Here is a 113345-nt window from a genome sequence, read left to right as displayed (position 1 = left end):
CGGCACGTCGCGGACCAAGCTCAGCAACGGCTACCTGTTCACGCAGATCGCGGCCGACTGGGACTTCCCCTACGAGCAGCCCGACGGCAGCGTGTACTGGAAGATGAACGAGTGGTACGAGAAGACCGGTGGCGGCACGATCACCGCCCAGTTCGGCTTCAACTACCACGGCCACAGCTACAACAAGGGCTGGTTCACCCAGAACGCCGGCACCACGTCGCACGAGTTCTTCAACGGGCTCGGCTTCAACGACTGCAACGACGTCGTCGGCTGGCTGGCCGTCTCCGGGCAGAACACCTTCTACAACGCCCCGGTGACCGCCTGCTGATCGCGTGCGCCGGCTCTCCCTCCCGGAGAGCCGGCGCCGCGCCCCCCGTGCCCGCCGTCGAGCCGTCCCACCGGGAACCACCACCATGATCGAAGCCTCACTGGGCGCAAGTCCGTTCCTGATACCGGCCCTTGCCCTGATCGTCCTGGCCACGGCCGTCGCGGCCTGGCTGCTGCACCGGCGGAACGGCCGGGTGCCGGTGGCCCCCCTGGGCGCCGCGGCCTCGGGCGCGGTGGTCCTCGCCGCCACCCTGGCGCCCCTCGGGACGCACGCACCGGCGCTGCGGATGTGCTCGCTGCCGCCCGACCTCGCGGCCTCGCTCCTCGCGGACCAGGGCCTGATGAACATCGCCCTCTTCGTACCGCCCGCGCTCTTCCTCACCGCGGCCACCCGGCGACCCCTCACCACCCTCGCCACCCTCGCGCTGCTGTCCGGCGCGATCGAGGCCGCTCAGGCGCTGACCCCCGGCATGGCCAGGGCCTGCGACGCCTCCGACCTCGGCGCCAACCTCCTCGGCGCGCTCGTCGGCTGTCTCGCCGGCCGCGCCTGGCTCCGACGCGGATCCGACCGCACGACCCAGGCGACCCCTGCGACCCCGGCGACCCCCGGCCGTTCCCGGGCCCGCGACCTCCGCCTCGCCCTGACCGTGTCCGTCTGCGGCGGCGTCCTGCTGTCCGCCGTGGCCCTGCCCACGCTGGTGTTCACCGCCTCCGACGCGCGAGCCGGCCAGCGGGCGGACGCCGCGCAACTGGCGGCCGCCGCCGACGCCGTACAGGCCTTCTTCGGCCCCGACGCGGTCCCGACCGACGTCCGGTACACCCCGGCGGCGGCGCGACGGCCCGGCCGGGTCGACGTGAGCACCGGCTCCGGGAACCTCACCCTCGCCTGGCCCTCCCGCGAGGTGACGACAGGTCAGCTCGCGGCCTTCGTCCCCGAGAAGGCCGGGCGGGCGAAGCTGACGGAGGGGGCGGCCCGCGAGGCGGGGGCCGCGTTCGCCGGCAAGTACTTCCCCTGGGCCCTGCGCGGCAGCCGGACACAGGTCTACGCCGCCGGCGGACCCGACCAGCAGGCCAAGGTCGTCCAGTGGCGCAGCCGCGTCGACGGCATCCTCATGCCGATGCGACTGGACGTCGTCATCGGCGGCGACCGCCGGATCCTCTCCTTCTCCGCCAGGAACGAACACGCCACCGACCTCCCCCGGCCGACCATGACCAGGGAACAGGCCGCCACGAAGGCGCTGGCCGTGTACCCCGACGCCCGCGTCACCAGCAGCGAACTCCTCGCCCGCCTCGACGGCGAGGGCCGCTGGCGGGTCTGCTGGCTGGTCTCCCTCACCCCGCCCGCCGCGGCGCAGTCCCCCACGACGATCACCGGCCCGGGAACCACACCGGCACCCTCGCGCAGCCAGGCCCCGACCGTCTTCGGCCTCGCCTTCGACGCCGTCACCGGTGAACCCTTCTCGGGCCCGACCACGCCCCGCGCGTAACCGGCCCACCCCCACAACCCCCAGGTCCGGAACCCCCGGTCCCGCCGAACAGGAGAAACCGTGTCCCACCGCACCCGAACCACCACGTCCCCGCTGCGCCGACTCGGAGTCGCCGCCGCCGCGGCCACCCTCGGCGGCCTCGCCGTCATGAGCGGCGCGAGCCCCGCCGCCGCCGGCACCGACGGCCAGCAGATCATGTTCCACGACAGCAGGGGCACCATCTACTCGGTCCGCATCAAGGGCACCAACCAGCGCGGCGAGAGGGTGGAGGCCTGCTTCAACACCAACTACACGGACAACTACCTGTCCGGCTGGTGGTGGAAGGGCCCCGTCAACATCACCGGCTACACCGCCGGCGAGTGCACGTACGGCTCCACGATCGCCTACATCGGCGAAGTCACCATCCCCGCCCAGTACGGGAGCGACTACTTCACCGTCTCCGGCTAGGAATGAGCCCGCCGGCCTCCCCATCCCCCCCGGGGGCCGGCGGATCCGTCGCGGTCGTGCCCCCTCTGATCAGGGGCGCGGCCGCGACGATCCTGTGACGGAACAAGATCGTCGTTGTTTCACGGTCGCCGTTACGATGCGCTGGCGCGAGGCCCCGTCCCGCCCCGCGCGCATCGAAACCGGGGGTATGGACATGCACTTCGCAGTGCTCGGACCGTTGTCGGCCACGGACGACGGGGGAGACGAGCGCGTGCCGGGCCCGCCCATGTCCAGGGCCCTGCTCGCCGCACTCCTGCTCACACCCAACCGCGTCGTCCCGCTGGACCGCCTGACCGGGATGCTCTGGGACGGACGCCCGCCCGCCAGCGCCCGCGCGTCCCTGCATAACCACGTGACCCGGCTGCGCCGTTCCCTCGGCGACCCGACACGGATCCAGAGCAAGGACCGCGGCCTCCTCCTGCGCGTCGAGGCCGGGGAGCTCGACGCCGACCGCCTCGTCAGCGCCCTCGACGGGGCGCGCCGGGCCAGGATCGCCGAGGACTGGGGGCGCGTCTCGCGCATCACGGAAGAGGCCCTCACCCTGTGGCGGGGCGCCCCCCTCGGCGAGTTCCCGGGCCTCGCGGTCGACGCGGCCTCCGACATCGGCCGGTGGCAGGAGGCCAGGCTCCAGTGCCTCGAACTCCGGGCGGACGCGGTCGCGCGACTGGGCGGCGACGAGGAGTTCCTGCCCGAACTCCGCAGGGCGGTCGCCGAGCTGCCACTGCGGGAGACCTTCCACACCAGCCTCATCCTCGCGCTGCACCGCACCGGCCGCCGGGCCGAGGCTCTGGAGGCGTACCACGCCCTGCGCCGCTCACTCGTCGAGTCCCTCGGCGTCGAGCCCGGCCCCGGTGCGCGCGCGGCCTTCCAGCAGGTCCTCGACGACGAGAACGTTCCCGCCGGGCGGCCCGGGCGCCAGGCGGCCGACCCCGCCGCCGCGCTCAGGGCCCTGCCGCGCGACCCGGTCGCCTTCACCGGCCGCGAGGCGCAGATCAGCGCGCTGCTCACCGACCTGCGCGGCGGACCGGCGGGCGGCCCGGGCCCGGTGGGCCTGCACACCGTGGACGGGATGCCCGGGGTCGGCAAGACCGCCTTCGCCCTGCGCGTCGCCCACCACGTGGGCGCGGACTACCCGGACGGGCAGATCTTCCTCCCCCTGCACGCCCACACCGTCGGCACCCCGCCCGTCACCACCGAGGACGCCCTGGCCGAGCTGCTCCTCGCCGTCGGCGAAAGCCCCCAGCGCGTGCCGGACGGGCTCGCCGCACGCGCGGGCCTGTGGCGCAGCCGGGTCGCGGACCGCCGGATGGTCATCGTCCTCGACGACGCCTCGGGCTCCGACCAGGTGGAACCGCTGCTGCCCGGCACGGCCGGCTCGCTGGTCCTCGTCACCAGCCGGCGCCGCCTGGAGGCGCTCACCGGCGCCACGCCGATCACGCTCGGCGTCCTCGCCGAGGACGAGGCGATACGGCTGCTCCTCGCCCGGTCGGGCAGACCGGACATCACACCGGACGACCCCGCGCTCGCCCGTCTCGCGCAGCTCTGCGGCCGGCTGCCCCTCGCGCTCCACCTCGTCTCCGCCCGGCTGCGCCACCGGCGGAGCTGGTCCCCGGCCGACCTCGCCGATGACCTCGGGACGGCCGCGGGCCGGCTCGCCACCCTCTCCTCCGAGAACGTGTCGGTCGCCGCCGCGTTCGACCTCTCGTACCGGGCGCTGTCCTCGCCCTCCCGGACCCTCCTGTGCCGTCTCGGACTCCTGCCCGGGGCCGACGTCGACGTGCGTGCCGCCGCCGCGCTGCACGACTCCGACCTCGGCACCGCCCGCCGCCTCCTCGACGAACTCGTCGACCACAGCCTGGTCGACGAGCCCGTGCGCGGGCGCTACCAGACGCACGACCTCGTGCGGGAGTACGCCCGGAACCTGGCGCTCGCCGACGAGCGGGCCGATGCCGACCCGGCCGTGCGGCGCCTTCTCGACCACTACCTCCACGCGGCGACGGACGCGGGCGCCAGAATCGCCCGCCACGCGGTGCGCCCGCCCGAGCTGACGTCCGAACGCCCCACGACGCTCCCCGAGTTCGTCGACGTCGCGGATGCCACCGTGTGGATGCGTGCCGAGCACCACAACCTCCGCGCCGCCGTCGAGCACGCCTCCCGCCACGGTCTCCACGAGGCCGCCGTGTACCTGCCCGCCGCGATGCACGACTTCCTGCGGGTCGACGGCCACTGGGGCGAGGCCCAGGAACTGCACCGCATCGCCCTCTCGGCCGCCCGGACCGCCGCCGACGAGCTCGGCCAAATCCTCTCCCTGCACCACCTCGCCATCGTCGACTCGCTCAAGGGCTCCTACGAGCAGGCCGAGTCCGGACTCCTCCAGGCGCTCTCCCTGGTCCGCGCGCGCGGCGACCTCCGGCGCGAGGGCATGATGATGCACGACCTCGGTCGGGTGTTCCGGTTCACCGGCCGGTACGAGGAGGCCACCGACGCGCTGGAGAAGTCCCTGGAGTGCTTCGCCGGCGCCGGCGACCGGCGGGACGAGGGGCTCGTCAGGAACGAACTCGGCCACGTCCTGCAACTCGCCGGCCGCTACCCCGAGGCCGCGGAATGCGTCGGCCTGGCCCTGGCGTCGTTCCGGGACACCGGCGACCGGCTCGGTCTCGCCAACTCCCTCGCCGCCCTCGCCGACATCCTCAGATCCCTCGGACGGTACGCGGAATCCATGGACCACCACCGCCAGGCCCTCGCGCTCTACGGCGAGTTGGGCAACGTCCTGGGGGAGGCCAACGTCCTCGCCGACCTCGGCGACGTGCTGCGGCTCACCGGCGCCTACGAGGAGGCGAAGGCCCACCTGACCGCGTCGGTGCGCAAGCACGAGGAGATCGAGAGCCGGCTCGGTGTCGCGAACTCCCTGACGTACCTCGCCCGCGTCCACTTCCGGTGCGGCGAGATCGACGAGGCGGAGGAGAGCCTGCACCGCTCCCTCGCCATCTGCGAGCAGGTCAACAGCGCGATGGGACGCGCCTACACGAAGCTGCACCTCGCGGAGGCCACCCTCCTGCGGGGCGCGTACCAGCAGGCCCGCGAGGAGGCCGAGCGGTGCCTCGCCGCCTTCCGCGACCTCGGCGACCTCGGCGGCGAGGTGGCCGCCCTGCACATCCAGGCCGCCGCGCTGCTGGCCTCGGGCCTTCCGGAGCAGGCCGCCGCACGGCACCGCGAATCACTCGTCCTCGCGGGGACGATCCAGGCGCGGTACGAGGAACTGCTCGCCCACCAGGGGATCGCGGACTGCCTCGTCGCCCTCGGCAGGCACGCCCTCGCCGTCCCCCACCTCCGGACCGCCCTGGACATCGCCGAACGCCTCCGCGTCCCCGAGGCCGACACCCTCCGACGCCGCCTGTCCGCGCAGTCCACCCCGACCGGGCCCACCCTCCCCACCCCGGCGAGCCGCTGACACCCCGTAAACCGGTCCCACCCCGTCCCGGGGCGCCCCACCCCGCCTGGGGCGTCCCACCCCGCCTGGGGCGTCCCACCCCGCCTGGGGCGTCCCACCCCGTCCCGGGGCGTCCCGGGCCGAACGGGGCCCTCACGGGCCGTCCTGGCCTGGGCAGGGACCCACCCGGGCCCGGGCAAGGACCGACCCCAGCCCGGGCCCGGACCCACCCCACCTAGGCCGGGCGCGGACCCACCCGGGCGCACCCCACCCCACCCCACCCCGTCCCGTCCCCGGGCCGGGCGCGGCCCCGGCCCGAGCCGGGTCAGGTGCGCAGGTCGTGGCTCAGCCGCAGGCCCGGCCCCGGCCCGAGCCGGGTCAGGTCCGCAGGTCGTGGCTCAGCCGCAGGCCCGGCCCCGGCCCGAGCCGGGTCAGGTCCGCAGGCTGTGGCTCAGCCGCAGGCCCGGCCCCGGCCCGAGCCGGGTCAGGTCCGCAGGTCGTGGCTCAGCCGCAGGCGCGCCCCGGCCCGAGCCGGGTCAGGTCCGCAGGCTGTGGCTCAGCCGCAGGCTCGGACCCGACCCGACCCGACCCGACCCGACCCGAACCGCGTCCGGGCCGCCGGCCGTGGCTCAGCCGCAGGCCAGCTCCGCGGCCCGGTCGGCGCAGCCCCACGCCACGGTGACGCCGGCGCCCCCGTGGCCGTAGTGGTGCACCAGGCGCCCGCCGCCGGGCAGGGGGGCCGCCTCGATCCGTACGCCGCCGGTCCGGGACGGGCGCAGGCCCACCCGGTGGCCGAGGATCCGGGCGTCGGCGATCTCCGGGCGCACGTGCGCGCAGCGGGCGATGATCGCGGCGGCCGTCGCCGGGTCGGGGGCGAGCCGTTCGTCGCCCTCCTCGGCCGTGCCGCCGAGCACGAGCCGCCCCGGCTGCGGGAAGAAGTAGGTCGTCTCGTGCGATGCGGCGTCCGCCGAGGTGAACCACTCCTCGATGCCGGGGTTCTCGACCAGCACCAACTGCCCCCGGACCGGCCGGATCCCGGGATCCGGTACGAGCTCACGCGCGGCCGCGCCGGTGCAGTCGACGACGACCCGGGCCCGGGCCGCCGCCTCGTCGAAGCCGGTGACCGTACGGTGCTCGAAGACGCCGCCCGCGGCTTCGAACCGGCTCCGGAGCCACGCCAGATGGACCGGCATGTCGATCAGTGGAAGGCGGGCCGCGAGGCCGACGGTGTGCGGCCCCGGCACCTCGTCCGGGGACAACTGCCGCAGGCCCGGCACCTCCTTGGCCCAGGACCCGAGGCCGTCGAGGACGGTGTCCGCGTGGACGCCCGGCACGAGGCGGACCCCGGTCCGCTCCGGATCGGCGGCCAACTCCTCGTACACGCGCAGGGAGACGAGCGCCCACGCCCCCGCCTCGGCCGCGGGCTCGATGCGGTAGGGCCACCACAGCGCGCCGGCCACGGCCGAGGTCGTCGCTGTGACGTCGTCCCGTGACCAGACCCGCACCCGGAGACCGCGCTCGGCGAGCCGCACCGCCGTCGTCAGGCCGATGATCCCGCCGCCCACCACGATCACGTCACTGTCCATGGCCGGACCGTACCGGGACCGGGACATTTCCGGGACGGGCCGGCCACGGAAGGCCGAAATACTCGAGTCATGCCCGCCCCGTACGCATCCCTCGACCTCGCCCCCGCCACCCGAGCGGACGGCGTCCCCGCCCCGCGGCGTGACTTCCTCGTCGACGGCAGGGCACTGCTCCACCGGCTCGACGAGATCGACGGCGCTGACACCGTCTCGCCGCTCGCGGCGGACCTCCCGCCCACCGTCCGCGCCGAGCACGCCGAACTGCTCCTCCGCGCCGACGGCACCCGCCGGGTGATCCACTCCTGCCCCGACTGCGACGACCCCGGCTGCGGAGCCGTCACCGCCGTCGTCGAGCGCGCCGGCGACGACGTCGTCTGGCGCGACCTCGCCTGGCAGACCGGACCCACCGTCGACCCCGCCCGCGACGTCTACCCGGGCATCGGCCCGTACCGCTTCCACGGCGCCCACTACCGCGCCGTCCTCCACCGCCTCATCGCCGACCGCCCCGGCCGGCCGGCCGGGGACGCGGCCGGACGCTGGGATCGAGCGGCCTGACGCCGGGGCGGGCCCCGGGACCGAGGCACCGGGGCCGCGACCGGCGGAGAACGCGGCCTGGCGCCCCCGTAAGATTCATGGCCTGATGACTGCAACCCTCGTCGCCAAGGACCTCGCCGCCGGCCACGGCGAGCGCACCCTCTTCGCCGGCCTCGACCTGGTGGTCGCCCCCGGCGACGTGATCGGCCTCGTCGGCGTGAACGGCGCCGGCAAGTCGACGCTGCTCCGGCTGCTCGCCGGGCTCGACGCCCCGGAGGAGGGCGAGCTGCGGCTCTCCCCGCCGACCGCGAGCGTCGGCCACCTCCCGCAGGAGCCGGAGCGGCGCCCCGGCGAGACCGTGCGCGAGTTCCTCGCCCGGCGCACCGGCGTCGCCGCCGCCCAGACCGCCATGGACGAGGCCACCCAGGGCCTCGTCGACGGCACGCCCGGCGCCGACGACGCGTACGCCGAGACTCTCGACCGCTGGCTGAACCTCGGCGGCGCGGACCTCGACGAGCGCGCCGAGGAGGTCGCCGACTCGCTGGGCCTCACCGTCGGCCTCGACCAGCCGATGACCTCGCTCTCCGGCGGCCAGGCGGCCCGCGCGGGTCTCGCCTCGCTGCTCCTGTCGCGCTACGACGTCTTCCTGCTCGACGAGCCCACCAACGACCTGGACCTCGACGGCCTGGAGCGCCTGGAGGCCTTCGTGAAGGGGCTCCGCGCGGGGACGGTCGTCATCAGCCACGACCGCGAGTTCCTCACCCGGACCGTCACCAAGGTCCTCGAACTCGATCTGGCCCAGCAGCAGATCACCCTGTACGGCGGCGGCTACGACGCCTACCTGGAGGAGCGGGACACCGCCCGGCGGCACGCGCGCGAGGATTACGAGGAGTACGCCGACAAGAAGGCCGCCCTGGAGGGGCGCGCCCTCATGCAGCGCAACTGGATGGACAAGGGCGTCCGCAACGCCCGCCGCAAGGCGGGCGACAACGACAAGATGAGCCGCAAGCTGCGCGGCGAGTCCAGCGAGAAGCAGGCCGCGAAGGCCCGGCAGACCCAGCGCATGATCGAGCGCCTCGACGTCGTCGACGAGCCCCGCAAGGAGTGGGAGCTGCGCATGGAGATCGCCTCGGCGCCGCGCTCCGGCTCGGTCGTGGCGACCCTGCGCGAGGCCGAGGTCCGCCGCGGCGACTTCTCCTTCGGCCCCGTCACCCTGCAGATCGACTGGGCCGACCGGGTCGCCGTCACCGGTGCGAACGGCGCGGGGAAGTCGACGCTGCTCGCCGCCCTGCTCGGCCGCCTCCCGCTGGACTCCGGCGACACGGTCCTCGGCTCGGGCGTCGTCGTCGGCGAGGTCGACCAGGCCCGCAAGCTGTTCCACGGCACCGAGACCCTCCTGGAGGCCTTCTGCGCGGCGGTGCCCGACACCGAGCCCGCGGAGGTCAGGACCCTGCTCGCCAAGTTCGGCCTCAAGGCCGATCACGTGCTGCGGCCCGCCACCACGCTCTCGCCGGGCGAGCGGACCCGCGCCGCGCTCGCCCTGCTCCAGGGCCGGGGCGTGAACCTGCTGGTCCTGGACGAGCCGACCAACCACCTCGACCTGCCGGCCATCGAGCAGCTGGAGGCCGCCCTCGACTCGTACACCGGCACCCTGCTCCTGGTCACCCACGACCGGCGCATGCTGGACGCGGTCCGCACCACGCGCCGCATCGAGGTCGCGGACGGCAAGGTGACCGAGCTCTGATGGCCGACTCCTGTGTCTCCGCCGTCTCCGCCGTCTCCTCCGTGACGGGCCCGCGATGACGGTCTCCTTCGGCTGGGGGCCCGTCGAGGCGCGGGTCCTCGCCCCGGCGGCCGCCTGTGTGGTCGTGGTGGACGTGCTGTCGTTCACCACCGCCGTCGGCGTCGCCGTCGAGGCCGGCGCGGCCGTCCACCCCTACCGGTGGCGGGACGCCACGGCCGCCGCGTACGCCGCCCGCGTCGACGCGGCGCTCGCCGTCGGCCGCCGCGAGGCGACCCCCGAGCACCCGTGGAGCCTCTCCCCGGCGGCGCTGCGGCGTGCCCCGATGCCCGCGCGGCTCGTCCTGCCGTCCCCGAACGGCTCCACGATCGCGGCCGAGGCCGGTGACGCGACCGTCGTCGCCGCCTCCCTGCGCAACCACACCGCCGTCGCCCGCTGGCTCACCGGCCGGGGGTACGGCACCGCCGGGCGCCCCCTCGCGGTCATCGCGTCCGGCGAGCGGTGGCCCGACGGCTCGCTCCGCCCCGCCCTCGAGGACCTGCTCGGCGCGGGAGCGGTGCTCTCCGCCCTCACGGGCACGGGCCCGCTGACCCCGGAGGCGGCCGCGGCGGCCGCCCTCTGGTCGGCGACCGAGGACCCGGTCGCCGCCTTGCACGGCTGCGACTCGGGCCGTGAACTGTACGAGTACGGCTATCCGCAGGACGTGGCCGTGGCCGCCGAGATCGACAGCTCGACGACCGTTCCCGTTCTCGTGGACGGCGCTTTCCAGGAGGCAGCAGCATGACCGACTCACTCACCCGGCTGACCGAGATGCTGGACGATCTGGACGCGGACGTCGACGAGACCATCGACCTCGCCGACGAGATCGCCGCCTCGGGCGACGCCGCGCTCCTGCCGCGCCTCCAGGCCGAGCTCGACCGGGCCCTCGAAGAGCGGAACGCCTACGCCCGCGAGCTCCTCGGCGGCGTCCTCGCCGCCATCGGCGGCCCCGAGGCCCTGCCGGCCCTGATCCGCGCCTCCGCCGTCGACCTCGGCGACGACCAGGACGGGCTTGCCGCCGAGATCGTCGAGCTCGTCCAGGCCGACCCGAAGACGGCCGGCCGCGTCCTGCGGCCGCTCACCGAGGACGACGACCTCACGGTGGCCAACCGCGCCGACTGGGCGCTGCGCTTCCTGCCGTAGCCCGCTCCGTACGCGACGAAGGCCGCGCCCCCTCCTTCGAGGGGCCGCGGCCTTCGCCGTACGGATCGCTCAGCGGCGCTTGCCGCCGCCCTCGCCGAGGAGGCCGGCCTTGCGCAGGGCGTCCGCCATGGCGCTGTTGCCGGGGGCGGGAGCCGAGGAGCGGCCGCCGCGGTCGTCCCGGCCGCCACGGTCGTTCCGGCGACCGGCACCGGCGCCGCCGCCCGCGCCGCCGCCGTTCTGCCGCTGCTGGGGCGGGCGGCCGCCGCGGTCGCGCTTGGGGGCGCCGCCGGGCGCGTCCGCGCCGGGCTCGTCGTCGAGGCGGAGGGTGAGGGAGATCCGCTTGCGCGGGATGTCGACGTCGAGGACCTTCACCTTGACGACGTCGCCGGGCTTCACGACGTCGCGCGGGTCCTTGACGAAGGTCTTGGACATGGCGGAGACGTGCACCAGGCCGTCCTGGTGCACGCCGATGTCGACGAAGGCGCCGAAGGCCGCCACGTTGGTGACGACGCCCTCCAGGACCATCCCGGACGCGAGGTCGCCGATCTTCTCGACGCCGTCCTTGAAGGTGGCGGTCTTGAACGCGGGTCGCGGGTCGCGGCCCGGCTTCTCCAGCTCGCGCAGGATGTCCGTCACGGTCGGCAGACCGAAGGTCTCGTCGACGAACTCGTCCGCCCGCAGCGAGCGCAGCGTGCCCGTGTCGCCGATGAGCGCGGCGACCTCGCCGCCGGTGGACTTCGCCATCCGGCGGACCACCGGGTACGCCTCCGGGTGCACCGAGGAGGCGTCCAGCGGGTCGTCGCCGCCGCGGATGCGCAGGAAGCCCGCGCACTGCTCGTACGCCTTCGGGCCGAGCCTGGCGACGTCCTTGAGCGCCTTGCGGGAGCGGAACGGGCCGTTGGCGTCGCGGTGGGCGACGATGTTCTCGGCGAGGGTCGCGCTGATCCCCGAGACGCGCGAAAGCAGCGGCGTGGAGGCGGTGTTGACGTCGACGCCGACGCCGTTCACACAGTCCTCGACCACGGCGTCGAGCGAGCGCGAGAGCTTCACCTCGGCGAGGTCGTGCTGGTACTGGCCGACGCCGATGGACTTCGGGTCGATCTTCACCAGCTCCGCCAGCGGGTCCTGGAGGCGGCGCGCGATGGAGACGGCGCCGCGCAACGACACGTCGAGCCCCGGGAGTTCCTGCGAGGCGAAGGCGGAGGCCGAGTAGACGGAGGCGCCGGCCTCGGAGACCATCACCTTCGTCAGCTTCAACTCGGGGTGCTTCGCGAGGAGTTCACCGGCGAGCTTGTCGGTCTCGCGGGACGCCGTGCCGTTGCCGATCGCGACCAGCTCGACCGCGTGCTCCTTTGCGAGGCGCGCGAGACGGTCCAGCGCCTGGTCCCACTTGTTGGCGGGGACGTGCGGGTGGATCGTGTCGGTGGCGACCACCTTGCCGGTCGCGTCGACCACGGCGACCTTCACGCCGGTGCGGAAACCGGGGTCGAGACCGAGCGTCGCCCGGGTGCCGGCCGGGGCGGCGAGCAGCAGGTCGCGCAGGTTCGCGGCGAAGACCCGGACGGCCTCGTCCTCGGCGGCCGTCCGCAGCCGCAGCCGCAGGTCGATCCCGAGGTGGACGAGGATGCGGGTGCGCCAGGCCCAGCGGACGGTGTCCTGGAGCCACTTGTCGCCCGGGCGGCCGCGGTCGGCGACGCCGAAGCGGCCCGCGACGATCCCCTCGTACGAGGACGGGCCGGGCAGCTCCGAGGGCTCCTCCGGCTCCAGGCCCAGGCTGAGGACGTCCTCCTTCTCGCCCCGCAGCATGGCGAGGACGCGGTGCGAGGGCAGCGCGGTGAACGGCTCGGCGAAGTCGAAGTAGTCGGCGAACTTCGCGCCGGCCTCCTCCTGACCGTCCCGCACCTTGGCGACGAGCCGGCCGCGGCCCCACATGCGCTCGCGCAGCTCGCCGATGAGGTCGGCGTCCTCGGAGAACTTCTCGGCGAGGATGGCCCGCGCGCCCTCCAGGGCCGCCGCGGCGTCCGCGACGCCCTTGTCCCCGTCCACGAAGGCCGCGGCGGCGGCCGTCGGCTCGACGGACGGGTCGGCCAGCAGCCCCTCGGCCAGCGGCGCCAGACCGGCCTCGCGGGCGATCTGCGCCTTGGTGCGGCGCTTGGGCTTGAAGGGCAGGTAGATGTCCTCGAGGCGGGCCTTGGTGTCGGCCGCCCGGATGCCCGCCTCGATCTCCGGCGTCAGCTTGCCCTGCTCGCGCACCGAGTCGAGGATCGCCGTCCGGCGGTCCTCCAGTTCGCGCAGATAGCGCAGCCGCTCCTCCAGGGTGCGCAGCTGCGCGTCGTCGAGCATCTCGGTCGCTTCCTTGCGATAGCGCGCGATGAACGGCACGGTCGAACCGCCGTCGAGGAGCTCGACGGCTGCCTTCACCTGTCGCTCGCGTACGCCGAGCTCCTCGGCGATCCTTGCTTCGATGGACGTCGTCACGGTGTCCCGACTCGCCTTCTCGTGCCTCAAGCTTGCGAGTGCATTGTGCCGGGTCGGTCACTCGTACGCGGCAACCGACCCGTCCCTCGCGCGTCCCCGGTCCTCCGGGTCAGTACTTGCCGATCAGGTCGGCGGGGAAGGCACCCGCTCCGGCGGCGGCGAAGAGGAAGCCCTGCCCGAGTTCGGTCAGCCGCTCCACACCGGCCGCGCCGAGGTGTTCGTACGGTGCGGAGTCCAGCCGGTCGGTCCGCTCCTCGAGCTCGGCGCGCAGGGCGGTGCCCGCCTCCGTCAGCTCGCCCTCGGCGTCGAGCAGCCCGCGCCCGCGCAGCCGCTCCACCGCCGCGTCCCAGTCGTCGCGCCGCCAGCCGCGGGTGCCGAGGACCCAGCGCGGGGCCATGCCCTTGCCGGTCGCGGTGTGCGAGACGAGCGCCTCGACGGGGTCGAGCCCGGCGGTGAGCAGGGCCGTGAGGTGCCCGTCGCCCCGGTGCTCGCGCAGCAGGGTCGCGGCGTGCCACAAGGCGAGGTGGGGCTGCTCGGGCACCGGGAGGTCGGCGTGCGCGGAGTACAGGGGCCGGGCGTGCCGGCCGCAGGCCTCGGTGGCGCGCAGGGCGAGCCCGGCGGCCTCGGCCATCTCCGGGGACGCCAGGACGGCGTCGCCGAGCAGCCGGCGCAGGGTCGTGTCGGCGGTCCGCAGCCGGGCGGCGAGGACCTCGGCGGGGGAGGCGGTGTCCCAGACGGCCGGCAGGTGCCGGGCGAGCAGCGCGTGGTTGTAGTTGTAGAAGGTCGCGGCGACCGTGCCCGCGCCCACCGCGCCGAGGGCGGCGCTGCGGGAGGCGAGCCGCATCGCGCTCTCGTCGGTGAAGCCGAGGGCGGTGAACTCGCGGTCCAGGTCGGGCGAGAAGTAGACCGTCGAGTGCAGCGGGTTGAGGGCGTTGTGACAGCGGCGGCCCGCGCGCGGCGGCAGTGGAGTCGTCATGCCGCCGAACGTTACCGACTGGTCGGTACGACGGGAACTCCCGTACCGGGCCCTCCGGCGCCGATGGCAGAAAAGGTGGGCTGCTCGTCGTTGCGGACGCCGCGGCCCCCGCGAAGGATGGAGGCATGACGCAGCGACCCGTTCTCGTCGTCCTCTTCGACGACGTGCAGAGCCTCGACGTCACCGGACCCGTCGAGGTGTTCGCCGGTGCCGGCCGCGCCGCCGGCGACCCGGCCGCCTACCCGATCAGGACCGCCTCCCTGGACGGCGGCCCGGTCCGTACCCACAGCGGCCTGCGGCTGCTCCCCGACACCTCCCTCGCCGAAGCGCTCGCCGACGGACCCCCGCACACCCTCGTCGTCCCCGGCGGCGAGGGCACCCGGGCGCCCGACCCGGCCCTCGTCGACTGGCTGCGCGTCCACGCCCCGAGCGCCGTACGCCTGGTCTCCGTCTGCACCGGGGCGCTGCTCCTCGCCGAGGCGGGACTGCTCGACGGACACCGGGTCACCACCCACTGGATCGCCTGCGACCACCTCGCCCGCCGCCACCCGGACGTCGAGGTCGACCCGGACCCCATCTTCGTACGGGACGGACGGCTCGCCACCTCCGCCGGCGTCACCGCCGGCATCGACCTCGCCCTCGCGCTCGTCGAGGAGGACCTCGGCCGGGACGTGGCCCTCACCGTCGCCCGCCACCTCGTCGTCTTCCTGCGCCGCCCGGGCAACCAGGCCCAGTTCAGCGCCCAGCTGTCCGCCCAGACCGCGAGCCGGGAACCGCTGCGGGACCTCCAGCACTGGATCACCGAGCATCCCGAAGCGGACCTCTCCGTCGACGCACTCGCCGCCCGCGCCCGGCTCTCGCCCCGCCACTTCGCCCGCGCCTTCCACGCCGAGACCGGCACCCCGCCGGGCCGCTATGTCGACCGGGTCCGGCTCGAGCACGCCCGCAGGCTCCTCGAAGACACCCCGCACGGCGTCGAGGAGGTCGCCCGCGCCTCCGGCTACGGCACCCCCGAGGCCATGCGCCGCGCCTTCCTCAAGGCCTTCGGTACCGCCCCGGCGGAGTATCGCCGGCGTTTCCGTTCTTCCGCTCATCCCGTCGCCTGACCGAAAGGGACCGACCACCATGCAGATCGCCATCCTGCTGTTCGACGGCTTCACCGCACTCGACGCCATCGGCCCGTACGAGCTGCTGTCGCGGCTCCCCGGAGCCGAGACCGTGTTCGTGGCCAAGAAGGCGGGCCCGGTCCGCAACGACCAGGGCAGCCTCACGCTGGTCGTCGAGAAGGCCCTCACCGAGGTCCCCCGTCCGGACATCGTCCTCGTCCCGGGCGGCCCCGACGTCCGCACGGCCAAGGACGACCCGGAGGTCCAGGCGTGGCTGCGGGCCGCCGACGAGACCAGCGCCTGGACCACCTCGGTCTGCACGGGCGCCCTGGTCCTGGCGGCCGCCGGCCTCCTGAAGGACCGCCGCGCCACCACCCACTGGCTCGCCTTCGAGGAACTGCGGGCGCTCGGCGTCGAGCCCACCGGCGAGCGCGTCGTCTTCGACGGCAAGTACGTCACCGCCGCCGGCGTCTCCTCCGGCATCGACATGGCGCTGCACCTGCTCGGCCGGATCGCCGGCGACGAGGTCGCCCAGACGGTCCAGCTGCTCACCGAGTACGACCCCCAGCCGCCGTACGACGCCGGCTCCCCGGAGAAGGCCCCGGCGGCGATCGTCGCGCGCTGGCGCGACCGGCCCGTCGAGACCCTCGGGACGAAGTAGCTCAGAGTCCGTACGTGAAGCGGGGCGCGCGGCGCTCCAGGAAGGCGGCGACCCCCTCCGCGGTGTCGCCGCTGCCGCGCGCCTGCTCGGACCAGTGGGCGTCCCGGTCGAGCCGTCCGTCGACGAACTCCTTGGCGGCGGCCTGGGTCAGCAGCGAGCGGGAGGCGAGCACCCGGGCGAACTCGGCCACCCGCTTGTCCAGTTCGCCCGCCGGGTGGACCTCGTCCACGAGCCCGGTGCGCAGCGCCCGGTCCGCGTCGATCAGTTCGCCGGAGAACAGCAGGTACTTGGCGGTGGAGGGCCCCACGAGGGCGGCGAGCCTGCGGGAGGACGAGGAGCGGTAGACGATGCCGAGCTTCGCGGGGGTGATCCCGAAGCGGCTGCCCTCCGCGGCGAACCGCAGGTCGCAGGCGACGGCGAGCTGACCGCCGCCGCCGACGCAGAAGCCCCGGATGGCCGCGAGGGTCGGCTTGGGGAAGGCGGCGAGCGCCTCCTCGGCCTCCACCGAGAGGCTCTGCTGCTCGTTGGCCGGCTCGCGGAGGGTCGAGATGTCGGCCCCGGCGCAGAAGGTGTCGCCCTCGCCGGTGAGGAGGAGCACCCGGACGGCAGGGTCGGCGGCCAGCCGGTCCAGAACGCCGGGCAGGGCCCGCCACATCCCGTCGCTCATGGCGTTGCGCTTGGCGGGGTTGGCGATGACGACGGTGGCGACCCCGTCCGTGACGCTGTCCTTCAGCTGCGGCTCCATGGGCCGGATGCTATCCGCCGGGCCCGAACGTACGATCAGGAAGGGGCCGTCCCGAGGAGGCACCGCATGGCCAAGGACGCCCACGAGACCACCGGAGCGGATCCGGCGCGGGAGATGGCACGGCAGGGGAAGAAGCTCAGCCGCAGCTTCAGCTGGCTGGCCGCGCTCGGCATCCTCCTGGTCGTCGGCGGGGTCGTCGGCCTGATCTACACGGCCGCCGCCACGCTGACCTCGATGCTGCTCTTCGGCTGGCTGCTGCTGATCGGCGGTGTGGTCGGGCTCCTGCAGGCCATCCAGTCGCGCGGCACCAGCTATTTCTGGCTCGCCGTCGTGGTGGCCGCCCTGAACATCGCGGCCGGCGTCGTGGTGATCCGTCACCCGGAGGGCTCGGCGGAGGCGCTGACGATGTTCGCGGCCCTGCTGTTCCTCACCGGCGGTCTCTTCCGGCTGGTCGGGAGCGTGGTGGTGCGCGGGCCCCAGTTCGGCTGGACGCTGCTGCAGGGCGCCTTCGGGCTCATGCTCGGTCTGCTCGTGCTGTTCGACTGGCCGCACAGCAGCCGGTATGTTCTCGGCGTCTTCTTCTCGCTCGCGCTGCTGTTCGACGGTCTGGGCCTGATCGCCATCGGGGTGGGCGGCCGGCGGATCGTCAGTATGGTGACCCCCGCCGCACCGGCGGCCGTCACTCCTCCGGAGTCATCAGAAACCGGGCAGGATCAGTCGAACAACTGACGTTGGCATACTCAGCCGATCAGAAGGTGGCCGATAAGTGTCGACTTCTGGTCAGTAGGCCGGTCCGTCCCCGCTGATTGCCAAGACTCGATCCGTGGCGAGAATCGAGCACGAGGGTGGGAACGGGACCGTGGACACCCACGGAGGCGTCCCCACCCGGCAACCGTCCTACGAAGGAGTCTGGCGCTTCACCGCGGCCGCGGTCGACGTCTCCGTCCCGCAGGCCCGGCACGCCGTACGCGACCTGCTGGTCCGCCAGGCCGTCCCCCTCCACGAGGAGATCATGGACGGCCTGCTGCTGATCGTCTCCGAGCTGGTGACCAACGCCGTGCGGCACGCGGCGCTGCTGTCGCCGGAGATAGCGGTGGAGGTGGCGATCGGCCCCGAGTGGATCCGGGTGTCGGTCGAGGACAACCACCCGTACCGCCCCAAGGCCCTCGAAGCGGACTGGGGGCAGACCGGGGGCCGCGGGCTGCTGCTCGTGCGGGAGGTGGCGCAGGAGGCCGGCGGCGCCTGCGACGTCGAGCACACCGCGACCGGCGGCAAGATCATCTGGGCGGCGCTGCCCCTGGCCCCGATGGCACCGGGGCCGGGGGGCGCGCCGCACCCGACGGTCACCAGCCCCCGGACGGACCCGTCAGTTCCCTGATCGCCGGACGCGCCGCGTCGAGCACCGTCATGAACCAGGCGGAGAACGGCGCGGCGGCGTGGCGCTCGGTCAGCTCGGCGGCGGTCACGAAGGCGGTGTCCTCGATCTCCTCCGGGTCCGGCCGCGGACCGGCCTGCACGAGGCCGACGAAGAGGTGGTTGAACTCCTGCTCCACCAGGCCCGACGCCGGGTCCGGGTGGTTGTAGCGGACCGTGCCGGCCTCGGCGAGCAGCGTGGGCGAGACGCCGAGCTCCTCGAAGGTCCGCCGGGCCGCCGCCGCGAACGGCGCCTCGCCCGGGTAGGGGTGTCCGCAGCAGGTGTTCGACCAGACGCCGGGGGAGTGGTACTTGCCGAGCGCGCGGCGCTGGAGCAGCAGCCGCCCCGACTCGTCGAAGAGGAAGACGGAGAAGGCGCGGTGGAGCTGACCCGGCGCCTGGTGGGCGGCGAGCTTCTCCGCCGTGCCGATCGTCCTCCCCTCCTCGTCGACCAGTTCGAGCATGATCGGCGCCGCGGCTCCGGACGGCTGGACACCGTTCGACGTGATCTCCGGCGAGATCTGAGCCGCGGTGGCTGGTGTGGTCGGCATACCCATCCTTCGCTTCGGTCCTCGGCCCGGTAGGGCCACCACAGTCTGCCGTACAAAACCGGCTTGTCCGTACTTCGTCGGCCGGACGTGGCCGCTCCCACCACACCGGAGTAGCGCCGGTGTGGTGGGAGCGGGAGGACTCAGGGGGCGCCTAGACCCCGAAAGCCGCCGGATAGACGAGGGTCCCCGCCGGAACGGGCGCGGACTCGTCCAGGACGAGCGCCATCATCGCCTCGTCCGGGACCTCGAAACCTGGCTTGATTCCATACGCGGACGCCCGTACGAATCCGAACCGCGGGTAGTACCCCGGATGGCCCAGTACGAGCACGAGCGACTCCCCCCGCAGCCGGGCCGCGTCGAGCACCGCCCGGACGACGGCCTGCCCGGCCCCCGTCCGCTGGTACGCCGGAGCCACCGACACCGGCGCGAGCGCCGCCGCGGGTGCCCCGCCCACCGTGCAGCGGGTGATCAGCGCGTGTGCCACGACCGTGCCGTCCGCGGCCTCGGCCACGTACGAGAGACCGGGCAGCCAGGCCTCGGGGTCGAGCCGGAGCGCCTCGACCAGGTCGGCCTCGGCCGCGGAGGGCTCGGCCTCCGAACCGAAGGCCGTCGACACGACCCGCCGGATCGCCGCCGCGTCGACGTCCGTCTCCGGGCGGAGGAGCCAACGGGGGTCGGCGGGCCGCAGGACGAAGCCGGCGTACCCGTAGTCGGAGCCGTGCTCGCGCCGGAGCGCGATCTCGGCGCGGGCGCCCGCCACCGCCTCGGCCATGCCGGGCACGGTGGTGTCGGCGGCTTCGGCGTGGGCGGCGAGCGGACCGTAGTACTCGTCCCAGTCGCCCTCGGGCTGGAGGACGGTGCCGAGGACGTGGTAGCCGGCCTCGACGGCCGCCGCCGCGTTCCCCGTGACGGTACGGAGCCGGTAGTGCTCCTCCCAGAAGGCGCGGGCGGCCGGGCCCGGCTCGTCCGTGGTCCAGACGCACTCGGTCAGGACCAGGGTGCCGCCGGGGGCCAGGAGCCTGCGCCACTCGGCGAGCGCCCGGTCGAAACCGAGCACGAAGACCGAGCTCTCGGCCCAGACGAGGTCGAAGGAGCCGTCCGGGAACGGCAGCGCGCCCATGTCGGCGCGCAGGGTGTGGACCGAACCTTCGAGCCCGCGCGCGGCGGCGCTCGCGCGCAGCTCGGCGAGGAAGGGCTCGTGGGTGTCGACGGCGGTCACCTCGGCGCCCGCCTCGGCGGCCAGGAGCAGCGCGCTGCGGCCGGGGCCGCAGCCCAGGTCGAGGACGCGCGGACGCTCCGGAAGGCGGCCGGTGAGCGAGAGGAGCCGACGCGTGGTGGCGTCGGAGCCGGGACCCTGCCGCGGCAGACCGTGGTGCAGGGCGAAGAAGGAGTCGTACAGAGCGTTGTCGGACAACGTGGGAATCCCTTGGAGTAAGGGTCCCGGCCGACGACGTGACGGACCGGTGGGTGAACCGGGATCAGGTCAGCCGGAGACCCGGAAGCTGAAGCTGGACCGGGCGCTGCCGCACTGGGCAGCCTCCATCGCGACGGTCATCAACCTCAGCTCCTCTCCACACGGGTTCGTACGAAAAGCCTAACAGGCGGGGCGCGGGCCCGGCGGCCGTTCCGCCACCGGGGTCACAGGCAGAGCTTCGCCTCGTGCTCCGCGTGGCCCACCGGCTCCAGCTGGAAGGTGCAGTGCTCCACGTCGAAGTGCGAGCCCAGGCACCCCTGGAGGGCGTGCAGCATCTTCTCGTGCCCGACCGAGTCGAGCGCGGCCTGGTCCACCACCACGTGCGCGGAGAGCACCGGCATTCCCGAGGTGATCGTCCAGGCGTGCAGGTCGTGCACGCCCTCCACACCCGGCAGGGCCAGGATGTGGGCCCGTACCTCCGCCATGTCGACGCCCTTGGGCGCCGCCTCCAGGAGGACGTCGAGGGTCTCGCGCAGCAGCTTGACCGTGCGGGGCACGATCATCAGGCCGATCACGATCGAGGCGATCGGGTCGGCGTACTGCCAGCCGGTGGCCAGGATGATGCCGGACGCGACGATCACGGTGACCGAACCCAGCGCGTCCGCGAGCACCTCCAGATACGCGCCGCGCACGTTGAGGCTCTCCTTCTGGCCCCGCATGAGCAGGGACAGGGAGATGATGTTGGCCACCAGGCCGATCACCGCGAACGCGATGGCCAGACCGCCCTTGGTCTCGGCCGGTTCGAGGAACCGCTGGATCGCCTCGTACAGCACGTAACCGCCGACGCCGAGCAGCAGCAGACAGTTGGCGAGCGCCGCGAGGATCTCCGCCCTGGCGAAGCCGAAGGTGCGGTTGCCGGAGGGCGGCCGGTTGGCGAAGTGGATCGCCAGCAGCGCCATGGCGAGGCCGACGGCGTCGGTGGCCATGTGCGCCGCGTCGGCGATCAGCGCGAGGGAGTCGGCGACCAGACCGCCGATGATCTCGATCACCATCACGGAGAGCGTGATGCCGAGCGCGATCCGCAGCCGGTTCCGGTACGCGGCCCCCGCGGTGCCCGTCGGGGGCGGGCCCCCGTGGCTGTGCCCGTGGTCGTGTCCAGCCCCCATGACATGGCCTCCCGGTCGTGTCGTCCGTCGTTCGCCCGATCGTTCCGATGGGCAAGTGAACTACGGGTGGGGGGTATGTGCAACACGGTACTGAACACCGTTGTCATATGCTCTGACCTGCGGATATTCGGCGCGGACCGGCCATGGCCCGAACTGGCCCCCGACCGCCCTGCCGACGGGGTCCCGCCGTGGTTTGTGAGGCGGGCCACCGATCGCCCATGATGATCACCGCAGGGTGGGCGCATCCGTACGGCCACGGGTGGGCCCGGGGGAGTCCTGCCCGCGAAGCCTCGGTGAACTCGGGATCCCTTTCATCCGATAGCCTCAGCCGACGTGTCGCCGCCCGGAGCAGGGCGGCACCGCAGCGCCCGGGGCCGCCATGAGCCCCGCAGGCCCTCCGTCAGCTCCAAGGAGTGAGTTCGTCTGTCGACCGCCATCCTCACCGGCCCGCCGGCACCCGGATCCTCGCTCGACGGAGATCTGCGGTCGCTCGGCTTCGACGTCCGGATCGCCTCCGGCGCCGAGGAGACCGGCGCCCTGCTGGCCACCGTCCCGGCGGGTGAGCGCGTCGCGCTCGTCGACCCCCGTTTCGTCGGCCACGTCCACGCGCTGCGCCTCGCCCTCACCGACCCCCGCTTCCCGGCCGGAGCCGTACCCGGGGCGCTGAGCGCGCAGGCCGCGGCCCGCCCCGCGCTCGCCCGCGCCCTGACCGCGGCCGCCGCGGCCCCGTCGGCCCCCGGCACCGGCACGCTCACCGACGGCCTGACCGAAACGCTCGCCGCGGCCCTCGACGCCGACGGCGTCGCCGTACACCGGCCCGCCCTCGGCAGCCTCGTCGCCACCGTGCCCACCGACGCCGAGGCCCGCCACAGCGCCCGCGCCGCCGTCGACGCCGTCGACGACGAGGCCATCCGGCTGCGCACCGCGGTCAAGGCCCACGACGGCTTCTTCACCACCTTCTTCATCAGCCCGTACTCGCGCTACATCGCCCGCTGGTGCGCGCGCCGCGGACTGACCCCCAACCAGGTCACCACCGCCTCGCTGCTCACCGCGCTGATCGCGGCCGGCTGCGCGGCGACCGGCGACCGTGCCGGCTACATCGCCTCCGGCGTCCTCCTCCTCGTCTCCTTCGTCCTGGACTGCGCCGACGGGCAGCTCGCCCGCTACGCGCTGAAGTACTCGACGATGGGCGCCTGGCTCGACGCCACCTTCGACCGCGCCAAGGAGTACGCCTTCTACGCGGGCCTCGCCCTCGGCGCCGCTCGCAACGGCGACGACGTCTGGGCGCTCGCGCTCGGCGCGATGGTCCTGATGACCTGCCGGCACGTCGTGGACTTCTCGTTCAACGAGGCCAACCACGACGCCACGGCCAACACCAGCCCCACCGCCGCCCTCTCCAGCAAGCTCGACAGCGTCGGCTGGACGGTCTGGGCCCGCCGCATGATCATCCTGCCGATCGGCGAGCGCTGGGCGATGATCGCCGTCCTCACCGCTGCCACCAGCCCCCGGGTCGTCTTCTGGGCGCTGATCATCGGCTGCGCCTTCGGCGCCTGCTACACCACGGCCGGCCGCGTGCTGCGCTCGCTGACCCGCAAGGCCAGGCGGACCGACCGGGCCGCGCAGGCCCTGGCGGACCTGGCCGACTCGGGCCCGATCGCCGAGACCGTCGCGCGGCTCCGGTCCCGTGACACCCGCCACTACGCGAGCACCCCGCTGTTCGCGGCGCTCGGCGCGGTCGCCCTGCTCGGCTCGTCCCTGATCAAGGGCGACCCCTGGGCCGTGGTCGGCGGCGCCGTCGCCTACGCGCTGCTGTCCGGGCTCGCCGTCTCCCAGCCCCTCAAGGGCGCCCTCGACTGGCTGCTGCCCCCGCTCTTCCGCGCCGCCGAGTACGGCACGGTCCTGGTCCTCGCGGCCCGATCGGACGCGCCGCAGGCGCTCCCGGCGGCGTTCGGGCTGGTCGCGGCCGTCGCCTACCATCACTACGACACGGTGTACCGCATCCGCGGCGGCACCGGCGCGCCGCCCGCGTGGCTGGCGCGCGTCACCGGCGGACACGAGGGGCGCACGCTCCTGGTGGCCGTCCTCGCCGCCTTCCTGGCGGACCGCGGTGACGACTTCACCCTGGCACTGACCGCCCTCGCGGTCGCCGTCGCGCTCGTGGTGCTCGTGGAGTCCATCCGCTTCTGGGTCTCCTCCGGAGCACCCGCCGTTCACGACGAAGGAGAAACAGCATGATCGGCCTCGTACTCGCAGCCGGTGCCGGACGGCGTCTGCGTCCCTACACCGAGACGCTTCCGAAGGCCCTCGTGCCCGTGTCCGGCGAGGGCACCGAGAACGAGCTGACCATCCTCGACGGCACGCTCAAGAACTTCGCCGAGATCGGCCTCACCGAGGTCGCGATCGTCGTCGGCTACCGCAAGGAGGCCGTCTACGACCGCAAGGACGCGCTGGAGGCCAAGTACGGCCTCAAGCTCACCCTGATCGACAACGACAAGGCCGAGGAGTGGAACAACGCCTACTCCCTGTGGTGCGCGCGTGACGCCATCAAGCACACCGTGATCCTCGCCAACGGCGACACCGTCCACCCGGTCTCCGTCGAGCAGACCCTGCTCGCCGCCCGCGGCGACGGCAAGAAGATCATCCTCGCCCTCGACACGGTGAAGAAGCTCGCCGACGAGGAGATGAAGGTCATCGTCGACCCGGAGAAGGGCGTCCAGCGCATCACCAAGCTGATGGACCCGGCGACCGCCACCGGCGAGTACATCGGCGTCACGCTCATCGAGGGCGAGGCGGCCGAGGAGCTCGCCGACGCCCTCAAGGTCACCTTCGAGCGCGACCCCGACCTCTACTACGAGGACGGCTACCAGGAGCTGGTCAACCGCGGCTTCAAGGTCGACGTGGCCCCCATCGGTGACGTCAAGTGGGTCGAGATCGACAACCACGACGACCTCGCGAAGGGCCGTGAGATCGCGTGCCAGTACTGACCCGGCTGATCCCCTCGCCGGTCGTCGTCGACATCCGCCGGGGAGCGTTGGACGACCTGTCCTCGCTCCTCGCGGACCAGCGGATCTCCAGCAACGGCAAGATCGCCGTCGCCATCAGCGGCGGCTCGGGCCTCAAGCTGCGTGACCACTTCGCCCCCGAGCTGCCGGGTGCCGACTGGTACCCGGTCTCGGGCGGCACGATCGACGAGGCCGTCAAGCTCGCCGACGCCATGCGCGGCAAGCGGTACGACGCCGTGGTCGCCCTCGGCGGCGGCAAGATCATCGACGTGACGAAGTACGCGGCGGCCCGGGTCGGGCTGCCGTTGGTGGCCATCGCCACCAACCTGTCGCACGACGGGATCTGCTCCCCGGTGTCCACCCTGGACAACGACAACGGCCGCGGCTCCTACGGCGTGCCGACCCCGATCGCGCTGGTCATCGACCTCGACGTGATCAGGGACGCGCCCGTCCGCTACGTCCGCTCCGGCATCGGCGACGCGATCTCCAACCTCTCCGCCATCGCGGACTGGGAGCTCTCGCACCGCGAGACCGGCGAGCCCGTCGACGGCCTGGCCGCCGCCATGGCCCGCAGCGCCGGCGAGGCCGTGCTCCGCCACCCCGGCGGCGTCGGCGACGACGACTTCCTCGTCACGCTCTCCGAGGGCCTGGTGATGTCCGGCATCGCCATGTCGATCAGCGGTGACACCCGCCCCTCCTCGGGCGCCTGCCACGAGATCAGCCACGCCTTCGACCTGCTCTTCCCGGCCCGCGCCGCGAGCCACGGCGAGCAGTGCGGCCTCGGCGCCGCCTTCGCGATGCACCTGCGCGGGGCGCCCGACGCCTCCGCGCTGATGGTCGAGACCCTGCGCCGGCACGGACTGCCCGTCCTGCCGGAGGAGATGGGCTTCACCGTGGACGAGTTCGTCCAGGCGGTGTCCTTCGCCCCGCAGACCCGGCCGGGCCGCTTCACCATCCTCGAACACCTCGACCTGTCCGACGACGAGATCAGGGACGCGTACGCCGACTATGCAAAAGCCATCCGTAGCTGAGCTCCGACCGGTCGTCCACCCCCCGGGCGTCAAGGACCGGCGGAGCGGCGAGCACTGGGGTGGCCGGCTGTACATGCGGGAGATCTCGCTCAGGATCACCCGGCAGCTCGTCGGCACCAAGGTGACGCCGAACCAGCTCACGTACGTGATGACCCTCGCGGGCGTCCTCGCGGCACCGGCCCTGCTGGTGCCCGGGATCCCCGGGGCGCTGCTCGGCGCGCTCATGGTCCAGCTCTACCTGCTGCTCGACTGCGTCGACGGCGAGGTGGCCCGCTGGAAGAAGCAGTACTCGCTCGCCGGCGTGTACCTGGACCGGGTCGGCGCCTACCTGTGCGACGCCGCCGTGCTCGTCGGCTTCGGCCTGCGCGCCGCCGACCTGTGGGGCTCGGGCCGGATCGACTGGCTGTGGGCCTTCCTCGGGACCCTCGCCGCCCTGGGCGCCATCCTGATCAAGGCCGAGACCGACCTCGTCGGTGTCGCCCGCCACCAGGGCGGACTGCCGCCGGTCAAGGAGGCGGCGTCCGAGCCGCGCTCCTCCGGCATGGCGCTGGCCCGCAAGGCCGCCGCCGCGCTGAAGTTCCACCGGCTCGTCCTCGGCATCGAGGCCTCGCTGCTCATCGTCGTCCTGGCGATCGTGGACCAGGTCCGCGGCGACCTGTTCTTCTCCCGGCTCGGCGTCGCCGTCCTGGCCGGCATCGCCCTGCTCCAGACCGTGCTGCACCTGGTGTCGATCATGGTCTCCAGCAGGCTGAAGTGAGGCCGGCCGTGAGTACGCCGCTCAAGGTGGGCGCCGTCGTCATCACGATGGGCAACCGCCCCGACGACCTGCGCGCGCTGATCGACTCGGTCGCCAAGCAGCAGGGCGACCCGGTCGAGGTCGTCGTCGTCGGCCAGGGCACCCCGGTCACCGGGGTGCCCGACTGGGTCCGCACCGTCGACCTGCCCGAGAACGTCGGCATCCCGGCCGGCCGGAACGTCGGCATCGAGGCCTTCGGCCCCGGCGGCACCGACGTCGACGTCCTGCTCTTCCTCGACGACGACGGACTGCTCGCGCACACGGACACCGCCGAGCTGGTCCGCCAGGCCTTCACCGCGGACCCGCGCCTCGGCATCATCAGCTTCCGCATCGCGGACCCGGAGACCGGTGTGACCCAGCGCCGGCACGTGCCGAGGCTGCGCGCCGCCGACCCGATGCGCTCCTCGCGGGTGACCACCTTCCTCGGCGGGGCCAACGCCGTCCGCACCAAGGTCTTCGCCGAAGTCGGCGGTCTGCCGGACGAGTTCTTCTACGCGCACGAGGAGACGGACCTCGCCTGGCGGGCGCTCGACGCCGACTGGATGATCGACTACCGTTCCGACATGGTGCTGTTGCACCCCACCACCGCACCCTCCCGTCACGCCTCGTACCACTTCAACGTGGCCCGCAACCGAGTGTGGCTGGCACGCCGCAATCTGCCCGCGCCCCTGGTGCCGGTGTATCTCGGCGTGTGGCTGCTGCTCACCCTGGCCCGGCGGCCCTCGCTCCCCGCGCTGAAGGCGTGGTTCGGCGGATTCCGCGAAGGCTGGACGACCCCCTGCGGACCGCGCCGGCCCATGAGGTGGCGTACGGTGTGGCGGCTGACCCGGCTGGGTCGCCCCCCGGTCGTCTGACATCGTGGTACCCGACGTGCCGCGCATCTTGCACACGAAAGTTTCGACTTGTGAGTGACACACAGCAGGGCGGGGCGGTCGCGACGAGCGCGCCTCCGTCCGTCGACGAGGGCCTGTCATCGGCCGCGCTGGCCGCCAAGTACGGCCTCTCGGTCAGTGGCGCCCGGCCCGGACTCCTCGAGTACGTCCGGGACCTGTGGAGCCGCCGCCACTTCATCCTGGCCTTCTCCTCGGCCAAGCTGACCGCCCAGTACAGCCAGGCGAAGCTGGGCCAGGTGTGGCAGGTGGCGACCCCGCTGCTGAACGCCCTGGTCTACTACCTGATCTTCGGGCTGATCCTGGGCGCGGGCAAGGGACTGTCCAAGGACGTCTACATCCCGTTCCTGGTCACCGGCATCTTCGTGTTCACCTTCACCCAGAACTCCGTGATGGCGGGCGTCCGGGCGATCTCCGGAAACCTGGGCCTGGTCCGCGCCCTGCACTTCCCGCGCGCCACGCTGCCCATCTCGTTCTCGCTCCAGCAGCTCCAGCAGCTGCTGTTCTCGATGATCGTGCTGGTGGCGGTCGCGATCTCCTTCGGCAGCTACCCCTCGCTCCGCTGGGTGCTGCTGGTCCCCGCGCTGCTCCTGCAGTTCGTGTTCAACATCGGCCTGGCCATGATCATGGCGAGGATGGGCGCCAAGACGCCCGACCTCGCCCAGCTGATGCCCTTCGTCATGCGGACCTGGATGTACGCCTCGGGCGTGATGTTCTCGATCCCCGCGATGCTGGCCGACAAGCCCGCGTGGATCGCCGACGTCCTCATGTACAACCCGGCGGCCGTCTACATGGACCTCATCCGCTACTCCCTGATCGAGGGCTACGGCTCCGAGAACCTGCCGTCGCACGTCTGGATGACCGCCCTGGGCTGGGCCCTGGTCTTCGGCATCGGCGGCTTCGTCTACTTCTGGAAGGCCGAGGAGAGGTACGGCCGTGGCTGAACCGAACGACTCCCACGTACCCACCGTCATCTGCGACGAGGTCCACATCGTCTACCGGGTCAACGCGGGCGGCGGCGGCAAGGGCAGCGCCACCGCGGCGCTCAGCCGGATCGTCGGCCGCGGCAAGGCCGAGGTCAGCCGGGGCGTCCGCAAGGTCCACGCGGTCCGCGGCGTCAGCTTCACCGCCTACCGCGGCGAGGCCATCGGCCTCATCGGCTCCAACGGCTCCGGCAAGTCCACGCTGCTGCGCGCCATCGCCGGCCTGCTCCCCACCGAGAGCGGCAAGGTCTTCACCGACGGCCAGCCCTCGCTCCTGGGCGTCAACGCGGCCCTGATGAACGACCTCACCGGCGAGCGCAACGTGATCCTGGGCGGCCTCGCCATGGGCATGAGCCGCGAGGAGGTGCGCGACCGCTACCAGGGCATCGTCGACTTCTCCGGCATCAACGAGAAGGGCGACTTCATCAGCCTGCCCATGCGCACGTACTCCTCCGGCATGGGCGCCCGGCTCCGCTTCGCCATCGCGGCCGCCAAGAACCACGACGTCCTCCTCATCGACGAGGCGCTGGCGACCGGTGACCGCAAGTTCCAGATCCGCTCCGAGGAGCGCATCAGGGAGCTCCGCAAGGAGGCCGGCACGGTCTTCCTGGTCAGCCACAGCAACAAGTCCATCCGGGACACCTGCGACCGGGTGCTCTGGCTGGAGAAGGGGCAGCTCCTGATGGACGGCCCCACGGACGAGGTCCTCAAGGCGTACGAGCGGGAGACCGCCCGCTGACCCCGCCGAGCTCGCGCGGAGCCCCTGCCGGACCATCCGGTAGGGGTTCTTCCGTTTTCCGCGCGTCGCGCCCCCGCCGGAATGTTCATGCGGTCAACATCGGGCAGGATGAGGTCATGTCAGCGATCTCGGGAGGCAAGACCTACCACCACGGCGACCTGCGCAACGCGCTGATCTGCGCGGCCGTCGACCTCGCCACCGAGGGCGGTCCCGAACGGGTCGTCCTGCGCGAGGCGGCCCGGCGGGTCGGCGTCTCGCCCACCGCCGCCTACCGGCACTTCGACGGACGCGGCGAGTTGCTCCGTACCGTCAAGATCCACTCGCAGCGGGCGCTCGCCGACTCCATGGAGCGGGCCGCCGCCCGCGAGCCCGGCGCCGACGACCCGGCCCTGGCGGCCGAACGCCGGCTGGCCGCGCTCTGCCGGGGGTACGTCGGCTTCGCCGTGGAGCAGCCGGGCCTGTACCGGGCCGCGTTCTGCGTGGTCCGCCAGGCCGGCGCGGACGAGCCGTTGCCGGAGCGCAGAGCCCCCGAGCCCGAGATCCGCGCGTTCACCCTGTTCGGAGAGGCCCTCGACGCGCTCGCCAGGGCCGCAACCCCGCGCGGGGACGTCCGGCCGGCCGCCGGCGCCGCCGCGTGGTCGGCCGTGCACGGACTGTCACTTCTGCTGCTCGACGGCCCGCTTCGCCGCCTCCCCGTCCAGCGCAGGAACGCCGTCGTCGAGACCACCCTCGCCATGGTGGTCTCCGGCGCGCGCGTCCCCTGATCCCCGTACGACCCCGAACTTCCTTGTGGGGCAACGGGGTTGACATCCCGTACGGGCGAAGGCCCGGGTGTCCGCCACCCCGGAATGGCGACGGTCGTCGTACAACGTAAGCTGGACCGGTCTGATTCGCGGCAAGTAGGGCCATTCCCCACCGCCATCGGGCCTCCGGGCGGCGGCTCTACGGGCAGGGGTCGGCGGCGTGTCCGAAATAGGATGGATTGGATCGGCAGTGTAGAACGGGAGACGTGACGGCCATGACGCAGAATCTCCAGCTCCACGAGGGTGTCGCCGTCCCTCCGTCGGGCAGTGACCTGTGACGGACACCCGGCAGGCGCGCCCCGACGCCTCCTCGCGCGCCACACTCGGCAAGGCCGCGGACGAGAACTTCCCCGTGGCCCCCTTCTTCCTGCCCCGCGCCTGGCGCGACGACCTCATGGCCGTGTACGGCTTCGCCCGCCTGGTCGACGACATCGGCGACGGCGACCTCGCCCCCGGCGGCGCCGACGCCCGGCACCTCGGCGTCGCCCCCGAGCGGGCCGACGACCGGCTCGCCGTCCTCGACGCCTTCGAGGCCGACCTCCACCGCGTCTTCGACGGCACCCCCCGCCATCCGCTGCTGCGCGCGCTCCAGCCGACCGTACGGCGCCGCCGGCTCGCCCCCGAGCCCTTCCTCGGGCTGATCGAGGCCAACCGCCAGGACCAGCTGGTCCGCCGCTACGAGACGTACGACGACCTCCTCGCGTACTGCGAACTCTCGGCCAACACCGTGGGCCGGCTCGTGCTCGCCCTCACCGGCACCGAGACGCCCGAGCGGATCCGCCGCTCCGACGAGATCTGCACCGCCCTCCAGATCGTCGAGCACCTCCAGGACGTCGCCGAGGACCTCGGCCGCGACCGGATCTACCTGCCCGCCGAGGACCTCAAGCGTTTCCACGTCACCGAGGACGACCTCGCGCGGCCCACCGCCGGAGCCTCCGTGCGCGCCCTGATCGCCTTCGAGGCCGAGCGGGCCCGCGCGCTGCTCCACGCGGGCATCCCGCTCGTCGGCAGCGTCGACGGCCGGCTCCGCCTGCTCCTCGCCGGCTTCACCGCCGGCGGACTCGCGGCGCTCGACGCGATCACCGACGCCGGATACGACGTACTCGCCGGCCCACCGAAGGCCGGCAAGCCGAGCCTGATGCGCCAGGCGGGAGCGGTTCTGCTCCGGGCGCGGAAAGAGGGGTGAACGCGACCGTGGAGGCACAGCCCCAGCCGTCCGCACCGGTCCAGGCCGCCTACAGCTACTGCGAGGCGGTCACCGGGCAGCAGGCCCGTAACTTCGCCTACGGGATCCGGCTGCTGCCGGCCGAGAAGCGCCAGGCGATGTCCGCCCTGTACGCCTTCTCCCGGCGCGTCGACGACATCGGCGACGGCACCCTCGCGCCCGAGGCCAAGCGGGAACGGCTCGAAGCCACCCGGGTCCTGCTCGACCGGGTGCGCGCCGGAGAGGTCGACGACGACGACACCGACCCGGTCGCCGTCGCCCTCGCCGACACCGCCCGCCGCTTCCCGGTCCCGCTCGGCGCCCTCGACGAACTCATCGACGGCGTCCTCATGGACGTGCGCGGCGCCACCTACGAGACCTGGGACGACCTCAAGGTCTACTGCCGGTGCGTCGCGGGCGCCATCGGCCGGATCTCCCTCGGCGTCTTCGGCACCCAGCCCGGCGCCCAGGGCGCCGACCGGGCCCCCGAGTACGCCGACACCCTCGGCCTCGCCCTCCAACTCACCAACATCCTCAGGGACGTACGCGAGGACGCCGGGAACGGGCGCACCTACCTGCCCGCCGACGACCTCGCCAAGTTCGGCTGCGGGGACGGCTTCCACAGCGAGAAGATGCCCGAGGGCGCCGACTTCGCCGGGCTCGTGCACTTCGAAGTACGCCGCGCCCGCGCCCTGTTCGCCGAGGGCTACCGGCTGCTCCCGATGCTCGACCGGCGCAGCGGCGCCTGCGTCGCCGCCATGGCCGGCATCTACCGGCGCCTCCTCGACCGGATCGAACGCGACCCCGAGGCCGTGCTGCGCGGCCGGGTCTCGCTGCCGGGCCGCGAGAAGGCGTACGTCGCGGTCCGCGGCCTCTCCGGGCTCGACACCCGCCACATCGCCCGGCGCACCGTCAGGAGGCGTGCCTGATGCGACCGTACGCCGGCGCCCGCCGGGCAACCCCGGACGCCGTTCCCGCGTCCCTGCCGGGGGCGGTCGCGTCCGCGACCGCCGCTCTCCCCACGACCCGGCCCGAGCCGACCGCGCCCGTGACGACCCGAAGGGAGGCCGCGTGAGCACCGACGGAACCGAGTGGAACGCACGGCCGGACACCGACGCGCCGGGCACGGAGACGGGACCGGCCACCCGGACCGGGAGCCCCGCCACCGGCGGCGGCGGCACCGGCGGCGACCGGCGGCGACACGCCGTCGTGATCGGCGGAGGGCTCGCCGGGATCACCGCCGCGCTCCAGCTCGCCGACGCGGGCGTCCGCGTCACCCTGCTCGAAGGCCGGCCCCGGCTCGGCGGCCTCGCCTTCTCCTTCCGCAGGGGCGAGCTCACCGTCGACAACGGCCAGCACGTCTACCTGCGCTGCTGCACGGCCTACCGCTGGTTCCTCGACCGGATCGACGGCGCCCGCCTCGCCCCGCTCCAGGACCGGCTCGACGTGCCCGTCCTCGACGTCGGCCGCCCCGCCGGCCCCCGGCTCGGCCGGATCCGCCGGGACAGCCTGCCCGTGCCGCTGCACCTCGCGCGCAGCCTCGCCACCTACCCGCACCTCTCGCTCGCCGAGCGGGCCTCCGTCGGGCGGGCCGCGCTCGCCCTGAAGAAGCTCGACCCGGCCGACCCGGCGCTGGACGGCATCGACTTCGCCACCTGGCTCGGCCGGCACGGACAGTCCCCGCGGGCCATCGAGGCCCTGTGGGACCTCGTCGGCATCCCCACCCTCAACGCGCCCGCCCCGCAGGCCTCCATGGGGCTCGCGGCGATGGTCTTCAAGACCGGACTGCTCTCCGAGCCCGGCGCCGCCGACATCGGCTGGGCCCACGTCCCGCTCGGCGAACTCCACGACACCCGGGCCGCGAAGGAACTCGACGCCCTCGGTGTCCGCACCGCGCTGCGCACCAAGGCCGAGCGGATCTCCCGCACCGACGACGGCCGTTGGGCCGTCGACGTACCCGGCGAGACCCTCACGGCGGACGCCGTCGTCCTCGCGGTACCGCAGCAGGAGACCCACGGACTGCTCCCCGAGGGCGCGCTCGACGACCCCGACCGGCTCCTCGACATCGCCACCGCGCCCATCCTCAACCTGCACGTGGTCTACGACCGCAAGGTGCTCAAGCGGCCCTTCTTCACCACCCTCGGCTCCCCGGTGCAGTGGGTCTTCGACCGCACCGACTCCTCCGGACTGAAGGGCGGCGGCCAGTACCTGGCCATCTCCCAGTCCGCCGCGCAGGACGAGATCGACGAGCCCGTCGCCGCCCTGCGCGAGAAGTACCTCCCCGAGCTGGAACGGCTGCTGCCCGCCGCGCGCGGCGCCGGCATCCGCGACTTCTTCGTCACCAGGGAGCGGACGGCCACGTTCGCCCCCACCCCGGGCGTCGGCCGGCTCCGTCCCGGCGCCCGCACCAGGGCGCCCGGCCTGTACCTGGCCGGGGCCTGGACCGCCACCGGCTGGCCCGCGACCATGGAGGGTGCCGTCCGCAGCGGGTTCAGCGCCGCGGGCGCCGCGCTCTCCGCCTTCGGCCGCCGCCACGACCATCCGCTACAGGAGGCGGCATGAGTGTGAGTACCGGAACAAGAGGAGAGACCGTGCCGACTGTGCCGCCGGGTAATCCGGCCGTCGACACCGCGGACGTGTCCGCACTGCTGGAGCGGGGGCGGACCCTGTCCACCCCCGTACTGCGGGCGGCCGTCGACCGCCTCGCCGCGCCCATGGACACCGTGGCCGCCTACCACTTCGGCTGGATCGACGCCCACGGCAACCCCGCCGACGGCGACGGCGGCAAGGCCGTCCGGCCCGCGCTCGCCCTGCTGTCGGCCGAGGCCGCGGGCGCCGCGCCCGAGGTCGGGATCCCCGGCGCCGTCGCCGTGGAGCTCGTCCACAACTTCTCGCTGCTCCACGACGACCTGATGGACGGCGACGAGCAGCGCCGCCACCGCGACACCGTGTGGAAGGTGCACGGCCCCGCGCAGGCCATCCTCGTCGGCGACGCGCTCTTCGCCCTCGCCAACGAGGTCCTGCTCGAACTCGGCACCGTCGAGGCCGGCCGGGCCACCCGAAGGCTCACCACGGCCAGCCGCAAGCTCATCGACGGCCAGGCCCAGGACATCTCCTACGAGCACCGCGAGCGGGTCACCGTCGAGGAGTGCCTGGAGATGGAGGGCAACAAGACGGGCGCCCTGCTCGCCTGCGCCGTCTCCATCGGCGCCGTCCTCGGCGGCGCCGACGACCGCACCGCCGACAAGCTGGAGGAGTACGGCTACCACCTCGGCCTCGCCTTCCAGGCCGTCGACGACCTGCTCGGCATCTGGGGCGACCCGGAGGCCACCGGCAAGCAGACCTGGAGCGACCTGCGCCAGCGCAAGAAGTCCCTGCCGGTCGTCGCCGCGCTCGCCGCCGGCGGCGAGGCCTCGGAGCGGCTCGGCGAACTGCTCGCCGCCGACGCCAAGTCCAACGACTTCGACAGCTTCTCCGAGGAGGAGTTCGCCTTCCGGGCGGCCCTCATCGAGGAGGCCGGAGGACGCGAGTGGACCTCCCAGGAGGCCCGGCGCCAGCACGCCATCGCGATCGAGGCCCTGCACGAGGTGGACATGCCCGCCCGGGTGCGGGCGCAGCTCACCGCACTGGCCGACTTCGTGGTCGTACGGAAGAGATGATCACCATCACCCTGATATGAGTTCGCGGTCGCCGGCCGGTGCCTTCCGGCGCCGGCCGACGGCAGACCCGTAGAAGCAGAAGAATCCGACTGCGCAAAGGGGAAGCCATGACAGCGACGACCGACGGAAACGCCGGGGCCGTGGGCCCCGGGGCAGCCGCGGCCAGCACCACGCACCACACCGACGCCCCGGCGCCGGAGCTCGACGAGACCGCCGCGCGGGCCGCGGAACGGGCCGTCGAGCACCTGCTCGCCCGCCAGGACCCGGCGGGCTGGTGGAAGGGTGACCTGGAGACCAACGTCACCATGGACGCCGAGGACCTCCTGCTCCGCCAGTTCCTCGGCATCCTCGACGCCGACACCACCGCCGCCGCCGCCCTCCACATCCGGCGCGAACAGCGCGAGGACGGCGCCTGGGCGACCTTCTACGGCGGCCCCGGCGAGCTCTCCGCCACCGTCGAGGCCTATGTCGCCCTGCGCCTCGCCGGAGACCCGCCCGAGGCCCCGCACATGGCCAGGGCCGCCGCCTGGGTCCGCGCCCGCGGCGGGATCGCCGCCGCCCGGGTCTTCACCCGGATCTGGCTGGCCCTCTTCGGCTGGTGGCGCTGGGAAGACCTGCCCGAACTGCCCCCCGAGCTGCTGTTCCTGCCGAAGTGGTTCCCGCTGAACATCTACGACTTCGGCTGCTGGGCCCGGCAGACGATCGTGCCGCTCACCGTCGTCTCCGCGAAGCGCCCGGTCCGCCCCGCGCCCTTCCCGCTGGACGAGCTGCACACCGACCCGGCCCGGCCCAACCCGCCGCGGCCCCTCGCCCCCGCGACCGGCTGGGACGGCCTCTTCCAGCGCCTCGACAAGGCCCTGCACGCCTACCACCGGGTGGCACCGCGCGCCCTGCGCGGGACCGCCATGAACGTCGCCGCCCGCTGGATCGTCGAGCGCCAGGAGAACGACGGCTGCTGGGGCGGCATCCAGCCCCCCGCCGTCTACTCGATCATCGCCCTCCACCTCCTCGGCTACGACCTCGACCACCCCGTCATGCGGGCCGGGCTCGAGTCCCTCGACCGGTTCGCCGTCCGCCGCGAGGACGGCTCGCGCATGATCGAGGCCTGCCAGTCGCCCGTCTGGGACACCTGCCTCGCCACCATCGCGCTCGCCGACGCGGGGCTCCGCCCCGACCACCCGGCTCTCGTGAAGGCCGTCGACTGGATGCTCGACGAGGAGATCACCAAGACGGGGGACTGGGCCGTGCGCCGGCCCGGACTGCCGCCGGGCGGCTGGGCGTTCGAGTTCCACAACGACAACTACCCGGACATCGACGACACCGCCGAAGTCCTGCTCGCCCTGCGCCGGGTCGACCACCCCGACCCCGCGCGCGTCGAGGCGGCCATCGCCCGGGGCGCCCGCTGGACCATCGGCATGCAGTCCAGGGACGGCGGCTGGGGCGCCTTCGACGCCGACAACACCAGCCCGTTCCCCAACAAGCTGCCGTTCTGCGACTTCGGCGAGGTCATCGACCCGCCCTCCGCCGACGTCACCGCCCACGTCGTCGAGATGCTCGCCTACGAGGGCATGGCCCAACACCCCCGCGCCCGCCGGGGAATCGAGTGGCTGCTCGCCGAACAGGAGCCGCACGGCGCCTGGTTCGGCCGCTGGGGCGTCAACCACGTGTACGGGACGGGCTCGGTGCTCCCCGCGCTCACCGCCGCCGGGCTGCCCGTCTCCCACCCGGCGATCCGCCGCGCCGTCGGCTGGCTCGGAGCCGTACAGAACGAGGACGGCGGCTGGGGCGAGGACCTCCGCTCGTACGCGGACCCGTCGACCGCCGGCCGGGGCGCCTCCACCGCCTCGCAGACCGCCTGGGCGCTGATCGCGCTGCTGGCCGCCGGAGAGCGGGAGTCCGAGCCGGTACGGCGGGGCGTCGCCTGGCTCGCCGCGACCCAGCGCGAGGACGGCTCCTGGGACGAGCCGTACTTCACCGGCACCGGTTTCCCCTGGGACTTCTCCATCAACTACCACCTCTACCGGCAGGTCTTCCCGCTCACCGCGCTCGGCCGGTACGTGCACGGGGAGCCCACGCTCCGCAAGGACCGCTGATGGGCCGCCCACCGGGCCCCGGGGCCGGCCCGCCGCTGCTGATCGCCTGCGCGCTCGGCATCGAGCAGTTCGCCCTGCGCAGCGGGGACCGGGGCGGCGCACCCGAACGGGTCACCGTGCTGCGCACCGGCATGGGTCCTGACCGGGCCCGCCGGGCCGTCGCCCGGACCCTCGGCGAGGAGCGGTGGCGGGACGCCGCCGTCATCGCCTCCGGCTTCTGCGCCGGACTGGCCCCCGGCATGCACCCCGGGGACCTGGTCGTCGCCGACGAGACCCGGGGGCCCGACGGCACCACCCTCTGCACCGGCACCGACCTCCTGGTGAAGGCCCTCGCCAAGGCCGTGCCGGGCCGGGCCGTGCACACCGGCCCGCTGACCGGCTCCGACCACATCGTCCGCGGCCCCGAGCGGACCGCGCTGCGGGCGGACGGCGCGATCGCCGTCGACATGGAGTCCGCCGCCACCCTGCGTACCGCCCGGGCCGCCGGAGCGTTCGGGGACGGCCCCGACGCCCGCCCGGTTGCGGCCGTCCGGGTGGTCGTGGACGCTCCGGAACATGAACTGGTCCGGATCGGCACGGTACGCGGGGGAATATCAGCCTTCCGTGTCCTTCGTGCCGTCCTTCCCGCGTTCTTCGAATGGCACCGTTCTTTGCTGCTCCCCAGGAGGTGAACGAGTTATGGCCATGCCGCTCCGTCAGTCCATCCGGGTCGGGACCTACCTCTTCGAACAGAAGCTCCGCAAGCGGGAGAAGTTCCCGCTGATCGTCGAGCTGGAGCCGCTCTACGCCTGCAACCTCGCGTGCGAGGGCTGCGGAAAGATCCAGCACCCGGCCGGAGTCCTCAAGCAGCGCATGCCGGTCGCGCAGGCGGTCGGCGCGGTCCTGGAGTCCGGCGCGCCCATGGTGTCCATCGCCGGCGGCGAGCCGCTGATGCACCCCCAGATCCACGAGATCGTGCGCCAGCTGGTGGCGAGGAGGAAGTACGTCTTCCTCTGCACCAACGCGATGCTGCTCCGTAAGAAGCTGGAGAAGTTCACGCCCTCCCCGTATTTCGCCTTCGCCGTGCACATCGACGGCCTGCGCGAACGGCACGACGAATCCGTCGCCAAGGAGGGCGTGTTCGACGAGGCGGTGGCGGCGATCAAGGAGGCCAAGCGGCGCGGCTTCCGGGTCACCACCAATTCGACCTTCTTCAACACCGACACCCCGCAGACGATCATCGAGGTGCTCAATTTCCTCAACGACGACCTGCAGGTCGACGAAATGATGATCTCGCCCGCCTACGCCTACGAGAAGGCCCCCGACCAGGAGCACTTCCTCGGCGTCGAACAGACCAGGGAACTCTTCAAGAAGGCCTTCGCCGGCGGAAACCGGCGCCGCTGGCGGCTCAACCACTCGCCGCTCTTCCTGGACTTCCTGGAAGGAAAGGCGGACTTCCCCTGCACCGCCTGGGCCATTCCCAACTACTCCCTCTTCGGCTGGCAGCGCCCCTGCTACCTGATGAGCGACGGCTACGTCCCCACGTACCGCGAACTCGTCGAGGAGACCGACTGGGACAAGTACGGCCGCGGCAAGGACCCGCGCTGCGCCAACTGCATGGCGCACTGCGGCTACGAGCCCACCGCCGTCCTCGCCACCATGGGCTCCCTCAAGGAGTCCCTGCGCGCGGTGAGGGAGACCGTCTCCGGGAACAGCAAGTCATGACCGGCGGGTTCGACCTGCGGGCGCTGCTCTCCGAGCGCGGCGGCGAGCGGTACGAGCTGCACGCCAAGTACCTCAACCACCAGCTGCCGCGCATGCTCCACACCATCGGCTTCGACAAGGTGTACGAGCGGGCCGAGGGCGCCCACTTCTGGGACGCCGACGGCGTCGACCACCTCGACATGCTCGCCGGCTTCGGCGTGATGGGCCTCGGACGGCACCACCCCGTCGTCCGCAAGGCCCTCCACGACGTCCTGGACGCCCAGCTCGCCGACCTCACCCGCTTCGACTGCCAGCCGCTGCCCGGACTGCTCGCCGAGCGGCTGCTGGCGCACAGCCCGCACCTCGACCGGGTCTTCTTCGGCAACAGCGGCACGGAGGCCGTGGAGACCGCCCTGAAGTTCGCCCGGTACGCCACCGGGCGGCCCAGGGTCCTCTACTGCACCCACGCCTTCCACGGGCTCACCACCGGCTCCCTCTCCGTCAACGGCGAGCGGGGCTTCCGCGAGGGCTTCGAACCGCTCCTGCCGGACACCGCGATCGCCCTCGGCGACCTCGACGCCCTGGAGCGGGAGCTGCGCCGGGGCGACGTGGCCGCCTTCGTCGTCGAGCCCATCCAGGGCAAGGGCGTCCACGAGGCCCCGCCCGGCTTCCTGCGGTCCGCCCAGGAGCTGCTGCACCGGCACGGCGCCCTGCTCATCGCCGACGAGGTGCAGACCGGCCTCGGCAGGACCGGCGACTTCTACGCCTACCAGCACGAGGAGGGCGTCGAGCCCGACCTGGTCTGCGTCGCCAAGGCGCTCTCCGGCGGCTACGTCCCGGTCGGCGCCACCCTCGGCAAGGACTGGATCTTCAAGAAGGTGTACTCGTCGATGGACCGCGTCCTGGTCCACTCGGCGAGCTTCGGGTCGAACGCCCAGGCGATGGCGGCCGGGCTCGCCGTCCTGTCCGTCATGGAGGACGAGGGCACGGTCGCCCACGCCCGCCGGATCGGCGAGCTGCTCTCCGGCCGCCTCAAGGAGCTGGTGCCCCGCTACGAGCTGCTGCACGAGATCCGCGGGCGCGGCCTGATGATCGGCATCGAGTTCGGCCGGCCGTCCTCGCTGGGCCTGCGCGGCCGCTGGACGATGCTCCAGGCGGCCCGGAAGGGCCTCTTCGCCCAGATGGTGGTCGTGCCGCTGCTCCAGCGGCACCGGATCCTCACGCAGGTCTCCGGCGACCACCTGGAGGTGATCAAGCTGATCCCGCCGCTGATCATCGACGAAGCCGATGTGGACCGGTTCGTCACCGCCTTCACGGCGGTCATGGACGAGGCGCACGGCGGCGGCGGGCTGATGTGGGACTTCGGGAAGACACTGGTCAAGCAGGCGGTCGCGCAGCGCTGACCGGATCTCGACGCCACTTTTGCCTCTGAGGCAAGAAACTTGCCTCAGAGGCACGATCCTGGCGGAATGGACGCATGGACCACGTCCCCGGGGAAGCCTCCCCGGACCCCGCCACCTCCGGCGTCGTGCCCGACGTCGCCCCTCAGCTGCGGGCCCTGCGCCGCCGCCGGGGGCTCACCCTGGAGGCCGCCGCCCAGCGGGCCGGCCTCTCGCCCGCCCACCTCTCGCGCCTGGAGACCGGGAACCGGCAGCCCTCGCTGCCGATGCTGCTCGCCCTGGCACGTATCTACGGTACGACGGTCGCCGAGCTCCTCGGCGAGGCCCCGCCCGAGCGGGACCCGGTCGTCCGGGCCGACCGCTCCGAACCCGTCGAGGCCGGCGGCTGGACCTACCGCCAGGCCGGCGGCGCCGGGCGCGCCCTCCAGTGCCTGCGCGTCCACGTGCCGTACGCCACCAAGGCCGACATCGTGCGGGTCCACCCCGGCGAGGAGTGGATCCACGTCCTGGAGGGCCGGGTGCGGCTCGCCCTCGGAGAGGCCGTGCACGTCCTCGATCCCGGGGACAGCGCGCACTTCGACTCGCTGACCCCGCACCGGATCGGCGCCGCCACCACCGGCGGCGCGGAGCTGCTCTTCGTCCACACCCTGATGCAGAGTCCCGCGGCCGAGCTGTGTCTCGGCGACGGAACCCCGCATCTGCGCTGATCCTGCGTGACCCTTCCTGAGGAAAGGACCGACATGTCCGAGAAGTCCGTACCGGTCACCGGCGAGGAGCGCGGAGAGGGCAAGTTCCCCAAGGGCCTCGTGCTCCGCCTCTTCGCCTACCTGATCGCGGGCCACCTCTTCGCCGGATTCCTCTACCTGCTCTTCATGCTGGGCGGGCAGAACCAGTAGGCCCCGGGCTCAGACCTCCGTGAGCAGGCGCTCCCGCAGCCGCTCGCGGGTCTCGGGGGCCAGCTTCAGGCCCTCCGCGAGGTAGGCGTCCACGCTGCCCCAGGTCGCCTCGATCGTCTCGAAGGCGGCCCGCAGGTACTCCACCCGCGCGTCGAAGAGCGGGCTCAGCAGCTCCATCACCTCGGGCGACATCGCGTCGGGGGAGGTGGAGCTGCGGCGCACCTTGTAGCGGCGGTGCGGGTCGTTCGACTTCACGTAGTCCGCCTCGATCGCCTCCCGCTCCACGCCGACGGCGAGCAGCGTGATCGCGATGGAGAGGCCCGCGCGGTCCTTGCCGGCCGCGCAGTGCATCAGGGCGGGGACGCTCTCCTCCGCCATGGAGTGCAGGATCCGGCTGTGCTCCGTGGTGCGCTCGACGATCATGCGCCGGTACGAATCGGACATCCGGTCGGCGGCCTTGCCCTCGCCGAGGATCTCCCGCAGCTGGGAGATCTCGCCGTCACGCACCAGCTTCCAGAACTCCTTGCCGTCGGCCGGGTCGTTGAGCGGTATGTTCACGTTCCGTACGCCGGGCAGCTCGACGTCCGCGCCCTCGACCTTCCGGTCCGCCTCGTTGCGGAAGTCGAAGACCGTGTGCAGGCCCAGCGTGGCCAGGAAGGCGGCGTCGCTCTCGGTCGCGTGGGCGAGGTGACCGCTGCGGAAGAGCCGGCCGGCGCGGACGGCGCGGCCGTCCGTCGTCGGCAGGCCCCCCACGTCCCGGAAGTTGCGGACCTCGGCCAGCTCGGGTTCGTTCGCTTCGATGGGCGGCACCTGCGGCAGCTGCTGCGTCACGGCTGCTCCTGTTCTGTTGATCGGTTCCTGTGCCAATCATCTCGGGTAGGGGGCCCCGCACGCACCTCCTCGCACAGGAATGGGTGATCTGTCCGTATTGAGACGTTCGGCATAACCCGCCCCGGTTGAAGGGGAGATGGCAAGCGGCGCGTGAGCAGCGTCATAAACGTGACGGACCGTGCCTGATCGTCTTTTCCAAATACCCTCCGGGAAAAGGAGACCGAGGGACCGTCATCAACGGAGGGTGACCGGAATTCCGCCCTGATATCGCCCCGTCAGGGAGTCCGGAAAATCCGTGGCTTGTTTACGCCGACCCCCCTCGTCTAGCGTCGCGATCAATCCGGACGGACCGCCGAATCCTGCCACCGCCCGGAATCCGCACTCATCCCATGCGTGGCAGGAGCGGGGGACCCAGGAAGTACGCCGGTCCCGCGATGCAGGACGGCTCGGGGTGAAGTCGCGTGAGAACGCGGCCGGGCATCTCCAGTCCGAACCCGACAGCTCACCTCGCAGGCGCCGGAGAGGAATTCGCCATGCCCGCGAAGGGTAAGCACCGCCGTCCCAGGATCAACCCCATCACGCGTGGATTCGTCGTCGCCGGCACCGGTGGCGCCGTCGTCGCCCTCCCGCTCCTGGGCGCGACCGGGGCCCACGCCGCCGAGCAGTCCGCTCCGGCCGCCGTCCCGGGCCAGGCCGTCACCGCCGCCGCCCAGGTGAAGGCCCCCGCCGCCGTCCAGGCCGCGCCCGCCGCCGCCAAGGCCGCCCCGAAGACGTACTCCGTCGTCCCCGGCGACTACCTGTCGAAGATCGCCGCCGACCACCACCTCGCCGGCGGCTGGCAGAAGCTGTACGCCGACAACCGCCAGGTCGTCGGCGAGAACCCCTCGCTGATCCTGCCCGGCATGAAGCTCACCCTCGGCGCCAAGAGCTCCGCGCCCGCCGCCCCGAAGAGCACCGCGCCCAAGGCCGCCGCGCCGAAGAGCACGAAGAGCTCCGCGAAGCAGGACTCCGGCAAGAACGGCGACACCTCCCGCGCCTCCCGCGGCAGCGAGCGCTCCTCCGCCCCGGCCGCCGCCACCACGGAAACCTCGGCCTCGCAGTCCTCGCAGTCCTCGGGCTCCACCTCCTCCTCCGGCTGGGTCGCTCCCGTCGCCGGCGGCGGCTTCTCCACCCCGTACCGCGCCTCCGGCTCCATGTGGTCCTCCGGCTACCACACCGGTGTCGACTTCATCGCCTCCTCCGGCACCACCGTCCGCGCCGTCGGCGCCGGCACGGTCGTCTCCGCCGGCTGGAGCGGCGCCTACGGCAACGAGGTCGTCATCCAGCACGCGGACGGCAACTACTCGCAGTACGCGCACCTCTCCTCCCTCTCCGTCTCGGCCGGCCAGAGCGTCAGCGGCGGCCAGCAGATCGGCCTCTCCGGCTCGACCGGCAACTCCACCGGCCCGCACCTGCACTTCGAGATCCGCACCTCGCCGAACTACGGCTCCGACATCGACCCGCTGGGCTACCTCCGCCAGCACGGCGTCTCCGTCTGACCCGGGCACCCGCTCGGCGGACAGCCTCCGACGGCCCGGCACACCTGTGCCGGGCCGTCGGCGTATTCCGGCTTGGGAGAATCTTTATCGGTGGCATATGTCACCCGCCGTCAACCCCTCCTTACGGTCGCGTAGGTCACATCCGAAAGGGAAGGATGTGCTCCCGTGGCAGACGATTCGAGATCAACAGACAAGAACGCATTCGGGTCGTACGCGGCGATCGGTGACAGCTTCACCGAGGGCGTCGGAGACCCCGGGCCCGACGGGATGTACGTCGGCTGGGCGGACCGCTTCGCGGTGCTGCTCGCCGACCAGCTGCCGGAGCACGACGCCTTCCGCTACGCCAACCTGGCCGTACGCGGGCGCCTTCTCGACCAGATCGTGGCGGAACAGGTCCCCCGGGCGCGCGAACTCGCCCCCGACCTGGTGACCTTCTGCGCCGGCGGCAACGACATCATCCGCCCCGGCACGGACCCCGACGACGTCGCCGAGCGCTTCGAGCGCGCGGTCGCCCAACTGGCCTCCGACGTCGGCACCGTCATGGTGACCACCGGCTTCGACACCCGCGACGTCATCCTCCTCAAGCACCTGCGCGGCAAGATCGCCACCTACAACGGACACGTCCGGGCCATCGCCGACCGCTACGGCTGCCCCGTCCTCGACCTCTGGTCGCTGAAGTCCGTCCAGGACCGCCGCGCCTGGGACGACGACCGGCTCCACCTCTCCCCGGACGGCCACACCCGCGTCGCCCTCCGCGCCGCCCAGGTCCTCGGCCTGCCCGTCCCCGCCGACCCGGACCAGCCCTGGCCCCCCGTCCCGCCGCGCGGCACCCTCGAAGTCCGCAAGGACGACATCCACTGGGCGAAGGAATACCTCGTCCCCTGGATCGGCCGCCGCCTCCGCGGCGAAAGCTCCGGCGACCACGTCGAAGCCAAACGCCCCGACCTCATGCCCCTCTAGCCCCCAAGCCGGCGGGAACCCGCTCCAGGACCCCGCCGGCGAACACGTCGTACAGCGGCAGCGTCTCCAGATGGACGTAGCCGATGTGGCAGTCGCAGACGGCGAGGGGGCACGCGCGGGGACGCAGGGCGGCACGGTACGAGCCGTCGTACAGGTTCCCCAGCTCGGCCCTGACGAAGTGGCAGCGCCGCACCGTCCCCTCGCCGTCCACCGAGATCACCGACTCGCCGGTGCGGCAGGGCAGCCCCGCCGAGCGGTGCGGATGCCGGCTGTAGGCGAAGAGCGGGTCGAGTTCCGTCCACCCGGCCGCCTCGTCGTCGGTGTACGTGTGCCCCTCGGCCGCGTTCACCCAGAGGTAGACGTGCGAAGGCAGTGCGGCCCTCAGCCGCCGGGCCTCCCCGGCGTGCTCGGGCAGCCCGACCACCCCCACGCTGTACCGGACGCCCCGGTCCGCGAGCTCCCGGCACTTGCCGAGGAAGCGCTCGTACGGCGTCTGCCCCGGGTGGTACGTGCACCAGAGCGCCACCTTCTCCGGATCCGCCTCCGCCAGCCACTCCGTCCGGCAGCTCAGGTTCGTCTGGATCGCCACCCGCTCGACGTGCGGAAGGCCCGAGAGGCCGACCAGCGCCCGCCGGTACCAGGAGCGCACGAGCCCCTCGCCCCACGGCGTGAACAGGATCCGCAGCCGGTCACCGGTCTGCCCGGCGGCCCAGCCGGTGAACCGTTCCAGCGCGGCCCGGTCCGCGCGCAGCTGCTCCCGGCTGTCCCGGCGCTTGGCGAAGGGGCAGTACGGGCAGTCGAAGTCGCAGGAGGCGAGCGGCCCCCGGTAGAGCACGGTGAGATCCACGACGACCGCCTACTTCGGCTCGTACGCGGCCATCGCGGCCCGCACGGCGGGGGAGAAGAGCTCGGGTCCGAGCCCGTCGGAGTACGCCAGACCCTCCGGCGACAGCCGCAGCAGCCCCGCCGGGGCGTCCGCGTCCAGCCAGCCGTACGCCTCGAACCGGGCCAGCTCCGGGCCGAAGTCGGCGAAGGGCGAGGAACCGAACCGCTCCTCGTACCCGGTGACCGGCATGCCCTCCGCCTGGAGCAGCGACTGGAGGAGGTGCCGGCGACGGGCCTCGGCTTCGGTCGTCGGGTAGCCGACCTGGGCCCGCGAGAAGTCCTCCGTCTCCGTGTACGTGTCGATGATCGAGCGGATCTCGCGCATGTCGACGGCGTAGTCGAAGGAGTAGTGCAGGGCGGAGGTGTACGAGCGGGCCCCGCAGCCCAGGCCGATCATGCCGTCCGTCTGGCAGGCGTAGTCGTCGGGGCCCGACGGGCCGGCGTCCGCGCGGCGGAACATCCGCATCGACACCTGCTCGTAGCCGTGGGCGAGGAGGTGGTCGCGGCCGTACCGGTAGAGGCTCAGCCGCTGCTCGTCCCAGGCCCGGTCGGCGGCAGCCGGGTCCTGGACGCGGCCGAGTCCGGTGAGCGGGCGCACGTACAGCGGATAGAGGTACAGCTCCTCCGGCCGCCAGGCCAGGGCCGCGTCCAGGGAGACCCGCCAGGACCGCTCGGTCTGCCCGTCGATCCCGTAGATCAGGTCGATGTTCAGGACGGGGACGCCGGTGTCCCGGATCCGGCCGAGCGCCGCCTCCACGTCGGCGCGGCGCTGCGGCCGCACGGCCGCCCGCGCCTCGGCCTCCACGAAGCTCTGCACGCCGATGCTCAGCCGGGTCGCGCCCCGCTCGGCGAGGACCGCGAGCCGGTCGGCGGTCGCCGTCGACGGCGAGGTCTCCACGGAGAGCGGCACGGCCCGCAGGTCCGCTCCCATCCGCTTCTCGGCGATGTCGCAGAGCCGCTCCAGCTCGGCGGCGGTGAGGAAGGTGGGCGTGCCGCCGCCGAAGGCGGCCGTGGCGAACCGCACCGGCTCGTGGTCCCCGAGCGCTTCCCGTACGGCCGTGGCCTGGCGGTCGAGCGCGTCCAGGTAGCGGGTCGTCAGCTCGTCGGGGGCACCGACCCGGGTGAAGAGGTTGCAGAAGCCGCAGCGGACCTCGCAGAACGGTATGTGCGCGTACAGCGAGAGCGCGTCCTTCGGTTCGCCGGCCCAGAGGCCGGCAAGACCGGGGCGCTCGGGGAGCGGGCGGTAGGCCGTCTTGTGCGGGTAGGCGTAGACGTAGCTCCGGTACGGGCGGGGGGTCTCGCTCATCACGCCGCCGCCCCGCTCTCCGGGCCGGGCAGGACGAACTGCGCGTACGGCACCGTCCACACGACCTCGTGGCCGAGCCGGTGGCCGGTGAAGCCGTCCTCCCCGTACGCCGTCCCGTGGTCGGAGCAGACGATCGCGAAGCACCGGCGGCGGCTGCTCATCGCGGCGAAGAGCCGGCCGATGTGCCGGTCGACGTACTCCAGGGCGGCCGCGTGCGTGGCGCGCGAGTCGCCCGCCTCGCGGGTCGCCCCGGGCAGGTGGAACCAGTTGGGCTGGTGGAGCGCGGACACGTTCACGAAGAGGAAGAGCCGGCGCTCGTCGGGGAGATCGGCGACGACCTCCTCGGCGCGGGCGACCTGGGACTCGAAGGAGGTCGGCGAGGCGACCCCGAAGGAGGGCTCCCAGTGGCTCTCCTGGAAGAGGCCGGGCAGCACGGTGCCGAGCGGGGGCTGCCGGTTGAAGAAGCCCACTCCGCCGACGCAGACCGTGCGGTAGCCCTCGGCGGCGAGCGCCGAGACGAAGTCCGGGGTGTCGTGCACGAAGGTGCCGTCGGCCGTCGTCTCGCTCCCGGCGAACCGGGCCGCGAAGAGCCTCGGGTGCGGGCCCTGGGCGGCCGGGGTCGGCAGGAAGCCGGCGAAGATCGCCTGGTGGGAGGCGTAGGTGAAGCTCCCGGGCGCGTGCCTGCGCTCCCAGCCGCCCTCGGGCAGATGGCGGGCCAGGTTCGGGAGGCGCCCCTCGGCCGCCAGCTCGACGGCCACGTCGTACCGCAGCGTGTCGAGGGTGACCAGGAGCAGGTCGTGGCTGCCGACGATCGCGTTCATGTCGGGCTGGTTCACGTGGTGCTCGTTCCTGTGGTGCGGGGGATGTGCCGGTGGTGCGGGAAGTGGGCCGCGACCTGCGCCGCGTACGTGTCGAGGCCTTCGGCGCCGCGGCCGGGCAGGCCCGTGAGGCCGGGCAGCAGATCGCCGAAGGCGTTGACCTCGCCCACGGCGAAGCGGCGCCAGCCGGCGGCCGGCAGCAGGTCGACCCCCACGCAGCGCCTGCCGGGGAAGGCCGCGGCGGCCCGCTCGCACACGTCGAGCGCGTCCTCCCACCGCCCGCCCGACGCGGTGATCGCGGCCCGGGCGGCCGTCAGATCGCCCCGGGCGCCGCCCAGGTGCAGATTGGTCATGGGGGAGCGGCTGGTACGGAGCACGGCGTGCGTGGCCCGCCCGTCGACCACGACGACCCGCAGGTCGGCGGCCCGGCCGTGCTGGGTCGCCTTGGGCAGCCAGCGCTCGACGTGCAGGCCGTCGGGGGCGAGCGCGTCCACGAGCGCCGCGACCTCTTCCTCGCGCGTGTAGCGCCGTACCCGCAGCGAGTTGAAGAGCCGTCCGTCGGGGCCGCGCTCCACCGACGTGGTGGCCTGGAACCGGCCCGCGCCGTTCGTCTCCACCGCGAGCACCCCCGAGGCGGAGGAGCCGTGCGCGAGCTTCACGAACACCCGGCGCAGGCCGGGCCGTCCGGTGAGCGCCCGGACGTCCGCCCAGCCGCGTACGACCGGGGCGGACGCGCCGGACGTCGGCGACTCGGGCACCGGGACCCCGGCGGCCCGAAGGCGCGCGTGGCTGAGCCGCTTGTCGAACAGGACGGGAAGCTCGGCGGGGTCGTCGAGCAGGGTGGCGCCCGCCTCCGCGACGGACTCGGCCAGTGCCGCCACGGCGGCGGTGAACCGCTCGTACCAGAGGCGGCTGCCCTCGACCCGCGCCGGATCGCCGACCTCGCGCAGCAGCCGGTCGGCCACCGGGTCCTCGCCGGGCGAGTCGAGCCGTACGCTCTCGCCGGCCGCGAACCAGGCCTCGCCGCACAGCGCCTCGGGCCACGACACCACCCGCGCGGCGGGCAGCCCGGCGGCGCGAAGCGCGTCCTGGAAGAAGGCGACACGGCGGCCCGCCGGATCACCGACGACCACGGGACGCGGGGCACCGACGACGGAGGCGGCCGGGCGCGGGCCGGTGGTCATTCGGCGACCGCGACGTACCGGTAGACCTCGCCGTCCTCCTCCTCCGCGTCCTGGCCGTCGTCGAGGACGACGGTCACGCCGTGCGGGACGAGCGCGGCGCGGACCCGCTCCCGCATCGCCTCCGACAGGTAGTGGTGGGTCAGGTCGAGGTGGTCGAGGTGGGTCAGGGGCTGCCCTTCGAGGAGGGCCCGCGCGCCCTCGTCGGTGAGCACGCCCATGGAGAGGTCGAGGCGGTCGATACGGGCCACGACGGGCGCGCCCGCCACGGCGGCGGCCACGGCGTCCTGGATCTGGCTGTTGCGCAGGGCCAGCCGGCGCAGGGCGGGGAAGGCGGTGCCGGCGAGCAGCGGCGCCAGGTCGTCGGCCGTGCTGTCGCCGCCGTACTCGTCGGTGCCGAGCCAGAGCTCCAGGTTCTCCAGGGCGGGCAGGCCGCTGCCCGCGATGCCGCGCACCACCTCGGCGCCCAGGCCGCCCGTCTCCACCACCAGCGTCTCCAGGGCGCTGTGACGGACGGAAGGCCAGGCCAGGCCCGTACCGCCGCGCACGCCGAACTCGCGCAGCGCCGGGTAGGCGGCGAGGACCGGGGTCACATCGGACTGGACGATCCACGAGATCTCGCAGTCCTCGAAGGTCATGTCCCCGAGGAAGAGGGCCGAGAGCCCCGTCAGCCGGTTGTTGGCGCCGATCAGCGCGGTGACGATGCCCGCGGACGAGTTCTCGTAGGCCTCGTCCCAGCCGCCGACGACCAGCGCGCGCACCCGGCCCGGGTCCACCGTCTTCAGGAAGCGCTCGAACATCGCCTGCCACAGCTCGTCCTCGCCGTCGGCGTACGTCGCGGCGGAGATCCGCCAGGCGACCCGGTCCGGCTCGGGGAGCTCCACCCGCGCGTCCGCGTCCGGGAAGTCGAACACGGGCAGGCCGTGGAATTCCTTGAGGTGGTGACCAATGGTCATGGCGGTGCTCCAGACGACGGACGAGAGGGGTCGGCAGACGGGAAGAGTTCTACCAAGCCGCACCGACAACGCCGGTGGCCGGGGCGTGGATGGTACGGAGAGGTGAAGGGGCGGGGCGGGCAGGAGTGGCGTGTGGGTGGGGGGCGCGGGGGGTGTTGGGATGTGCGCGCCGGGGTTCGGTGATCACTTCTGGAGGGAGTCTTTGTGACGAGGCGACGGAGCGGGGTTGTGGGTGGTGCGCGGGTGTTCGCGGCCACTGTGGTGCTCGGGGGGCTGTTGATCGGGGCGGGGGCGCCGGCGTGGGCGGCGGGGGCGCCGGTGGGGGTGGCGGCGCGGGCGGCGGCCGAGGAGGCGGCGCCGGCGACGGTGACGGTCACGGGGCAGGGGAGGGCGTCGGCCGCGCCGGATCTGGCGATCCTTTCGGTGGGGGTGGAGGCGACGAAGAAGACGGCGAAGGAGGCGATGGCCGCGCAGAGCGCGGCGGCGAAGGCGCTTCTCGAGGTGCTGCGGAAGCAGGGGATCGCGGACCGGGACATCCGTACGGACAGTCTGTCGCTGTCGCCCGTCTACACCCAGAACGCCGAGGGGGAGAGCAAGGTGACGGGGTATCAGGCCGGGCAGTCGTTCTCCGTCAAGGTGAGGGACATCGACCGGACCGGGCAGGTCATCGGCGCGGTGAACGACGCCACCGGTGACTCAGGACGGATCAACGGCGTCGTGTTCGACGTCGCCGATCCGACGGCGCTGCGGGTGAAGGCGCGGGAGGCGGCGTACCGGGACGCGTACGACAAGGCGGCCCAGCACGCGCAGCTCAGCGGCCACCGGCTCGGGCGTCTGGTCTCGCTGAGCGAGGGCGAGTCCGTGCGGCCCGGGATCGGGGCGATGCCCGGGGCTCCGGCCGACGAGCCGAGCGTGCCGCTGGCGCCGGGGGAGATCGAGGAGCAGGTCACGGTGTCGGCGGTGTTCGAGCTGATCTGAGGGTGCCGGATCTACGGCGCTTCCGGTGCTTCCGTGGACCGGTCCGGCAGGCCCAGCTCGCGGTCCAGGGCGGCGTCGGCCCACTGGAGCAGGGCGGTGCGGGAGAGGGAGCCGGGGTAGGCGGTGGTCTGGACGGCGAGGCCGTCGAGGAAGGCGGTGAGCCGCCAGGCGGCGGCCGCCGGGTCGGGGCAGGGGAACTCGCCGGCGGCGGCGCCCTCCGCGATCACGCGGGTGAGTGCCGCCTTCCATTCCTGGTCGAGGGAGTACGAGACCTGGCGGAGGGCGGGGTCGCGGAGCGAGGCGGCCCAGCCCTCGATCCAGAGGCGCCAGCCCTTGGCGTGGCCGGTCGGGGCGTACCAGCGGACGGCGGCGCGGAGCCGCCGTTCGGCCGTGGAGCGGCGTCCGAGGAGACGGCGCAGTTGGTTGAGGTCGGCTTCGGCGGCGTGCGCGAAGGCGGCCGCGACCAGCTGCTCCTTGGTGGAGAAGTGGTACAGGACCAGGGCGTTGCTGACGCCGAGCGCGGAGGCGACGTCGGAGATCCGGACGGCCGCGACTCCGCGGGCCTCGATCTGTTCGACGGCCGCCCGCAGCAGCTCGTCCCGCCGCTCCGCAACGCTCAACCGCACTCTCGCCACGCCGTGCAGCCTACACAGCACATGACAAGGGCATGATCGTCAACGGTGCCGGGGCGTGGCGGGCTCAGTACCAGCCGTAGCGTTCGGCGATCACCGGCAGCCTTTCCGCCACCAGCGCGTGCGCCGCGGCGCGCGGGCTCGTCCCGTCCGCCGCCGCCCGGTCGAGCATCCCGCCGACGAGGGTCCGCATGGCCGAGCGCACCCGGTCGAAGGCCTGGCCGGCGTCGGCCTCGATGTCGCCGAAGAGCGTCCACCACCACCAGGCGTTGGTGCACGAGTTCACGACGACGTCGGGCAGCACGGTCACCCCGCGTGCGGCGAGGGCCTCCTCGGCGTCGGGGAGGACCGGCATGTTGGCCGCCTCGGCGATCCAGCGGGCCGTGATCCGCGCCTGGTTCCCCGCGTCGATCGCGTACGAGACGGCCGCGGGCACGAGGACCTCGGCGGCGGCCGAGAGCCAGGCCTCGCCGGGCTCCTCGCGGTCGCCTGGCCGCAGGGCGGAGCGGTCGACCGCCCCGTGGGCGTCGCGGGCGGCGAGGAGCGCCTCCACGTCGAGTCCGTCGGGGTTGACGATCGTGCCCCGTACGTCGGCCACCGCGACCACCCGCAGCCCCGCCCGCGCCAGGAACCGGGCGGTCGCCCCGCCCATGGTGCCGAGCCCCTGGACGGACACCCGGGTGCCCTCGTACGCCCGGCCGGCCCGGTCGAGGGCCACGAGGACGGACTCGGCGACGCCCAGGCCGCCGACCAGCTCGTCGAGGCCGATGCCGTCCACCTCGATCGCGAACGCGTCGGCGAGCCGCTTCCTGGCCGCCGCCTCGTCGTCCAGGAGCGGGTACACGGCCTGGACGGAGGACTCGAGACCGGCCTCGGCCACCGCCCGGTCCACCAGGTCCTGGGTGAGCCCCAGGTCCTCCCCGGTGGTCCAGAACCGCTCGACGTACGGCCGCATGGCCCGCAGGTAGCGCACGAGGACGCCGTACGCCTCCGGGGAGCGCGGATCGCAGTCGATGCCGCCCTTGGCGCCGCCCAGCGGCACGTACCGGGCCGTCGGGTCGTAGTGCAGGGCCTCCTTCATGGTCATCCCGCGGGCGAGCCCGGCGACCTCCTCGGCCGTGCACCCCTCCCGCATCCGCAGCCCGCCGCTGGCCACTCCGCGCACCAGCCGGTCGACCACCAGATGGCCCCTGCGGCCGGTCACGTGGTCGGTCCAGCCGACGGAAAGCAGGGGTGCGGTACTCATCGGGCGGCTCCTCGGGAGGGACGGGCGGCCGGTCGGCCGTACTGAACGGTGATTCAGTATGGCCGACCGTCCGGCCGTTCGCGGCGCGGGCCGCCCATAATGGAACGACCCCCAGAGATCAGGAGGTCCTGTGACCGGTACCGGCTCCGACCGTTCGCCACGGGCCCGGCTGCGCGCACTGCGCCCCGAGTCCTTCGGCGCGGATCCCACGGGAGCGCGCCTCGCCCGCATCCGCCGCTCGCCGAACTTCGCGGACGGGATCTTCCAGAACCCCGAACCGGCCCGACGCGGGCCCTCGGGCTCCACCGTCGAGTTCGCCAAGATCTACTTCGACAAGGAAGCACGCACGCGCCGCGCCCCCACCGGCACGATCCCCGTGCACCCGACCACCGTCGCCGACCTGGCCAAACCCCCGGCCACCGGGCTGCGCGTGACCTGGATGGGACACTCCGGCGTCCTCGCGGAGATCGACGGCCACCGGGTGCTCTTCGACCCGGTCTGGGGCGAGCGCTGCTCCCCCTTCCCCTTCGCGGGGCCCAAGCGGCTCCACCCGGTCCCGCTGCCGCTCGCCGCGCTCGGCCCGGTCGACGTCGTGGTGATCTCGCACGACCACTACGACCACCTCGACCTGCCGACGATCAAGGCGCTCGCCACCACGGACACGGTCTTCGCTGTGCCCCTCGGCGTCGGCGCGCACCTGGAGCGCTGGGGCGTGCCCGCCTCCCGGCTGCGCGAGCTCGACTGGAACGAGTCCACCGCGATCGGCGAGTTGACCCTCACGGCCACCCCGGCCCGCCACTTCTGCGGCCGCGGCCTGCGCAACCGGCAGATGACCCTCTGGGCCTCCTGGGTCGTCACCGGGCCCACCCACCGGGTCTTCCACAGCGGTGACACCGGCTACTTCTCCGGCTTCAAGGACATCGGCGCGGCGCACGGCCCCTTCGACGTGACCATGATCCAGATCGGTGCCTACTCGGAGTTCTGGACCGACATCCACATGACCCCCGCCGAGGGTCTGCGCGCCCATCTGGACCTCCAGGGCGGCGGCCCCGGCGGCGTCCTGCTGCCGATCCACTGGGGCACCTTCAACCTGGCCCCGCACCCCTGGGCGGAACCGGGGGAGTGGACCGGCGACGCCGCGGCCGAGGCCGGCCAGCCGGTGGCGTTCCCCCGCCCAGGCGAGCCCTTCGAGCCCGCCGGCAAGCTCCCCGGCGAGTCCTGGTGGCGTGCGCTCTCCCACCCCCTCGCCCGCCCCTGGGCCCGCCCCCACGGGGTGGAGGTCACGGCCGAGGAGACCCGCAGCGACGACCTCGACCTGGCGGGCGACCGCTGACGGCCCTCCCGCACGTCCACCGAGCCCTTTCCGGGGCGGCGCCGTCCGTCCGGAAGGGGCTCGGTGGGTTCCGGGCTCACCGACGGTCACGGGGCGCCGGAGGCCCGCCGGCGGCCGAACGGGGATGCGGGGACCGGGCGGGTGTCCGGGAGGTCGCTGCGGCGGAGGCGGCGGGGGAGGGCGCGCGGGGGGCGGACGGCGTGCCGACCGGACGGTCCGCGCCTCCTGAGGGGGATTCCGGTCAGGGGTGATTTCCGTGGAGGGCGGAGGCGTGAGAACGCCTCCGCCCTCTTCCGTTCCTGCTCAGGGACGACCCCGGGGGCTGGTCCGTCGACTTTCGGCCAACGCTTCTCGGCCCGGCGGACGAGGGGCGATACCAGACCGGGCCGGAGTACGGGTAAGTTTGCCAACTGCGCACCGCACATGAACGGTTGACGACTACAGTGTGTGGTTGATGATCATCGGTAGGCTCATCACATCCCCCCTCAGACCACCCCCGTAGACCCCGCAGAAAACTCCCGCAGTACGCCGATTCCCGGGCACGTACCAAGGACACAAATGTCTCAACTTCGCGCACCCGCCTCGCGGTCAGACCGACGCGAGGGCGGGCGGCACGGCCGGTCGGGCGCCCGCTCCGCCTCCGGCAGCAGCACCCCGCCGGCACAGCCCCCCACCCCGCTCCCGACGGAAGCCCGCATACGCCCCCAACTGCTGCGCACCTCCGTGCTTCCCGCGGTCGCGGTGGCGCTCGGCGGCGCGGCGGCCGTCCTCTTCACCATCCGCTCCACCGGGGCGAGCCCGACGCCCGGACTCTGGGCCGCGCTCACCGGCGCCGCCGCGCTCACCGTCGCCTCCGTGACGGCCGCCGCGCTCGGCGCGGACCGGGCGGCCAAGGCCGTCCTCGACCGCTGCAACGCCCTGCGCCGCACCAGCGCCCGCGGGCAGAGCGAACTCCGTACGGTCGTCGAACAGTTGCGCAAGGGTGAGGGCCTCCCGCCCCGCCCCGCGCTGCCCGCCGGCACCACCGGAGGCGACGAGTTCGACCTCCTCTCCCAGGAACTGACACGCTCTCACGAGGCCGCCGTGGCAGCCGTCGTACAGGCGTCCCGGCTCTCCAGCAGCGTCGGAAACGAACAGAAGGTCGAGGTCTTCGTCAACCTCGCCCGGCGCCTGCAGTCCCTGGTCCACCGCGAGATCCAGCTCCTCGACGAGCTGGAGAACGAGGTCGAGGACCCGGAGCTGCTCAAGGGCCTGTTCCACGTCGACCACCTGGCCACCCGCATCCGCCGGCACGCCGAGAACCTCGCCGTCCTCGGCGGCGCCATCTCGCGCCGCCAGTGGTCGAACCCCGTCACCATGACCGAGGTGCTGCGCTCCTCGATCGCCGAGGTCGAGCAGTACCCGCGGGTGAAACTCGTACCGCCCATCGACGGTACGCTCCGGGGCCATGCCGTGGCCGACGTCATCCACCTCCTCGCCGAACTCGTCGAGAACGCGACGCTGTTCTCCGCGCCGCACACCACCGTGCTGCTGCGCGCCCAGTACGTCACGGCCGGTCTCGCGATCGAGGTCGAGGACCGCGGTCTCGGCATGCCCGTCACCGAGCAGAACAAGATGAACGCCCTGCTCGCCGACCCCGACCAGGTCAACGTCGCGCACCTGCTCCAGGACGGGCGCATCGGACTCTTCGTCGTCTCGGCGCTGGCCCGGCGGCACGGCATCGCCGTCCGTCTCCAGTCCAACATCTACGGTGGCGTCCAGGCCGTCCTGGTGCTCCCGCAGGGCCTGCTCGGCGCCGACCCCGAGGGCCTCGCGCAGCACGAGCGCCAGGCCGCCGCGGCCGCCGGCTCCTCGGCGGTCCCGCCCGGCCAGGTGCAGATGCAGCCCCAGCCCCAGCCTCACCCGCAGCCCCAGCCCCACCCGCAGCCCCCGGTACCGGCCCAGGCGCCGGCGCAGCTGCCGGCGCAGGTGCCGGACCACCGCCCGGCGCCCGCCACCGCGGCCGTGACGGCCCCCTCCGCACCCGTACCGCCGTCCACGCCCTCCCCGGAGCGGGCCCCCGTCCGCCACGAGGAGCACCCCGGATCCGGCTCGCCCACGTACCCCCCCACGGGTGTGCGGTCGAACGGGTATGCGGACTTCGATCAGGCCCCCGCGATACCGGGCCAGCCGGTCGGCGCCGACCACACGGCCCCGCCCGCCTCCCTGGTGTCACCGCTCCCCCCGGCCCCCCGTGCCGAGGCCCCCGGCCGTCCGCTGCTCCCCAAGCGGCGCGCCCAGGAGCACATCGTCCCGCAGCTGCGCGACGAACCCGTGGCCCGGAGGCCCGAGGAGCACGCCCTGCACGACCCCGGTCTGATGGCCGCGTTCCAGCGCGGAATCGGCCTCGCCGAGTCCCAGCCCGCCCCCCAAGAAGCGCTGCGTCCAGGCGACGCGCACAAGGAGTAGATGCACCATGGCGAGCAATGCGCCGACCGGCCATTCCTCGGACCTCGACTGGCTGCTGAGCGGACTGGTCCAGCGGGTCCCCTACACCCGTAACGCCGTTCTGCTCTCCTCCGACGGCCTCGTGAAATCCGTGCACGGTCTCGACCCCGACGCCGCCGACCACATGGCGGCCCTCGCCTCCGGGCTGTACTCGCTCGGCCGCAGCGCCGGCGCCCGCTTCGGCGACGGCGGCGAGGTCCGCCAGGTGGTCGTGGAGCTCGACTCCACCCTCCTGTTCGTCTCCACCGCGGGCTCCGGCACCTGCCTCGCCGTCCTGGCCGGGCGCGAGGCGGACGCCGCCGTCCTCGGCTACGAGATGGCGATGCTCGTCAAGAGCGTCCGGCCGTACCTGGTCACTCCCGCCCGGCAGGCAGCCGGCCTGGTGGGTGGCCTCGGACAGTGAACGTGACGTCCGCTCAGGAAGGGCCCTGGCTCGACGACGCGGCCGGCCGGCTGATCCGCCCCTACACCGTCAGCGGTGGGCGGACCAAGCCGACCACCGCGCTCGACCTGCTGTCGATGGTGATGGCGACCGGATCGTCACCGCAGACGCACATGGGGCCCGAACACAGCCTGGCCCTCGGGCTGTGCGACGGGCCCACCTCGGTGGCCGAGATCGCGGCGCACTTACGGCTCCCGGCCGTGGTCACCAAGGTCCTGCTCTCCGACCTCGTGGACTGCGGGGCGCTCACCGCCAGGGCCCCCCGGTTCCACGCCAACCCAACCGACCGTTCCTTGCTGGAGGCAGTGCTCGATGGCCTACGACAACGGCTCTGAGCGCCACGACAGTTCAGCGGCCGATCCCTTCCCCACCGCACTCAAGATCCTGGTGGCGGGCGGATTCGGCGTGGGCAAGACGACCTTCGTGGGCGCGGTCAGCGAGATCGAACCGCTCAGCACCGAGGAGCTGCTGACCTCGGTCAGCGCGGCCACCGACAGCCTGGAGGGCGTGGAGTCCAAGACCACGACCACCGTCGCCATGGACTTCGGCCGCATGACCCTCGACGACCGCCATGTGCTCTACCTCTTCGGCACGCCGGGCCAGGAGCGCTTCTGGTTCATGTGGGACGAGCTCTCCGAGGGGGCGCTCGGCGCGGTCGTCCTGGCCGACACCCGCCGCCTCCAGGAGTGCTTCTCCGCCGTGGACTTCTTCGAGCGGAGGGGTATCCGCTTCGTCGTGGCGGTCAACGAGTTCGACGGCGCCTACCGCTACGAGCCGGACGAGGTACGGGCCGCGCTCGACCTCAGGCCGGAGGTGCCGGTCGTCCTCACCGACGCCCGGATCTCCAGCTCCGGCATCCGTACCCTGCTGACCCTGGTGCAGCACCTGCTCACCACCATCCCGGACACCGTGCCGAGCTACGGAGCCACGCCATGACCTACGACCCGACCGGTCACCTCCTGCTGACCCCCATCGACAAGGAGGCGCCGGCCCGTGTCCAGCGGCTGCGTGAGCTCGGGCTCGGTGAGCGGCCGGACCCGGCGTTCGACGAGTTCGCCCACCGGCTCGCGGACGTGACCGGCGCCCCGTTCTCGATGGTCAACTTCATCGACGAGAACCGGCAGTTCTTCGCCGGCCTCCACACCCCCGAGGGCACCCACTCGGGCAGCGACCTCGGCGCCGCCGCCGCGGGCGGCGGCGGTGTCGGCCGCTACATGGCCCGCGACCACGGCTACTGCCCGCACGTGGTCGTGCGCCGCAAGGCCCTCGTCCTCGAGGACGTCTGCGACTACCCGCGCTTCGCGGGGAACCCGGTCGTCGACGAGATCGGCATCCGCTCCTACATGGGCGCGCCGCTCATCGACCGTACCGGCGTCGCGCTCGGCACCATCTGCGTCGTCGACACCGACGTACGGCCCTGGGGCCGCGCCGGCCTGGAGACGATCAAGGCCATGGCGGCCGAGCTGATGGAGCAGATCAACCGGCGCGAGGACAGCATGTTCTGACCGTCCCCGCCCGACATGCCCGAGCCCCGGCACGACGAGCGTCGTACCGGGGCTCCGGCATGTCGGGCGGGTGGGAGAGGGACGTCTCGGCCGCTGTGTGGGGGGCTCCTGTCGGTCAGGCGTGGGCCGGTTCGAGGTCGGGGGTGCGGACCAGTTCGGAGAGGCGCTCGGACCAGCTGCCCTTGTCCTGGCCCAGGGCGACCTCGGCCAGGCGGAGGAGCTGGATGTCGGAGGTGCCGGCGGGGGCGAAGATGTGGTGCGCGTCCCGCAGGTAGCGCTCGATGGCCCGGTCCGTGAAGAGCCCGGCGGCGGCGTGGATCTCCATGGCGTTGCGGCCGGAGTCGATCGCCGACTCGACGTTGACGAGCTTGGCGTTCATCAGCTCGGCGTCGCAGGAGCGTCCCTGGTCGAGCAGGTGCACGGCGTGGTACGCCGCCAGCCGGGCGGTCATCAGCCGGGACTGCATCTGGCCCAGCTTCAGCTTGACCGTCGGCAGGTCGTGGAGCGGCTTGCCGTAGCGGATGCGCTCGGAGGCGAAGCGGGTGGTCTCCTCCAGGATCGCCTGGTGGATGCCGAGGGAGACGGCGGTGAGGTTGGCCCTGCCGTAGAGGACGCTGGAGGAGTACGCGACGGCCAGGCCGTCCCCTTCGTCGCCGAGGCGGTTGGCGGCCGGCACCCGGCAGTTCTCGAAGATCAGCTCGCCGAAGCTGAAGCCGTGGAGTCCCATCGCCGGCTGCTGCGGACCGGTCCTGAACCCGGGGCGATCGGATTCGACCAGGAAGGCGGTGAGTCCCTTCGATCCAGGACCGGTTCTGACCACGACGCCGTGCAGATCGCCCACGTGGCTGTTGCCGACGAAGACCTTGCTGCCGTTCAGGATGTAGTCGTCGCCGTCCCGTACCGCGCTGGCGCTCATGCCGAGGACATGGCCACCGGACTCGGGCTCGGTGACCGCGATGGTCGGCAGGCACTCACCGGCGGCGACGGCCGGCAGCCAGGTCTTGCGCTGCTCGTCGCTGCCGAAGTGGACGATCTTCGCGGTGCCCAGCTGCGAGGCCTGGACCATGGCGCCCATGGCGCCGCTGACCCGGGAGAGCTCCTCGATGATGATGGTCTTGGCCAGGTGGCCGGCCCCCATGCCGCCGTACTCCTGGCTGATTGTCGCGCCCAGCCAGCCCTGTTCGGCGATGCGCCGGGACAGTTCGTGGTGGACCGTGCGCGAGGCCTCCATCTCGGCTATCCGTGGCCGAACCTCACGCTCTGCGAAGTCGCGGACCGTCTCCCTGAGTTGATGATGAAGGCGGCTGCTGAAGTAGCTGTCCATCCGAGTCCCTCCCGCGAAGCTCCTGATCGGCGATTCGACCGAACAGGTGGTGCATCGGCAGTGGCCCCGTCCCGAACAGGCCGACCACTTCATGGTGTTGATCTTTCCGGGGTGGAGCAATATCGCCACGATTTTTGGCCGAAACCGGAACGGTTGACGTTTGTTTCTGACTGTGTTTCGCGTGCTCTTGGCCTGCTCGGTCCGATCCCCGGTCCCTTCCCCGTGGGCATCTTTCTGCCACATGCCAACGGCAACGAACTCTCGGGCATATGGCCTCGACCCTCCCCGCTTCACCACATCAGCCTCTTCATCACCAAAGGGGCGTCATTACGGATCCCTCCCTCCCGCCCTCCCGCCCAGGTGGCGAGCCCCTCCGACCCGCCCGACCCCCCTCCCCACGCCCCGCCAGGGGGCGCGCGGGCGCACGCCTCGGCGCATCAGCGCGTCACACAGAGTGAGCACTCCCCACCCCGCGCACCCCCTCCCCAGTGCGCCACGAAAGCCGTTCGTGACCACCCGGGAAAGTGCGGTATTGTTCTCATGCGCGTTCGGCCAGGGGAAACCCCAGGTCAGACGGGCAACGGGACGTGGCGCAGCTTGGTAGCGCACTTGACTGGGGGTCAAGGGGTCGCAGGTTCAAATCCTGTCGTCCCGACTCGAAAGAGTCGCAGGTCGGAGGCCGTTTCAGAGAGATCTGATACGGCCTCTGACTCGTTTTTGGGGACCACTTGGGGACCAACTCGCCTTGACCGGTCAACGGGCGACCGCGATCGGGCTCGGTAGGGACCGCGGCGCGCGGAGCACGCTGAGGTGTGCCGAGAGTGCGGCGCCGGCGGCGGTGATCTTGTGTACGTCGGGGTGCAGGTATCGCTGCGTGGTGGTCAGTGAGCCATGGCCGGCGATCTTGCGGAGGACGTGCACCTGGACCCCGGCGTCGGCGAACCAGGTGAGTCCGGTGTGCCGGAGGTCGTGGCGGCGAAGGTGTTCATAGCCGAGCTTCGTGACGACTTCGTCCCAGTGGGTCGCGTCGCGCAGGACGGCGGTGGAGATGCGGCCGCCTCGGGGACCGGTGAACATGCGCGCGTCGGGATCGGGGCCGGCGGCCAGGATGCGCTGCGCGACGAGCGGGCGAATCTCTTCGATGATGGGCACCTGGCGGGCCCGCTTGCCCTTCGTCCCCTTGTCCACGAGGCCGCCGGGAGCGGGCGTGGTCTGGCGCCGGACGGTCCAGATCCAGTTGGTGGTGTCGATGTCCCCGACCCGGCAGCCGGAGACCTCGCCGATGCGCGCGGCCGTACACGCTGCAAAGAGGACGACCTCGCCCCAGCCCCGGTACTCGCCGTGGGACGCGGCCACGAGCGCGTCAGCCAGCTCGGCGAGCGTTTCCCAGTCGGGCAGGGCCAGCGCTCGCGGATCGAGGAGCTCGTCCTCGGCCTGCTTGTAGAGCTTCTGCCAGCCCGTCACGCGGGCCGGGTTGACCTTGATGATGCCGTCTCGGACCGCCTGCTCCATGACGCGGACCAGGACGGCGATGGTGTTCTTGACGGTCGAGCGGCCGTGCTCATCGGCGATCCAGTTCTGGACGGTTCGGTCGATGGCCCCGTTGGTGATCATCCGGACCGGCAGGTGCCCGAGGGCTGGCACCACGCGTACTCGCCATCCTGAGAGATAGGGGTCGCGGGTCTTCAATTCCAGTCCGCGTAGGGCAAGTTCCATGTTCGTGTCGCCGTAGTCGGCGAGCTTCATGGTGGCCACGGATGGGGCAAGGCCGGCCTCGGCGGCCTCGATGATGGTCTGGATCCACGCCTGAGCCTCTTCCTCGCTGTCCTTCCCCTCGGATACGGATTTCCGGCGCTTGGTCGTGGGGTCGAACCAGCGGACGCGAGCACGGTACGGGTTCGCTCTATTGGGCCTGTATTCGACGTCCGTGGAGAGGCGTACGCCAACAGGGACGGTTTCTATGTGGGGCATTCGTCCTTCCGGTCGGGGGTGGTACGGCGGGTGTGCAGCCATTCCTCGATGTCGGTGGCGCCGTACAGAATGACGCGCTCGGACACGGAGACGAATGGAGGACCTTGGGGAGGCTGTGCGGTGCGCCATCGGCGCAGGGTTGACGCGTCGACGCGGAGCTGGGCTGCGAGTTCCGTCGTCGTGTACCAGCCGTCGTCGAGGAGTCGCGGCAGGGTATGAGGCTCGCCGTGGCGCTGTGGACCGACGGCGGATGGTGCTGGAACGTTTCTTGTCGTGGTCCTCCCGCAGTCGGACAGGGTGGGTACGGGCTCGAGTGGCATAGGGGGTTGACCTCCGGGGATCACGGAACACTAGACGGCTTGGCGCGAGAGTCCAGCGAATGGAGTCGGCGTTCGCGAACGGAGAACGAACTCGTCGAGTGCGTGTGTAGCGCGGGGGTTCTCCGCTGTGTCGATCCGTGGTGGTTGGGGTGGGCGGGATGCGGTAATCATCCACACGATTCCCGGTTCACCTAACCGGGATTTTGCTGCTATGTTTCGCGCCCGCTGCGGAGGTGTGGCAAGAGAAGTGCGTGCAGGGTTGGAGTCGAAACGGGGTCCGTCGCTGACTGGACCGCCGCCCCGGCTGCCCGGTGGCAGCCGGGTCCAAAGCAGGCACGGCCGGGAGGCTAGGGCGGAGAAGGGCGGGATTCAGCCCGTCTCGGCGCGCGACGAGGACACTGAGAGCGAACCGGCTGACGGTGTCGGGGCCGGTCGGGTGGAAGACGCCGGTCACATCGCTCAGCGCAAGCTCCGATACGGGTGGACCTTCGACTCCGCCGTGCTGTGGCAGGAGCCCTTCCTCATCTGCAGCCAGGTCCTCGCCAACATGACCAAGGTCCCCATCGGCTCCATGGTGACGAACCCAGGGCACAGACGTTCGTGCCACGCGGTGCTGGTGGAGTTCCGCTTCAACGTGTAGCGGGTGCTATGTCACCATGCTGCCGATCTAGCAAACGTGCAGGTCAGATGAGGCTCGGCTCTTCGGAGTCGAGCCCCTTTGGTTTTCCCGTGCTGGGATGGTGCTGGGATAGCTGACCCCTCATCTCCTGTCGTCACCCCTGCTCATCCCTACCGCGCTGGGTTCGTGCTGGGATGCTGGGCACGCGGGCTCAGACCGGTGAACGGGGCTGTCCAGGTCGGGTCCGACGCCGTGATCACAGCAGTCACACGGAGATCATCTCCTGGCCCGGGAGGTTCGCGTGATGTCGCGCAGAATTCGATGGTGCGGCACGGCTCTGGCGTCAAGATTCACCTGATGCATGAAGTGAAGCTGTCCGACGGGATCATCACCCTGTCCCCTCTGCGCCTGGACGATGTGGGGGCGCACCTCTCGGGGGAGGGCGAACTACTCGTTCGTTGGCTCAACGGCGGTCCCGGCACGCGGGAGGGCACCGAAGCGTACTTCCGGCACTGTCGGGAGCAGTGGGGCACCGCCGGGCCGCTCCGCGCGTTCGGCATCCGGATGGGTGCTGACGAGGTGCTCGCGGGCACGATCGACTTGAGGTTCGCAGGAGAAGGTCTGGCGCCCGGTCAGGTGAATGTCGCCTACGGCCTCTATCCGTCCTGTCGGGGGCGTGGCCTGGCGACCCGCGCGGTCCTGTTGGCGTCCCGATACGCGGCGAGTGCAGGTGGGGCGGAGGCGGTCATCCAGGTGGAGCCCGAGAATCCCGCATCTGCCGCAGTCGCGCAGCGGGCAGGGTTCACCCCCGGCAAGCCGACGCACGGCAAGGACGGCACACGCTTCGACTGGTACACACGGGACCTGCACGCCGCCGTCCGGTGACGACCAACGCCACGGGGCAGCCCTTACTGATCGTTTCAGAATGCCGTTCTGCGGAGACGCTGGCGACCCATGGAACAATCCCTTCAGTTACGGGCTCAGGGGGATGACGCCGTATGGAACGGGTTGGGGCTGCACGGGAACTCGTGCTTGGTTACGTCCACGCTCTGAACGCGGTTGGCGAGGCCATGAGGGCGGCGATCCGCTCGCTTGAGCGACTCGCAGATGTCGTCAACCTGGTCCGTTCGCGCCGGATCATCGGCCGGAGCGGGCACGTCGGCACGTACGCGTACAAGGTCCATGGAGCTGGGTGTCGCTTCGTGAGCGACAACGGCACCGAGGTCGATGTGGACTTCGCAGCCGACGGGTGAGGGGCCGACGTGATCCCCCCTTTGAGAGCCCGGACGTGCGATCCGTCCACGGAGCAGTCATCCAGGTCCAGCAGACCGGCGCGGCGCAGCTCGGTCAGCAGGGCGGCGTGCAGGCGTGGCCAGACGCCGGCCTCGGTCCAGTTCCGCAGCCTGCGCCAGGCCGTCACTCCGGAGCAGCCCACGGTCTCGGCCGGGACATCCTGCCAGGCGACACCAGTCCGCAGGACGTACAGGACGTCGGCGAGAGCCGCCCGGTTCGGAACGCGAAGCCGCCCGGGATGCCGGCGGCGGCGTTCGGGAGCAGGCGGCAGCAACGGGGCCACCCGCTCCCACAGATCGTCAGGAACAAGATCAGCACGCATCCGGACACCCTGCCGACCAAGATCGTCGAGGACAAGACCTGCGGCTCAACTCATTCTGAAACGATCAGTTAGGCACTCGGAGAGACGGTCTGCGGTGTGGAGGTCGATCTGGAGTCGCTCTCTGGTCACCGCTGTGCGCAGTGCGCCTCTCCTGCGGAAATAGGTGAGGCCCGTGCGGCGTTAACGGTGGTCCATCAGAGGGGGTGCCGGAACTGAGGTTGTTTCAGCTGTCGAGCGGTGGAGCGAATGAGATCGCTCCGAGGCTCGCTGATACAGAGGCGTCCGTGCAGCGGCTTGTTGAGGCCAACATGCAGGCATTGCTCGGCGTGACCTTCCTTGCGTCTGAGTACAGCACGGGGCCGGTGCACGCGGGCCGAATCGACTCGCTCGGGCTGGACGCGAACGGTGCGCCTGTCGTGGTCGAATACAAGCGCGGACTGGACCCGGGTGTCATTAACCAGGGGCTGTTCTACTTGAGCTGGCTGGTTGACCATCGAAGTGAGTTCGAGCACCTGGTCCGCGATCAGCTCGGGGGAATGGTCGCGGCCCAGGTGCTCTGGAGCGGACCTCGGCTGATCTGTGTCGCCGGCGATTACACCCGTTACGACCTCCATGCCGTACGCGAGCACCGGCGCAGCATCGACCTCGTCCGCTACCGATTCTTCGGCGCGGATCTGATTGGGCTTGAGACCTTGGCGACGGCCTCGGGGCTGCCCGAGTCTGGAGGTGTGAAGCGGCGCTCCAGGGCGGACCGGCCTGAGGAGGCCGGACGTCAGCGGATCGCGGAGTTGGCAGCGGCGATTGATGAAGTCCTTCTTGGCCTCGGTGACGGAATCACCAAGGTGCAGCGTAGGCAGTACAGCGCGTACAGGCTGCTGCAGAATTTCGCGAGCGTCTGTCCGCCCCAGCACACCAAGGTGCACGTGTACCTGTCCCAGGACCCTACGCAGGTTGACCTTGTTCCCGGTTTCACCAGGAACGTGACGGGAGTGGGTCACCATGGAACAGGTGACTTGGAGATTCGCCTGCGGAGTGAGAAGGACTTGGAACGTGCCCAGGACCTCTTCCGCGCGAGCTATGCGGCGGCGTGAGGGCCCGGCGAGACGCGAATGTAGTGCGCCCCGTGGTGGTGTGAATTTTCGTCCTCTCACGGGGCGAGGTCGTCGTCGACCAGCGCAAGTAGGTGGGCCACGCCGGCCACGGCACCTTCGTGCCGCGTTCAATCTGCCAGTACCTGGGCTGAACCACCCCAGGACCTCACCACACCGAATCGAACTTGGAAGTCCCGCGTGGACTTCGGACTCGTCCTGCAGACCGACCCGCCAGCCTCGCAGGTCGTCGGCCTGATGCGCCGGGCGCAGCGCAACGGCTTCCGCTACGGCTGGACCTTCGACTCCGCCGTGCTCTGGCAGGAACCCTTCGTCATCTACAGCCAGATCCTCGAACACACGACGAAGCTGCACGTCGGTCCGATGGTCACCAACCCCGGCACCCGCACCTGGGAGGTCACCGCCTCCACCTTCGCCACCCTCAACGACATGTACGGCAACCGCACCGTCTGCGGCATCGGCCGTGGCGACTCCGCCATGCGCGTCGCCGGCCGCAAGCCCAACACCCTCGCCCGCCTCGGCGAGGCCATCGAGGTCATCCGCGACCTGGCGGAAGGCCGCGAGGCCGAGGTCGACGGCAGCCCGATCCGGATCCCGTGGGTGAAGAACGGCAGGCTGCTGGTGTGGATGGCGGCGTACGGACCGAAGGCCCTCGCCCTCGCCGGGCAGAAGGCCGACGGCTTCATCCTCCAGCTCGCCGACCCGTTCCTCACCGAGTGGATGGGCAAGGCGGTTCGGGAGGCCGGCCGCGACCCCGACGCCCTCACCATCTGCGTTGCCGCCCCGGCGTACGTCACGTCCGACGACTCGCCCGAGGCCCTCGCCCACGCCCGCGACCAGTGCCGCTGGTTCGGCGGCATGGTCGGCAACCACCTCGCCGACCTGGTCTCCAAGTACGGCGAGCACTCGGACATGGTGCCGGAGGAGCTGACCGCGTACATCAAGGACCGGCAGGGCTACGACTACTCCCACCACGGCCGCGCCGACAACCCCGACACCGTCTTCGTCCCCGACGAGATCGTCGACCGGTTCTGCCTCCTCGGCCCCGCCGCCGCCCACATCGAGAAGCTGAAGCACCTGCGCGAGCTGGGCGTCCACCAGTTCGTGGTCTACGACATGCACGACAACCGCGCAGGGACCATCGACGCCTACGGCACCGACATCATCCCCGCCCTCCGCTCGCGAAGCGCCTAGTGTTCTCGTGGGTCTGCTGTCCGCGATCGCTGCGACTCATGTCGGTGCAGGCGTACCGCCGTGCGTCGCGTGTTGGAGGGGAGCGGGCTTCGGCGTGGCCGGCGGTATGGGCCTCGGCGTCCTCGCCCTTGCTCTCTGGCGGCCGAGACGCGAGCCGCCTCCCAACCCAGTGAAGTCAAGAGGGCTGGCGGTTGTGTGCGCGGCGGTTAGGCCGCCAGGGTTGGGCGATGAGGATGGAGCCTGCCGCATCCCCGAAGACCGGATCACCGTCGCCGCCGGACCGAACAGCAGGCCCCGCAAGACGCTCGATTGGGAAACACCGGCTGAGCGTCTGTCTGCACGGCTCAAGGCCCAATAGAGCCGGTCGCCGGCTTCCGTCGGCACACGGCACGAGGAGCGGTGAATGTACCTACAAGGCTGGTCGGCACCTGTGTCACGCGAACGACCACGCTTCCCACCGCAAGGTCCGCGCCGGCGTCGAGCACGCCGTCGCACACATGAAGACGGGCTCACTGCACGCGCCGGCGGGGGAGTCACCCGGCTCGCCCGGGCGCACCGCGATTGCCGCAGGGGCGTTCGGTATCGGTGTACACCGGGTCCGGTGGGTGGCTTCACCAGGAGACCAGAGCCAGCTGACGCCGTACTCCGACAACAGGCGCTGGTCGTCACCGACGGGGAAGCCCCGCTCGGTGTTGTCGTAGGAGCGGTCCTCCGGGGCGGCGCTGCTCCACGGGTAGCGCGGCTCGTCGGCGGGGCCGAGGACCGGCTGTCACAGCAGGAAGCTCAGCCGCTCGTCCGTCGTGTTCGGCGTGACCTCGATGATCTCCGCCGTGACGACGTCCTGGGCGACGAATGGGTCCTCGTCGACGCGCTTGCGCAGTTCATCGGGCGAGGTGTTGTGGGCGAGGACCGCGCCGCCGAGGCCGGGCTGGATGCTGCCGACCAGGAGGAAGACGCCTTCGTCCAGGCCGCGCTTGATCCACTCCTGGTGGTGGACCATGTGCTGGGCGGCGGCCGCCTTGTTGTGGGAGAACCGGAGTAGGACCACGAACATGCTTTCTCTCATTTCTCGTAGGTGTGCAGCCACTCGCGCATCTGGTCGACTTCGCGCTGGATGAACGCCTCGTCGTGGAAGGCGTTGGCCATGACAGCGACGCCCTGGCTGAAAGCGAGAACGTGCATGGCCAGCTCGTCGGCCTGCTTGGCATGCCCCAGGAGTGCGAATTGCTCGCGCAGCCAGGTACGGAACAGGGTGAACAAGCGCCCGGCCTGGCCGAGCATGGCGTGCTCCAGCTTGGCCAGCTCGGTGGTCAGGGTGCCCACGGGGCAGCCGAAGTCCTGGATGTCGGCGCGGTTGGTCAGCACGATCTCGACGTACCGCATGATCCGGCCGGCCGGGGTGGACGCCTCGGAATCCCACTGCTGCAGCATCTGCCGGGTGTCGGCGAGACGGGCGTCGATCACCGCGTCGAGGATCGCGTCCTTGGACTTGAAGTGGTAGTAGAAGTTGCCCCGCGACAGGCCGACGGTTCCGGCGATGTCCGCGAAAGAGGTGTGCTCGTAACCTTGGTGGTAGAAGAGCCGGTCGGCAGCCGCCACGATCTGTTCCCGGGTTGTAGCGGCAGCCATGGTGAGCCCCTTTCAGTGGGTAGGACGGGCGACCTAAGGGCACAACCTAGGTCGCCCGTCCTAGATCGTCAAGCCGTTGACACCGTCGAGATCCTCGGCCTAGCGTGACGGCCCCTAGGACGACTGTCCTACGACGTTCGCTGCAACGCTGGAGCCCTGCATGAACCTCGATCTGTTCGCGCCGTTCGACCTGGGCGGTCTCACGCTGGCCAACCGGATGGTGATGGCGCCGATGACCCGCAACCGAGCCGACGCCGACGGCTGCGTTCCCTCGTTGATGGTCGACCATTACCGTCAGCGCGCCACCGCGGGGTTGATCGTTGCTGAGTCCACCACCGTCTCCCCGCAAGCGATCGGCTACCCCTGCACGCCTGGCCTGTACACCGCCGCTCAAGCGGCGAGCTGGCGGCGTCTTACTGACGCGGTCCATGCGGAGGGTGGGCGCATCTTCGTTCAGTTGCAGCACTGCGGCCGCGTCTCCCACCCGAGCTTGTTGGACGGGCAGGTGCCCGTCGCCCCCTCGGCGCTCGCACCCGCCGGCCGGGCCGTCACCTACGTCGGCCCGCAGGACTTCGTGACACCCCGAGCACTCGACGCCGGCGAGCTGCCGGACATCCTCGACCAGTTCCGCCACGCGGCCAGGCTGGCGGAGCAGGCAGGCTTCGACGGCATCGAGGTCCACGCCGGCAACGGCTACTTGATCGACCAGTTCCTGCGCGATGAGAGCAACCTCCGCACGGACGCGTACGGCGGTAGCGCGGCCAACCGTATGCGCCTGCTGAACGAGGTGCTGGACGCTGTATGCGAGCAGTGGGCCGCTGAGCGGGTGGGCGTGCGGCTGACACCGGAGAACGGCTTCAACTCGATGTCTGACTCCGACCCGCAGGGTCACTTCGAGTACTTCCTCGGGCAGCTGAGCCCGCGCGGGCTGGCCTACGTGCACGTCTTTGAGGGCGGCATGGCGACGACGGCCGTCGCCCTCGACTACCGCGCGCTGCGGAAGCGGTTCGATGGCCCGTACATCGCCAACAACGGCTACGGCCACACCCGAGCCCAGGCAGCGGTGCATGCCGGCGATGCCGACCTGGTCGCTTTTGGCACGCCGTTCATCGCCAACCCGGACTTGGTCCGCCGCTACCGGGAGAACCTGCCGCTGGCCGTAGCCGACCCCTCCACGTTCTACGGCGGAGGAGAGGCCGGCTACACGGACTACCCGTCCTACCAGGATGACGCACCCCAGACCCTCACCCCCATGCCGCAGGCCGATGCCCAGACCGTGGCCAGGTCTGCAGGCTGATCGACCCCAGGCCGGTTCCTGACGATCAGTCCTCGCGCTTTGTCGTCCTCGTCGGCGGCCTGCGCCGAGTTTCGAAGGGCTCGGCGCCTGCGGCCGGCCGGGCCAGAGGCCCGAAGGTGCCGGGCCCGAGTCCTGCAACACCAGCTCGCCGGAAGCCCGCGGCGACTTCTGTGTCCGCATCTTGCCCTCACCTTCAGCAGGGGTCCGGCAGCCGCTAGGAGGCCCTGGGCGGCTATGCCGCCCGTTCGCGGTGTCCGACTGGGGGTGAGGGTCGTCGGCTTCCCGCCATCCGATCACTTCGACCGGCCGGGCGTGCCGTTCCTTCAGCAGGGGGTGACCAGCCAATGGCCCAAGATCGTGTCGCCGCCGGTAACGGCTGGCGGAGCAGGTCTGGTCGGCCCATTCGGGACGTCCCTGTCAGGCCGGTGCCGGGCACGGTCCAGTAGGTGGTCACGCGTCGCCCGTAGAGCTCGCGTCCGAAGCCTGCCTGTCCGGCGGCTCGGGAGTCACGGGAGCACGTCTGGCAATCCGTTTCGGTCATGTACACACGCGGGGTCGGCCATTCCGCGTCGGTATGGACCATTCCCCCGCACAGGACGCGCCATGATCTCGCGCGCCACCGGAGGTGTGGTGATCAGCCGACATGATCACAAGGAGCGTCATCATGGCCCCTACCCCGCGACGCCGGTTCAGAGCCCTGGCGGTTGCCGCCGTCCTGGCAGCCGCCGGGACGCTGCTGTCCACCTCGCCGCAGCCCGCACAGGCGGCTCTACCGCCGCAGACGATCAAGGACCCGGTCCACTACTGGAACGACGTCCTGCTGAACGTGGTTCGGCGTGAGGGCGGCGGTCCCGGTCCGATGTCCCGAGCCGCGGCCATGCTGAACGCCGCGATCTACGATGCCGAGAGCTCCTACCAGCTCAAGTGGAAGGGCCGGATCACCTCCGAACCGTACATTCACGCCGAGAAGTACGCCGGCTGGTTCGAGGGGCCGGATGAGGAGGAACGGGTCGTCGGGCGGACGGCTTACAACATCCTGCTCAAGCTGTACGGGAAGAGCCAGACGGCCTACCTCGACGCCCGCTTTCGGGAGCGCTTCGGCACCGAGCCCACCGAGTTCGACCTCCTCGACGCGACCGTCGTCAACAAGATGGTGACGCAGATGACGGACGCACGGAACGGCGACGGTTCGGACGACGACCGCGTCTACGTGGCCGACAACGTGCCCGGCGCATGGCGGCCGACGAGCTACCCGGACATGCAGGACCCCGATTGCACGCAGGCGAGCCAGGCGGTCACGCCGTACTGGGGCCGGGTCAAGCCCTTCGCCCTCACTACCGGATCGCAGTTCCGCCCGCCGACGCCGGGGCTCTTCGCCTCGTACGACCAGCTGGTGGCGAGCGAGGCGTACAAGGCACAGGTGGAGGCCGCTCGTTCTGCCGGCGCCGACAAGGCGACCGCGAAGACCCCCGTGATCAACCGCACCACCGACCAGGAGGCCGCCGCCTGGTTCTGGGCCAATGACAACAACGGTACTTACAAGCCCCCAGGTCAGCTGCTCCAGGCAACCCGGGAGATCGCCACCACACGCGGCCTGACCACCTACGAGAACGCGAAGCTCTTCGCCCTCGTCTCCATCGCCATGGCCGACGCCGGGATCGCCGTCCGCGACGTGAAGTTCCTGACCCCCATCGACCTGTGGCGTCCCGTCTCCGCAATCCGCGAGGGCGGCCTCGACCCCGAGTGGAAGCCGCTGCTGAAGAACGCCGCCGGTGTCAACGTCACGCCCTGCTTCCCGGCCTGGGCATCGGGCCACGCCACCTTCGGTGCGGCGTGGGCCGGCATTATGAAGCGGTACTTCGGCTCGGACGGCATCGCCTTCGACATGACCACCGACGAGCCACGTTCGCCGGTCAAGTCCCGCCACTTCACGAGCTTCGGTGCGGCCGCGCGCGAGGACGCGTACAGCAGGGTCTGGCTCGGCGTGCACTTCCCGTGGGACGCCGAGGACGGTCTCACGCTCGGCGAGAAGATCGCGAACCACGTCTTCACCACGAGGCTGCGCGCGCTCTGAGCGGTTGTATGCGCCCCGGCCCGGTGTCGTGAGCCCTTCGGCATCGGGCCGGGGCTGTCCGGCGAGACTTCGAACGCCTTGAATGGCGGGCGACGGTGACGGCAGACATGGAAGAGGACGATCGTGGGCCGAGTTGCGAGGAAGAAGCGGTGGGGCGCGGTAGTCGTCGCAGGTCTCGTGATGGCGATGACCGGGCTGCTGTGGTTCAAGCCCTGGGCGCTGTGGGTGGATGAGACGGTGAACGAGGCGCTTCCCTCCGCGCATGCCCCCTCGCAGGCGCGGACGACGGAGGCCCCGTCCGCGTCGGCGACGCCCGCATTGCCCGGCCCGATCGCGGTCGCGCGGGGCAGTTTCATCAGCCACGAACACGCCACCACGGGTGTGGTGAAGGTCGTCCGGCTCGCGGACGGCACCCACACGCTCCGTATTGAGGGTCTGGACACCAGCAACGGCCCCGACCTGCGTGTATGGCTGAGTGATGCCCCTGTGAATCACGGCAAGGCGGGCTGGGATGTCTTCGACGACGGGAAGTACGTCAACCTTGCCAAGCTGAAGGGCAACAAGGGAGACCAGAACTACCCCCTGCCCGCGCATGTCGACTGGTCGAAGTACCCGAGCGTCAGCATCTGGTGCGACCGGTTCGACGTCTCCTTCGGAGCTGCGGCCCTCGCTCGCACCTGACACCGGCGTGGCCATCCAGATCTTTGGCTGCCCGGTCGGTCCTCTGACTATCGAGCCTGCCGGGCCCGCCCAGCCTACGCAGCCCAGGGCCGATGCCGTCTTCGATCTGATCTGCAGGTCGGTCCGGGCACAGTTTGAGCAGGTGGGCCTGGCCGCTTAGGCCGAACTGCGGAAGCACCCCCCGAGGGGTGCTTCCGCGTATGGCGCTCGCCTCTCATCGGAGTGGTGAGACGCGCCTTTCGGGCGTCCCGCAGGTGCGTGGGGCAGCTGCGAGGCCGTTTGTCAGGCAGCGGAGCCGGGCGGTTCGGGAGCGGAGTCCGCTGGGGCGACGGGCCCGACGCCCCAGCGCGCGTAGTCGCGCAGCAGGGAGGCTCTCGCCTCGGAGACGAAGGAGCTCTCGCCGGCGCCGACAGCCCAGGCTGCGACCGGTTCGCCCGGGAAGTGTCGCCCTTCCAGTGGCACGGGTCGGAGACGGGTGGCGTTGGAGTCGCCCGAGGTGTCGTTCTCGTTTTGCACTGTCCCTCCAGGGGTCCGTGAGATGGGGCGTCGGCTTCAGCCCGTCAGCACCAGGCTTTTGGAGCGGGAAGGCGCGGCGTGTGCGGTGGCTCCCCAGCGCATGAGGACCGAGCCGACGTTCATGCCGCCACCGAAGCCGCTGAGGAGCACCACGTCGTCCTCGGCGAGGAGGCCCTGCCGGTGGACGAGGTCGAGGGTGATCGGAACTGACCCGGACCCTGTGTTGCCGTAGCGCTTCAGGGCCAAGTGGAGCTCCGCGTTGCCGAGACCCAGAGTCGGCCAAACCTCGCTGAGCATCACGCCGTTGGCCTGGTGCGGAACGAAGTGGTCGACCTCGTCAGCCGCCACACCTGCCTTGGCGAGCAGCTGATGCAGCGCCGCGGGGAGGTTCTCGTGCACGAAGCCACGCACCCCGCGACCGTCCATGCGGAAGAAGTGCTGTCCGGCCTCCACGGTTTCAGCGGTCGGAGGAATGCGGCTGCCGCCAGCCGGGACGCTGATCAGGCGGTGCTGTTCGCCTCGGGTGATCAGACCCGTCTCGAGGACTCCCTGACGATCAGCGGCCGGTCCGAGGATCACCGCTCCTGCACCGTCGCCGAAGAGGATGCACGTCTTGCGGTCGGTGTAGTCGAGGATGCGCGAGTAGATGTCGACGCCGATGACCAGACCGTACTCGCCAGCCGGCCGGCCGCTGAGCATGCGCTCTGCGACGGTGAGCGCGTAGACGAACCCGCTGCACACGGCGTTGACGTCGAAGGCCGCGGCGTTCGTCGCGCCGATCAGGCCCTGGACGATGCTGGCCGTGGCGGGCTGCGGGTGATCGGGGGTCGAGGTGGCCAGCACGATGTACGACAGCTGCTGGGGGTGCAGCCCGGCCTGAGCGAGGGCGTTGCGTGCCGCGTGCGCCGCGAGGTCTGATGTCGCCTCGTGGTCGGCCGCCTTGCGTCGTTCATGGATGCCGGTCTTGCTCACGATCCAGTCCGCGGTGACGCCGGCGTTGCCGGCGATCTCCTCGTTGGTGACTACGGTGGTGGGCACGTAGGAGCCGGTGCTCACGATTCCGATGGGGCTCACGATTCCTCCTCTTTGGGTGACGCCGTTCGTGAGTGGACGCCATGGGGGCGGTGAACTACTGGACTCCGGCCTGCGCGAGCCGTCGCCATCCATAACGTTGCGCGTGGTCGGTGAGGACGGTGTCGTCGCCGACCACGACCGGCCGTCCGACGGCGCGCAGCATCTCCAGGTCGCTGACGTGGTCCCCGTAGGCAGACGAGGTGGCGAGGTCGACCCCGGCCACCGCTCCGGCTGCGCGGACGACCCGGCCCTTGGCCGCCCCGATCATGGGGGTGAGGACATCGCCCGTGAACGTCCCCCGGTGGATCAGAGGGCGAGTGCCGTACGCCCGTTCCGCTCCCAGCCAGGCGCTTATGGGGTCCAGGCAGGCGAAGAACGAACCGGAGATGAGGATGACGCGTTCGCCGGCCTCCTGGTGGCGGTGCAGTTCGTCCACGGTGCCGGGCAGGAAGAGTTCCTGCTCCAGCTCGTGCTCGAACCAGATGAGGCCGGCCGCCCTGACGTACCGGACATCTTCGCCCTCGTAGAAGCGGTAGTAGGCCCTGTTGATCGACTCGCGCGGCATGCCGAGCTTGGCGGCGGACCGCAGTTCTCCGTTCAGACGCTGGTACGTGCTGTCCGGCTCGCCCCGCAGCTTCAGGTAGAACTCGAGGAACCGGAACATGCTCTTGACCCTGATCAGGGTCTCGTCCACATCGAAGAATGCGGCGGTGTGCTGCTTCATGAAGTCCTCGCTTCTGTCAGGTCCGAGATCGTCGGCACTTAACGGCCCTGCAGACGGCCGAGGGAGAGGCTGAACTTGCTGATCGGGTCACCGCCCTGCAGGGCGGTGAGGTTGACGACGATCTGCTCGGCCAGTTCCCGTGAGGCGAGCGCATCCGCCTGCAGCGCGCCCCCCTGGGTGTAGTAGACCTCGGTGTTGTCGGCGCGACGGCTCTCGATGAAGGCACTCATGGTCGTCTTCTCGTCGAGCTCGCCGAAGCGGGTGAAGACCACGCTGAGGTCGGTCATGAGGGTCCGGGCCGCAGATATCCCGCAGAAGTCCAGGGCGGTGTACAGAGCGAGCTGACGCGCCGCCTCGGCGAGAACCATGCCCGGTATGTGGTCCTGGGGGTGGTCGAACATGCTCGGGTGGCCGCCCGGGACGTGGAGCGTGGCCGTCGCCATCGAGTCCGTGGTGTCCGCGTCGAGCAGGACGACGTTCTCGGGCGTGTTGCGGCCGACGAGGGTGGGGTCGACCAGGCTGCCCGTGATCTGCCCCAGCGGCGATGCCGAGGAGGGCAGGGCGCGTCCGTTCCGATTGCTGGTACGCAGCTTGGTGTAGCTCTCGGGGCTCTTGAACCGGAGCCCGACGGAAGCCTGCCCGATCATGACGCCGCCGACCGACATGCGGACCTCGTAGTCGAGGCCGGTGGTGCGCCCGTCGCGGATCTTGACGTTGCCGGTACGGATGTCCATGCGGACCGCGAAGGGGGAGTCGCCGACCGTGGTGAGCTCCGGGTGGGCGAGATGGATCCGCAGGTGGGTGAGGATGAACTTGTGGCTGCGCGGCACGTCGAAGAACGCGTGGGCCCCGGCCAGCGCCGCCTGACGAGCCGCCTCCAGGAGGAGGATCGGGTCGTACGTGTTCGGGCGCAGCATGTGGTCGCCGTAGTAGGCGTGTGAGCGCGGGAGCTGGGCGGCGGCGAGGTAGCTGCCGGGGCTGTCGCCCTCGAGCAGGTCGGTCACGAAGACCTCGCCGAGGCTGTCGCGGTGGACCAGCTGTCGGTCGATGGTGCGCTCGAAGGACAGCGCCTTGAGCTGCTGGCTTTCGGTGTTGCCCGGGCGGATCTGATCGATCGAAACAGTCGTCATGGTTGGCCACTCCCGTTGAGGTCCTGCGCTCGATGAGGGTTCGCCGGCGTGCGTGCCGACGGCGTGCTCGATGGAGCAGCGAGTCACGTCAGCCTCTGTATAGATCAGATCTCTTATATCTGTCAAAGGTCATATGGTGCGTGGGTGTTGGGTTGCCATCGCTTGTCGCATGACCTTGAGATGTTTGCTTGTCCTCAGGTCTCTCATGTTGCTATGGTCTCTTCTAAGCATCAGATCTCTTATAGTTCTGCACGTTGCAAACCGAAGGAGCCGGCCATGCCCGCCAACACGCTTGTGGTGACCGAAGTCCTGGTGGAGGAGTCCTCCGTCGACGCCGCCATCGAGGTCTGGCGCAAGCACAACGCCACCCAGGCGGTAGAGGGGCGGTCCCTCTACCGCGGCCTGGAGGACAACTCCTTGCTGGAGCTGCACCCGCTCTCCGGCATCGATGAAGTACCCGCTCTGCAGCCCCACTGGCAGACGCTGTGGACCGAACTGACGCCGATGCTGGCGACCGACTTCCGCCGTCAAGTGCTCGAGTTCGTCGAGGCGCCCAAGTCCACGGACGACCTGGTGCCCGACACCGCCTACATCCAAATGCGGCATGTCGAGGTGAAGCCGCCGGTCTTCGAGGCGTACCGCGAGTGGCGTGACCAGACGATCTTCGAGGTCGTGCGCGGAGCCGACGAGGTCGAGGTCTTTCTCGCCTACCACTCGGTCATGAGCACCGAGCCGGGCGTCATGTTCGTCTCCGGCTTCAACGTCGAGCCCGCTGCCTACACAGCCGTCTTCACCGACGAGCGGTACCAGGAGATCGTCCGCCAGGCCGGCGACCGATACATCACCGGCGGTGAGCGCGGCCTCTACACCAAGGTGTACGTCCGCGTCGACGCCTGAAGCGCCCGCCAACCACCTCCCAAGGAGCAGGACATGCCGGCGCAGAACCGGTCTGAGCACACGCCATCGGTCCGGGCGCCGGCCATCGGGGCCGTATCCACTTGTCTGGTCGTCGCGACGGTCTACATGACCCCACCGATCTTCCTGCCGATCGCGCAGTCCCTGCGCGTGGATCCAGTGGACGCGCGTCTCGCGTTCTTCTATGTGAGCCTCGCCTACTCGCTTTCGTTCTTCGTCTTCGGCCCGCTGTCGGACCGCATCCAGGCGAAGAAGCTGGCAATGTGGGGGACGACCACGCTGGTCGTCCTCTTGGCCGCGGCCTCGCAGGCGGACAGCTTTCCCCTGTTCATCGCGGAGCTCGCCGCCGCCGGGGTGGCGGCAGCCGCCATCCCAGCGGCGACCCTGGCACTGATGCCTCGCATCGCCCCGGCAGGAAAGGCCGGTACGTATTTCGGGGTCGTCATCGCGGCCTCAGTGGCCGGCATCACGGTCGGACGCTCGGCGACCGGCCTAGTGGCGGGGTGGCTGGACTGGCGGTCGGCGATCCTGCTCGTCGCGCTCCTCAACGCTGCCTGCCTGATCCCCTTGGCGCTGCTGCCGCGCACCCAGCTGGCAGGGTCAGGGCGGACCACGGCTGTCCAGTCCTACCGGCAGGCGCTGAGCATGTTCACCCAGGGGCGGGTGGTGCGCCTCCTGGCCGTGGGGGCCCTGTTGTTCTTCGGCTACCTCGGCGCAGTCACCTTCCTCACCTTCCGCCTCGTCGAGCGGCCCTTCGGGCTCGGGGCCTCGGCGATCGGGCTGGTCAGCGGGATCGGGCTCGGAGCCCTCTTCGGCGCACCACTGTCGGGCGCCATGATTCCCCGTCTCGGTGCCAGGAGGGTCGTCCTTACCGCGCTGCCGACCGCCCTGGTGGGTGTCCTTGTGCTCGCGATGGCGCCCAGCACGGCGTTGGTCGCGATCGGGCTCCTTCTGGTCTTCCTTGGGGTTTTCTCCTGCCAGCCGGCCGTGCTGGTCCTGCTCGCCGAGGTCGTGCCCGAGCACAACCGTGGCAGCGCGTCGTCCAGCTACATGCTCATCTGCCTGTGCTCGGGGAGCCTCTCGACGATGGCCCTGGGACCGGTGTGGAGGGGCTTCGGCTGGGCGGGGGTCATCACCGTGGCATGTGCATCGATCACCGCCGCGATCCTCCTCGCACTCGTGGCCACGCGTGGCGCCTCCGCGAAGAAAGACACGGACCGCTCACCCCAGGCGACCACCCAGAGCGGCTCCGTACAGACAAGCAAGAAGTGAGGTCATGATGGGCCAGGTCCGAAACTACGAGCTCAGTCTCACCACACAGGGGCCGACCTACCCGCCGAGCGAGGTGATGGACGAGCACGGGAACTTCATCGTCTTCGGCCGGGTGAACAGGGCAGACGACGAGGGACGGACCGTCTCGGAATGGGGCGCGGCCATCGTGGCGGCGGACAGCTCCACACCTCCGTTCGGTGACAACCATCCCTACACCGTCATCAAGGAACTTCCCCTCGATCCTGCGCAGTTGTCCGAGGCCGATCGGGCTCGAGTCCTGCACACCCTGCCGCTGCCCTTGCCCTGTGCGAACTACCCCATGGTCTTCGCCCCCGAACAGTGCCCCGATGCCGACGAGGTACGACGCCCCAGTTACCCGTTCCACCAGGTGCCCATCCCCGACCTGCGCCCCGAAGACGGGCCGAAGGTCACCAAGCCGATCACGTTGGGACAGTGGGTGCAGGCTCGTGGACAGCTTGAGGTGAGCGTCATCGACGACGATCGAGCCGCCCAGTTCTCCTTCGACTTCGCCGGCCTCATCCCCAACAGCGTGTACACGATCATGTCGCTGCGCGAGCACGACCTGAATCCGTCCCGCATCACCAGGCCTGGGCCTCTGGGAGTGCCCAACGTCTTTGTCACGGACGAGGCCGGCGCATCCACGTACCGAGCCGTGATGCCGAACCCGTTCCCCGCACCCGGGACTCCCGGCGGCAACCGGATCATCAACGTCGTCGTGCTCTTCATGAGCTACCAGCAGAGCTACGGCGGGGCGATCGGCTGGTTCGGGCTCGGTGGAGACATCCACGCCCAACTGAAGCTCCAGGGGCCCGGCTTCCAGGAATTCATCACCGTCCCCTGACTCCCGACCCTGAAAGGAAATGACGTGGCCAGGTCCAAGACAGCTGGAGGCGTCGTCGGCGGCGTCATCAACGGGGTAGCCGGCGGAGGCATGTTCGCGGTGGCCAAATCCGGGTTCGATCACCTGGACCCCTTTCACCTCGTCTCCGCCCGCTTCGCCGTAGCCGCCCTAGTCTTCGTAGCTCTTCTGGCGATGAAGGAAGGGCTCAGCGCTCTCAGCTTCGACGGACGACTCTTGAAGCTCTGGTGGCTCGGCACGATCGGGTTCGCCGGTTTCAACCTGCTCGTCTACGTCGGGCTCCAGACCATTCCGTCCCAGAGTTCGGCCCTCGTCATCGCCACCATGCCCGCACTGACCGTCCTTGCGGTCTGGGTACGCAGCAAGCGGCGACCGCACATGGCCACCCTCGGCTTCGTCGTCATCGCCCTTCTCGGCGTCGCACTCGTCCTCGGCAACGGCAACCCCCTGAGCGTGGTCACCGGCGGCGTCGGCTTCGGCGGACTACTGACCCTGCTCGGCGCGGCGGGGTGGGTGATCTACAGCACCGGAGCGGCGGCGAACTTCCCCCACTGGTCCCCGCTGCGCTACACGACCCTGACCTGTGTGCTCGGCACCATCAGCATCGTGGTGATCACCGCCTTCTCCTCCCTCCTGGGGCTGATCCCCAGTGCTGAGATCAGTGACTACACCGCGTCCTGGTGGCAGATCCTCTACATGGCCATTCCCGCCAGCGTCATCGCGATGCTCGGTTGGTTCACGGCCTTGCGAACCCTCGGTCCCGCCAACGGCGCCCTGTTCGTCAACCTCGTACCCGTCACCGCGTTCATCGTGCAGGCATTCCTCGGTCATGTCCCCACCGGGCCCGAAGTCGCTGGGATCTGCCTGGTCATCGGCGCACTCGTCGCCTCCAACTTCTACAGCCGCTACCGGGCCGCAAAGGACTCCGGTGCCGCCTCACAGTCCCGGACCCCGGACGAGACTCCCGCACTCACAGGGAAATAGGAGGAGAGAGACATGACACGTACCGCTCGACTCCGCGAGCGAATACACCGCACGGTCTCGGCGTTCGCCGGCAGCTACCAGCGCCGCAGTCCGACTGTGTTGAGGATCAGCGTCGGAATCCTCTTCCTCTGGTTCGGCGCCCTCAAGTACTCCGCGGACATGAGCCCCGCCGAGGACATCGCCATCCATGCCATGAGCGTCATGACGTTCGACATGGTTCCCCCAGGTGTGTCCCGGCCGCTTCTCGCGACTATGGAAGTCGCCATCGGACTCGGACTGATCACCGGCGTCCTGCTGCGTCTGGCCCTGGCGGTTTTCTTCGTCCACATGCTCGGTGTCTTCTCCACCCTCGTGATCCTCAGCGACGAGGTCTGGTCGACCGCTCCGCTCGTGCCGACGATGGACGGTCAGTACATCATCAAGAACATCGTTCTCATCGCAGCCTGCCTCGCCGTCGCGACGGCGCAGACTCCGGTCTCCTCACCGGAAGCCGCTCAGGCCGAAGCCGAGCCTGAGGACACCACGGCCGATGAGTCCACCGCCGTCGCTCAGCCGCTGACGGCCGGTTCCGGCGCCCGATAGCGCCCCTGTCCGGGCAGCGTTCGGACTCCCCATACCTCCTCGACGGTGTCCGTCATGCGGTCTGACAGCCGCGCCGGACGCCCGCGGGTGGACCCGTAAATCCAGAACACACATGCAACACGAAAGGTGATCACCATCATGAGCAGGGTTCAGATGATCCAGCCGGCCGACGCCCAGGGCGACTTCAAGGACGCTCTCGACATGGTGCAGAAGGGGATGGGCGCGGTCCCGAACCTGGCCAAGGCGTTCGCCAACTCCCCGGCTGTCCTGAAGGCCTACCTGGCTCTCTCCGGTGCCGTCGGTGCGGGGCTCCCCGCCCCCCTCCGTGAGCGCATCGCGCTGACCACCGCAGAACACAACGGATGCGACTACTGCCTCTCCGCCCACACCTACATCGCGGCCAACGCGGCGAAGCTGCCGGAGGCCGAGATCGCGGCCGCGCGGGAGGCTAAGTCCGAGTCCACCGAGAACCAGGCGGTCCTGACCTTCACCAAGTCGGTTCTGTCCAACCGCGGTCACGTTTCGGACGAGGAGCTCCAGGCCGTCCGCAGCGCCGGCTACGGCGACAAGGAGATCGTGGACATCGTCTTCTCTATCTCGCTCAACATCCTGACGAACTACTTCAACCACGTCGCGGAGCTCGACATCGACTTCCCCATCGTGCACTCCAAGCCGCAGGGCTGAGCCCAGCAGCGAGGGCCCGCGTCTCCTTCAGGAGGCGCGGGCCCTCGGTCTGTCGCTCAGATGCCGCGGACATCGGCCACGGTGAACGGCACGTCAGGAGTGCCCGGACCGATCGGTCCGCCCTTGTCGAACTGCGAGCGGACGACGTACAGCCGCCCGTTCAGGCGCACCAATGTGGTGGGTATCTGCAGGCTGGAGTCGGTGAACAGCTTCTCCACCGTGGCACTCCTTCCGTCCACCGAGAGCTTGAGTCGGCTGAGGGTGTTGTTCGCGTAGTGCGCGATCCACAAGGAACTGCCTTCTATGTGCATGCCGTCGCCGTATCGCAGATTCGGGCCAGTCACGGAGACCTTCTCCACCGCGCCGGAGCGTGTGTCCAAGCGGTAGAGATCCCCGGCGGCGGAGTCGACCGTGAGGACGTACTGGCCTCTCGGGTCGGCTTCGATGCCATTGAGGGTGATGGTTCCGGCCGGCTGGGGCGCGACGGTGTCCGAAAGGTCGTAGGCGACCGCCAGGGTGCCGGCCGCGCCTCCGGCCTCCACCGCCGCGTCGATCTGCTCGGGCGTGACCTTGTGGACCACGGCCCTCGTGGAGTCCGTCAGGTAGCCGGTGCCGTCGGGAGCGATGTCGAGGTCGTTGACCAAAGAGGATTCGGGGGAGGAAGAGACGAAACGTGCGACACGCTCCCGCGTCGCAGTGTCGTACAGGGTGACCCCCGCAGGGTCGATGACCCACAGCCTGCCTCGCTGGTCCACCTTGAGGCCGATCGCCTTCAGCCGGCCGTCCGTTCCCTCCGGCAGGAACACCTCCGCCTTCTTCTGACCGGGGAGCGCCCGGTAGATGGCGCCCGTTCCGAAGGAGCCGACGTAGAGGACTCCCGTGCGCGTGTCGGCTGCGATTCCTTCGGGGTAGACGCGATCGCCGGGAAGCGTGAATGCCTGGGTTACCGGGCGAGCCGTGCCCTCGAGCTCGCCGCCGGCACTGGCGGCGGGGGCCATGTGGAGCGTGCCAGCAATTGCCAAGCCCACTGCGGATGTCGCCTTGAGACTGCGTGTGAAGTGCACGATTGCCTTGCCTTTCGTCTCTGCCTGTCCATCGCGATGTGTACAACCATAAGAAGTCTTACATAGATCTGAACCTTGATATATCTTGTCCCGCGAACGCTCGATGGTGCTGCGGAGGGGGATGTGAAGGGGATGCGTGGGAGACGCACAACAGCCGCGACGGGTGATCCGGTTCAGAGAGACTTCGCCGAAGGCTTCTCCCGGCGAATGCTCGCCTCGCTTCCTCGCAGCGATCAGCGACTGAAGGGCGAGCGGTACATCAAGGGGCTGCTCTCCGTTTCGGGGCGAAAGACGATGCGGTCCATCGCCGCAGCCGCCGGCGGGGGAGCCGCGGAACAGAGTGTGCATCACTTCATCAGCAAGTCGTCATGGGACTGGAGCCAGGTCCGAAGGGCGCTGGCGCGGCACTTGGACCACACGATGACTCCACAGGCGTGGGTGGTGCATCCGCTCGCCATTCCCAAATGGGGTCGCCACAGCGTCGGCGTCCAGCAGTCCTACGTGGCGTCACTGGGCCGGGTCGCCAACAGTCAGCTGGCGTACGGCGTCTGGGCCGCGAGCGAGACGGTCAGCGCCCCGATCAACTGGCAGCTGATGTTGCCGCTCGGATGGGTGGACGACGACGCACGTCGCCGTCGGGCGGAGATACCCGAGGGGTTGGCGACGGCCACCGCGGACCAGACGCTCCTCAACGCTGTGGGCGAGGTGGCGGGCGGGTGGGGCCTGAACCGCCGGCCGGTCGTACTTGACGCTCGCGACGCAGAGGACGTTCCCGCGCTCGTGGACGAGATGTGCGGCTCAGGAGTCGCCTTTGTCATGCGCATCAAGTACTCGGTTCCGCTGACCCCGGCCGAGGCCACGTGTGTGGGCGGGGCCGCAGGTGCGGGGGCGGAAGCCGGAAGCGTTCTCCAGCGTGCCCGGGCTTCGGCTCTGCCGGTCAGATGGATGGAAGGGGAGGCCGTCTCCTCCGGTTGGGTCCCGCGGGCCACCCGCGTTCCCGTCGTCATGCCCAGCGCGGGGCGCGGACCCGCGCGCGCACCGCTGGCCCTCATCGGAGCCTGGCGAGGGGCCGCGACGGGCCCCGACGAGCTATGGCTGTCGAACATCTTTGCCGCGTCCGCGGGTGACATCCTGCGCCTGGGGCGCCTGATCCAGCGGGTAGAAGCGGACACGCGTGCCATAGGCAGTCGTGTTGGCCTTACAGACTTCGAGGGCAGGTGCTACGGCGGCTGGCATCGGCACTTCACCCTGTGCTCGGTGGCACACGCCATCGTCACGCTGTCTCCACCAGCGGACACCGGGGACCGCTTGCTCAGTGCGTGAGTGAAACAGGCAAGGGGGCGGCACCGTAAGGTGCCGCCCCCTTGCCTGTTTCCGTGGCCCTACCGTCCGAGCGCCGGACCTGACAAAGAACAACGTGATCGCTGCGGGTTCCGTCCACGGAATATCGGGATTCGTATAACCATCAGATCCTTGATTGTTTGGCGAAAATGTCCGAATAAGACTGCTGTTAGAGGGATAAGGATGCCTGCGGCGTGGTCGCGGATCGTCCCAATGTCCGGGATTCACAGCCGATTTGGTCACGCTGCGTAGCGTGCAGATGTCGCGGAACCTGCCTATGTTTCTCACACCGAACACGTCAGCGACCGGACGCCGGAGGCTCTCAAGCCCGGCCAGTCGTCGCGAATTCCTCCTGGGAGACACCATGAGTCTTGCCCTGAAGTCGATGCGCCGCGGACGGCGTGCCGGCATCTCCACGGCCGTCGCCGTCGCGCTGCTGGGCACCGCGGGGATCGCCACGGGCGGCGCCGCCTCCGCAGCGACCTCCGCGGACGCCACCTCCGCCGCATCCGAGGTGTCGGAGGCGGCCCAGGGCGGGGACAACCTCGTCATTCAGTGGAACAAGATTGCGTACGACGCCTCCGTCAAGACGGCGGCCAAGACCAATGGCCTGAAGCGTCCGCCGCTCGGAAGCCGCGTCTACGCCACGCTGCACTCCTGCATCTTCGACGCCTGGGCCGCGTACGACTACAAGGCGGTGGGCACCCAGCTGGGCGACGACCTGCGTCAGCCGTACTACAAGCGCACCCTTGCCAACCGCAAGACTGCCATCAACTACGCTGCCTACGACGCCTTGACCTACCTCTTCCCTGACTTCAAGGCCGATTTCGACACCAAGCTCCAGGAGCTCGGCCTCGACCCGGCGAACGTGGCGCGGAACACCACCACCCCGGCCGGCGTGGCGCACACGGCCTGCGACGCCGTCATCGCCGTGCGCAAGGCGGACGGCTCCAACCAGGACAACAACTACGTCGACACCACCGGCTACAAGCCGTTCAATCCGCCCCAGGACCTCAACGCCTTCGACAAGTCCACCGTCGTGGACCCGAATCGCTGGACTCCACTCACGAACAACGGCGTCACCCCCACCTTTGCGACGCCGCAGTGGGGTGACATCACGCCGTTCGCGATCAAGGACGCGACCTCCTTCCTGCCGCCCGCCCCGCCGGTGTACGGCAGCGCCGCCTCGCAGGCCGACATCAAGACCCTGATGGACGTCAACGCCAACCTGACGGACCGCCAGAAGGTCATCGCCGAGTACTGGCTGGAGCGTTCCGAGACCCCCACCGGTCACCAGAACCAGTGGGCGCAGTTCATCTCGCACCGCGACAACAACACCCTCAGCGAGGACGTGAAGATGTTCTTCGCGCTCAACCTCGCGATGGGCGACTCCGGCATCGTCGCCTGGAAGACCAAGGCACACTACGACTACTCCCGGCCGATCACGATGATCCGGTACGACCAGTCGGGCAAGACGGTGCAGGGTTACGGTGGCCCCGGAAAGGGCACGCAGACGATCGACGGTGCGGCTTGGAAGCCGTACGTCACCACCCCGGCCTTCGCCTCGTACGTCTCCGGGCACGCTGTGTGGGGTGCGGCCGCGGCCGAGGCGCTGAAGCTGTGGACCGGCAGCGATTCCTTCGGTGACTCCTTCACCTTCAAGGCCGGTGCGTCCACCTTTGAGCCCGGCCAGACCCCGGCCGCCGACGTCACGCTCAAGTGGAACACCCTGAGCGAGGCCGCTGCCGAGGACGGCATGTCCCGAATCTACGGCGGCGTGCACTGGACCTTCGACAACCTGCAGGGCCAGAACGTCGGCCGCAACGTGGCCAAGGCGACCCATGCCAAGGCGCTGCAGTACATCAACGGCACCGCCTGATCCCAGACTGTGGGGCCCGTCGCGCATCCGCGCGGCGGGCCCCGCTGCCGGGCCCAGCGCGTTCGCGTCGAGTCATCCCCCGCCCAGGCGCCGGCGTAAGGGCCCGGGAACAACAGTGAGGACCTTGCCCATCAGGGCAAGGTCCTCACTGCGTTCTTCGTCGAGGCGTCGGAGCCCGGCCCTGGCCTGCGAGGGCGGGTACGCTCAACGAGCGGCGGACTTGCGGGCCGTCTTGCCGCCCGCCTTGGACAGCGCCGCAGAACACCGTTCCAGCCATGCGATGAGTCCCTCCGCCTCCGAGGACGAGAATTCTTCCGTCAGGAGCAGTTCCACCTCGGTCACAGCGTCGTCGGCCTTCGTGAGCAGACCCTGCCCCGTCCGCGTCAACCTCGCTTCGAGGATGTGGCTGTGCACGGGGTGAGGCTTGCGCTCGACAAGTCCTCGACCCTCCAGTGTCGCCAGCACGGACGACATGGTCTGGGGGGTGACCATGCACCGGCGGGCCAGAACGGCGCCGGACAAGCCGGGCTCCTGGGAAAGCGCCAGTAGCACGCTGTATTGGGGGACATTGAGCTTGAACGGCCGCAAGCAGCTGTGCTTGGCGGCGATGAGTTCCTGCTCCACCCGCTTAAGGTGGTGTCCGAGTCGCTGGTCGATGGGGAGCCGCATGGGGATACCTTAATGTCAGGGGTCTTATCTGTATACGAGGCCGACCGATTGTGGCCTGATCGGAATCCCGCACCCCGCTTCACCGTGAGTTACGGGGTGTAACCGAGGTGCACATGTGGCGGAGCGGTCGCCGCCCGCCACTTCCTGCCGCTGACGGGGTGCGCCTCATGCTCGGTGGGGCGTGAAACTCCTGGTGAGGGGAGGGGGCGACCATCGCCACGTCGAGGGGCTCCAGGGCTTGGTGCCTCAAGCCGAGCCACGTCCAGGCCGCACTTCGAGGACTGGCTCGGCCTGGACTGAATGTTTCCTCGCGGTGACCATTCGGAATAGATCGGCTCCCGTCTGTGGCGGCGCAAAAAGTACCCCTGCAAATCACTCTAAGAGTGGCCTCAAGGGCGGACACCCGAGAGTGCCCGCCCCCGCTTCAGGTCCGTATCCGGACTAGCCATTCGAAAGCTTGAGCGCGCCTTCGCTGTACCGGGGTCCGGACGTCACGCCGAAGGCGAACAGCTCGGACAATTCCGCGACAAGGGCCGCTTCCAACCGGATCTCCGCCGCCGCCGAATTCTCCTCCAGATAGGAGATCCTTTTCGTGCCGGGGATCGGTGCGACGTCCTGCCCCTGATGCAGAAGCCAGGCGAGCGCGAGTTGTACCGGGCTGCCTCCCAGTCGCGCGGAGAGGTCGGAGAGCCGGTGAACCAGCCCGAGGTTCTTGGCCAGGTTGTCGCCCTGGTATCTGGGGTCGTTGTGCCGATAGTCGTCCGCAGGCAGCTCCTGGAGCGACGCGATCGAGCCCGAGAGGAAACCGCGGCCCGCAGGTGACCAGGGCACCACACCGACGCCCAGCTCCCGTGCGGCAGCCAGCACCTCCTGTTCGATGCCGCGCTCCCACAGAGACCACTCGCTCTGCAGGGCGGTCACCGGGTGCACGGCATGGGCGCGCCGCAGGGTCTCCGCACTGACCTCGGACAGCCCGATGTAACGGACCTTCCCCGCCTCGACGAGCTTTGCCATGGCCCCCACCGTGTCCTCGATGGGCACGCTCCTGTCGCGGCGGTGCAGGTAGTACAAGTCGATGTGGTCCGTGTTCAGTCGTCGAAGCGACGCCTCGCATGCCTGCACCGCGTACTCCGGTGTGCCGTTCAGTCCTCCTGGGAATCCCGTCCCGCCGGTCGAGAACCCGAACTTGGTGGCCAGTACGACCTCGCCGCGCCTGTCGGCGATCGCCCGGCCGACGAGCTCCTCGTTGTGCCCTTGTCCGTAGACGTCGGCGGTATCGAGGAAGTTCGTGCCGATGTCCAGGGCCCGGTGGATCGTGGCGATCGACGCGCCCTCGTCAGCGGGTCCGTAGACGTGGGACATCCCCATGCAGCCCAGGCCGACCGCTGACACCTCGAGCTCACCGCCGAGCTTGCGCTTGTGCATCCGTACCTCCAACAGGTGTTCGTTCTCTTAGGGTCGTTCGATGTCTTACAGTAGGTGCAAGGGGGGGCGTGTGGCTCGAGAACGTCTCAATATTTGAGAGGGTGGATATTTCAAGCCAAGCTGCCGCGGTGTTCGGAATTCAACTTTCCGTTTTCTGGCCGAAATCACGGCATGTTGTGGCGTGTACTGGTCATACCTACGAAACAGTGCCCGTTTAGTCGGTTGAAGTCGGAATCGGTGCATGGCTGTATCTCGTTGACAAGCGAGCTTGTGAACGATTTGAATGAAGGGCGTGCCCGGGGGGGCTACCGGGCGGGGGAAAACCAAGTAGCTCGAAGTGTCCTCCGTCACATCCTGTCGGTTCACCTCGAGAGGTCCACCACTATGCCGAAGGCCGTGGGGTCAACCCCCTCGATCGGTCGAAGTCCGTCCCCGCGTGAGCTTGAGGACATGCTGCACATGGCGGCGATCATTCCCTCGCTGCGGGGGAAGTACGCGCATCTTCTGGGTGCTCAGCGCCCCGTGGAGCTGTCGGACGTCCCCGTTCTCACCCAGGCCGAGTACCACGAGACGGTCCGTCAGCTGCTTGAGGACCCCCGGCACCGCCAGGGGGCCATCCTTTCCGCCGGCGGTGGCACCCTCAGCCACCCCGAACTCAGCATGCTGCCCGACGACATGTACGCGCCGCAGTTGCTGGCACGGTGGAAGCCCTTGGATAGCGGCGATGTCGTCGCCAACCTCTTTCCGGCCGGACGACTCCAGTCCGCCTTCCACTTCTTCAACGTCTACGCGGCGCTGTCCGGTGCCACGACGGTTCCCATCGGACACCTCAACGACGACGAGCTCGGCCAGTGGCTCGACTTCCTCGAGAACCGGGGTGTGACTGCCCTCGCGGCTCCTTCGGCCGTCATCGCCCGCGTGGTGCGGATGGCGCTCGGCTCCGGCCGCTCCTTGCCGTGGCTCCGCAAGATTCTGCTCAGCAGCAGTGGTGATGTCACGGGGACGGCGGAGCTCGTCTCCCTCCACATTCCCACCGCGAAGATCTGGGCCCTGTACTGCTCGCCGGCATCCGGCCCCATCGGCCACAACACGCCGGACTGCCCCGCGGACACCTTCCACGTGCTGCCACACCAGTACGTCGAGCTCGAGGACGAGCGGCTCCTGGTCACGAACATGCACGGCGAAACCACCTTCCCGCTCCTGCGGTTCCAGACGGGTGGCCTCGGCGAGCTCGTCGAGTGCGCCTGCGGGCGAGGGGAACCGACCGTCCGGGTGCGTGGGCAGTCGGGAACGACGCTGAACTTCCGTGGTAGGACGTTCGACGCGGATGAGCTCGTCACCCTGGCCCGCGCCGAGGCGGAGGTCGCGGAAGCCCAGGCCACCCTCGTCAACCAGGGCACCGCCGACGAGCAGCTGTGCCTCTCCGTGCGTCTGCATCCCGATGTGCCGGCGGATCACTACACCTGCGGGTGGATCCGGAGTCAGATCCTCAGCAGCCACATGACGCTGCGCGGTGCGGTGGACGAGGCGCCCGAGTCCTTCGAGGTCGTGGCGGTGGAGCGACTGTCGGGAGCCTCGATGGTGGGTGGCGCCCCGTCGCTCGTCATCGCGGAGCAAATCCCTGACGCTCTGTTCGAGTACGAAGAAGCAAGCTGACGTCCACTCGCGCCGACGGGCGCCCCGGCACTGCCGGGGCGCCCCGTCGCCTTCCAGGCGCGGTGGTACGCGGGTCCCGGGCCTACCTGCTGACGGCGGCGATGGCGGCCGCAAGGGTCTGACGGAGCTCTGTGGCGTCCGCTCCCGCTCGCGAACGCAGATTCACCCCATGGGCCAGGAGCGCGAGGATGTCTGCAGCCGACCCGGGATCTGCGCCGACTGCCAACTGCCCCTTCGCGTGTGCGGTGACGAGCGCTGCGTGCAGTGCGTCGCGCAGTCGTCGATGCTGCCGGTCCAGGACGGCCCGGACGTCCGTGTCACCGTTCTCGGCGCCCGCGTGTGCGTTGGAGATCATGCAGCCCCACCGGGCGTACTCGCCCGAGCAGCGCGTGGCGATCAGGTTGTCGAAGAAGTCGACAACCGCGGGCAGTCCGCGACCGTCCTCCGTAAGGCGGCCCAGGACGGGGCGGGAGCGGTCCCCGACGTACCGCTCGAGCGCGGCCATGTAGAGCTGCTGCTTGCTGCCGAACGTGGCATACAGGCTAGAGCGGTTGAGGCCGGTCGCGTTGACGATGTCCTGGACGCCGGTCGAAGCGACCCCCTGCTTCCAGAAGAGCCGCACGACGGTGTCCAGGGTCGTGTCAGGGTCGAAGTGCTTGATGTCCGGCATTGGCTCACTCCGTCATCCTGTAATGGTAGTTCCAAGATACTCCTCCACTCGGCCCGAACCGCTGGCCCAGAGCGGCCGCTGCCGCTATCTTGGAATGGTCAGTCCAAGATCTGGATGCCCGGAGGAGCCCTGATGAGCCTCAATGCCGAACTACGCGCCTTCTATGACAGTCGACAGGAGCGCATCCCTCCGAACATTCGAGAGATCATGAACCGCGCTCGTCAGGAGCTCGCCGACTCCGGCCAAGCCGAGCACGCGCTGAGCGTGGGGGACAAGGCGCCCGGCTTCAGCCTGCCCTCGGCGGACGGCAGGGCAGTCCAGCTGGATGCCCTGCTGGCAGACGGCCCCGTGGTGCTGACCTTCTACCGTGGTTCGTGGTGCCCTTATTGCAACATCGCGCTGCGTTCCCTCCAGCAGAACCTCGACGGCATCCACGCGCGGGGGGCCCGTCTTGTGGCCGTCTCACCTCAGATCCCCGACGAGTCTCTCTCCCTTGCGGAGAAGCACGAGCTGGCCTTCGACGTGCTCAGTGACATCGGTTCCGACACCGCCAAGCAGTACGGACTGGCCTTCGACCTACCCGACGACCTGGCCGCCGTCTACGAAGGCTTCGGCATCGACCTGCACCGCGTGAACGCCGGCCACTACCGCACGCTGCCACTGCCTGCGACGTACGTCATCGACCGTGACGGCACCATTCGATGGACCTTCGTCACCGCCGACTACACCAGCAGGGCTGAGCCCGCCGACATCCTCGACGCGCTCGATCGGGGCCCGCACCGACCGTAAGCAGGCGCCATCAGCCCTGGTGGTGCGTCGCGCGAAGTGACATCCGATGTGTACATCGACGTCCCGGTCGACGAGCGTTGAACAACTGGACTCGGTCCAACGGTGCGCAGATTGGCCGGACTTGACGGTGGCGTTAACCTAGGGCGTGACCCGGATTCCCTCGTCTGCGCGAGTCACGGTCGAAGCGGGTGTGAGCTCGGTGCGGCGGACCGCGCTGGTCGGACACCAATGATCATAGCCCGTTCTTCACCTTTCATGATCGAGAGCTCCCTGTCATACTCCCGGTGAGATCACGGGCGGAGCCCCGTGGAGTTCGTGATGTGCGGGCCCATGGGGCATCCGCCGCGAATCCGTTGGCACTCAGTGCGCGGCTGAAGGTCTTCTTTGGCTTTCACGGTGCGAAATTCTGTGCGTGCAAGGCTGGTTGAACGGTCTGCGAAGGTGAAAGGGGCCAAGGGCATGTCTCAGGTCGGCATGGAGCGGAACGAGCAGGGGTCTTTCAAGGGGGTATCCGACTGGCGATCGATGTCTCCTGGTGGCGAGCCGTCTGAGCTGAGGGCCCTCTGTGAGGCGGCGAAGTCCTTCGAGAGTGCCTTGGCTGAGCAGCAGTTGGCAGACCTCGAGGATCTCGGAGACATGCTGAGAGCCATCGCTCCGGGACTGGCCACGACGTTCGCGGCCTTGGCAGCCGCCTGCGAGTCGCTGCAGGACGGGGCTGAGATGAGCTTTCATAGAAGTCGATTGGACCGAGTGTCAAAGACCCTGCGGACATTGGAACGTGACTGGAGGGCAACCAGGATGGATGCGTCATGTATCGGCATTCTGTGACTTGCCGACGCATTGTCAGATCGGGTGCGAAGGCCAGCTGAGCCCTTGCGTCCTGCAGGGCCGCTGACCTTCAGCTATACAGAATGCAATGCCTCCACATTGATTCGCCGTACCACCTCAGAGAGCAAGTTCGTGATCCAGGAACGCCCGGGCGGCCGGAGTGGCGTCGTCGAGGGAAGGCACAGCCAGGGCGAGGTGCCTGGAGATCGGTACGTCCAGGGGGCGGGTGACCGCGTTGCCGAGATCTGCGGGCAGGCCCAGGGTGGGCACGATGCTGACGCCCAGACCCGCGTCCACCATCGCGATGATGGCTGAGAGTTCGCCGGCCTCGTAGGCGACATCGAGGGTGGCGCCGGCTCGACTCACGCCCTCCAGGAGGACGGGCCGGCACCCGCCGGTCGTCAGGATGAACGGCTCGCGCGACAGCGCTCGCACGGAGACGATCTCCGTCGAGGCGAGTGCGTGCCCCCGCGGCAGCAGTGCGACCATCGTGTCCGACCCCAGTGGCACGGTGTGCATCCCGGGCTCTGGGAGGATCACCACCCCAATCTCCGCGGCTCCGTTTTCGAGCCATCGGCGTATCTCCGGGCTGTAGCCCTCCATGAGACGCACGCTGACCTGGGGGTAACGGTCGCTGAATGCGCGCAGTCGAGCGGCGACCAGCGTCCCGGTGGCGCTCGGCAGGCTCGCGAGGCGCAGGGACCCTGCCACTTGTCCGGCCGCGGCCGCCACGTCCGGGCGGATCAGATCGAAGTGCCGGATTGTCTCCCGGGCGCGGGAGACGGCCCGCTGCCCAGCCTCGGTGAGGGCGACACCTTCGCGGCGCCGCACCAGCAGCGCCGCGCCCAGGTCAGCTTCCAGCGTCGCGATCGACCGGCTGACATGTGGCTGAGACATACCGGTCCGCTCCGCCGCAGCGGTGAACCCCCCATGCTCGGCGACGGCCAGCAGGACCCGCAGGTGCGACAACTGCACCCTCCCCACCTCCCCTGTGCTAAGGCCGTTCACCAGCAGTTATGCCGACGGCCTATACCTCCATGCCGGGGATGATATTTGACGGGGCCATATTCAGGCCAGGAAGGTCGTGACCTGCAGCGTTCAGGACACGACTCTGGAGGCGACATGTCGTCGACAACCATCATCCGCAAGGCCGTCGATGTGGACGGCCAGCCCGCCAGCTACCTCACCACGGCAGGATCGGACGGCGTCGCGGACCGTCCGCCCGTTCTGCTGTTGCACGGCACCTACTGGAGCCGGGTATGGCTGCCGGTGCTGACGGATCTGGCGGCGGCGGGGCTGCGGCCCATCGCCGTCGACCTGCCCGGCCTCGGCCAGTCGGCCGGTGAGCTGAACCTCGACTCCGCCACCGTGCCGGCACTCGCCGGATGGGTGCGGCGCTTCGCAGCTGCGGTGGGCGCCGTCGAGCCGATGAGAGTTGCGGGTCACGACATCGGTGGAGCCATCGCCCAGCACCTCGCGGTCGGCGGGGGCGCCGAGGTGGAGCGACTGGCCCTCGTCAACTCGGTGACCTACGACTCGTGGCCGGTTCCGGGCGTCGAGCGGTTCCGGAAGCCCGAGGTGGTGGCCGCCACGACTGTCGAGGAACTTCTCGCCGCCCGGCGCACGGCGGTGACCGCTGCTCTGGCCCGGCCGACCGGTGAAGAGGAGATCTCGGAGTACCTCGACCCTTGGCGCAGCCGGCGCGTCGGTCGTTCCTGGATGGCACTCGCGGGCGCGGCTGACAGCCGGTACACCCTCGACCTGCTTCCCGAGATGCGCCGCTCGGAGATGCCGAAGCTGCTGGTGTGGGGAGAGGACGACACCTTCCAGGGCGTCGCATACGCCGAGCGCTTCGCCGAGGAGATGCCTCGCACCGAGCTGGTGAGGGTTCCGAACGCGGGCCACATCCCGATGGAGAACGACGCCAAGGCGGTCGCGGCGGCGCTCTCCGCCTTCTTCGCCCCGGACAAGGTGTGACGGAGGCGTAAGAAGCGTGTCGTGGTGGCGGCGCCCGTTCTTTCCGGAGGAAACCGCCAAGACGTCAATGGAACTCCTTTAGGGAGCCAATGCCGCAGACCGAATGCGAATCGGACATGTCCACCGCCAAAGCTGAGGCGAAGGTTCCGCTTTCCGTGCTTTCCGGGTAACCGTCTCGGAAAACGGACCCTCCTTGACCGTCCCCCACCTGGTGATCTAGGTTCAGTCCATTGCCAGTGGCATATTCCACGCTGACTCCTCGAGATCCTTCGAGCCATGCAATGAGGCTGGCCGGAGACGGCTCCCGGTGTCCGCACTCCCTTGGTCGAGGGGTCGATCACCGGAGATCGCGTGTTGACGCCGGATCTGTGGAATATGACTTCTTTCCTTCAGTGATACTTTGAGGCCGGGTGTACTTTCGCGTACGCCCATGTGTCAGCGACGCCACAGTGGTTCTCGAGTATTCGTTTCAGATCTCGAAAAGGACTCTCCGGGGGCCTGAGATACAGACGTCGCGACGCGTTCGGCCGACGTCACGGCACGAATAGGTTGTTCCACATGCAAGCGAATGAAGTCGCCAGGGCTCCCATCACTTTCGGGCAACTGTCGCTTTTGCGTTCCATCCAGAACATTGACCCGGTCGCGGCCAACCTTCCTCAGGTGTGGGAACTGCCGCCGGGAACTACCTCCCGGCAGGTCGAAGCGGCCTTGACCGTCTTGGAGGAACGGCACGAGGCTCTTCGTACGCGTTATGAGGACCTCGACAGCAAGAACCCCACACAGATCGTTCTCGCGCCGCAGTCTGTGGTCATCGTGGGCCCGCCGCAGGAGACCGAGCCGGCGAAGGCAGCGGATTCCCTCGGTGATCGTCCCTTCGACCTCGCGACCGAACCGCCGTGGCGGATGACCCTTGTCACCGAGAACGGTGAACTCCGCTGGCTGGCCATCTGCCTTCATCACATCGCGACGGACGGCTGGTCGGTCAACCAGTTGCAGCGGGAGCTCCTTACGCTCCTCTCAGTCGGGGCCCTCCCCGGCGGACAGGTCCCGACGTGCCGGTCGCTGGCGGAGGAGCAGTGGTCCGACGCCAACGAGTCGCGCCGGAAGTCGGCCCGCAAGCATTGGCAGAAGATCTTCAGCAAGGCGCCGGCCATGGTCCGCGACGAGGCACCCGCGGCGGTCAACGGCCGTTGGGGCCGTTACGGCACCGCGGAGCAGACAGACGCACTTCACCGGATAGCCAGGGCCCACCAGCTTTCGCTCCCCTCGGTCATCCTGAGCGCCTACTGCCGCGCCGCAGCACAGTACGACGGCCTGGACGAGATCATGGTCGCGGTCTTCACCAACAACCGCAGTGACCCGCGTTGGGAGAAGCTCCTCACGACGCAAGACCAGCTCATCCCCCTCGTCATCCCCACCGATCCGGACGAGCCGTTCGGCGCCTTCGCCACTAAGGTCCACTGGGAGCTTTTCAAGTCCTACCGCCACGGCGAGCACAACGTCGACGACTTGCTGGAGATCGCGGCCGAGCATGGCTTCACCGGTACTGTGAACGGTTGCTTCGACAGGTCGGTCAGCGGGCTCTTCACCTATTTCTTCAACTACATGGGTGAATACCAGAAGGATCAGCTCTTCCTCCCGCAGGGGCTTGAGACGGGCACTACCGGTCGCAACATCGGTGCGCCGCTCTACCTCCAGGTTCAGGAGGGGGACGCCATCGTCTCGACGCTCCAGGAGAATTCATCGGCCACCGATTTCGCGAGGATCGCCGGAATTCTCCGTCTCATCGAGGAGATACTCCTCGCCGCCGCCCAGGGAGCGGAATCCCGGCCCGAGTAGGCCGGTCGCGGGTCCTGTGTCTCCCGTTGCGGAATCGCCGGGGGAGCAGGGAGCCGTGAGGCAATCACGAGGTGAATCGAGCACGGCTGCCCCGGTCCTCTCGTGTCCGGTGGCGGCCGGCTCCAGGCACGCTCCTGAACCGCGACGAATTTCCCCACGTCGCCGTCCGACCGCCTGATTTCCAGGGTCATCGCGCCTTCTCATGCCGGCACGTCAGGACGGACACCACCGCCGCCGACGCGTCTGGGGAACACCCGAATTCCCCGCTCCTCTTCAACGAACGCCGGCCGGTCGAACCGCCGGTCGCGCATCCACCCACTGCACTGTCCCGGAGGAATAGTGTCGAAGCACGTCATGATCCTGCATCAATGGACCGACCGTTTCGCGGAGTACGAGTCGTATATCGACCACGCCGCCAACACGGTGACGTACGTTGCCGCACCATGGTCGCTCGACTCGATCCCCGGTACGGCCGCCGCCGTGAAGCAGATCGCCAGCACGGAGGACGAGGCCCTGCTCAGGGGCGCCGTCGAACAGCTCGTCGCCGAGTACGGCGTACCCCACCGCATCGTCGCGCTCAACGAATCGGACCTCGACCTCGCCGCCGTACTCCGTGAAGAGCTCGGGGTCCCCGGACAGAACCCGGCGGAACTCGCGCCGTTCCGCGACAAGCTGGTCATGGCGGAACGGCTGACCGAGGCCGGCGTCGCCGTGCCTGCGACCGCGCATGCGGTCGACCACGACATGGTGCGGTCGTTCGCCGACGAGCACGGCTGGCCCGTCCTGCTCAAGCCGGCCTGCGGCACGTCCAGTATCGGAGTCACACGCCTCGACTCCGCCGACGACCTCGCTGCGTTCGTCTTCCCGCCGGACGAGATCCTCCTGGTGCAGCCCTACCTCCCGTACGACATCCTGCACGTCGACGGCGTCAGCCTGGGGAACGGACTCGGGCTCGGGGCATGGCGGGCATCGCGGTACGTCAACACCTGCTTTGGCTACACCAAGGGCGAGCCGCTGGGATCGGTCGAGATCGACGATCCGGTGCTGCTCGCCCGCGTCGAGGACTTCGCCACCCGGACCACCGCTGCCCTCAGCGCCGGGCCTGTCGTCTTCCACCTGGAGCTCTTCGTCTCCGGCTCGCAGGAGGCGCCGGAAGTGCAGTTCCTGGAGATCGGAGCCCGGCCCGGAGGGGCTGAGATCCCCTTCCTGTGGCGCGAGATCCACGGCATCGACCTCATGAAGGCCACCTTCGCGCTCCAGGTCGGGGACCCGGTGCCCGACGAGGCGCGGTCGCTGCCGCCCGTCGCGGAGACCGAGCGTGTCGGCTGGCTGCTGATGAAGACGCCGGAGGTCCGGCCCTGCCGAGTCGTCGCGTCCGAACTCGCCCTGTCCACCGAGGAAGGGCCGTACGAGACCGTCCGCCCGATGCGGGGACAGACGATCGTAGCCACTCCCGGATACGAGCACGGCTATGAGAACTCCGGAGCCCGCTTCCGTTTCCGCGGGCGCTCCAGCGCCGAGGTGCTGGCGAAGGTCGAACGGACCGTCGCCACCTACGACTTCCGCTGCCGCCCCGTGGACCCGACCGCCCCCGACCTGGTCGTCTTCGTCGGCTCCGGCGAGCGCGAGTACCGCGAGTACGCGTACAAGGCGGTCGCCGGAAGCACCCGGATGGCCCTCGTCAGCACCTCGCAGGCGACCTGGGAGAACGCGTACATCACGGCTCACCGGCAGGTTCCCGACACCAGCCCCGATGCGCTGGTGGAGGCGCTCGGCGACCTCTTCGCGGAGCACGACGGCAATGTCGGCGTCATGACGTGGGCCGAGGTCCTTCTGGAGGACACCGCGGCCGCGGCGGCGCGGCTCGGTATGCGCCACATGTCGCCGGCGGCAGCCGCGAACTGCCGGGACAAGCTCTCCACCCGGACACGGCAGTCAACGGGCCTGGTCCGGTTCGCACGCGTGGATACCGAGGAGCAGGCCCTGGAGGCTGCTGAGTCCTTCGGATATCCGGTCGTCGTCAAGCCGCGGTCGCTCGCCGGCAGCGTCGGTGTGGCCCAGGCGAACAACCCGGAGGAGCTCGCCCGGCATTTCGCCATGACCTCGGCGAGCAGCTTCCCCGGCCTGACCCCGCTCGGCGGGTCGATCGTGGAGGAGTACGTCGACGGCCCGGAGATCAGCGTCGACTCCGTGGTCTTCCAGGGCGAGGTGCAGCCGGTGAACGTGGCGCGCAAGCGTCTCGGGTTCGAGCCCTACTGCCAGGAGGTGGGACACCTCGTCGCCCCGTGGCGTGACGAGGAGTGGGCCGACGAGGTGCGGAGCATGCTCGCCCAGACCCACCGGGACCTGGGCATAACCGATGGCGTGACGCACGCGGAGGTCCGGCTGTCGTCGTCCGGCCCGAAGCTGATCGAGCTCAACGGACGGCTCGGCGGCGACTTCATCCCCCTCCTCGGTCACCTCGCCACAGGCGTCGACCTGACCTCCGCCGCGGTGTCGATCGCGCTGGGGCACCGACCCGACACCGAGCAGGTGCGCGACCGGTGCGTCGAGATCAGGTTCCTCTTCCCCGCCGAGGACGGGACCGTCGAGTCCATCGACACCGCCGCCGCCGAGCAGCTTGACGGGGTCGTGGAAGTGGTGCGCCTGATTCAGCCGCCCACCCCGCTGCGGCTGCCCCCGCGCGGCCTGGAGCCGCGGGTGCTCGCCGTCATCGTCACCGGTGACAGCCCCGAGGAGTGCCACGCCCTCCTCGACAAGGCGGAGGCCCTCATCGACATACAGCTCACACCGTTCTCGTCGCCGGCGGCCGAGTGATGATCAAGAGCACCGTCAAGAAGCTGGCCAGCGACTACTCGCTTCCCGGTCGGAACCACCGCATCATTGCCGTCGGTGTCGTCGTCAACGCCTCCGGCAGCGGCTTCTACCTGACAGGCAGCACGCTGTACTTCCTGAAGGGCATCGGCCTGACGGCGGCCCAGGTCGGACTCGGTCTGACCATCGCCGGTCTCGTGGGCTTTCTGACCACGGTCCCCGTGACGCTCCTCGCGAAGCGCTTCGGCCCGCTCACCCTGCTGAGGTCGCTCCAGCTGTGGCGCGCGACCTGGCTGGTGGCGCTGGCCTTCTCCGGGGACATGATCACATTCACCCTGTGCGCATCCATGGTCATGGTGTCGCAGGGGCCGATCTTCCCGATGGTCCAGATTCTGGTCAACTCGACAGCGGGGAGCGCCGACCGCACCCGGATGCTCGGCGTGGTCAGCTCCGTCATCAACGTCGGGATGTCGTTCGGCACTCTGGCGGCGGCACCGCTGATTTCGATGGGAGGGCTGAACTGGCTGCGGTCGGTCATCCTGGCCGGCGCCGCGTGCAGCGTGTTGTCGTGCCTGGTCTTCCGCTTCCTGGAGGTCGACACCTCGTCCTCGGAGCCGACCGCGCAGAAGTGGTACGCCGGGCTCGTCGACGTCGCGAAGGACCGCACCTACCTGTCCCTCTCTGCCGTCAACGGAATCCTCTTCCTGCACCCGGTCCTCCTCGGCGTAGCCATCCCGCTTTGGCTCGTCGAGGCGACGAACGCACCGGAGGCCCTGCTCAGCGTCCTCCTCTTCCTCAACACCGTCCTCGCGATCGTCTTCCAGGTGCAGTTCGCGAAGAACATCAAGAGCACCGCGGACGGCACCCGCTCCCTCCTCCGGTCAGGATTGGCGCTCGGCCTCTTCAGCCTGATGCTGATCCCGACGCTGTACACCGACGTCTGGCTGAGCATCGCGATTCTCGTGGCGGCCACCGTTCTGCTTACCTGCGGTGAGCTCTTCCAGGGCGCGGGCGCGTGGGAGCTGTCGATCCGTCACGCCCCGGAGGCCAAGAGAGCCGAGTACCTGGCCGTGTTCAGCCTGGGCGGTTCCATCGCGAACATCGTGGGGCCCGCTCTGGTCGCCGCGCTCATCACCTGGGGATCGGCGGGAATGGTCGTCCTCGCGTCGCTCTTCGCCGTGGCGGCCGGTCTGATCACGATGGTCGGCGGCAGGCTCGCGTGCTCCGAGCCGGCGGTCGAAGCGCCCGGATCGATCACCGCGGGATCGCCCTCGGCAAGCTCGCCCTCCACCGAAGCGGCCTCCTGACCGTCCGCCACCCGCTCTCGGCTTCGACCCCTTCCATTCAGAAAAGGACAAGACCATGCAGGAACGCCTGCTCGCCCTCATCCTCGACGTCATCGAGGAACTGAACGAACGACGCGACGAGAAGATCCCGACGGATGACCCGATGGAGGTCAGCTTCTACGGGAACTCGGCGGTCTTCGACTCGATGCAGCTGGTGAACTTCCTCGCCCGCGTCGAGGAGGCGATCGAGGACGAGTACGACGTCGAAATCTCGCTGACCTCCGAAAAGGCCGTTTCACAGCGGATCAGCCCCTTCAGCAGCGCCCGCCGGCTCATCGAGTTCGCCATCGGTGAGCTCGAGGAGGCCGGCGTCACGGCCGACGCCTGAGCGGCCGCGACACCATGGCGACGATGTTGATCACCGGGACCCGTACCGGGATCGGAAAGTCCTTGGCGGAGCACTTCCTGGGGCGTGGGGACACGGTGATCGGTTGCAGCAGGCGCTCCTCCACGATCGACCACCCTGGGTACCGCCACTTCGAGTCGGATCTCACCGACTCACAGCAGTTGAAGCGCATGTTCCGTTCTATCCGGAAGGAGTTCGGCCACCTCGACAGCGTGGTCAACAACGCCGGGACCGCGACCATGAACCACTTCATGCTGACCCCGGAGGAGACGACCCGGAAGATCTTCGACATCAACTTCTTCGCGATGCTCGGGTGCAGCCGGGAGGCGACCAAGCTGCTTCAGAGGAGCGAACGGACGACTACGTCCATCCTCAACATTTCGACAGTCGCCGTCCCATGGGCGCTCGACGGCCAGCTCGTCTATTCGGCAAGCAAGAGCGCCGTCGAGCAGGCGACCCGGGTCATGAGCAAGGAACTGGCGTCCTTCGCCATCCGGGTGAACACTCTGGGGCTGCCGATCGTGAGAACCGTCCTGACGCGGACGCTTCCGGACGAGGCGCGGGCGAACGTCCTCGCGCGGCAGGCCATCGACCGCATGTGCGAGTTCGAGGACCTGGTCGGCCCGGTGGAGTTCCTGACGTCAGAGCGGTCCGGGTTCATCACCGGAGAAACGATTCATCTAGGAGGAGTTCACTAGTGCGCGACACACTGACGGTCCGGCTGAGGAGCCTGAACGATCGCGTCGCTGTCATCGACCGCGGGATCACCCGTTCCTATGCGGAGCTGGCTGACGAGATCGACCGGCTGGAGGCGCTGTTCGATGCCTCGGGCATGGAGGCGGGAGCGACGGTCGTCCTGCACGGAGACTTCTCCTTCTCGCAGATCGCTGCGTTCTACGCGCTCTACCGGCGCCGGAGCATCGTCGTCCCCATCGTGTCTTTCACCGAGGCCAGCCACGACGCCGTCCGGAGCACCTGCCGTGCCGAGTACATCGTCGCGGTGGGCGACGAGGTGACCGTCGAACGCTGTGATCCGGCCGGCGGCGAGACGTCCGAGCGCGTCGACGTCCTCCGGGCGGCGGGGGAGTCGGGCCTCATCCTGCTCTCCAGCGGCTCGACGGGGAAGCCGAAGGCGATCCTGCACAACCTCGACGCGATCTTCGCGGAGAAGGCGGACGCGCCCGAGCACGTCAGCCGGATCCCGCGCAACATCCTGCTGTTCCTGCTGGCCGACCACATCGGTGGGATCAACTCGCTCCTCGGCGTGCTGCGTTCGCGGGCGAGCGCAGTCATCCCGGCCGAGCGGACACCCGGGGAGATCTGCTCCCTCGTCGAGAAGCACGGGATCCGGCTGCTCCCGACCAGCCCGACCTTCCTGAACCTCGTCCTCATCGGCGGCTTCCACGAGAAGCACGACCTGTCGAGCCTGAAGCTCATCACCTACGGGACCGAGCCGATGCCGGAGGAGCTGCTCAAGCGGGTGCACGCGGCGATCCCCGGGGCCCGACTGCTCCAGACATTCGGGACGAGCGAGACCGGCATCTCGACCACCAGCAGCAAGTCCTCCTCCAGTACGTCCTTCCGGATCGAGGACGACAGCTCCGAGTACCGCATCGTCGACGGCGAGCTCCAGCTGCGGACGAAGACCCAGTTCCTCGGGTACTTGAATTACTCGAATGAGGCCGTCACGGAGGACGGCTGGTTCCGCACCGGCGACCTGGTCGAGGAGACCGGGGACGGCTACATCAAGGTCAAGGGCCGGGCGGCCGAGGTCATCAACGTCGGCGGCGAAAAGGTCCTTCCACTCGAACTGGAGTCCATTCTCCTCGGTAGCCCTGAGATCTCCGACTGCGTGGTCTTCGGCATGCCCAACTCCATCACCGGCCAGGCGGTCCACGTCGAGGTGGTCCCGGCCGGTGAGCTTTCCAAGGCTGAACTCCGGCGTCACATCCGGGAGTTCCTCGACGGCAAGGTCGAGCCGTTCAAGATGCCGGCCAAGGTCACCATCGTCGCCCAGACGGCCTTCTCGGCCCGTTTCAAGAAGGACAGGAAGCTGAACCGTGGCTGATGTCGTGCTCCTCGGGGCCTCCAAGTTCGCCGCCGAAGTCGCCCGCTACGTGCACGGCGCGGGGCACACCGTCGACCGTTTCCTCGCCCTCCCGGGCGAGGAGGTCACCGTTCCGGATGGACAGTGGGAGGAGATCTCTCGGGAGGCTCTGCCCGACGGCACCCGGGTCGTCCTGGCCGTGGCGGACATGGAGCTCCGGGCGGCTGCCATCTGTGACTACATCGAGGCGTGGAACCTCGACGCGATCAACGTGGTCGACTCCACCTCGACCGTCGACGAAAGCGCTCTGCAGGGTGTCGGGAACATCATCGGCCCCGAGAACTACATCGGGGTCAACGCCACGCTCGGCAGCTTCAACGTCCTGCACTACAAGTCGAGCATCGGCAACCACTCGCACGTGGGCTCGCTCAACTTCATCTCACCCAACTTCCACACCGGCAACACGGTCCGGATCGGCTCCGGGAACTTCATCGGCATCGGCTGCCAGCTGGCACCGGGCGTGACGGTCGGCGACGACTGCCGCATCCAGGCGGGACTCACCCTCTTCGAGGACGCCGTGGACGCCCGCTCCTACCTCGCGCCCAGCCGCATCAAGTCCCTTCCCATCCAGTAGACCCGTAAGGAAATGTCATGAACCAGCAGCGTGTGGCCATCATCGGCGCCGGCCCGACCGGCTGTGCGGCGGCCCTGACCCTCAACAAGCTCGGCCACGAGGCAGTGGTCTTCGAGCGGGGCACCTTCCCGCGCTACCGGGTCGGAGAGTCCTTCCTGCCGGGCTCGCTCTCGATCTACAACCGCCTCGGCCTGGAGGAGAAGATCAAGGACGCCGGCTTCCTCAAGAAGCCGTCGGCGACCTTCCTCTGGGGCAAGGGCGAAGTGCCCTGGACCTTCTCCTTCAACACCCCGAAGACCGCGCCGTGGGTCCTCGACCACGCCATCCAGGTCGACCGCGGACAGTTCGACCACATGCTCGTCGAGGAGGTCCGTGAACGCGGCATCCCCCTCTATATGAATGTTCCCGTGACCGCGGTGGACATCTCCGACCCGGACCGCGTTACCCTCTCGTACAAGCAAGCCGGCGAGACCGTTGTCGACTCCTTCGACTACGTCATCGACGCCGGTGGCTCCGGTGGACCACTCGCGCGCCAGCTGAAGAAGCGCCGCTACGACGAGTACTTCCGGAGCTTCGCGATCTGGTCATACTTCAAGAAGGCCGACCCGTTCGAGGGTGACCTCAAGGGCACCACGTTCTCGATCACCTTCGAGGACGGCTGGGTCTGGATGATCCCGCTCAAGGGAGACGTGTACAGCGTCGGTCTCGTTGTCGACCGCTCGAAGGCCGACGAGGTCAAGGAGCGCGGCTACGAGGAGTTCTACACCTCGACACTGGCGAAGGCCGACCGTGCCATGGCCATCCTCGACGGGGCCGAGCGCTGCGATCAGGTGCGCATCGTGCACGACTGGTCCTATGACTCGGAGCAGTACTCCAGCGGACGCTGGTTCCTCAGTGGGGACGCCGCCGCATTCACCGACCCGCTGTTCTCGCAGGGCGTCCAGATGGCCGCACAGTCGGCGGTGTCCGCCGCGGCAGCCATCGACCGCCTCAGCGCGCACCCGGACGAGGCCGAGACCGTACACGCCTGGTACACCCGCGCCTACCAGGAGACCTACGAGAAGTACCACGAGTTCCTGGCCGCCTTCTACACGATGGCCTCGTTCAGCGAGCCGGACTCCGAGTTCTGGTCAAAGCGCCGGATCCGCGAGTCCGACGACGACCGGGTCGAGCGCCGCCGCTGGTTCGGCAACCTGGTCAACGCGGAGGACGGTTCGGGATGGTCGGCCGAGGTGTTCCGCGAGCGCGCCACCACGATGATGAGCATCGGGCGCCACCAGCGGGACGGGCTGAGCTCCGAGTTCTCCGACGACGAGCTCGTTCCGGCTCGCGTGCAGTGGGTGTCCAACCTGCACAAGGCGCTGCGGAAGATTACGCGGCTGGAGTGGGTGGGTGAGGAGGTCCTCCTCAAGCCCTACTACAAGATCGACCCGGTCGACTTCCGCCTCATGCCCAAGCAGGTGGTGGCGAACGAGGCCGGTCGCGAGATGGTCAAGTGGCGTCTGGACGAGCGGCACCAGAAGATCCTCCAGCGCATGCAGCAGGAGAACTTCGGCTTCAAGGAGCTGGAGAGCGAACTGGCCGACGCCGACGGCGCCGACGTGAGTTCCCAGATCGTCATCCGCCTCTTCGAGGCCGGTCTGCTGCGTGGCTTCGACAAGAACGGCGACCGCGTCGTCATCCAGGACCGCCTGCGGTTCGACGGCGTCGGGACCGAGTACGAGGTCTAGGGGCCGCCCTGCCTCTCCCGCCGTGTCCGGCCCGCACCCCAGCGGGCCCTTCGACCCGGTCCGATGTGACGCCGACGGTCGGACGGGGGCTGGACTGCACGGCCCACATTCCCGACCGGGTGCCGGCCGACCGGCAACCCGGCCGGACTCCCAGAAGCGGTCGCAGACTGCTTCCCCCTCAGCGAATCCGACAGAGAGAACGAGCATGTCCAGATCCGTCCAGATCGCCGCCGCGGTCACCGACAAGAACCTCGAACTGGTCCTCAAGGTGCTTCCGGCCATCATCGTCATCATGGCTGCCTCCTGGGTGTGCGGCCGCCTCGCCCTGATGGTCAAGCAGCCCCGGGTGCTCGGAGAGATGGTCGCTGGTGTCCTCCTCGGACCGACGCTCTTCGGCGCCGTATGGCCCGCGGGACAGAAGTTCATCTTCGCGCCCGAGGTTAAGCCGATCCTCTACGTCCTCAGCACCATTGGCCTCACTCTCTTCATGTTCCTGATCGGCGTCGGCTTCGACCACAGCGGCGGCACCAACGGAAAGCAGGAGGCCAAGCGGGCCGGTCTGCTGGCCGTCTCCGGCATGCTTCCGTCCCTGCTGCTGGGCGGAGCCGTCGGCTGGCTGACGTACGACCGACTGTCCAAGCCTGACGTGGGCACGGTCGAGTTCGTGCTCTTCGTCGGCGGCGCGCTCTCCATCACCGCGTTCCCGATGCTGGCGCGCATCCTGTACGAGCGGAACCTGCAGAACACCTCGCTGGGCCGGATGACCCTGCTCGGGGCCTCCTTCGACGACGCGGCCGCCTGGTGCTTCCTCGCCGTGATCTCGGCCATGCACGCCAACGCGGGAGGAGCGAAGGCCCTCGTGACGATCGGTCTCTCCGTCGTCTTCGTGGCCGTCATGCTCCTCGTCGTGCGTCCCCTCCTGAGGCCGCTCGGCGAGCGCGTCCAGCGGACTGGCGCGTTCGGTCTCGACCAGATGTACCTGGTGCTCGGCGTCGTCATCGCCGCCGGCTACTTCACCGACTACATCGGCATCTACTCAGTGTTCGGCGGATTCGTCGCCGGTCTGGCCATGCCGAAGCACCCCGCGTTCCGCGAGGCCGTACTCAAGCGCATGATGGAGGTCGTCAACGTCCTGCTGCTCCCGATCTTCTTCACCTTCTCGGGTCTGAACACCCAGCTGAACGGCCTCGGCGGGTGGGCCATGATCGGCCCCTTCCTGCTGATCCTCGTGGCGGGATTCGTCGGGAAGTACTTCGGCTGCGGCCTCGCCCTGCGCGGGACAGGCCTCTCCTGGCGCAAATCCCTTGCCATCGGTGGTCTGATGAACGCCCGCGGTCTGATGATCCTCATCTTCATCAACATCGGCCTGGCGCAGGGGATCATTAGCCAGGAGGTCTTCTCCATGCTGGTGCTCGTCGCCGTCATCACCACTGCCCTCGCCGTGCCGCTCTACCGGTGGGCGCTGCCCGATCGCATGGAACGAGACATGCTGGTCGAGGAAGGGATCCTCGCGGACCAGGCTCCGGAGACGCGCGACGACCAGCGTGAACTGGTCGGGTCCGCGAGGTAGGCCGCGTACGTGGAGCCGCGGTGCGTCACGCCGATCGGGCCGCTGGCTTGCCCCGGCCCTGCGCGTGGCAGCACCGCATCCATGACGGTCAGTCGGCGCGGGTCGTCAAGGCTGACGGGACAAGCGACATGACACTCCGTCCATTCCCTGGGCTCCGACCGTTCGGTCTCTCTGCAAACGCTGTTGGAAGGATGTCCGATTGATTTACCAGAACGCGACAGAGATCGTCCATGACGACGTCTTCCTGGCGCTCCCCGACTTTCTGCCCGGCTCGGACGTGTTCCTGAAGATCGAGGGGCTCAACCCCGCGAGCTCGATCAAGTTCAAGGCCGCGATCAAACTCGTGGAGCAGGCCGAGAAGGCGGGGACCCTGGTCCCCGGCTTGAGCCGGGTCGTCGAGTCCTCGTCGGGAAACCTCGGAATCGCCCTCAGCATCGTCTGCGCGATCAAGGGCTACCCGCTGACCATCGTCGCCGACCTGAACACGGTCGAGTCGGCGGTGCTGGCGATGCGGGCCCTGGGCGCGGAGGTCGTCATCATCGACGAGCCCGACGCGAACGGGGGTTTCCTTGTCCAGCGCCTCGCCCTGGTCGCCGAGATGCTGAACGTCGATCCGAACCTGGTATGGCTGAACCAGTACAAGAGCCGGGCCAACGTGGAGGCGCACAGGGACACCACGGCTCGGTCGATCGACCGGGAATTCGGCCCCATCGACTACCTCTTCATCGGCGTCGGCACCTCGGGAACTCTGATGGGCTGCCTGGAGTACCGGCGCGAGAACCGACTGTCGCACCGCATCGTCGGTGTCGACGCGGAAGGCTCGATCACCTTCGGCGGCAGCCCTCAGCGCCGCTATATCCCCGGGCTCGGCTCCAGCCGTCTCCCGGAGATCTACACCGACGACGGCACCTTCCACAAGGTGCTCGTACCGGAGCACGAGAGCGTGGCGCAATGCCACCACGTCGCCCGCGCGTACGGCCTCCTGGTCGGAGGATCGACCGGCACGGTACTCGCGGGGGTGCGAAGAATGCAGGACGAGATACCTACCGGCTCCCGGGTCGTAGTCATCTCCCCTGACCTGGGGGACAAGTACCTGTCCACCCTCTACTCGGAACAGTGGTTGAACGACCACCCGACTCTGACCAAGGAGCCCAGCAGTGTCTGACTTCATCGTCGTCGCCGGCCCCGACATCGCCGGCATCCTCGGCGGCGACAAGGCGAAGGTCCGGGACATCGTCGCGTCGACCTATCGCCTCCACGACGCCGGCGACACCATCAATCCGGACAGCTATTTCCTCCGCTTCCCGCACAAGCCCAACTCACGGGTCATCGCGCTGCCCGCCTACATCGGGGCTGATGTCAACCGGATGGGCATCAAGTGGATCTCCAGCTTCCCGGACAACCTGTCGCGCGGCATCCCGCGGGCCTCGGCGGTGCTGATCCTCAATGACTTCGAGACGGGCCGTCCGCTGGCGTGCCTGGAGTCCGCGCACATCAGCGCTGCCCGAACGGCGGCCTCGGCCGCGGTCGCGGCGGAGCAGCTGTGCAAGGGGGCCGGCATCACGGTCGGGGTCGTCGGCACCGGGGTGATCGCGTCCACCATCCTCGACCACCTGCACAGTTCCACGGTCGACATCGCGAGCGTCGTCGCCCACGACCTCGACCACGATCGGATCGTGGGATTCGCGGAGCGGGTGCGCGCGGAGATCGGCCTCGACGTCGATCCGGTAGGGCTCGACGCGGCCCTGAAGGCCGACCTGGTGGTCTTCGCCACCACTGCCGGCGAGCCGTACGTGGACGCCGACCACCGGTTCACGCCGGACCAGGTCGTCCTCAACGTCTCGCTGCGCGACCTCCCGCCCGAAGTCATCCTGGCGTCCACCAACCTCGTCGACGACGTCGAGCACTGCCTGAAGGCGAATACGTCCCCGCACCTGGCTGAACAGGTCACCGGAAACCGGGAGTTCATTCACGGCACGCTGGGTGGACTGCTGAACGGGACGGTCGACGTGCCGGGCGGGAGGCCCGTGATCTTCTCTCCGTTCGGACTGGGCGTGCTGGACATCGCCGTCGGTAACTATGTGATGGACCGGGCGGTCGAATCGGGGAAGGCCACCGTGATCAACGGGTTCATCGAATAACCGCCGAGGTCACGACGTGGCCCTCGGAGACGGTGCCGCTGACCGCCCACCGGCCTAGGACCGGGGGTGGTGTGGACTCGTCGGCCTCTGATGGGTCCTGCGGCACATGGGCGGTGAAGGTCGCACAGGTCGGGTCGATGGATATCACGCAGTCGCGGAGGTCGAACCACCGCCGGGTCAACGGGAACCTTGCCTTGAAGACGCTTTCCTTGGCACTGAACAACACCCGGTCCCAGGCCACTTCCGGGTGCTCCGCGAGCAGCACGGCCAGGCGGTCCATTTCCTCAGGAGCGGCGATCCTGCCGAGGGCCGGCGCGGGAAGGTGGTCGTGGGGCTCGGCGTCGATCCCCAGGGCGAGGACGGCGGCGGTGGTTGCGACGGCGGCGGCCCGGTATCCGTCGCAGTGGGTCAGGGAGCCGGTGTACCCCCGCGGCCAAGCCGGATAGCGGACGAGGAACTCGGCACCGGTCGCGTTGGGGACGAGCGGACCCGACGGCGCACCCATCGAGGCCAGGGCCTGACGGGCGCACCACCGTACATCCCCGAACTCGCGACGGCGGGTCGTGGTGGCTCCGGCGAGGTATTCCTCTTCGGCGGGAAACAGCGTGATGTCATGGCCGTCCGCCCATGACTCGACTCCCGTGACGTCGGCCGGAAGAACGTGGGAAATGAGGCCTGGAGTCGGGCCCGCGGCGGATGGCTTCATGGACTCGAATCCTAGCGTCCGGTGGTGAAAGCGAGGGGTTCTCGTGATCGGCCCGACTCCGCCAAGGAGTGGGATTTCTACCGAACTCGGATCGGTTCACCGCGTTTGCCGGCGGTGCCGCTCCGTGCGAAGAGGAGGCTCAAGGTGACATCGAAGGCTGAAGGCGGCGGGCAGCTCCTGGCGATCAGCGACCTCCACATCGGCTACGAGGAGAACCGCGCGCTCGTCGAGAAGATGCACCCCCGTGCCGAGGAAGACTGGCTGATCGTGGCCGGGGACGTTGCCGAGACCGCGGCAGACATCCACTGGGCCCTCAAGACACTGGCGGGCCGGTTCCGCAAGGTCGTCTGGGCCCCGGGAAACCACGAGCTGTGGACCCACCCGCGGGACGCGGTCACGCTGTGTGGCACTGCCCGCTACGAGTACCTGGTGGACATGTGCCGCGCACTGAACGTGACCACCCCAGAAGATCCGTATCCGGTCTGGTACGGTCCCGGCGGTCCGGTCGTCGTGGCACCGCTGTTCCTGCTGTACGACTACAGTTTCCTGCCGACCGGCTGCGCCGGCAAGGACGACGGACTGGCTCACGCGAGAAGGTCCGGCGTCGTATGCAACGACGAGTACCTGCTTCACCCCGACCCTTATCCGAGCCGCGAGGCCTGGTGTCGGGCCAGGGTCGCCGAGACCGAGCAGAGGCTGGCCGAGATCCCTGAGGATCTGCCCACCGTCCTCGTCAACCACTACCCGCTGGACCGCCACCCCATGAACGTCCTGCGGCACCCGGAGTTCGCCATGTGGTGCGGCACACGGCTGACCGCCGACTGGCACCGCAGGTTCCGCGTGGCCGCCATGGTCTACGGCCATCTCCACATCCCGCGGACCACCTATCACGAGGGTGTTCGCTTCGAAGAGGTGTCGGTGGGCTATCCGCGCGAGTGGCGCACCCGCCAGGAATCGCCTGGAAGGCCACGCCTCATCCTGCCGATGGAGGTGGGACGGCAACTTCTGTAGAGGCCGCCACATCCTCAGCCCATGCCTGGCGGCGGTGCATGCAAGCTGGTCGACTTCGGCTCCCCCAGACCTTCGCCGCCTCGCACCGTGCCATGCACGACCTCCCCCATGGAGGGATATGGCAGCGAAGGCCGTTGATCAGCGGGGGGACCGGCTACACACCGTCGTCGCCATCGCCACCTCCGACGATTCGATCGCCGGTTCACCGAACTCGCCGTCCCCAGTGTCGGCATACGACCACCACGCGGCGCTGGCGAGAATCCCGTGGGCCGAGATCATCTCGGCGACACGGTCTGGTAGCTCCGCGTAGCGGAGGCGGTGGGTGATTCAGAACGACGCGGGTCACCCAACGATACGAGTGGGGCTGTTGAGGGGTGTTGCCGAGGCACCGTTGCGTCCGGCCCGCAACTCCAGTTGGCTTAGCGGCTGGTGCCCACGCCCCGAGGTCACTGGCGACGAGTGCTGCCGAACGGGTGGGTCCTGCGGTCAAGTTACGCTGTGGCTCGTATCCACCACCGACGGCGCTCCGACACTCTCGGGACGACATCGTCCTCGGACTTCAGCATCTCGCGGGCGGCGGCAACGAGCGTGTCCAAGCACTCAGTGACCTGTGCCGCATCCTCTCTTTGTCGATCGAGCCACTCCCGGCCGCCCATCACGTGTGAAACAAGCAGCCCCACCTGCGTGTCGGTAATGTCGGCAACAGCAGCTCGGAGAGCATCCTGCGCAGCGACGATCGCTCGAACCTTCTCCCCGTTGTCCCCGGAAACCGCAGCCACGCCCAATTCGTCGAGCGAGGCTCTTGCCCGACCGGCGAGTTCAGCGTGGGCCGAGTCATCGCACCACATCGCCTCACCGATCACGACCCGGAAGTGGCGCGCCGGCCCGGCAACGCTGGAAGTGACGGCGAACTTGTCCAGGGCACGGATCATGTCTTCAACGGCTTGCATAGTGGCACTTGGGATGATCAGCTCGATCTCCGCTGCCTTACGCAGGACGGCGCGACCGGTTTCGTCGATCTGCCCCTGCACCGTCCCGTCAGCGTCGTTCTCCGAGTACAACCGATGCGTTGCTTCTGCCTTTTCGCGAACAAGCTGAATCAACTCAGCCGTCAGAACGTGCCGTACCGTCCACAGTGCGGCCACCCGCTGAGCTTCGGCGGCTATCGTCGCTGCCTCTCTTGCCGCCGCTGCCTGATCCCGGCCGCCGCGCGCCTGCATCCACCCCGCGGCCCAGCTTCCAGCGAAGGCGCCAACGACCGCCAGGATCGGTACCACGACGCCGAAGAAGGCAGCGTGCTCCTCGAAGAACTTCCTCAACGCATCCACCGGCACATCATGCCGCCTGCCACCGGCAAGGAGGGTCCCGTGATCGACCCCGACTGCGTCAAGGGGATCGCCAGGGAGATGGCGACGAGGGCGTAAAAGATCCTCAACGCCTGCCTAACTGCCGACTTCACCCGCGCCGAATCACTCGAACTCGCCAATGTCAACCTGGCGGCGTCGCTTTGGGGCGGTCTTATGCGGGACGGAAAGACTGAGGATGAACGTCTACGCCGATTATTACCATCAGCGCGGCGGCGATACCGACACCCTCCGCGCCCGCGCCTGGGCAGACTGGAAACGCGCCAATGGAGCCATCAATGACCTCGCCTGGATCTCCAACCGCTCCTGGGGGCCCCTGGTTGGGGCGGTGCCGACACCGTCGGCGAGGTCGCGTTCTGGGCCGTGCCCTGAAGGTGACCAGCCATGACCGACCCCACCGACCCCACCGACGCCCGCAGCGTGCCCGTCGAACCCGGCGACACCCGTTAGTCCGCCGGATGGTGGTGGTCGACCTGATATCGAATCCATTCAGGTCAGGGTTAGTGGGGCTGGTCGTGAGAGCTGGCGGAGACCTGGCCGGGTCCGATTACCGGCTGTGGGCGCGCTGGGCGGCCACTGGCGAAGGGAGCCGACGGGCGGGCGCTGGGACCGGCCTCGGGGTCGGCCGTGTGGGTGGCGGAAGCAGGCCGGTGGCGGTCTCGGCGAGCTGCGCTAGGAAGGCGAGGGGAACACTGGCGGACAGGCGGATGCTCCAGGCTGCCCTGTTGAGGTCCTCCCCGCCGTATAGCGTCCATCGGTCCGCCACGGCGTGGGGGGTGGATTCGAAGACGATGGTCCGGTTCGGTGCCGCCCAGGTGGTGCCGGCCGGGTGGCTCCCCGGGTACCAGGCGGCATTGTGGAGGACGTCGTCCGGGTGGTCGGCAGTGGTGTGGGACGGGGCGTCGAGGTGCTGAAGCATCGCGCGGATTAGGGGGACGGGGGTGCCGGCGGTGACGGTGGCGTACCAGAGGCGCTCGCCGACCGGGCCGTCATACTCCGCGATCGTCCAGGCGACGTCGCTGCGGTGCCGGGCCTCGTGGTCGAACTCGGCTCGTAGAAGCAGGGATTCGTGGGAGGCGACGGTCGTCTCGTCGAAGGGGCGGTACTTCTTCCACTGACGCTCCTTGTCGAAGAGGGCGCCGAGGAGGTCCTCGTGCTCGCCGGGCTCCGCGACCGGCGGTTCGGCCGTGGGCGCGGAGGTCTCCTCGGAGGTCGACAGGGGCTTGCCCGCGTGGAGCTGGCGGACGGCCTGCTCGAGGTCGGTGAGCGGGGCGGGGCCGGGGCGGACGGCGACGGAATAGAGCCGGTGGAACTCGGCGACGGCCTCTGCTTCGTCTTCGTACGTGGCGGTGACCTGCCGGAGGTGGTTCTCGCCGCGGAGGTGTACGTGGCGTCGGACGCCACTGGCGTAACTGCCGACGGCGACGGTGTTCTGACCGTCGTCGGCGTGCAGGTGGATGACGAGGCGGCCTTCGGCGATGTCGTCGTAAAGGTGCTGTGCCTGGGCGCTCACCTCTCGGGCTTCCTCCCTGGTGCACCAGGGGAAGGGGTAGTTGCCCCATTCCCACTCGGTGTCGATCTCTTGTTGGAGGCCCGGGGTGATCTCGGTGCTGAAGCCGTAACGCTGGAGCTGCTCGGTGGCGAAGCGGGTGTAGTGGGGCTCTTCGTGGTCGATGCGGGCGAGCACCATGGTTTCGGAGCTGGTGCTGCGCCATCCGAGATCGTGGAGGTGGGAGCGAGCGGCGTCGGCGGCTCGTCCGCTGGTGCTGGCGATGACGCAGGGGCGGCGGTCGGGATGGATTTCGAAGCGGATGTGGGCGTCAGCGGGGGCGTGGGGCATCGAGGCCCTTCGGTTAGGGGACTCGGCCAGCGGGGGTGTGGCTGGCCAAGGTTGGGGCTGGAGTGCTCTGGGTGGTGAGGGGACTTCGTGGGCCGGCTCGTGGAGAAGCGGTGTTTCCGGCAGGAGGAACGGAGACTGTGAGGTGGTGGGTGGCGTGTTGCCACCGGCTGCGGACGGCGTGCAGGTCGGCGAGCGCGCGGCGACTGCCGGTGATGAGCTGGTGCGCGGAGTTGGCGGTGTCTGCGGTGTAGGTGGTGATCTGCTCGGCGGTGTGGAGGGCTTGGCCGAGCAGGCTACGTTCGAGGATCCGTTCGCCCCAGTACGCGGCGGAGCCGACGGGGGTCGACAGCAGGGAGATCAGGGCGGCAGGGGCGATGCCGGCAGAGAGGAGGCCGCGCTGCTGGGCCGCCCACAGAACCGTTACCGGATCTACCGGATGGCCGCTGTGGGCTAGAGCGGTGACGCACTTCCACAGGCCGGCGTGAAAGGGATCGAGGAAGTCTTCGGCCGCTAGCCAGCTCATTCCCCTGAGCTGCTCCGGCCGCGACACCGCACTCGCCAGCAGCCACTGCTCGGCCTGCTGCCCGCTGTCTCCCTCCGCCAGGTGCGGGGCCGGTGGCTGGGGTGTGTGGGGCAGAGGGTGGGCGGGGGAGGGAAACCGTTCGGCCAGCTGATCAAGGTGCCGGGCGAGGGCGTCGGCGGCGGTGAGAGCGTGCTGTGGCCGCTCCGGCACGGTGGTGTCCGTGGCTGCCCGTGCGAGCTGCTCGGCGTGGTGGCGGAGGGTGCGCCGGGCGTATTCGGCGCGGATGACCACGGCGTATGCGGAGGCGTGCTGGGGCTGGGGGCAGGCGGATATCAGAGTGTGCATGTACGAAGGGGTCAGGCCCGGCGCCTGCTGCCGGGCCTTGGCCAGGACCGCGTTCAGCCAGTCGAGCCCGGCGAAGGTGGTCGCCTCTTCCGGGACGGCGATCTCGCGCATCGCGGCGAAGACGGCGGCGTGCGCGGGGCTGTCGAAGGCCGAGGCTGTAAGTCCGCTCAGGGTCGGGAGGAGCCCGGGCTGGAGGAGGACGGCGCCGAGGAGCGCCTGCTCGGCGTAGTAGAGAGGCGGGCGCTCGGCCGGCTCGTACAGATCTTCGGTATCGGGGGAGTGAGCCGAGGACATCAGGCGGCCAGGCTGAAGTCGTTGGCGGTCAGGATGCGGTCGAGATGCGGTGCGAGAAGGTGCGCGGCGAGTCTCGGTGGGACGGCGTTGCCGATCTGGGAGAACTGCTGGCCTTTGTTCCCTGCCCACGGATAGCTGGGGGGAAAGGTCTGCAGCGTGCCGGCCTCGGCGGCGGTGATTCGGATCGGCGCCGGCGCCGGGCCCTCCTGGTCCTGCACGGAGGCGGTCGCCTGGGCGACCCAGGTGCACTCGTTCGCCCGGTGCCCGAAGAACAGTGTGCCCGCGGGCTCGGAGATCGGCCGGACGGTCGCGTTGGTCTGGTTGTTGCTGCGCAGGGCCCAGGTCC

At 70.1% G+C, this 113345-nt stretch carries 102 protein-coding genes, 1 tRNA gene, 1 pseudogene and 1 riboswitch (2 of these 105 only partly in view); of the genes and pseudogenes, 71 read left to right on the top strand and 33 right to left on the bottom strand.

Going from position 1 to position 113345, the window contains the following annotated elements; translation table 11 throughout:
• The 4 genes from ACZ7G1_RS07945 to ACZ7G1_RS07930 form a co-directional block, all read left to right on the top strand.
• On the top strand, positions 1-328 hold the 3' portion of the coding sequence (locus tag ACZ7G1_RS07945) for a hypothetical protein (protein WP_470873661.1). 95 nt of this gene lie to the left of the window's left edge; only the last 328 of its 423 coding nucleotides appear in the window; the start codon falls outside the window, past its left edge; the stop codon is at positions 326-328.
• Positions 329-413: 85 nt separating this feature from the next.
• On the top strand, positions 414-1814 hold the full coding sequence (locus ACZ7G1_RS07940; protein WP_470873663.1) for a VanZ family protein: 1401 nt from the start codon (positions 414-416) through the stop codon (positions 1812-1814).
• Between the two features lie 60 nt (positions 1815-1874).
• A complete protein-coding gene (locus tag ACZ7G1_RS07935) occupies positions 1875-2261 on the top strand; it encodes a hypothetical protein (protein WP_470873665.1) in 387 nt (128 codons plus the stop codon).
• Positions 2262-2454: 193 nt separating this feature from the next.
• Entirely contained in the window at positions 2455-5751 is a 3297-nt protein-coding gene (locus tag ACZ7G1_RS07930) for an AfsR/SARP family transcriptional regulator (RefSeq protein ID WP_470873666.1), read from the top strand.
• Positions 5752-6359: 608 nt separating this feature from the next.
• Here ACZ7G1_RS07930 and ACZ7G1_RS07925 read toward each other — a convergent pair.
• The gene (locus ACZ7G1_RS07925) at positions 6360-7316 is read right to left on the bottom strand and encodes an NAD(P)/FAD-dependent oxidoreductase (RefSeq protein ID WP_470873668.1); all 957 of its coding nucleotides are present in this window, start codon (positions 7314-7316) and stop codon (positions 6360-6362) included.
• Between the two features lie 69 nt (positions 7317-7385).
• Between ACZ7G1_RS07925 and ACZ7G1_RS07920 the strand changes: the two genes are divergently transcribed.
• The 4 genes from ACZ7G1_RS07920 (at position 7386) to ACZ7G1_RS07905 (ending at position 10770) form a co-directional block, all read left to right on the top strand.
• Positions 7386-7868, top strand: a complete 483-nt coding sequence (locus ACZ7G1_RS07920; RefSeq protein WP_470873670.1) for a hypothetical protein — start codon at positions 7386-7388, stop codon at positions 7866-7868.
• Between the two features lie 85 nt (positions 7869-7953).
• Entirely contained in the window at positions 7954-9591 is a 1638-nt protein-coding gene (locus ACZ7G1_RS07915) for an ABC-F family ATP-binding cassette domain-containing protein (protein WP_470873671.1), read from the top strand.
• A 55-nt stretch (positions 9592-9646) separates the two neighbouring features.
• Positions 9647-10372: a 2-phosphosulfolactate phosphatase gene (locus ACZ7G1_RS07910; RefSeq protein WP_470873673.1), complete on the top strand. Its 726-nt coding sequence runs from the start codon at positions 9647-9649 to the stop codon at positions 10370-10372.
• Positions 10369-10770 carry a hypothetical protein gene (locus tag ACZ7G1_RS07905; RefSeq protein ID WP_470873675.1) on the top strand — a complete coding sequence of 134 codons (402 nt, stop codon included), beginning with the start codon at positions 10369-10371 and terminating at the stop codon, positions 10768-10770. The genes ACZ7G1_RS07910 and ACZ7G1_RS07905 overlap by 4 nt, the downstream gene beginning before the upstream one ends.
• Before the next feature lie 69 nt (positions 10771-10839).
• Here the strand turns inward: ACZ7G1_RS07905 and ACZ7G1_RS07900 are convergent, their stop codons facing one another.
• Positions 10840-13248 carry a Tex family protein gene (locus tag ACZ7G1_RS07900; protein ID WP_470873676.1) on the bottom strand — a complete coding sequence of 803 codons (2409 nt, stop codon included), beginning with the start codon at positions 13246-13248 and terminating at the stop codon, positions 10840-10842.
• Between the two features lie 109 nt (positions 13249-13357).
• Positions 13358-14224 (bottom strand): SCO6745 family protein, encoded by an 867-nt coding sequence (locus ACZ7G1_RS07895; RefSeq protein ID WP_470873677.1) that lies wholly within the window; start codon positions 14222-14224, stop codon positions 13358-13360.
• A gap of 125 nt (positions 14225-14349) precedes the next feature.
• Here ACZ7G1_RS07895 and ACZ7G1_RS07890 point away from each other — a divergent pair, with 125 nt between their 5' ends.
• Together ACZ7G1_RS07890 and ACZ7G1_RS07885 are read left to right on the top strand one after the other, a co-directional pair.
• Positions 14350-15330 carry a GlxA family transcriptional regulator gene (locus ACZ7G1_RS07890; RefSeq protein WP_470873679.1) on the top strand — a complete coding sequence of 327 codons (981 nt, stop codon included), beginning with the start codon at positions 14350-14352 and terminating at the stop codon, positions 15328-15330.
• Positions 15331-15349: 19 nt separating this feature from the next.
• Entirely contained in the window at positions 15350-15991 is a 642-nt protein-coding gene (locus ACZ7G1_RS07885; protein WP_470873681.1) for a DJ-1/PfpI family protein, read from the top strand.
• A gap of 1 nt (position 15992) precedes the next feature.
• Here the strand turns inward: ACZ7G1_RS07885 and ACZ7G1_RS07880 are convergent, their stop codons facing one another.
• The gene (locus tag ACZ7G1_RS07880; protein WP_470873682.1) at positions 15993-16736 is read right to left on the bottom strand and encodes an enoyl-CoA hydratase/isomerase family protein; all 744 of its coding nucleotides are present in this window, start codon (positions 16734-16736) and stop codon (positions 15993-15995) included.
• Between the two features lie 66 nt (positions 16737-16802).
• On the opposite strand from ACZ7G1_RS07880, the gene ACZ7G1_RS07875 reads away from it, so the two are divergent.
• Together ACZ7G1_RS07875 and ACZ7G1_RS07870 are read left to right on the top strand one after the other, a co-directional pair.
• Complete coding sequence (locus tag ACZ7G1_RS07875) at positions 16803-17465, top strand: HdeD family acid-resistance protein (protein ID WP_470873683.1); 663 nt, start codon at positions 16803-16805, stop codon at positions 17463-17465.
• A gap of 130 nt (positions 17466-17595) precedes the next feature.
• The gene (locus tag ACZ7G1_RS07870; protein ID WP_470873911.1) at positions 17596-18114 is read left to right on the top strand and encodes an ATP-binding protein; all 519 of its coding nucleotides are present in this window, start codon (positions 17596-17598) and stop codon (positions 18112-18114) included.
• Here the strand turns inward: ACZ7G1_RS07870 and idi are convergent.
• From idi to ACZ7G1_RS07855, 3 genes are all read right to left on the bottom strand, one after another.
• The gene (gene idi / locus ACZ7G1_RS07865; protein WP_470873685.1) at positions 18080-18700 is read right to left on the bottom strand and encodes an isopentenyl-diphosphate Delta-isomerase; all 621 of its coding nucleotides are present in this window, start codon (positions 18698-18700) and stop codon (positions 18080-18082) included. The genes ACZ7G1_RS07870 and idi overlap by 35 nt on opposite strands.
• Before the next feature lie 151 nt (positions 18701-18851).
• Positions 18852-20114 carry a GNAT family N-acetyltransferase gene (locus ACZ7G1_RS07860; RefSeq protein ID WP_470873686.1) on the bottom strand — a complete coding sequence of 421 codons (1263 nt, stop codon included), beginning with the start codon at positions 20112-20114 and terminating at the stop codon, positions 18852-18854.
• Positions 20115-20338: 224 nt separating this feature from the next.
• The gene (locus tag ACZ7G1_RS07855) at positions 20339-21280 is read right to left on the bottom strand and encodes a cation diffusion facilitator family transporter (RefSeq protein ID WP_470873687.1); all 942 of its coding nucleotides are present in this window, start codon (positions 21278-21280) and stop codon (positions 20339-20341) included.
• A 423-nt stretch (positions 21281-21703) separates the two neighbouring features.
• On the opposite strand from ACZ7G1_RS07855, the gene ACZ7G1_RS07850 reads away from it, so the two are divergent.
• From ACZ7G1_RS07850 to ACZ7G1_RS07765, 18 genes are all read left to right on the top strand, one after another.
• The gene (locus ACZ7G1_RS07850; protein WP_470873912.1) at positions 21704-23515 is read left to right on the top strand and encodes a DUF5941 domain-containing protein; all 1812 of its coding nucleotides are present in this window, start codon (positions 21704-21706) and stop codon (positions 23513-23515) included.
• The gene (locus tag ACZ7G1_RS07845) at positions 23512-24264 is read left to right on the top strand and encodes a phosphocholine cytidylyltransferase family protein (RefSeq protein ID WP_470873689.1); all 753 of its coding nucleotides are present in this window, start codon (positions 23512-23514) and stop codon (positions 24262-24264) included. The genes ACZ7G1_RS07850 and ACZ7G1_RS07845 overlap by 4 nt, the downstream gene beginning before the upstream one ends.
• Entirely contained in the window at positions 24252-25313 is a 1062-nt protein-coding gene (locus tag ACZ7G1_RS07840) for an iron-containing alcohol dehydrogenase family protein (protein ID WP_470873690.1), read from the top strand. The genes ACZ7G1_RS07845 and ACZ7G1_RS07840 overlap by 13 nt, the downstream gene beginning before the upstream one ends.
• A complete protein-coding gene (locus ACZ7G1_RS07835; protein WP_470873692.1) occupies positions 25291-26070 on the top strand; it encodes a CDP-alcohol phosphatidyltransferase family protein in 780 nt (259 codons plus the stop codon). The genes ACZ7G1_RS07840 and ACZ7G1_RS07835 overlap by 23 nt, the downstream gene beginning before the upstream one ends.
• 47 nt (positions 26071-26117) lie before the next feature.
• Positions 26118-26963 (top strand): glycosyltransferase family 2 protein, encoded by an 846-nt coding sequence (locus ACZ7G1_RS07830; RefSeq protein ID WP_470873914.1) that lies wholly within the window; start codon positions 26118-26120, stop codon positions 26961-26963.
• A gap of 50 nt (positions 26964-27013) precedes the next feature.
• Entirely contained in the window at positions 27014-27943 is a 930-nt protein-coding gene (locus tag ACZ7G1_RS07825; protein WP_470873694.1) for an ABC transporter permease, read from the top strand.
• Positions 27936-28721 carry an ABC transporter ATP-binding protein gene (locus ACZ7G1_RS07820; RefSeq protein WP_470873695.1) on the top strand — a complete coding sequence of 262 codons (786 nt, stop codon included), beginning with the start codon at positions 27936-27938 and terminating at the stop codon, positions 28719-28721. Before ACZ7G1_RS07825 ends, ACZ7G1_RS07820 begins: the two co-directional genes overlap by 8 nt.
• Positions 28722-28837: 116 nt before the next feature.
• On the top strand, positions 28838-29485 hold the full coding sequence (locus ACZ7G1_RS07815; protein WP_470873696.1) for a TetR/AcrR family transcriptional regulator: 648 nt from the start codon (positions 28838-28840) through the stop codon (positions 29483-29485).
• 313 nt (positions 29486-29798) lie between these two features.
• The gene (hpnC, locus tag ACZ7G1_RS07810) at positions 29799-30710 is read left to right on the top strand and encodes a squalene synthase HpnC (RefSeq protein WP_470873698.1); all 912 of its coding nucleotides are present in this window, start codon (positions 29799-29801) and stop codon (positions 30708-30710) included.
• Complete coding sequence (gene hpnD / locus ACZ7G1_RS07805; protein ID WP_470873700.1) at positions 30707-31657, top strand: presqualene diphosphate synthase HpnD; 951 nt, start codon at positions 30707-30709, stop codon at positions 31655-31657. The genes hpnC and hpnD overlap by 4 nt, the downstream gene beginning before the upstream one ends.
• A gap of 280 nt (positions 31658-31937) precedes the next feature.
• Positions 31938-33290 (top strand): hydroxysqualene dehydroxylase HpnE, encoded by a 1353-nt coding sequence (gene hpnE, locus ACZ7G1_RS07800; protein WP_470873915.1) that lies wholly within the window; start codon positions 31938-31940, stop codon positions 33288-33290.
• On the top strand, positions 33287-34387 hold the full coding sequence (locus ACZ7G1_RS07795; protein WP_470873702.1) for a polyprenyl synthetase family protein: 1101 nt from the start codon (positions 33287-33289) through the stop codon (positions 34385-34387). Before hpnE ends, ACZ7G1_RS07795 begins: the two co-directional genes overlap by 4 nt.
• Positions 34388-34494: 107 nt before the next feature.
• Positions 34495-36480: a squalene--hopene cyclase gene (shc, locus tag ACZ7G1_RS07790; protein ID WP_470873704.1), complete on the top strand. Its 1986-nt coding sequence runs from the start codon at positions 34495-34497 to the stop codon at positions 36478-36480.
• Entirely contained in the window at positions 36480-37151 is a 672-nt protein-coding gene (locus tag ACZ7G1_RS07785) for a phosphorylase family protein (RefSeq protein WP_470873706.1), read from the top strand. Before shc ends, ACZ7G1_RS07785 begins: the two co-directional genes overlap by 1 nt.
• Before the next feature lie 7 nt (positions 37152-37158).
• Positions 37159-38184, top strand: a complete 1026-nt coding sequence (gene hpnH, locus ACZ7G1_RS07780) for an adenosyl-hopene transferase HpnH (protein ID WP_470873707.1) — start codon at positions 37159-37161, stop codon at positions 38182-38184.
• Positions 38181-39566, top strand: coding sequence for an aspartate aminotransferase family protein (locus ACZ7G1_RS07775; RefSeq protein WP_470873708.1), 1386 nt, complete (start codon positions 38181-38183; stop codon positions 39564-39566). Before hpnH ends, ACZ7G1_RS07775 begins: the two co-directional genes overlap by 4 nt.
• Positions 39567-39640: 74 nt before the next feature.
• Positions 39641-40270 (top strand): helix-turn-helix domain-containing protein, encoded by a 630-nt coding sequence (locus ACZ7G1_RS07770; protein WP_470873709.1) that lies wholly within the window; start codon positions 39641-39643, stop codon positions 40268-40270.
• A gap of 33 nt (positions 40271-40303) precedes the next feature.
• Entirely contained in the window at positions 40304-40459 is a 156-nt protein-coding gene (locus tag ACZ7G1_RS07765; protein ID WP_189803391.1) for a DUF6126 family protein, read from the top strand.
• A gap of 9 nt (positions 40460-40468) precedes the next feature.
• Here ACZ7G1_RS07765 and ACZ7G1_RS07760 read toward each other — a convergent pair whose 3' ends face one another.
• Positions 40469-41290, bottom strand: coding sequence for a tyrosine-protein phosphatase (locus ACZ7G1_RS07760; RefSeq protein ID WP_470873711.1), 822 nt, complete (start codon positions 41288-41290; stop codon positions 40469-40471).
• A 356-nt stretch (positions 41291-41646) separates the two neighbouring features.
• A riboswitch (cyclic di-AMP (ydaO/yuaA leader) is annotated at positions 41647-41819 on the top strand.
• A 4-nt stretch (positions 41820-41823) separates the two neighbouring features.
• Between ACZ7G1_RS07760 and ACZ7G1_RS07755 the strand changes: the two genes are divergently transcribed.
• On the top strand, positions 41824-42828 hold the full coding sequence (locus ACZ7G1_RS07755) for a peptidoglycan DD-metalloendopeptidase family protein (RefSeq protein WP_470873712.1): 1005 nt from the start codon (positions 41824-41826) through the stop codon (positions 42826-42828).
• A 165-nt stretch (positions 42829-42993) separates the two neighbouring features.
• Entirely contained in the window at positions 42994-43788 is a 795-nt protein-coding gene (locus tag ACZ7G1_RS07750; RefSeq protein ID WP_470873713.1) for an SGNH/GDSL hydrolase family protein, read from the top strand.
• Here ACZ7G1_RS07750 and ACZ7G1_RS07745 read toward each other — a convergent pair.
• The 5 genes from ACZ7G1_RS07745 to ACZ7G1_RS07725 are packed head-to-tail and all read right to left on the bottom strand — an operon-like array spanning position 43775 to position 48934.
• Entirely contained in the window at positions 43775-44635 is an 861-nt protein-coding gene (locus tag ACZ7G1_RS07745; RefSeq protein ID WP_470873715.1) for an STM4011 family radical SAM protein, read from the bottom strand. The genes ACZ7G1_RS07750 and ACZ7G1_RS07745 overlap by 14 nt on opposite strands.
• Before the next feature lie 9 nt (positions 44636-44644).
• Positions 44645-45979, bottom strand: a complete 1335-nt coding sequence (locus ACZ7G1_RS07740) for an STM4012 family radical SAM protein (protein WP_470873717.1) — start codon at positions 45977-45979, stop codon at positions 44645-44647.
• The gene (locus ACZ7G1_RS07735; RefSeq protein WP_470873916.1) at positions 45979-46800 is read right to left on the bottom strand and encodes an STM4013/SEN3800 family hydrolase; all 822 of its coding nucleotides are present in this window, start codon (positions 46798-46800) and stop codon (positions 45979-45981) included. The genes ACZ7G1_RS07740 and ACZ7G1_RS07735 overlap by 1 nt, the downstream gene beginning before the upstream one ends.
• Before the next feature lie 11 nt (positions 46801-46811).
• A complete protein-coding gene (locus tag ACZ7G1_RS07730) occupies positions 46812-47981 on the bottom strand; it encodes an STM4014 family protein (RefSeq protein ID WP_470873718.1) in 1170 nt (389 codons plus the stop codon).
• Positions 47978-48934, bottom strand: coding sequence for an STM4015 family protein (locus ACZ7G1_RS07725; RefSeq protein WP_470873719.1), 957 nt, complete (start codon positions 48932-48934; stop codon positions 47978-47980). The genes ACZ7G1_RS07730 and ACZ7G1_RS07725 overlap by 4 nt, the downstream gene beginning before the upstream one ends.
• A gap of 243 nt (positions 48935-49177) precedes the next feature.
• Between ACZ7G1_RS07725 and ACZ7G1_RS07720 the strand changes: the two genes are divergently transcribed.
• Positions 49178-49912, top strand: a complete 735-nt coding sequence (locus ACZ7G1_RS07720; RefSeq protein WP_470873720.1) for an SIMPL domain-containing protein — start codon at positions 49178-49180, stop codon at positions 49910-49912.
• A gap of 11 nt (positions 49913-49923) precedes the next feature.
• On the opposite strand, the gene ACZ7G1_RS07715 is transcribed toward ACZ7G1_RS07720, so the two are convergent.
• Positions 49924-50547, bottom strand: coding sequence for a TetR/AcrR family transcriptional regulator (locus ACZ7G1_RS07715; protein WP_470873721.1), 624 nt, complete (start codon positions 50545-50547; stop codon positions 49924-49926).
• A 64-nt stretch (positions 50548-50611) separates the two neighbouring features.
• Complete coding sequence (locus ACZ7G1_RS07710; RefSeq protein WP_470873723.1) at positions 50612-51790, bottom strand: Glu/Leu/Phe/Val dehydrogenase dimerization domain-containing protein; 1179 nt, start codon at positions 51788-51790, stop codon at positions 50612-50614.
• A 130-nt stretch (positions 51791-51920) separates the two neighbouring features.
• On the opposite strand from ACZ7G1_RS07710, the gene ACZ7G1_RS07705 reads away from it, so the two are divergent.
• From ACZ7G1_RS07705 to ACZ7G1_RS07680, 6 genes are all read left to right on the top strand, one after another.
• Positions 51921-53123, top strand: a complete 1203-nt coding sequence (locus tag ACZ7G1_RS07705) for an MBL fold metallo-hydrolase (protein WP_470873724.1) — start codon at positions 51921-51923, stop codon at positions 53121-53123.
• 558 nt (positions 53124-53681) lie between these two features.
• Positions 53682-55571, top strand: a complete 1890-nt coding sequence (locus tag ACZ7G1_RS07700) for a sensor histidine kinase (RefSeq protein ID WP_470873725.1) — start codon at positions 53682-53684, stop codon at positions 55569-55571.
• A gap of 7 nt (positions 55572-55578) precedes the next feature.
• Positions 55579-56013, top strand: a complete 435-nt coding sequence (locus tag ACZ7G1_RS07695; protein ID WP_017236638.1) for a roadblock/LC7 domain-containing protein — start codon at positions 55579-55581, stop codon at positions 56011-56013.
• The gene (locus ACZ7G1_RS07690) at positions 56010-56387 is read left to right on the top strand and encodes a DUF742 domain-containing protein (RefSeq protein WP_017236637.1); all 378 of its coding nucleotides are present in this window, start codon (positions 56010-56012) and stop codon (positions 56385-56387) included. The genes ACZ7G1_RS07695 and ACZ7G1_RS07690 overlap by 4 nt, the downstream gene beginning before the upstream one ends.
• Positions 56365-56988: a GTP-binding protein gene (locus tag ACZ7G1_RS07685; RefSeq protein WP_470873727.1), complete on the top strand. Its 624-nt coding sequence runs from the start codon at positions 56365-56367 to the stop codon at positions 56986-56988. Before ACZ7G1_RS07690 ends, ACZ7G1_RS07685 begins: the two co-directional genes overlap by 23 nt.
• Positions 56985-57557 carry a GAF domain-containing protein gene (locus tag ACZ7G1_RS07680; protein ID WP_470873729.1) on the top strand — a complete coding sequence of 191 codons (573 nt, stop codon included), beginning with the start codon at positions 56985-56987 and terminating at the stop codon, positions 57555-57557. Before ACZ7G1_RS07685 ends, ACZ7G1_RS07680 begins: the two co-directional genes overlap by 4 nt.
• A 115-nt stretch (positions 57558-57672) precedes the next feature.
• Here the strand turns inward: ACZ7G1_RS07680 and ACZ7G1_RS07675 are convergent, their stop codons facing one another.
• Positions 57673-58881: an acyl-CoA dehydrogenase family protein gene (locus ACZ7G1_RS07675; RefSeq protein ID WP_470873730.1), complete on the bottom strand. Its 1209-nt coding sequence runs from the start codon at positions 58879-58881 to the stop codon at positions 57673-57675.
• A 581-nt stretch (positions 58882-59462) separates the two neighbouring features.
• On the opposite strand from ACZ7G1_RS07675, the gene ACZ7G1_RS07670 reads away from it, so the two are divergent.
• A tRNA-Pro gene (locus ACZ7G1_RS07670) sits at positions 59463-59536 on the top strand.
• 98 nt (positions 59537-59634) lie between these two features.
• Here the strand turns inward: ACZ7G1_RS07670 and ACZ7G1_RS07665 are convergent.
• Entirely contained in the window at positions 59635-60852 is a 1218-nt protein-coding gene (locus tag ACZ7G1_RS07665) for a tyrosine-type recombinase/integrase (protein ID WP_470873731.1), read from the bottom strand.
• A 756-nt stretch (positions 60853-61608) separates the two neighbouring features.
• Here ACZ7G1_RS07665 and ACZ7G1_RS07660 point away from each other — a divergent pair.
• The 3 genes from ACZ7G1_RS07660 to ACZ7G1_RS07650 all read left to right on the top strand — a co-directional run bounded on the left by ACZ7G1_RS07660 (position 61609) and on the right by ACZ7G1_RS07650 (position 63044).
• Positions 61609-61812 (top strand): hypothetical protein, encoded by a 204-nt coding sequence (locus tag ACZ7G1_RS07660; RefSeq protein ID WP_470873923.1) that lies wholly within the window; start codon positions 61609-61611, stop codon positions 61810-61812.
• Positions 61813-62148: 336 nt separating this feature from the next.
• Positions 62149-62676, top strand: a complete 528-nt coding sequence (locus ACZ7G1_RS07655) for a GNAT family N-acetyltransferase (RefSeq protein ID WP_470873733.1) — start codon at positions 62149-62151, stop codon at positions 62674-62676.
• Between the two features lie 113 nt (positions 62677-62789).
• A complete protein-coding gene (locus tag ACZ7G1_RS07650) occupies positions 62790-63044 on the top strand; it encodes a DUF6896 domain-containing protein (RefSeq protein WP_471204029.1) in 255 nt (84 codons plus the stop codon).
• Here the strand turns inward: ACZ7G1_RS07650 and ACZ7G1_RS07645 are convergent.
• A pseudogene (locus ACZ7G1_RS07645) lies at positions 63036-63406 on the bottom strand (transposase); the annotation flags it as partial. The gene ACZ7G1_RS07650 and the pseudogene ACZ7G1_RS07645 sit on opposite strands and share 9 nt — an antisense overlap.
• Before the next feature lie 203 nt (positions 63407-63609).
• Here ACZ7G1_RS07645 and ACZ7G1_RS07640 point away from each other — a divergent pair.
• On the top strand, positions 63610-64497 hold the full coding sequence (locus ACZ7G1_RS07640; RefSeq protein WP_470873735.1) for a DUF5655 domain-containing protein: 888 nt from the start codon (positions 63610-63612) through the stop codon (positions 64495-64497).
• 198 nt (positions 64498-64695) lie between these two features.
• Positions 64696-65709 (top strand): TIGR03842 family LLM class F420-dependent oxidoreductase, encoded by a 1014-nt coding sequence (locus ACZ7G1_RS07635; RefSeq protein ID WP_470873736.1) that lies wholly within the window; start codon positions 64696-64698, stop codon positions 65707-65709.
• Positions 65710-66478: 769 nt separating this feature from the next.
• Here ACZ7G1_RS07635 and ACZ7G1_RS07630 read toward each other — a convergent pair.
• Both ACZ7G1_RS07630 and ACZ7G1_RS07625 read right to left on the bottom strand, forming a co-directional pair.
• Entirely contained in the window at positions 66479-66763 is a 285-nt protein-coding gene (locus ACZ7G1_RS07630; protein WP_470873737.1) for a YciI family protein, read from the bottom strand.
• 8 nt (positions 66764-66771) lie between these two features.
• The gene (locus ACZ7G1_RS07625) at positions 66772-67338 is read right to left on the bottom strand and encodes a TetR/AcrR family transcriptional regulator (RefSeq protein WP_470873739.1); all 567 of its coding nucleotides are present in this window, start codon (positions 67336-67338) and stop codon (positions 66772-66774) included.
• A 160-nt stretch (positions 67339-67498) separates the two neighbouring features.
• Here ACZ7G1_RS07625 and ACZ7G1_RS07620 point away from each other — a divergent pair, with 160 nt between their 5' ends.
• From ACZ7G1_RS07620 to ACZ7G1_RS07610, 3 genes are all read left to right on the top strand, one after another.
• Positions 67499-68635, top strand: coding sequence for an alkene reductase (locus ACZ7G1_RS07620; RefSeq protein ID WP_470873740.1), 1137 nt, complete (start codon positions 67499-67501; stop codon positions 68633-68635).
• A gap of 664 nt (positions 68636-69299) precedes the next feature.
• Positions 69300-70709 (top strand): vanadium-dependent haloperoxidase, encoded by a 1410-nt coding sequence (locus ACZ7G1_RS07615; protein ID WP_470873742.1) that lies wholly within the window; start codon positions 69300-69302, stop codon positions 70707-70709.
• Positions 70710-70889: 180 nt separating this feature from the next.
• Positions 70890-71390, top strand: a complete 501-nt coding sequence (locus ACZ7G1_RS07610) for a DM13 domain-containing protein (RefSeq protein ID WP_470873744.1) — start codon at positions 70890-70892, stop codon at positions 71388-71390.
• Between the two features lie 552 nt (positions 71391-71942).
• Here ACZ7G1_RS07610 and ACZ7G1_RS07605 read toward each other — a convergent pair.
• Genes ACZ7G1_RS07605 through ACZ7G1_RS07595 form a run of 3 tightly spaced genes read right to left on the bottom strand, consistent with a single transcriptional unit; the run spans position 71943 to position 74834 of the window.
• Positions 71943-72980 (bottom strand): 3-oxoacyl-ACP synthase III family protein, encoded by a 1038-nt coding sequence (locus tag ACZ7G1_RS07605; protein ID WP_470873745.1) that lies wholly within the window; start codon positions 72978-72980, stop codon positions 71943-71945.
• 55 nt (positions 72981-73035) lie between these two features.
• Positions 73036-73704 (bottom strand): HAD family hydrolase, encoded by a 669-nt coding sequence (locus ACZ7G1_RS07600; protein ID WP_470873747.1) that lies wholly within the window; start codon positions 73702-73704, stop codon positions 73036-73038.
• Positions 73705-73742: 38 nt separating this feature from the next.
• The gene (locus tag ACZ7G1_RS07595; protein ID WP_470873748.1) at positions 73743-74834 is read right to left on the bottom strand and encodes a ScbA/BarX family gamma-butyrolactone biosynthesis protein; all 1092 of its coding nucleotides are present in this window, start codon (positions 74832-74834) and stop codon (positions 73743-73745) included.
• 276 nt (positions 74835-75110) lie between these two features.
• Here ACZ7G1_RS07595 and ACZ7G1_RS07590 point away from each other — a divergent pair, with 276 nt between their 5' ends.
• The 6 genes from ACZ7G1_RS07590 (at position 75111) to ACZ7G1_RS07565 (ending at position 80151) form a co-directional block, all read left to right on the top strand.
• Positions 75111-75731, top strand: a complete 621-nt coding sequence (locus ACZ7G1_RS07590) for a hypothetical protein (RefSeq protein WP_470873750.1) — start codon at positions 75111-75113, stop codon at positions 75729-75731.
• Between the two features lie 33 nt (positions 75732-75764).
• Positions 75765-77021 (top strand): MFS transporter, encoded by a 1257-nt coding sequence (locus tag ACZ7G1_RS07585; RefSeq protein ID WP_470873752.1) that lies wholly within the window; start codon positions 75765-75767, stop codon positions 77019-77021.
• A 4-nt stretch (positions 77022-77025) separates the two neighbouring features.
• Positions 77026-77883 (top strand): hypothetical protein, encoded by an 858-nt coding sequence (locus tag ACZ7G1_RS07580; protein ID WP_470873754.1) that lies wholly within the window; start codon positions 77026-77028, stop codon positions 77881-77883.
• Positions 77884-77907: 24 nt separating this feature from the next.
• Positions 77908-78885: a DMT family transporter gene (locus ACZ7G1_RS07575; RefSeq protein ID WP_470873755.1), complete on the top strand. Its 978-nt coding sequence runs from the start codon at positions 77908-77910 to the stop codon at positions 78883-78885.
• 12 nt (positions 78886-78897) lie between these two features.
• Positions 78898-79467 carry a DoxX family membrane protein gene (locus ACZ7G1_RS07570; RefSeq protein ID WP_470873756.1) on the top strand — a complete coding sequence of 190 codons (570 nt, stop codon included), beginning with the start codon at positions 78898-78900 and terminating at the stop codon, positions 79465-79467.
• 138 nt (positions 79468-79605) lie between these two features.
• Positions 79606-80151 carry a carboxymuconolactone decarboxylase family protein gene (locus ACZ7G1_RS07565; protein WP_470873757.1) on the top strand — a complete coding sequence of 182 codons (546 nt, stop codon included), beginning with the start codon at positions 79606-79608 and terminating at the stop codon, positions 80149-80151.
• Positions 80152-80207: 56 nt separating this feature from the next.
• Here ACZ7G1_RS07565 and ACZ7G1_RS07560 read toward each other — a convergent pair whose 3' ends face one another.
• Complete coding sequence (locus tag ACZ7G1_RS07560; RefSeq protein WP_470873758.1) at positions 80208-81215, bottom strand: SMP-30/gluconolactonase/LRE family protein; 1008 nt, start codon at positions 81213-81215, stop codon at positions 80208-80210.
• A gap of 132 nt (positions 81216-81347) precedes the next feature.
• On the opposite strand from ACZ7G1_RS07560, the gene ACZ7G1_RS07555 reads away from it, so the two are divergent.
• Both ACZ7G1_RS07555 and ACZ7G1_RS07550 read left to right on the top strand, forming a co-directional pair.
• Positions 81348-82538 carry an IS701 family transposase gene (locus tag ACZ7G1_RS07555; RefSeq protein ID WP_470873919.1) on the top strand — a complete coding sequence of 397 codons (1191 nt, stop codon included), beginning with the start codon at positions 81348-81350 and terminating at the stop codon, positions 82536-82538.
• Positions 82539-82920: 382 nt separating this feature from the next.
• Complete coding sequence (locus ACZ7G1_RS07550) at positions 82921-84435, top strand: vanadium-dependent haloperoxidase (RefSeq protein WP_470873759.1); 1515 nt, start codon at positions 82921-82923, stop codon at positions 84433-84435.
• 204 nt (positions 84436-84639) lie between these two features.
• On the opposite strand, the gene ACZ7G1_RS07545 is transcribed toward ACZ7G1_RS07550, so the two are convergent.
• Together ACZ7G1_RS07545 and ACZ7G1_RS07540 are read right to left on the bottom strand one after the other, a co-directional pair.
• Complete coding sequence (locus ACZ7G1_RS07545) at positions 84640-85104, bottom strand: MarR family winged helix-turn-helix transcriptional regulator (RefSeq protein ID WP_470873761.1); 465 nt, start codon at positions 85102-85104, stop codon at positions 84640-84642.
• A 441-nt stretch (positions 85105-85545) separates the two neighbouring features.
• Positions 85546-86529, bottom strand: a complete 984-nt coding sequence (locus ACZ7G1_RS07540; protein WP_470873763.1) for an aldo/keto reductase — start codon at positions 86527-86529, stop codon at positions 85546-85548.
• Between the two features lie 459 nt (positions 86530-86988).
• Here ACZ7G1_RS07540 and ACZ7G1_RS07535 point away from each other — a divergent pair, with 459 nt between their 5' ends.
• Positions 86989-88185, top strand: a complete 1197-nt coding sequence (locus ACZ7G1_RS07535) for a phenylacetate--CoA ligase family protein (RefSeq protein ID WP_471204011.1) — start codon at positions 86989-86991, stop codon at positions 88183-88185.
• Between the two features lie 82 nt (positions 88186-88267).
• Here the strand turns inward: ACZ7G1_RS07535 and ACZ7G1_RS07530 are convergent, their stop codons facing one another.
• Complete coding sequence (locus ACZ7G1_RS07530) at positions 88268-88855, bottom strand: TetR/AcrR family transcriptional regulator (protein ID WP_470873766.1); 588 nt, start codon at positions 88853-88855, stop codon at positions 88268-88270.
• Positions 88856-88987: 132 nt separating this feature from the next.
• Between ACZ7G1_RS07530 and ACZ7G1_RS07525 the strand changes: the two genes are divergently transcribed.
• Complete coding sequence (locus tag ACZ7G1_RS07525) at positions 88988-89644, top strand: peroxiredoxin-like family protein (protein WP_470873768.1); 657 nt, start codon at positions 88988-88990, stop codon at positions 89642-89644.
• A 945-nt stretch (positions 89645-90589) separates the two neighbouring features.
• Here the strand turns inward: ACZ7G1_RS07525 and ACZ7G1_RS07520 are convergent.
• Positions 90590-91447, bottom strand: coding sequence for a LysR family transcriptional regulator (locus tag ACZ7G1_RS07520; RefSeq protein WP_470873769.1), 858 nt, complete (start codon positions 91445-91447; stop codon positions 90590-90592).
• 147 nt (positions 91448-91594) lie between these two features.
• Here ACZ7G1_RS07520 and ACZ7G1_RS07515 point away from each other — a divergent pair, with 147 nt between their 5' ends.
• The 12 genes from ACZ7G1_RS07515 to sbnB all read left to right on the top strand — a co-directional run bounded on the left by ACZ7G1_RS07515 (position 91595) and on the right by sbnB (position 106916).
• Positions 91595-92449: an alpha/beta fold hydrolase gene (locus ACZ7G1_RS07515; RefSeq protein ID WP_470873771.1), complete on the top strand. Its 855-nt coding sequence runs from the start codon at positions 91595-91597 to the stop codon at positions 92447-92449.
• 558 nt (positions 92450-93007) lie between these two features.
• Positions 93008-94288 (top strand): condensation domain-containing protein, encoded by a 1281-nt coding sequence (locus ACZ7G1_RS07510; protein WP_470873773.1) that lies wholly within the window; start codon positions 93008-93010, stop codon positions 94286-94288.
• Positions 94289-94627: 339 nt separating this feature from the next.
• Positions 94628-97105, top strand: coding sequence for an ATP-grasp domain-containing protein (locus ACZ7G1_RS07505; protein ID WP_470873775.1), 2478 nt, complete (start codon positions 94628-94630; stop codon positions 97103-97105).
• The gene (locus ACZ7G1_RS07500) at positions 97105-98409 is read left to right on the top strand and encodes an MFS transporter (RefSeq protein WP_470873776.1); all 1305 of its coding nucleotides are present in this window, start codon (positions 97105-97107) and stop codon (positions 98407-98409) included. The genes ACZ7G1_RS07505 and ACZ7G1_RS07500 overlap by 1 nt, the downstream gene beginning before the upstream one ends.
• 55 nt (positions 98410-98464) lie before the next feature.
• Positions 98465-98776, top strand: coding sequence for a hypothetical protein (locus tag ACZ7G1_RS07495; protein WP_470873778.1), 312 nt, complete (start codon positions 98465-98467; stop codon positions 98774-98776).
• A 23-nt stretch (positions 98777-98799) separates the two neighbouring features.
• Positions 98800-99492 carry an SDR family NAD(P)-dependent oxidoreductase gene (locus ACZ7G1_RS07490; RefSeq protein WP_470873780.1) on the top strand — a complete coding sequence of 231 codons (693 nt, stop codon included), beginning with the start codon at positions 98800-98802 and terminating at the stop codon, positions 99490-99492.
• Positions 99492-100862 carry an ANL family adenylate-forming protein gene (locus tag ACZ7G1_RS07485; RefSeq protein WP_470873782.1) on the top strand — a complete coding sequence of 457 codons (1371 nt, stop codon included), beginning with the start codon at positions 99492-99494 and terminating at the stop codon, positions 100860-100862. The genes ACZ7G1_RS07490 and ACZ7G1_RS07485 overlap by 1 nt, the downstream gene beginning before the upstream one ends.
• The gene (locus ACZ7G1_RS07480) at positions 100855-101475 is read left to right on the top strand and encodes a DapH/DapD/GlmU-related protein (protein ID WP_470873783.1); all 621 of its coding nucleotides are present in this window, start codon (positions 100855-100857) and stop codon (positions 101473-101475) included. The genes ACZ7G1_RS07485 and ACZ7G1_RS07480 overlap by 8 nt, the downstream gene beginning before the upstream one ends.
• A 17-nt stretch (positions 101476-101492) precedes the next feature.
• On the top strand, positions 101493-103205 hold the full coding sequence (cmlS, locus tag ACZ7G1_RS07475; RefSeq protein ID WP_470873785.1) for a chloramphenicol-biosynthetic FADH2-dependent halogenase CmlS: 1713 nt from the start codon (positions 101493-101495) through the stop codon (positions 103203-103205).
• 205 nt (positions 103206-103410) lie between these two features.
• Complete coding sequence (locus ACZ7G1_RS07470; RefSeq protein WP_470873787.1) at positions 103411-104775, top strand: cation:proton antiporter; 1365 nt, start codon at positions 103411-103413, stop codon at positions 104773-104775.
• A gap of 199 nt (positions 104776-104974) precedes the next feature.
• Positions 104975-105940, top strand: a complete 966-nt coding sequence (gene sbnA, locus ACZ7G1_RS07465) for a 2,3-diaminopropionate biosynthesis protein SbnA (RefSeq protein ID WP_470873788.1) — start codon at positions 104975-104977, stop codon at positions 105938-105940.
• Positions 105933-106916: a 2,3-diaminopropionate biosynthesis protein SbnB gene (gene sbnB / locus ACZ7G1_RS07460; RefSeq protein ID WP_470873790.1), complete on the top strand. Its 984-nt coding sequence runs from the start codon at positions 105933-105935 to the stop codon at positions 106914-106916. Before sbnA ends, sbnB begins: the two co-directional genes overlap by 8 nt.
• On the opposite strand, the gene ACZ7G1_RS07455 is transcribed toward sbnB, so the two are convergent.
• Entirely contained in the window at positions 106906-107622 is a 717-nt protein-coding gene (locus tag ACZ7G1_RS07455; RefSeq protein WP_470873792.1) for a 4'-phosphopantetheinyl transferase family protein, read from the bottom strand. The genes sbnB and ACZ7G1_RS07455 overlap by 11 nt on opposite strands.
• Before the next feature lie 144 nt (positions 107623-107766).
• On the opposite strand from ACZ7G1_RS07455, the gene ACZ7G1_RS07450 reads away from it, so the two are divergent.
• Entirely contained in the window at positions 107767-108633 is an 867-nt protein-coding gene (locus ACZ7G1_RS07450) for a metallophosphoesterase family protein (RefSeq protein WP_470873794.1), read from the top strand.
• 491 nt (positions 108634-109124) lie between these two features.
• Here ACZ7G1_RS07450 and ACZ7G1_RS07445 read toward each other — a convergent pair whose 3' ends face one another.
• The 4 genes from ACZ7G1_RS07445 to ACZ7G1_RS07430 form a co-directional block, all read right to left on the bottom strand.
• Positions 109125-109961 carry a hypothetical protein gene (locus ACZ7G1_RS07445; protein WP_470873795.1) on the bottom strand — a complete coding sequence of 279 codons (837 nt, stop codon included), beginning with the start codon at positions 109959-109961 and terminating at the stop codon, positions 109125-109127.
• 583 nt (positions 109962-110544) lie between these two features.
• Positions 110545-111837, bottom strand: coding sequence for a DUF317 domain-containing protein (locus tag ACZ7G1_RS07440; RefSeq protein ID WP_470873796.1), 1293 nt, complete (start codon positions 111835-111837; stop codon positions 110545-110547).
• Positions 111838-111850: 13 nt separating this feature from the next.
• Positions 111851-112999, bottom strand: coding sequence for a DnaB-like helicase N-terminal domain-containing protein (locus tag ACZ7G1_RS07435; protein ID WP_470873798.1), 1149 nt, complete (start codon positions 112997-112999; stop codon positions 111851-111853).
• Positions 112999-113345, bottom strand: the 3' end of a protein-coding gene (locus tag ACZ7G1_RS07430; protein ID WP_470873800.1) for a DNA cytosine methyltransferase. The gene runs 943 nt beyond the window's last position; 347 of the gene's 1290 nt are visible here — the last part of the coding sequence; the start codon falls outside the window, past its right edge; the stop codon is at positions 112999-113001. Before ACZ7G1_RS07430 ends, ACZ7G1_RS07435 begins: the two co-directional genes overlap by 1 nt.

Source organism: Streptomyces sp. NPDC037273 (genome assembly GCF_055603625.1).
The sequence above is the reverse complement of the archived record's forward strand: the minus strand, read 5'-3'. Positions and strand labels throughout refer to the sequence as shown.

What these genes read in the sequence shown, in the direction of transcription:
- ACZ7G1_RS07535 (WP_471204011.1), top strand. Translation starts at nt 86,989, where the DNA reads ATGGCGGCGATCATTCCCTCGCTGCGGGGGAAGTACGCGCATCTTCTG.
- ACZ7G1_RS07490 (WP_470873780.1), top strand. Translation starts at nt 98,800, where the DNA reads ATGTTGATCACCGGGACCCGTACCGGGATCGGAAAGTCCTTGGCGGAG.
- ACZ7G1_RS07600 (WP_470873747.1), bottom strand. Translation starts at nt 73,704, where the DNA reads ATGAAGCAGCACACCGCCGCATTCTTCGATGTGGACGAGACCCTGATC.
- ACZ7G1_RS07910 (WP_470873673.1), top strand. Translation starts at nt 9,647, where the DNA reads ATGACGGTCTCCTTCGGCTGGGGGCCCGTCGAGGCGCGGGTCCTCGCC.
- ACZ7G1_RS07470 (WP_470873787.1), top strand. Translation starts at nt 103,411, where the DNA reads ATGTCCAGATCCGTCCAGATCGCCGCCGCGGTCACCGACAAGAACCTC.
- ACZ7G1_RS07540 (WP_470873763.1), bottom strand. Translation starts at nt 86,529, where the DNA reads ATGCACAAGCGCAAGCTCGGCGGTGAGCTCGAGGTGTCAGCGGTCGGC.
- ACZ7G1_RS07615 (WP_470873742.1), top strand. Translation starts at nt 69,300, where the DNA reads ATGGCCCCTACCCCGCGACGCCGGTTCAGAGCCCTGGCGGTTGCCGCC.
- ACZ7G1_RS07735 (WP_470873916.1), bottom strand. Translation starts at nt 46,800, where the DNA reads ATGAACGCGATCGTCGGCAGCCACGACCTGCTCCTGGTCACCCTCGAC.
- ACZ7G1_RS07930 (WP_470873666.1), top strand. Translation starts at nt 2,455, where the DNA reads ATGCACTTCGCAGTGCTCGGACCGTTGTCGGCCACGGACGACGGGGGA.
- ACZ7G1_RS07685 (WP_470873727.1), top strand. Translation starts at nt 56,365, where the DNA reads ATGGCCTACGACAACGGCTCTGAGCGCCACGACAGTTCAGCGGCCGAT.
- ACZ7G1_RS07675 (WP_470873730.1), bottom strand. Translation starts at nt 58,881, where the DNA reads ATGGACAGCTACTTCAGCAGCCGCCTTCATCATCAACTCAGGGAGACG.
- ACZ7G1_RS07890 (WP_470873679.1), top strand. Translation starts at nt 14,350, where the DNA reads ATGACGCAGCGACCCGTTCTCGTCGTCCTCTTCGACGACGTGCAGAGC.
- idi (WP_470873685.1), bottom strand. Translation starts at nt 18,700, where the DNA reads ATGCCGACCACACCAGCCACCGCGGCTCAGATCTCGCCGGAGATCACG.
- ACZ7G1_RS07530 (WP_470873766.1), bottom strand. Translation starts at nt 88,855, where the DNA reads ATGCCGGACATCAAGCACTTCGACCCTGACACGACCCTGGACACCGTC.
- ACZ7G1_RS07515 (WP_470873771.1), top strand. Translation starts at nt 91,595, where the DNA reads ATGTCGTCGACAACCATCATCCGCAAGGCCGTCGATGTGGACGGCCAG.
- ACZ7G1_RS07680 (WP_470873729.1), top strand. Translation starts at nt 56,985, where the DNA reads ATGACCTACGACCCGACCGGTCACCTCCTGCTGACCCCCATCGACAAG.
- ACZ7G1_RS07545 (WP_470873761.1), bottom strand. Translation starts at nt 85,104, where the DNA reads ATGCGGCTCCCCATCGACCAGCGACTCGGACACCACCTTAAGCGGGTG.
- ACZ7G1_RS07585 (WP_470873752.1), top strand. Translation starts at nt 75,765, where the DNA reads ATGCCGGCGCAGAACCGGTCTGAGCACACGCCATCGGTCCGGGCGCCG.
- ACZ7G1_RS07700 (WP_470873725.1), top strand. Translation starts at nt 53,682, where the DNA reads ATGTCTCAACTTCGCGCACCCGCCTCGCGGTCAGACCGACGCGAGGGC.
- hpnH (WP_470873707.1), top strand. Translation starts at nt 37,159, where the DNA reads ATGGCCATGCCGCTCCGTCAGTCCATCCGGGTCGGGACCTACCTCTTC.
- ACZ7G1_RS07440 (WP_470873796.1), bottom strand. Translation starts at nt 111,837, where the DNA reads ATGCCCCACGCCCCCGCTGACGCCCACATCCGCTTCGAAATCCATCCC.
- ACZ7G1_RS07655 (WP_470873733.1), top strand. Translation starts at nt 62,149, where the DNA reads ATGCATGAAGTGAAGCTGTCCGACGGGATCATCACCCTGTCCCCTCTG.
- ACZ7G1_RS07565 (WP_470873757.1), top strand. Translation starts at nt 79,606, where the DNA reads ATGAGCAGGGTTCAGATGATCCAGCCGGCCGACGCCCAGGGCGACTTC.
- ACZ7G1_RS07595 (WP_470873748.1), bottom strand. Translation starts at nt 74,834, where the DNA reads ATGACGACTGTTTCGATCGATCAGATCCGCCCGGGCAACACCGAAAGC.
- ACZ7G1_RS07580 (WP_470873754.1), top strand. Translation starts at nt 77,026, where the DNA reads ATGATGGGCCAGGTCCGAAACTACGAGCTCAGTCTCACCACACAGGGG.
- ACZ7G1_RS07620 (WP_470873740.1), top strand. Translation starts at nt 67,499, where the DNA reads ATGAACCTCGATCTGTTCGCGCCGTTCGACCTGGGCGGTCTCACGCTG.
- ACZ7G1_RS07630 (WP_470873737.1), bottom strand. Translation starts at nt 66,763, where the DNA reads ATGTTCGTGGTCCTACTCCGGTTCTCCCACAACAAGGCGGCCGCCGCC.
- ACZ7G1_RS07510 (WP_470873773.1), top strand. Translation starts at nt 93,008, where the DNA reads ATGCAAGCGAATGAAGTCGCCAGGGCTCCCATCACTTTCGGGCAACTG.
- ACZ7G1_RS07650 (WP_471204029.1), top strand. Translation starts at nt 62,790, where the DNA reads ATGGAACGGGTTGGGGCTGCACGGGAACTCGTGCTTGGTTACGTCCAC.
- ACZ7G1_RS07590 (WP_470873750.1), top strand. Translation starts at nt 75,111, where the DNA reads ATGCCCGCCAACACGCTTGTGGTGACCGAAGTCCTGGTGGAGGAGTCC.
- ACZ7G1_RS07455 (WP_470873792.1), bottom strand. Translation starts at nt 107,622, where the DNA reads ATGAAGCCATCCGCCGCGGGCCCGACTCCAGGCCTCATTTCCCACGTT.
- ACZ7G1_RS07695 (WP_017236638.1), top strand. Translation starts at nt 55,579, where the DNA reads ATGGCGAGCAATGCGCCGACCGGCCATTCCTCGGACCTCGACTGGCTG.
- ACZ7G1_RS07940 (WP_470873663.1), top strand. Translation starts at nt 414, where the DNA reads ATGATCGAAGCCTCACTGGGCGCAAGTCCGTTCCTGATACCGGCCCTT.
- ACZ7G1_RS07785 (WP_470873706.1), top strand. Translation starts at nt 36,480, where the DNA reads ATGGGCCGCCCACCGGGCCCCGGGGCCGGCCCGCCGCTGCTGATCGCC.
- ACZ7G1_RS07550 (WP_470873759.1), top strand. Translation starts at nt 82,921, where the DNA reads ATGAGTCTTGCCCTGAAGTCGATGCGCCGCGGACGGCGTGCCGGCATC.
- ACZ7G1_RS07555 (WP_470873919.1), top strand. Translation starts at nt 81,348, where the DNA reads ATGCGTGGGAGACGCACAACAGCCGCGACGGGTGATCCGGTTCAGAGA.
- ACZ7G1_RS07500 (WP_470873776.1), top strand. Translation starts at nt 97,105, where the DNA reads ATGATCAAGAGCACCGTCAAGAAGCTGGCCAGCGACTACTCGCTTCCC.
- ACZ7G1_RS07925 (WP_470873668.1), bottom strand. Translation starts at nt 7,316, where the DNA reads ATGGACAGTGACGTGATCGTGGTGGGCGGCGGGATCATCGGCCTGACG.
- ACZ7G1_RS07905 (WP_470873675.1), top strand. Translation starts at nt 10,369, where the DNA reads ATGACCGACTCACTCACCCGGCTGACCGAGATGCTGGACGATCTGGAC.
- ACZ7G1_RS07880 (WP_470873682.1), bottom strand. Translation starts at nt 16,736, where the DNA reads ATGGAGCCGCAGCTGAAGGACAGCGTCACGGACGGGGTCGCCACCGTC.
- shc (WP_470873704.1), top strand. Translation starts at nt 34,495, where the DNA reads ATGACAGCGACGACCGACGGAAACGCCGGGGCCGTGGGCCCCGGGGCA.
- ACZ7G1_RS07740 (WP_470873717.1), bottom strand. Translation starts at nt 45,979, where the DNA reads ATGAGCGAGACCCCCCGCCCGTACCGGAGCTACGTCTACGCCTACCCG.
- ACZ7G1_RS07895 (WP_470873677.1), bottom strand. Translation starts at nt 14,224, where the DNA reads ATGACGACTCCACTGCCGCCGCGCGCGGGCCGCCGCTGTCACAACGCC.
- ACZ7G1_RS07625 (WP_470873739.1), bottom strand. Translation starts at nt 67,338, where the DNA reads ATGGCTGCCGCTACAACCCGGGAACAGATCGTGGCGGCTGCCGACCGG.
- ACZ7G1_RS07915 (WP_470873671.1), top strand. Translation starts at nt 7,954, where the DNA reads ATGACTGCAACCCTCGTCGCCAAGGACCTCGCCGCCGGCCACGGCGAG.
- ACZ7G1_RS07730 (WP_470873718.1), bottom strand. Translation starts at nt 47,981, where the DNA reads ATGACCACCGGCCCGCGCCCGGCCGCCTCCGTCGTCGGTGCCCCGCGT.
- ACZ7G1_RS07525 (WP_470873768.1), top strand. Translation starts at nt 88,988, where the DNA reads ATGAGCCTCAATGCCGAACTACGCGCCTTCTATGACAGTCGACAGGAG.
- ACZ7G1_RS07435 (WP_470873798.1), bottom strand. Translation starts at nt 112,999, where the DNA reads ATGTCCTCGGCTCACTCCCCCGATACCGAAGATCTGTACGAGCCGGCC.
- ACZ7G1_RS07765 (WP_189803391.1), top strand. Translation starts at nt 40,304, where the DNA reads ATGTCCGAGAAGTCCGTACCGGTCACCGGCGAGGAGCGCGGAGAGGGC.
- ACZ7G1_RS07815 (WP_470873696.1), top strand. Translation starts at nt 28,838, where the DNA reads ATGTCAGCGATCTCGGGAGGCAAGACCTACCACCACGGCGACCTGCGC.
- ACZ7G1_RS07835 (WP_470873692.1), top strand. Translation starts at nt 25,291, where the DNA reads ATGCAAAAGCCATCCGTAGCTGAGCTCCGACCGGTCGTCCACCCCCCG.
- ACZ7G1_RS07855 (WP_470873687.1), bottom strand. Translation starts at nt 21,280, where the DNA reads ATGGGGGCTGGACACGACCACGGGCACAGCCACGGGGGCCCGCCCCCG.
- ACZ7G1_RS07875 (WP_470873683.1), top strand. Translation starts at nt 16,803, where the DNA reads ATGGCCAAGGACGCCCACGAGACCACCGGAGCGGATCCGGCGCGGGAG.
- ACZ7G1_RS07920 (WP_470873670.1), top strand. Translation starts at nt 7,386, where the DNA reads ATGCCCGCCCCGTACGCATCCCTCGACCTCGCCCCCGCCACCCGAGCG.
- ACZ7G1_RS07770 (WP_470873709.1), top strand. Translation starts at nt 39,641, where the DNA reads ATGGACCACGTCCCCGGGGAAGCCTCCCCGGACCCCGCCACCTCCGGC.
- ACZ7G1_RS07710 (WP_470873723.1), bottom strand. Translation starts at nt 51,790, where the DNA reads ATGAGTACCGCACCCCTGCTTTCCGTCGGCTGGACCGACCACGTGACC.
- ACZ7G1_RS07570 (WP_470873756.1), top strand. Translation starts at nt 78,898, where the DNA reads ATGACACGTACCGCTCGACTCCGCGAGCGAATACACCGCACGGTCTCG.
- ACZ7G1_RS07885 (WP_470873681.1), top strand. Translation starts at nt 15,350, where the DNA reads ATGCAGATCGCCATCCTGCTGTTCGACGGCTTCACCGCACTCGACGCC.
- ACZ7G1_RS07610 (WP_470873744.1), top strand. Translation starts at nt 70,890, where the DNA reads ATGGCGATGACCGGGCTGCTGTGGTTCAAGCCCTGGGCGCTGTGGGTG.
- ACZ7G1_RS07845 (WP_470873689.1), top strand. Translation starts at nt 23,512, where the DNA reads ATGATCGGCCTCGTACTCGCAGCCGGTGCCGGACGGCGTCTGCGTCCC.
- ACZ7G1_RS07495 (WP_470873778.1), top strand. Translation starts at nt 98,465, where the DNA reads ATGCAGGAACGCCTGCTCGCCCTCATCCTCGACGTCATCGAGGAACTG.
- ACZ7G1_RS07665 (WP_470873731.1), bottom strand. Translation starts at nt 60,852, where the DNA reads ATGCCCCACATAGAAACCGTCCCTGTTGGCGTACGCCTCTCCACGGAC.
- ACZ7G1_RS07755 (WP_470873712.1), top strand. Translation starts at nt 41,824, where the DNA reads ATGCCCGCGAAGGGTAAGCACCGCCGTCCCAGGATCAACCCCATCACG.
- ACZ7G1_RS07725 (WP_470873719.1), bottom strand. Translation starts at nt 48,934, where the DNA reads ATGACCATTGGTCACCACCTCAAGGAATTCCACGGCCTGCCCGTGTTC.
- ACZ7G1_RS07830 (WP_470873914.1), top strand. Translation starts at nt 26,118, where the DNA reads ATGGGCAACCGCCCCGACGACCTGCGCGCGCTGATCGACTCGGTCGCC.
- ACZ7G1_RS07775 (WP_470873708.1), top strand. Translation starts at nt 38,181, where the DNA reads ATGACCGGCGGGTTCGACCTGCGGGCGCTGCTCTCCGAGCGCGGCGGC.
- cmlS (WP_470873785.1), top strand. Translation starts at nt 101,493, where the DNA reads ATGAACCAGCAGCGTGTGGCCATCATCGGCGCCGGCCCGACCGGCTGT.
- ACZ7G1_RS07795 (WP_470873702.1), top strand. Translation starts at nt 33,287, where the DNA reads ATGAGTGTGAGTACCGGAACAAGAGGAGAGACCGTGCCGACTGTGCCG.